This is a genomic window from Amycolatopsis sp. cg9 (genome assembly GCF_041346945.1).
Taxonomy (GTDB): Bacteria; Actinomycetota; Actinomycetes; order Mycobacteriales; family Pseudonocardiaceae; genus Amycolatopsis.
In genome coordinates, this window is sequence record NZ_CP166850.1 from 4707380 (window position 1) to 4820717 (window position 113338).

100 protein-coding genes (2 of these 100 cut by a window edge) are annotated in these 113338 nt (G+C 72.0%); 47 read left to right on the forward strand and 53 right to left on the reverse strand.

The window, feature by feature from the left end; all coding sequences use genetic code 11:
* Positions 1–801, forward strand: partial view of a phosphatidate cytidylyltransferase gene (locus AB5J73_RS22585; RefSeq protein ID WP_370973288.1) — the 3' portion only. It extends 87 nt beyond the left edge of the window; 801 of the gene's 888 nt are visible here — the last part of the coding sequence; the start codon falls outside the window, past its left edge; the stop codon is at positions 799–801.
* An 81-nt stretch (positions 802–882) separates the two neighbouring features.
* A complete protein-coding gene (locus tag AB5J73_RS22590; RefSeq protein WP_370971956.1) occupies positions 883–2199 on the forward strand; it encodes an MFS transporter in 1317 nt (438 codons plus the stop codon).
* Here AB5J73_RS22590 and AB5J73_RS22595 read toward each other — a convergent pair.
* Positions 2187–3032, reverse strand: coding sequence for a VOC family protein (locus AB5J73_RS22595; protein ID WP_370971958.1), 846 nt, complete (start codon positions 3030–3032; stop codon positions 2187–2189). The two genes, AB5J73_RS22590 and AB5J73_RS22595, sit on opposite strands and share 13 nt — an antisense overlap.
* 113 nt (positions 3033–3145) lie before the next feature.
* Between AB5J73_RS22595 and AB5J73_RS22600 the strand changes: the two genes are divergently transcribed.
* Positions 3146–3955 (forward strand): class I SAM-dependent methyltransferase, encoded by an 810-nt coding sequence (locus tag AB5J73_RS22600; protein ID WP_370971960.1) that lies wholly within the window; start codon positions 3146–3148, stop codon positions 3953–3955.
* Here AB5J73_RS22600 and AB5J73_RS22605 read toward each other — a convergent pair.
* Positions 3895–4515 (reverse strand): PadR family transcriptional regulator, encoded by a 621-nt coding sequence (locus AB5J73_RS22605; RefSeq protein ID WP_370971961.1) that lies wholly within the window; start codon positions 4513–4515, stop codon positions 3895–3897. The two genes, AB5J73_RS22600 and AB5J73_RS22605, sit on opposite strands and share 61 nt — an antisense overlap.
* A 117-nt stretch (positions 4516–4632) precedes the next feature.
* Between AB5J73_RS22605 and AB5J73_RS22610 the strand changes: the two genes are divergently transcribed.
* Positions 4633–5118: an Lrp/AsnC family transcriptional regulator gene (locus tag AB5J73_RS22610; protein WP_370971963.1), complete on the forward strand. Its 486-nt coding sequence runs from the start codon at positions 4633–4635 to the stop codon at positions 5116–5118.
* A gap of 106 nt (positions 5119–5224) precedes the next feature.
* A complete protein-coding gene (locus AB5J73_RS22615) occupies positions 5225–7528 on the forward strand; it encodes a pyruvate dehydrogenase (RefSeq protein ID WP_370971965.1) in 2304 nt (767 codons plus the stop codon).
* Here AB5J73_RS22615 and AB5J73_RS22620 read toward each other — a convergent pair.
* Positions 7525–8121, reverse strand: coding sequence for a hypothetical protein (locus tag AB5J73_RS22620; protein WP_370971967.1), 597 nt, complete (start codon positions 8119–8121; stop codon positions 7525–7527). The genes AB5J73_RS22615 and AB5J73_RS22620 overlap by 4 nt on opposite strands.
* An 80-nt stretch (positions 8122–8201) precedes the next feature.
* Entirely contained in the window at positions 8202–9134 is a 933-nt protein-coding gene (locus AB5J73_RS22625; protein WP_370971969.1) for a hypothetical protein, read from the reverse strand.
* A gap of 374 nt (positions 9135–9508) precedes the next feature.
* Here AB5J73_RS22625 and AB5J73_RS22630 point away from each other — a divergent pair, with 374 nt between their 5' ends.
* The gene (locus AB5J73_RS22630) at positions 9509–10228 is read left to right on the forward strand and encodes a BTAD domain-containing putative transcriptional regulator (protein ID WP_370971971.1); all 720 of its coding nucleotides are present in this window, start codon (positions 9509–9511) and stop codon (positions 10226–10228) included.
* A 9-nt stretch (positions 10229–10237) separates the two neighbouring features.
* Here the strand turns inward: AB5J73_RS22630 and AB5J73_RS22635 are convergent, their stop codons facing one another.
* Positions 10238–11830, reverse strand: coding sequence for an SMI1/KNR4 family protein (locus AB5J73_RS22635; protein ID WP_370971973.1), 1593 nt, complete (start codon positions 11828–11830; stop codon positions 10238–10240).
* Positions 11831–11933: 103 nt separating this feature from the next.
* On the opposite strand from AB5J73_RS22635, the gene rlmN reads away from it, so the two are divergent.
* A complete protein-coding gene (gene rlmN / locus AB5J73_RS22640; protein WP_370971975.1) occupies positions 11934–13040 on the forward strand; it encodes a 23S rRNA (adenine(2503)-C(2))-methyltransferase RlmN in 1107 nt (368 codons plus the stop codon).
* Positions 13041–13072: 32 nt separating this feature from the next.
* Positions 13073–13339 (forward strand): hypothetical protein, encoded by a 267-nt coding sequence (locus AB5J73_RS22645; protein WP_191983968.1) that lies wholly within the window; start codon positions 13073–13075, stop codon positions 13337–13339.
* Positions 13340–13374: 35 nt separating this feature from the next.
* Here the strand turns inward: AB5J73_RS22645 and AB5J73_RS22650 are convergent, their stop codons facing one another.
* The 3 genes from AB5J73_RS22650 to AB5J73_RS22660 form a co-directional block, all read right to left on the reverse strand.
* Positions 13375–17217: a hypothetical protein gene (locus AB5J73_RS22650; RefSeq protein ID WP_370971977.1), complete on the reverse strand. Its 3843-nt coding sequence runs from the start codon at positions 17215–17217 to the stop codon at positions 13375–13377.
* Positions 17214–18137, reverse strand: a complete 924-nt coding sequence (locus AB5J73_RS22655; RefSeq protein WP_370971979.1) for a purine phosphorylase — start codon at positions 18135–18137, stop codon at positions 17214–17216. The genes AB5J73_RS22650 and AB5J73_RS22655 overlap by 4 nt, the downstream gene beginning before the upstream one ends.
* 108 nt (positions 18138–18245) lie before the next feature.
* Complete coding sequence (locus tag AB5J73_RS22660; RefSeq protein ID WP_370971981.1) at positions 18246–18959, reverse strand: TetR family transcriptional regulator; 714 nt, start codon at positions 18957–18959, stop codon at positions 18246–18248.
* 85 nt (positions 18960–19044) lie between these two features.
* Here AB5J73_RS22660 and AB5J73_RS22665 point away from each other — a divergent pair, with 85 nt between their 5' ends.
* Positions 19045–19530, forward strand: a complete 486-nt coding sequence (locus AB5J73_RS22665) for an SRPBCC domain-containing protein (protein WP_370971983.1) — start codon at positions 19045–19047, stop codon at positions 19528–19530.
* Here the strand turns inward: AB5J73_RS22665 and AB5J73_RS22670 are convergent.
* The 4 genes from AB5J73_RS22670 to AB5J73_RS22685 all read right to left on the reverse strand — a co-directional run bounded on the left by AB5J73_RS22670 (position 19520) and on the right by AB5J73_RS22685 (position 25776).
* Complete coding sequence (locus AB5J73_RS22670; RefSeq protein ID WP_370971985.1) at positions 19520–20617, reverse strand: MAB_1171c family putative transporter; 1098 nt, start codon at positions 20615–20617, stop codon at positions 19520–19522. The genes AB5J73_RS22665 and AB5J73_RS22670 overlap by 11 nt on opposite strands.
* Positions 20614–21144: a hypothetical protein gene (locus tag AB5J73_RS22675; protein ID WP_370971987.1), complete on the reverse strand. Its 531-nt coding sequence runs from the start codon at positions 21142–21144 to the stop codon at positions 20614–20616. The genes AB5J73_RS22670 and AB5J73_RS22675 overlap by 4 nt, the downstream gene beginning before the upstream one ends.
* Before the next feature lie 70 nt (positions 21145–21214).
* Positions 21215–22516: a hypothetical protein gene (locus AB5J73_RS22680; RefSeq protein ID WP_370971989.1), complete on the reverse strand. Its 1302-nt coding sequence runs from the start codon at positions 22514–22516 to the stop codon at positions 21215–21217.
* Positions 22517–22518: 2 nt separating this feature from the next.
* Positions 22519–25776 (reverse strand): hypothetical protein, encoded by a 3258-nt coding sequence (locus AB5J73_RS22685; RefSeq protein WP_370971991.1) that lies wholly within the window; start codon positions 25774–25776, stop codon positions 22519–22521.
* 237 nt (positions 25777–26013) lie between these two features.
* Between AB5J73_RS22685 and AB5J73_RS22690 the strand changes: the two genes are divergently transcribed.
* A complete protein-coding gene (locus AB5J73_RS22690; RefSeq protein ID WP_370971993.1) occupies positions 26014–27138 on the forward strand; it encodes an FAD-dependent oxidoreductase in 1125 nt (374 codons plus the stop codon).
* Here the strand turns inward: AB5J73_RS22690 and AB5J73_RS22695 are convergent.
* Both AB5J73_RS22695 and AB5J73_RS22700 read right to left on the reverse strand, forming a co-directional pair.
* A complete protein-coding gene (locus AB5J73_RS22695; RefSeq protein ID WP_370971995.1) occupies positions 27135–28028 on the reverse strand; it encodes an intradiol ring-cleavage dioxygenase in 894 nt (297 codons plus the stop codon). The two genes, AB5J73_RS22690 and AB5J73_RS22695, sit on opposite strands and share 4 nt — an antisense overlap.
* Before the next feature lie 82 nt (positions 28029–28110).
* The gene (locus AB5J73_RS22700) at positions 28111–28542 is read right to left on the reverse strand and encodes a MerR family transcriptional regulator (RefSeq protein ID WP_370971997.1); all 432 of its coding nucleotides are present in this window, start codon (positions 28540–28542) and stop codon (positions 28111–28113) included.
* 24 nt (positions 28543–28566) lie between these two features.
* Here AB5J73_RS22700 and AB5J73_RS22705 point away from each other — a divergent pair, with 24 nt between their 5' ends.
* On the forward strand, positions 28567–29922 hold the full coding sequence (locus AB5J73_RS22705; RefSeq protein WP_370971999.1) for an MFS transporter: 1356 nt from the start codon (positions 28567–28569) through the stop codon (positions 29920–29922).
* Here AB5J73_RS22705 and AB5J73_RS22710 read toward each other — a convergent pair.
* The gene (locus AB5J73_RS22710) at positions 29897–30181 is read right to left on the reverse strand and encodes a MoaD/ThiS family protein (protein ID WP_370972001.1); all 285 of its coding nucleotides are present in this window, start codon (positions 30179–30181) and stop codon (positions 29897–29899) included. The genes AB5J73_RS22705 and AB5J73_RS22710 overlap by 26 nt on opposite strands.
* Before the next feature lie 2 nt (positions 30182–30183).
* Positions 30184–31266: a WD40/YVTN/BNR-like repeat-containing protein gene (locus AB5J73_RS22715; RefSeq protein WP_370972003.1), complete on the reverse strand. Its 1083-nt coding sequence runs from the start codon at positions 31264–31266 to the stop codon at positions 30184–30186.
* Between the two features lie 164 nt (positions 31267–31430).
* On the opposite strand from AB5J73_RS22715, the gene AB5J73_RS22720 reads away from it, so the two are divergent.
* Complete coding sequence (locus AB5J73_RS22720) at positions 31431–31799, forward strand: YciI family protein (RefSeq protein ID WP_370972005.1); 369 nt, start codon at positions 31431–31433, stop codon at positions 31797–31799.
* Between the two features lie 54 nt (positions 31800–31853).
* The gene (locus AB5J73_RS22725; protein ID WP_370972007.1) at positions 31854–32678 is read left to right on the forward strand and encodes an NAD(P)H-binding protein; all 825 of its coding nucleotides are present in this window, start codon (positions 31854–31856) and stop codon (positions 32676–32678) included.
* Positions 32679–32690: 12 nt separating this feature from the next.
* Here AB5J73_RS22725 and AB5J73_RS22730 read toward each other — a convergent pair whose 3' ends face one another.
* The 3 genes from AB5J73_RS22730 to AB5J73_RS22740 are packed head-to-tail and all read right to left on the reverse strand — an operon-like array spanning position 32691 to position 34290.
* A complete protein-coding gene (locus AB5J73_RS22730) occupies positions 32691–33653 on the reverse strand; it encodes an NAD(P)-dependent alcohol dehydrogenase (RefSeq protein ID WP_370972009.1) in 963 nt (320 codons plus the stop codon).
* The gene (locus tag AB5J73_RS22735) at positions 33650–33874 is read right to left on the reverse strand and encodes a helix-turn-helix transcriptional regulator (protein ID WP_370972011.1); all 225 of its coding nucleotides are present in this window, start codon (positions 33872–33874) and stop codon (positions 33650–33652) included. The genes AB5J73_RS22730 and AB5J73_RS22735 overlap by 4 nt, the downstream gene beginning before the upstream one ends.
* Positions 33868–34290: a hypothetical protein gene (locus AB5J73_RS22740; RefSeq protein WP_370972013.1), complete on the reverse strand. Its 423-nt coding sequence runs from the start codon at positions 34288–34290 to the stop codon at positions 33868–33870. Before AB5J73_RS22740 ends, AB5J73_RS22735 begins: the two co-directional genes overlap by 7 nt.
* Before the next feature lie 133 nt (positions 34291–34423).
* On the opposite strand from AB5J73_RS22740, the gene AB5J73_RS22745 reads away from it, so the two are divergent.
* Together AB5J73_RS22745 and AB5J73_RS22750 are read left to right on the forward strand one after the other, a co-directional pair.
* Entirely contained in the window at positions 34424–34774 is a 351-nt protein-coding gene (locus AB5J73_RS22745; RefSeq protein WP_370972015.1) for a YciI family protein, read from the forward strand.
* Between the two features lie 2 nt (positions 34775–34776).
* On the forward strand, positions 34777–36009 hold the full coding sequence (locus AB5J73_RS22750; protein WP_370972017.1) for an RNA polymerase sigma factor: 1233 nt from the start codon (positions 34777–34779) through the stop codon (positions 36007–36009).
* Positions 36010–36085: 76 nt separating this feature from the next.
* On the opposite strand, the gene AB5J73_RS22755 is transcribed toward AB5J73_RS22750, so the two are convergent.
* Both AB5J73_RS22755 and AB5J73_RS22760 read right to left on the reverse strand, forming a co-directional pair.
* The gene (locus tag AB5J73_RS22755) at positions 36086–36709 is read right to left on the reverse strand and encodes an enoyl-CoA hydratase/isomerase family protein (protein ID WP_370972019.1); all 624 of its coding nucleotides are present in this window, start codon (positions 36707–36709) and stop codon (positions 36086–36088) included.
* Entirely contained in the window at positions 36706–37305 is a 600-nt protein-coding gene (locus AB5J73_RS22760) for a TetR/AcrR family transcriptional regulator (RefSeq protein WP_370972021.1), read from the reverse strand. Before AB5J73_RS22760 ends, AB5J73_RS22755 begins: the two co-directional genes overlap by 4 nt.
* Positions 37306–37359: 54 nt before the next feature.
* Here AB5J73_RS22760 and AB5J73_RS22765 point away from each other — a divergent pair, with 54 nt between their 5' ends.
* Complete coding sequence (locus tag AB5J73_RS22765; protein WP_370972023.1) at positions 37360–37713, forward strand: arsenate reductase family protein; 354 nt, start codon at positions 37360–37362, stop codon at positions 37711–37713.
* Here the strand turns inward: AB5J73_RS22765 and AB5J73_RS22770 are convergent.
* The gene (locus AB5J73_RS22770; RefSeq protein ID WP_370972025.1) at positions 37710–38921 is read right to left on the reverse strand and encodes a threonine synthase; all 1212 of its coding nucleotides are present in this window, start codon (positions 38919–38921) and stop codon (positions 37710–37712) included. The two genes, AB5J73_RS22765 and AB5J73_RS22770, sit on opposite strands and share 4 nt — an antisense overlap.
* A gap of 11 nt (positions 38922–38932) precedes the next feature.
* Entirely contained in the window at positions 38933–39424 is a 492-nt protein-coding gene (locus AB5J73_RS22775) for an emopamil-binding family protein (protein WP_370972027.1), read from the reverse strand.
* Positions 39425–39454: 30 nt separating this feature from the next.
* On the opposite strand from AB5J73_RS22775, the gene AB5J73_RS22780 reads away from it, so the two are divergent.
* Positions 39455–40234, forward strand: a complete 780-nt coding sequence (locus tag AB5J73_RS22780) for a DUF1295 domain-containing protein (protein WP_370972029.1) — start codon at positions 39455–39457, stop codon at positions 40232–40234.
* Between the two features lie 98 nt (positions 40235–40332).
* Here the strand turns inward: AB5J73_RS22780 and AB5J73_RS22785 are convergent, their stop codons facing one another.
* The 3 genes from AB5J73_RS22785 to AB5J73_RS22795 all read right to left on the reverse strand — a co-directional run bounded on the left by AB5J73_RS22785 (position 40333) and on the right by AB5J73_RS22795 (position 43324).
* The gene (locus AB5J73_RS22785; protein ID WP_370972031.1) at positions 40333–41079 is read right to left on the reverse strand and encodes an SDR family NAD(P)-dependent oxidoreductase; all 747 of its coding nucleotides are present in this window, start codon (positions 41077–41079) and stop codon (positions 40333–40335) included.
* Positions 41080–41183: 104 nt separating this feature from the next.
* The gene (locus tag AB5J73_RS22790; RefSeq protein ID WP_370972034.1) at positions 41184–42071 is read right to left on the reverse strand and encodes a LysR family transcriptional regulator; all 888 of its coding nucleotides are present in this window, start codon (positions 42069–42071) and stop codon (positions 41184–41186) included.
* On the reverse strand, positions 42071–43324 hold the full coding sequence (locus AB5J73_RS22795) for a cytochrome P450 (protein WP_370972036.1): 1254 nt from the start codon (positions 43322–43324) through the stop codon (positions 42071–42073). Before AB5J73_RS22795 ends, AB5J73_RS22790 begins: the two co-directional genes overlap by 1 nt.
* A gap of 47 nt (positions 43325–43371) precedes the next feature.
* Here AB5J73_RS22795 and AB5J73_RS22800 point away from each other — a divergent pair, with 47 nt between their 5' ends.
* A complete protein-coding gene (locus AB5J73_RS22800) occupies positions 43372–44100 on the forward strand; it encodes an alpha/beta fold hydrolase (RefSeq protein WP_370972038.1) in 729 nt (242 codons plus the stop codon).
* A gap of 240 nt (positions 44101–44340) precedes the next feature.
* Complete coding sequence (locus tag AB5J73_RS22805; protein WP_370972039.1) at positions 44341–47586, forward strand: tetratricopeptide repeat protein; 3246 nt, start codon at positions 44341–44343, stop codon at positions 47584–47586.
* A gap of 85 nt (positions 47587–47671) precedes the next feature.
* On the opposite strand, the gene AB5J73_RS22810 is transcribed toward AB5J73_RS22805, so the two are convergent.
* Positions 47672–48448: an L-histidine N(alpha)-methyltransferase gene (locus AB5J73_RS22810; protein WP_370972041.1), complete on the reverse strand. Its 777-nt coding sequence runs from the start codon at positions 48446–48448 to the stop codon at positions 47672–47674.
* A 28-nt stretch (positions 48449–48476) separates the two neighbouring features.
* On the opposite strand from AB5J73_RS22810, the gene AB5J73_RS22815 reads away from it, so the two are divergent.
* From AB5J73_RS22815 to AB5J73_RS22830, 4 genes are all read left to right on the forward strand, one after another.
* Positions 48477–49925: a PLP-dependent aminotransferase family protein gene (locus AB5J73_RS22815; RefSeq protein WP_370972043.1), complete on the forward strand. Its 1449-nt coding sequence runs from the start codon at positions 48477–48479 to the stop codon at positions 49923–49925.
* A 355-nt stretch (positions 49926–50280) separates the two neighbouring features.
* Positions 50281–52050 (forward strand): MFS transporter, encoded by a 1770-nt coding sequence (locus AB5J73_RS22820; protein WP_370972044.1) that lies wholly within the window; start codon positions 50281–50283, stop codon positions 52048–52050.
* 320 nt (positions 52051–52370) lie between these two features.
* Positions 52371–54308 carry a tachylectin-related carbohydrate-binding protein gene (locus tag AB5J73_RS22825; protein WP_370972046.1) on the forward strand — a complete coding sequence of 646 codons (1938 nt, stop codon included), beginning with the start codon at positions 52371–52373 and terminating at the stop codon, positions 54306–54308.
* 101 nt (positions 54309–54409) lie between these two features.
* Complete coding sequence (locus tag AB5J73_RS22830; RefSeq protein ID WP_370972048.1) at positions 54410–63493, forward strand: RHS repeat-associated core domain-containing protein; 9084 nt, start codon at positions 54410–54412, stop codon at positions 63491–63493.
* A gap of 150 nt (positions 63494–63643) precedes the next feature.
* Here AB5J73_RS22830 and AB5J73_RS22835 read toward each other — a convergent pair whose 3' ends face one another.
* Positions 63644–64306, reverse strand: a complete 663-nt coding sequence (locus tag AB5J73_RS22835; protein WP_247012821.1) for a peptidylprolyl isomerase — start codon at positions 64304–64306, stop codon at positions 63644–63646.
* Between the two features lie 26 nt (positions 64307–64332).
* On the reverse strand, positions 64333–64590 hold the full coding sequence (locus AB5J73_RS22840; RefSeq protein WP_247012819.1) for a DUF2631 domain-containing protein: 258 nt from the start codon (positions 64588–64590) through the stop codon (positions 64333–64335).
* A gap of 269 nt (positions 64591–64859) precedes the next feature.
* On the opposite strand from AB5J73_RS22840, the gene dxr reads away from it, so the two are divergent.
* The 3 genes from dxr (at position 64860) to ispG (ending at position 68552) form a co-directional block, all read left to right on the forward strand.
* Positions 64860–66062 (forward strand): 1-deoxy-D-xylulose-5-phosphate reductoisomerase, encoded by a 1203-nt coding sequence (gene dxr, locus AB5J73_RS22845; RefSeq protein ID WP_370972051.1) that lies wholly within the window; start codon positions 64860–64862, stop codon positions 66060–66062.
* A 3-nt stretch (positions 66063–66065) separates the two neighbouring features.
* The gene (locus AB5J73_RS22850; protein WP_370972053.1) at positions 66066–67286 is read left to right on the forward strand and encodes an RIP metalloprotease; all 1221 of its coding nucleotides are present in this window, start codon (positions 66066–66068) and stop codon (positions 67284–67286) included.
* Positions 67287–67400: 114 nt separating this feature from the next.
* Complete coding sequence (gene ispG, locus AB5J73_RS22855; protein WP_370972055.1) at positions 67401–68552, forward strand: flavodoxin-dependent (E)-4-hydroxy-3-methylbut-2-enyl-diphosphate synthase; 1152 nt, start codon at positions 67401–67403, stop codon at positions 68550–68552.
* Between the two features lie 54 nt (positions 68553–68606).
* Here ispG and AB5J73_RS22860 read toward each other — a convergent pair whose 3' ends face one another.
* Positions 68607–68861 (reverse strand): hypothetical protein, encoded by a 255-nt coding sequence (locus AB5J73_RS22860; RefSeq protein WP_003057586.1) that lies wholly within the window; start codon positions 68859–68861, stop codon positions 68607–68609.
* An 81-nt stretch (positions 68862–68942) separates the two neighbouring features.
* Here AB5J73_RS22860 and AB5J73_RS22865 point away from each other — a divergent pair, with 81 nt between their 5' ends.
* The 5 genes from AB5J73_RS22865 (at position 68943) to map (ending at position 73902) form a co-directional block, all read left to right on the forward strand.
* Positions 68943–69749, forward strand: coding sequence for a helix-turn-helix domain-containing protein (locus tag AB5J73_RS22865; protein ID WP_370972057.1), 807 nt, complete (start codon positions 68943–68945; stop codon positions 69747–69749).
* On the forward strand, positions 69746–70138 hold the full coding sequence (locus AB5J73_RS22870; RefSeq protein ID WP_370972059.1) for a VOC family protein: 393 nt from the start codon (positions 69746–69748) through the stop codon (positions 70136–70138). Before AB5J73_RS22865 ends, AB5J73_RS22870 begins: the two co-directional genes overlap by 4 nt.
* A gap of 172 nt (positions 70139–70310) precedes the next feature.
* Positions 70311–71165: a GNAT family N-acetyltransferase gene (locus AB5J73_RS22875; protein WP_086860021.1), complete on the forward strand. Its 855-nt coding sequence runs from the start codon at positions 70311–70313 to the stop codon at positions 71163–71165.
* 62 nt (positions 71166–71227) lie between these two features.
* Positions 71228–73021, forward strand: coding sequence for a penicillin-binding transpeptidase domain-containing protein (locus tag AB5J73_RS22880; RefSeq protein ID WP_370972061.1), 1794 nt, complete (start codon positions 71228–71230; stop codon positions 73019–73021).
* A gap of 23 nt (positions 73022–73044) precedes the next feature.
* Positions 73045–73902, forward strand: coding sequence for a type I methionyl aminopeptidase (gene map, locus AB5J73_RS22885; protein ID WP_370972063.1), 858 nt, complete (start codon positions 73045–73047; stop codon positions 73900–73902).
* A gap of 1 nt (position 73903) precedes the next feature.
* On the opposite strand, the gene AB5J73_RS22890 is transcribed toward map, so the two are convergent.
* The 5 genes from AB5J73_RS22890 to AB5J73_RS22910 form a co-directional block, all read right to left on the reverse strand.
* Positions 73904–74707, reverse strand: a complete 804-nt coding sequence (locus AB5J73_RS22890; RefSeq protein WP_370972065.1) for an ABC transporter permease — start codon at positions 74705–74707, stop codon at positions 73904–73906.
* Positions 74707–75663: an ATP-binding cassette domain-containing protein gene (locus tag AB5J73_RS22895; protein WP_370972067.1), complete on the reverse strand. Its 957-nt coding sequence runs from the start codon at positions 75661–75663 to the stop codon at positions 74707–74709. The genes AB5J73_RS22890 and AB5J73_RS22895 overlap by 1 nt, the downstream gene beginning before the upstream one ends.
* 26 nt (positions 75664–75689) lie before the next feature.
* Positions 75690–76532, reverse strand: coding sequence for a DUF4097 domain-containing protein (locus AB5J73_RS22900; RefSeq protein ID WP_370972069.1), 843 nt, complete (start codon positions 76530–76532; stop codon positions 75690–75692).
* A gap of 75 nt (positions 76533–76607) precedes the next feature.
* On the reverse strand, positions 76608–77096 hold the full coding sequence (locus AB5J73_RS22905; protein ID WP_370972071.1) for a hypothetical protein: 489 nt from the start codon (positions 77094–77096) through the stop codon (positions 76608–76610).
* A gap of 91 nt (positions 77097–77187) precedes the next feature.
* Positions 77188–77871, reverse strand: coding sequence for a FadR/GntR family transcriptional regulator (locus tag AB5J73_RS22910; RefSeq protein ID WP_370972073.1), 684 nt, complete (start codon positions 77869–77871; stop codon positions 77188–77190).
* 48 nt (positions 77872–77919) lie between these two features.
* On the opposite strand from AB5J73_RS22910, the gene AB5J73_RS22915 reads away from it, so the two are divergent.
* From AB5J73_RS22915 to AB5J73_RS22925, 3 genes are all read left to right on the forward strand, one after another.
* A complete protein-coding gene (locus AB5J73_RS22915; protein WP_370972075.1) occupies positions 77920–79149 on the forward strand; it encodes a CynX/NimT family MFS transporter in 1230 nt (409 codons plus the stop codon).
* A 51-nt stretch (positions 79150–79200) separates the two neighbouring features.
* Entirely contained in the window at positions 79201–80097 is an 897-nt protein-coding gene (locus AB5J73_RS22920) for an XRE family transcriptional regulator (protein ID WP_370972077.1), read from the forward strand.
* Between the two features lie 85 nt (positions 80098–80182).
* Complete coding sequence (locus tag AB5J73_RS22925; RefSeq protein ID WP_370972079.1) at positions 80183–81988, forward strand: proprotein convertase P-domain-containing protein; 1806 nt, start codon at positions 80183–80185, stop codon at positions 81986–81988.
* Between the two features lie 46 nt (positions 81989–82034).
* Here AB5J73_RS22925 and AB5J73_RS22930 read toward each other — a convergent pair whose 3' ends face one another.
* Together AB5J73_RS22930 and AB5J73_RS22935 are read right to left on the reverse strand one after the other, a co-directional pair.
* A complete protein-coding gene (locus AB5J73_RS22930) occupies positions 82035–83429 on the reverse strand; it encodes a mycothione reductase (protein WP_370972081.1) in 1395 nt (464 codons plus the stop codon).
* Between the two features lie 95 nt (positions 83430–83524).
* The gene (locus tag AB5J73_RS22935) at positions 83525–84388 is read right to left on the reverse strand and encodes a M15 family metallopeptidase (protein WP_370972083.1); all 864 of its coding nucleotides are present in this window, start codon (positions 84386–84388) and stop codon (positions 83525–83527) included.
* Positions 84389–84554: 166 nt separating this feature from the next.
* Here AB5J73_RS22935 and AB5J73_RS22940 point away from each other — a divergent pair, with 166 nt between their 5' ends.
* Positions 84555–85373 carry a trypsin-like serine protease gene (locus tag AB5J73_RS22940; protein WP_370972085.1) on the forward strand — a complete coding sequence of 273 codons (819 nt, stop codon included), beginning with the start codon at positions 84555–84557 and terminating at the stop codon, positions 85371–85373.
* 17 nt (positions 85374–85390) lie between these two features.
* A complete protein-coding gene (locus tag AB5J73_RS22945; protein WP_370972087.1) occupies positions 85391–85825 on the forward strand; it encodes a GNAT family N-acetyltransferase in 435 nt (144 codons plus the stop codon).
* Positions 85826–85917: 92 nt separating this feature from the next.
* On the opposite strand, the gene AB5J73_RS22950 is transcribed toward AB5J73_RS22945, so the two are convergent.
* The 3 genes from AB5J73_RS22950 to AB5J73_RS22960 form a co-directional block, all read right to left on the reverse strand.
* Entirely contained in the window at positions 85918–87093 is a 1176-nt protein-coding gene (locus tag AB5J73_RS22950; protein ID WP_370972089.1) for an 8-amino-7-oxononanoate synthase, read from the reverse strand.
* A 100-nt stretch (positions 87094–87193) separates the two neighbouring features.
* Complete coding sequence (locus AB5J73_RS22955) at positions 87194–88801, reverse strand: DEAD/DEAH box helicase (protein WP_370972091.1); 1608 nt, start codon at positions 88799–88801, stop codon at positions 87194–87196.
* A gap of 325 nt (positions 88802–89126) precedes the next feature.
* Positions 89127–90086 carry an RIO1 family regulatory kinase/ATPase gene (locus tag AB5J73_RS22960; protein WP_370972094.1) on the reverse strand — a complete coding sequence of 320 codons (960 nt, stop codon included), beginning with the start codon at positions 90084–90086 and terminating at the stop codon, positions 89127–89129.
* A 272-nt stretch (positions 90087–90358) separates the two neighbouring features.
* On the opposite strand from AB5J73_RS22960, the gene AB5J73_RS22965 reads away from it, so the two are divergent.
* Positions 90359–91891, forward strand: coding sequence for a phytoene desaturase family protein (locus tag AB5J73_RS22965; protein WP_370972096.1), 1533 nt, complete (start codon positions 90359–90361; stop codon positions 91889–91891).
* Positions 91892–91897: 6 nt separating this feature from the next.
* Here the strand turns inward: AB5J73_RS22965 and AB5J73_RS22970 are convergent, their stop codons facing one another.
* On the reverse strand, positions 91898–92785 hold the full coding sequence (locus AB5J73_RS22970) for an MBL fold metallo-hydrolase (protein WP_370972098.1): 888 nt from the start codon (positions 92783–92785) through the stop codon (positions 91898–91900).
* Between the two features lie 82 nt (positions 92786–92867).
* On the opposite strand from AB5J73_RS22970, the gene AB5J73_RS22975 reads away from it, so the two are divergent.
* On the forward strand, positions 92868–93719 hold the full coding sequence (locus AB5J73_RS22975) for a LysR family transcriptional regulator (protein ID WP_370972100.1): 852 nt from the start codon (positions 92868–92870) through the stop codon (positions 93717–93719).
* 21 nt (positions 93720–93740) lie between these two features.
* Here AB5J73_RS22975 and AB5J73_RS22980 read toward each other — a convergent pair whose 3' ends face one another.
* Positions 93741–94295 (reverse strand): suppressor of fused domain protein, encoded by a 555-nt coding sequence (locus AB5J73_RS22980; protein ID WP_370972102.1) that lies wholly within the window; start codon positions 94293–94295, stop codon positions 93741–93743.
* Positions 94296–94379: 84 nt separating this feature from the next.
* Here AB5J73_RS22980 and AB5J73_RS22985 point away from each other — a divergent pair, with 84 nt between their 5' ends.
* Entirely contained in the window at positions 94380–95450 is a 1071-nt protein-coding gene (locus tag AB5J73_RS22985; protein WP_370972104.1) for an NAD(P)/FAD-dependent oxidoreductase, read from the forward strand.
* 47 nt (positions 95451–95497) lie between these two features.
* Positions 95498–95959, forward strand: coding sequence for a GNAT family N-acetyltransferase (locus AB5J73_RS22990; protein ID WP_370972106.1), 462 nt, complete (start codon positions 95498–95500; stop codon positions 95957–95959).
* On the opposite strand, the gene yaaA is transcribed toward AB5J73_RS22990, so the two are convergent.
* Positions 95946–96692, reverse strand: a complete 747-nt coding sequence (gene yaaA / locus AB5J73_RS22995) for a peroxide stress protein YaaA (RefSeq protein WP_370972108.1) — start codon at positions 96690–96692, stop codon at positions 95946–95948. The two genes, AB5J73_RS22990 and yaaA, sit on opposite strands and share 14 nt — an antisense overlap.
* Before the next feature lie 55 nt (positions 96693–96747).
* On the opposite strand from yaaA, the gene AB5J73_RS23000 reads away from it, so the two are divergent.
* A complete protein-coding gene (locus tag AB5J73_RS23000) occupies positions 96748–97701 on the forward strand; it encodes a GNAT family N-acetyltransferase (protein ID WP_370972110.1) in 954 nt (317 codons plus the stop codon).
* A gap of 9 nt (positions 97702–97710) precedes the next feature.
* Here the strand turns inward: AB5J73_RS23000 and AB5J73_RS23005 are convergent, their stop codons facing one another.
* Positions 97711–98613 (reverse strand): 2-hydroxyacid dehydrogenase, encoded by a 903-nt coding sequence (locus tag AB5J73_RS23005; protein ID WP_370972112.1) that lies wholly within the window; start codon positions 98611–98613, stop codon positions 97711–97713.
* Between the two features lie 38 nt (positions 98614–98651).
* Complete coding sequence (locus AB5J73_RS23010) at positions 98652–99005, reverse strand: VOC family protein (protein WP_370972114.1); 354 nt, start codon at positions 99003–99005, stop codon at positions 98652–98654.
* Between the two features lie 124 nt (positions 99006–99129).
* Here AB5J73_RS23010 and AB5J73_RS23015 point away from each other — a divergent pair, with 124 nt between their 5' ends.
* From AB5J73_RS23015 to AB5J73_RS23025, 3 genes are read left to right on the forward strand one after another with little or no spacing between them, the layout of a single operon-like run.
* Positions 99130–100878: a proline--tRNA ligase gene (locus AB5J73_RS23015; protein ID WP_370972115.1), complete on the forward strand. Its 1749-nt coding sequence runs from the start codon at positions 99130–99132 to the stop codon at positions 100876–100878.
* Positions 100878–101786 (forward strand): hypothetical protein, encoded by a 909-nt coding sequence (locus AB5J73_RS23020; RefSeq protein WP_370972117.1) that lies wholly within the window; start codon positions 100878–100880, stop codon positions 101784–101786. Before AB5J73_RS23015 ends, AB5J73_RS23020 begins: the two co-directional genes overlap by 1 nt.
* A gap of 26 nt (positions 101787–101812) precedes the next feature.
* A complete protein-coding gene (locus AB5J73_RS23025; RefSeq protein ID WP_370972119.1) occupies positions 101813–102499 on the forward strand; it encodes a hypothetical protein in 687 nt (228 codons plus the stop codon).
* Here the strand turns inward: AB5J73_RS23025 and AB5J73_RS23030 are convergent.
* Positions 102477–104600, reverse strand: coding sequence for a bifunctional lysylphosphatidylglycerol flippase/synthetase MprF (locus AB5J73_RS23030; RefSeq protein WP_370972121.1), 2124 nt, complete (start codon positions 104598–104600; stop codon positions 102477–102479). The two genes, AB5J73_RS23025 and AB5J73_RS23030, sit on opposite strands and share 23 nt — an antisense overlap.
* A gap of 110 nt (positions 104601–104710) precedes the next feature.
* Positions 104711–105406, reverse strand: coding sequence for an HAD family hydrolase (locus tag AB5J73_RS23035; RefSeq protein WP_370972123.1), 696 nt, complete (start codon positions 105404–105406; stop codon positions 104711–104713).
* A 101-nt stretch (positions 105407–105507) separates the two neighbouring features.
* Between AB5J73_RS23035 and AB5J73_RS23040 the strand changes: the two genes are divergently transcribed.
* A complete protein-coding gene (locus AB5J73_RS23040) occupies positions 105508–106506 on the forward strand; it encodes an ABC transporter permease (protein WP_370972125.1) in 999 nt (332 codons plus the stop codon).
* Here the strand turns inward: AB5J73_RS23040 and AB5J73_RS23045 are convergent.
* From AB5J73_RS23045 to AB5J73_RS23070, 6 genes are all read right to left on the reverse strand, one after another.
* Positions 106444–106854 carry a secondary thiamine-phosphate synthase enzyme YjbQ gene (locus AB5J73_RS23045; RefSeq protein WP_370972127.1) on the reverse strand — a complete coding sequence of 137 codons (411 nt, stop codon included), beginning with the start codon at positions 106852–106854 and terminating at the stop codon, positions 106444–106446. The two genes, AB5J73_RS23040 and AB5J73_RS23045, sit on opposite strands and share 63 nt — an antisense overlap.
* A gap of 17 nt (positions 106855–106871) precedes the next feature.
* Complete coding sequence (locus tag AB5J73_RS23050) at positions 106872–107516, reverse strand: response regulator transcription factor (protein WP_370972129.1); 645 nt, start codon at positions 107514–107516, stop codon at positions 106872–106874.
* 9 nt (positions 107517–107525) lie between these two features.
* The gene (locus tag AB5J73_RS23055) at positions 107526–108830 is read right to left on the reverse strand and encodes a sensor histidine kinase (protein ID WP_370972131.1); all 1305 of its coding nucleotides are present in this window, start codon (positions 108828–108830) and stop codon (positions 107526–107528) included.
* Between the two features lie 358 nt (positions 108831–109188).
* Positions 109189–109389: a hypothetical protein gene (locus AB5J73_RS23060; RefSeq protein ID WP_086859936.1), complete on the reverse strand. Its 201-nt coding sequence runs from the start codon at positions 109387–109389 to the stop codon at positions 109189–109191.
* Positions 109390–109396: 7 nt separating this feature from the next.
* The gene (locus AB5J73_RS23065; RefSeq protein ID WP_370972133.1) at positions 109397–110506 is read right to left on the reverse strand and encodes a fatty acid desaturase; all 1110 of its coding nucleotides are present in this window, start codon (positions 110504–110506) and stop codon (positions 109397–109399) included.
* A gap of 10 nt (positions 110507–110516) precedes the next feature.
* Positions 110517–111584: a ferredoxin reductase gene (locus tag AB5J73_RS23070; RefSeq protein ID WP_370972135.1), complete on the reverse strand. Its 1068-nt coding sequence runs from the start codon at positions 111582–111584 to the stop codon at positions 110517–110519.
* 91 nt (positions 111585–111675) lie between these two features.
* Between AB5J73_RS23070 and AB5J73_RS23075 the strand changes: the two genes are divergently transcribed.
* Both AB5J73_RS23075 and AB5J73_RS23080 read left to right on the forward strand, forming a co-directional pair.
* On the forward strand, positions 111676–112329 hold the full coding sequence (locus tag AB5J73_RS23075) for a TetR family transcriptional regulator (protein ID WP_370972137.1): 654 nt from the start codon (positions 111676–111678) through the stop codon (positions 112327–112329).
* A 123-nt stretch (positions 112330–112452) separates the two neighbouring features.
* Positions 112453–113338, forward strand: the 5' portion of a protein-coding gene (locus tag AB5J73_RS23080; RefSeq protein ID WP_370972139.1) for a Re/Si-specific NAD(P)(+) transhydrogenase subunit alpha. The gene runs 227 nt beyond the window's last position; only the first 886 of its 1113 coding nucleotides appear in the window; it begins with the start codon at positions 112453–112455; the stop codon falls past the right edge of the window.

The following is a 113338-nucleotide window of genomic DNA, read 5'->3' on the forward strand; positions in this document are numbered from 1 at the left end:
CGGAACCTGCCCGCGGCCATCGGGGTCGGGTTGCTGCTCGGGGCCGCGATCATCGTTTCCCTGCTCACCGTGCGCTTCCTGTTCATCGGGATCATCGCGATCGCGATCGCGGCCGGCACCTTCGAATTCGCCGGGGTGCTGCGCCGGGTCGCCGACACCAAGGTCGCGATGATCCCGGTGCTTGTCGGCGGGCAGGCGATGATCTGGCTCGCCTGGCCGTTCGGCCGCGAAGGCGCGCTCACCGCGTTCGTCCTCACCGTGCTCGCCTGCCTGCTGTGGCGGCTGCCCGGCGGCGCGAAGGGCTACCTGCGCGACATCAGCGCGTCCGTGTTCGCCGCCGCCTACCTGCCACTCTTCGGGGCGTTCGCGGCCATGCTCGTGCCGCCGTCGGACGGCGTCGGGCGCGTTCTCACCTTCCTGATCGGGGTCGTCGCCTCGGACACCGGTGGCTACATCGCCGGCGTGCTCGGGGGCAAGCACCCGATGGCGCCCACCATCAGCCCGAAGAAGACCTGGGAAGGCTTCGGGGGTTCGCTGGTCGGCGGCGTCGTCGCCGGGGCGCTGACGCTGAGCCTGCTGCTCGACGGCCACGTCTGGCAGGGCGTGATCTTCGGTGTCGCCATCGTGCTCACCGCGACCCTGGGCGACCTCGTCGAGTCGCTGATCAAGCGCGACCTCGGCGTCAAGGACATGGGCACCCTGCTGCCCGGCCACGGCGGCATCATGGACCGCCTCGACTCGCTGCTGCCCTCGGCCGTGGTGTCCTGGCTGCTGCTCTCGGCGTTCGTCCCGCTCGGCTGACCTGCGGTGGGAGCTTCCGGCTCGCACGCCGGAGGCAATGGTTCGTGGACGGCCGAAGCTTCCGCGGGTTTGACTCGGGACATGGTCACCGAAACCCGCGCCCGGCTCGCGCTCTCCGCCGTCTGCCTGGGCTTCCTGATGATCACGCTCGACGCGACCATCGTGAACCTGGCGCTGCCCGCGATCGGCGCCGAGTTCGGGGAGCCGTCGACGGCCGCGCTGCAGTGGGTCGTCGACGCCTACACCGTCACCCTCGCCGCGTTCCTGCTCACCTGGGGCGCCGCCGGGGACCGGTGGGGTTCGCGACGCGTCTTCGAAGCGGGCGTCGGCGTCTTCGTCGTCGCGAGCGTCGGCTGCGCGCTCGCCGGTGACGCCGGCTGGCTGATCGCCGCGCGGGCCGTGCAGGGTGCCGGGGCCGCCGCGTTGCTGCCGTCGTCGCTCGCCTTGATCGTCCACCAGTTCCCGGACGCGCGGGAGCGGGCCCACGCGCTCGGCGTCTGGGGCGGCATGAGCGGGGCCGGGCTCGCCGCCGGGCCGGTGCTCGGTGGGCTCGCCGTCGGCCTCGCCGACTGGCGCCTGGTCTTCGCCGTCAACGTCCCGGTCGGGATCCTCGCGATCGTCCTGACGCGGCGGGCGGTCACGGAACCGCCGCGGCGGGAGACGCACCTCGACTTCGCCGGGCAGGTCGCCGGCACGGTGTCGCTGGCCGCCTTCGTCGCCGGGTTCATCGAAGCCGGGCACGCGGGCTGGACCGCGCCCGCGACCCTCGCGCTGCTCGCCGGGGGAGTGGCGGCCGGTGCGGTGTTCGCGGCCGTGGAGAAGCGGGTCGTGGCGCCCGTGCTGCCGCTGGGCATCCTGAAGATCCGGAACTTCGCGGTGGCCACGGGGATCGGCGGCCTGTTCAACTTCTGCCTCTACGGCACCCTCTTCAGCCTGGCGCTGTACCTGCAGCGCGCGTGGTCGCTCGGGGCGCTCGCCGCCGGGCTCGCGCTGGTGCCGCTGACCGCGGTGGTCGGGCTTAATGCCTTCTTCAGCGGACGCCTCACCGGGCGGTCCGGCCCGCGCGGGCCGATGGTCGCGGGCGCGGTGGCCGGGCTCGCCGGCTCGGCCGGTTTCGCGCTGCTGCCCGCGGACCGCGCGCTGGTGGCGTTCGCCGCGGTCTCGGTCGTCTTCGGCTGCTGTTCCCTCGCCATGCCCGCGATGACGTCGCTGGCGATGAACGCCTTGCCGGGCCGGGCCGGGCTGGCCGCGGGCGTGCTCAACGCGTCGCGCCAGACCGGGGGAGCGATCGGGGTCGCGCTCGTCGGCGCGCTGGCCCCGGCCGCCGGGATGTGGCTGGTGGCGGCCGGGTACGCGCTGGTCGCGGGGCTGGCGTTCGCCGGTTGTCAGTCGTCGTAGGGGTCGTCGACCTCGGCGCGGCCCCAGTCTTCGGAGACGCGCGAGTGGTCGATCACGGCGAAGACGGCGCCCTCGGGGTCGGCGAGGATCGACATCCGGCCGAACGGCGTGTCGTACGGCTGGATCACGACGGTGCCGCCGTGCATGAGTGCCTCGCCCGCCACCGCGTCGGCGCCGCGGGCCGGGTCGATGTCGAAGTAGACGAGCCAGTGCGGCGGGGTGTCGAGGCTGTACTCCGACCCCATCACGTACCGGTACAGCACCGGCTCGTGCTCGATGAGCCATTCGACGTAGTCGAGGGACTCGCCGTCGCCGATCTGGTGGCTGCCGTAGGTGAAGAGCTTGGTGTAGAAGTGGTCCGCCGCGACGCCGTCGTGGGTGTTGAGGTCCGCGCCGCTGAAGGTGTTGGGGATCCCGGTGACGAACTCCCAGTCCGGCGGCACCTCCCAGAACACCACCGGCGCGCCGCACGCGTCGAAGGCGTGCAGGATCGTGCCGCGCTGCGGGATCGGCATCGGCCCGAGCGTCAGCCGCCCGCCGAGGTGCTCGACCCACTCCGCCGCGCTCGCGGTGTGCGGCACGGAAAGGTGCGGCATCCAGCCCAGCGGCGCGCCCTGCGCGGCGCGGTAGAGGCCGCCGACGGGGAGGTTGTTCATCGTCGCGATGGCGTACCGGCCGTCGGACGTCGCCGGATCCCGTTGAGTGGTGTACTCCCAGCCGAAGAGGGCGCCGTAGAATCTTTCCGCCACGGCCTGCTCGCGGCAGGCCAGCTCGATCCAGCACGGAATTCCGGCCGGGACCGGGGACGGGGTACTGGACGGGCCGAATGCCATGGGTGCTCCTCCCGATACCCACCGGATTCTAGGCGTGATCCGTGAGGTTTCCGCCAAGAATTCGCCACCGGGAGAGCACGGGACGGCGACGAGGACCCGGAAGGAGCAGCGGGGTGCGGTGGTCGTCCCGGCGCGCGGAGGTCGTGCCGAGCCCCAACATCTGGTACTACCAGGCCGCATACGAGCGGGAGAACCGCGCGCAGGACAGCGGCGGCGAGATCTGGCGCGTGCTGCGCGAGGAGTGCGACTGGACCGGCCGGGACGTGCTGGACGTCGGCTGCGGTGACGGCTTCCACTTGCCGGTCTTCGCCCGCGACGCGCGGTCGGTGCTCGGCGTCGAGCCGCACGAGCCGTTGGTGCGAAGCGCGCTGAAGCGCGTGAAGGGACTGTCGAACGTGGACGTCCGGATGGGCCGCGCCCAGCGGCTGCCGGTCCGCAGCGCGAGCGTCGACGTCGTGCACGCGCGCACGGCGTACTTCTTCGGGCCGGGGTGCGAACCCGGGCTGGCCGAAGCCGACCGGGTCCTGCGGCCGGGCGGGCGGATCCTGATCGTCGACCTCGACGTGACCAGTGAGCCCTACGGCGGCTGGATGCGCGCCGATCTGCCGCACTACGACCCGGTCGCGGTCGAGCGGTTCTTCGCCCGCGCCGGGTTCGGCCTACGCCGGGTCGCCACGGAATGGCGGTTCGGCACCGCCGCCGACCTCGAAGCGGTGCTGAAGATCGAGTTCAGCAAGCCCGTCGCCGAACAGGCGATCGCGGAGTCCTTGCAGCGTAACGGGAATCGCGGCGAAGACCTGACGTTGCCGGTGGGCTACCGCGTGCACACGCGGAGCAAGCCCACCGGCCTCGTCCTGCCAGGTCACTCGGCTGCTTCTTCGGGAGCCGAGGACTCGTCCTCGTCTTCGCCCAAGATGCCGTAGAGCGAGCGCCGGGCGTCGTTGAGCACCTCGGCCGCGCGGGCCTGCTGGCTCTCGGTGCCCGCGCGCATGATCTGCACGACGGCGGCGGCCAGGTTCTTGCCCGCCTTGGCGAGCCCGACCTCGGTCGGGTCGACGTCCTGCGCGATCTGCTCCCACGGCGGGGTGCTGTCCTGCTCTTCCGCGGCGGTGCGGCCGGCGTCGGTCAGCTCGAAGAGCTTCTTGCCGTGCTCGTCCTTGCTGACGACCAGGCCTTCGTCGGCCAGCAGCTGCAGCGTCGGGTAGACCGAGCCGGGGCTCGGCCGCCAGAAGCCGCCGGAGCGTTCGCCGATCTCGCGGATGATCTCGTAGCCGTGCCGGGGCTGCTCGGCGAGCAGCGCCAGTATCGCGGCGCGGACGTCACCGCGGCGGCTGCGCCGTCCGCCGTGACCCCGCCGGCCCGGTCCGTGGCCGCGACCGCGTCCACCGGGGCCGAAACCCGGGGGGAACTCGCCGAAACCACCGAAGGGCCCGAAAGGGGTGCGCCCGCGCTCGTGGGCGAAGGGGTGTCGTTGCCTACGCATGTCTGTGTTCCTTTCTCGAACTGTTGCGACTGCTTCACGATATATCGGAAACGGTCGGATGACAACCTGCTCGCGGTGACCCCGCTCACGTCCGCGTCCGGGTGGGAAGATCGGCGCGTGCCGGAAACCATCGACGAGATCGACGCGCGGCTGCTCCAGGCGCTGGGGGAGGACCCCCGGTCCACCGCGGTCGCGCTGGCCGAGCGGCTGGGCCTGTCCCGCAACACGGTGCAGGCCCGGCTCGCGCGGCTGGAGCAGCGCGGCGCGCTCCGGTCGTTCGAGCGCCGCATCGACCCCGCGCGGCTGGGCTACCCGCTGCGGGCGTTCGTCAACGCGCAGGTCGACCAGCGGCGGCTCGCCGAGATCGCCGAGGCGCTCGCCGAAATCCCCGAGGTCACCGAGGTGTGCGGGCTGACCGGGGCGAGCGACCTGATGGTGCAGGTCGTCGCCGTCGACGCGGACGACCTCTACCGGATCGCCGGGCGCGTCCTCGCCTCGCCCGGCGTCGAGCGGACGAACATCTCGCTCGTCATGCGCGAGCTCGTCCCCTACCGCCTGACGCCCCTGCTGGAGCGCGTGCATTCTGCGCACCCGGAGGCCTGAGCCGTCCGGTTCCGGGGTGCATTCTGCTCAGCCGGATCGGCATCGGTTGTGCGAAGCGTCCACCAGTGCTGTTCTGGGGGTGCTTCCTGCACGAAAGGTGTCGACGATGACTCAGGCCACCCCGGCGGCTCAGGCGACGGGCACGCTCGCCTCGATCGAGCAGCGGGTGCTGTGGCTCGCCACGGCGATCGTGCACCAGGCCAACCGGGTCCGGCCGAACCCGTCCGGGCTGAAGGTCGGCGGGCACCAGGCGTCGTGCGCGTCGCTGGTGTCGATCATGACTTCGCTGTGGTTCCGGCACCTGCGGCCCGAGGACCGCGTCTCGGTGAAGCCGCACGCGTCGCCGGTGCTCCACGCGATCAACTACCTGCTCGGCGAGCTGGACGAGGCCTACCTGCCGACGCTGCGCGAGTTCGGCGGCCTGCAGAGCTACCCGAGCCGTGCCAAGGACCCCGACCCGGTCGACTACTCGACCGGCTCGGTCGGCATCGGCGCGACCGCCCCGATCTGGGGTGCGCTGGCCCGCCGCTACCTGACCGCCCGCGGCTCGTCGGCCGGCACCGGCCGCCAGTACTCGCTGGTCGGCGACGCCGAACTGGACGAAGGCGCGATCTGGGAGGCCATCCTCGACCCCGGGGTCGCCGAGCTGGGCGAGATCGTCTGGATCGTCGACCTCAACCGGCAGTCGCTCGACCGGGTCGTCCCGAACATCGCGGCCGGGCGGCTGCAGGGCATGTTCGACGCCGCCGGCTGGCAGGTGCTGACGCTGAAGTACGGGCGGCTGCTGGAAGAGCTGTTCACCCGGCCCGGCGGTGCGGAGCTGCGCGCGCGGATCGACGAGATGCCGAACCCGGAGTACCAGCGGCTGCTGCGCTGTGACGCCGCCCAGGTGCGCGACCGGCTGCCGGCGGGGAACGCCGCGCTGGCTTCGCTGGTGGCGTCGCTCGACGACGAGACGCTGCTGGCCGCGATCCGGAACCTCGGCGGCCACGACCTCGGCTCGCTCGACGACGCCTTCGCGTCCATTTCGGACAGCCGGCCGACGGTGATCTTCTGCTACACCGTCAAGGGCCGCGGACTCCCCACGCAGGGGCACCCGCAGAACCATTCGTCGCTGCTCACCGTGGAGCAGATGGAAGAGCTGGCTTCGTCGCTGGGGACCGACCTCGCTTCGCCGTGGGAGGGGTTCGCCGCTGACTCGCCTGAAGCCGCGTTGTGCGCTGAAGTCGCTTCGCGCCTTCGCCGGCAGGACGTTCCTTCGCTGCCTTCGCTGGACCTGCCGTCCGACATCGGGCGGACGCCGTCCGGGACCGCGACGACGCAGGCGGCGCTGGGCCGCGTCCTGCTCGACCTGACCCGCGAAGCACCCGAAGCGGCGAAGCGCGTGGTGACGGTCAGCCCCGACGTCAGCTCGACGACCAACCTCGGCGGCTGGGTCAACAAGGTCGGCGTCTGGTCGGCCACCGAGCGCCGCGACTGGTTCGACGACGACCCCGAAACGATCATGCACTGGCGGGAGAAGCCCACCGGCCAGCACGTCGAGCTGGGCATCGCCGAGACGAACCTGGTCGGCCTGCTGGGCGAGCTCGGCGCCACCTGGAGCCGCTGGGGCGAGCCGCTGCTGCCGATCGGCGTCATGTACGACCCGTTCGTCGAGCGCGCGCTGGAGCCGTGGTCGTTCGGCATCTACGCGGGCGGGCAGTCGATCCTGATCGGCACGCCGTCCGGCGTGACGCTCGCCCCGGAGGGCGGCGCGCACCAGTCGATCACCACGCCGTCGATCGGCATCGAGCAGCCCGGCTGCGTCAGCTACGAACCGGCGTTCGCGATCGACACCGAGTGGACGCTGCTGGCCGCGCTCGGCCGGCTCGGCAAGCCGGGCGGCACGTCGTCGTACTTCCGGCTCTCGACGCGCCCGGTCGACCAGACGCTCGCCGCGGTGCCCGCGGACCCGGCGGCGCGCGAACGCCGTCGCCGCCAGGTCGTGGCGGGCGCGTACCTGCTGCGGCGCGCGGACTCCCCGGCGGTGACGCTGGCGGCGATGGGCGCGCTGGTGCCGGACACCCTGGCGGCGGCCGAGCGGCTGGCCCAGGTCGGCGTCGAGGCCGACGTCGTCTGCGTGACCAGCCCCGGGCTGCTGTTCGAGGCGCTCCAGGCCCGCTCCGGCCGGGGCGGCGGCGAGTCGTGGATCCTCGACCAGGTCTTCCCGGCTTCGCGCGCGAAGCCGCTGGTCACGGTCCTCGACGGGCACCCGCACACGCTGGCGTTCCTCGCCGGGGTCAACCGGGTCCCGTCGGTCGCGCTGGGCGTCACGGGCTTCGGTCAGTCCGGCTCGCTGGCGGACGTGTACCGGTACCACGGCATCGACACCGACGCGATCATCCGGGCCGCGCTGGACGTGACCGCTTAGGCGAAGGTGGCGCCGGCGAGGAGGGTGTCCATCTTCTCGTCCCAGCCGGGGAAGGCCCCGTACTGGACGACGAGGATCTTGCTCGTCGGCAGCCACCACATCCGGACCTGGTTGTTCTGCGTCTCGTCCGTGCAGGTGACCGCCCACCGGCCGTACTCGGCCTTCTTCGGCCCGATCGGCTTGAAGCCGGACTCGAGGAGGTTGCTGCCGGTCGCTTCGGCGGCCTCTCCGGGCGGCGAAGCGGCCGTGATGCACGTCGGCACGTCCGTGCCGGTGTACCAGCCGAAGGGCCGCTTCGCGCTCGGGAGGTTGATCGGCGCGTTCGGGTCCGACGTCGCTTCGCGCAGGTCCAGCAGCCGCGCTTCGCAGACCGTGGTGCCTTCGGCGACGCAGCCGTCGAGCAGGCCGTCCTGGCTGTGCTCGGTGTAGGTCGCGCCCACCGGCAACGTCACGCGCATGGTCCCGACGACCGCTTGCGGCCCCGTGGCCGTCGTCACCGTCGGGACGGGCTGGGCCTGCCCCGCGGTCGATGTGCTGCAGGCCGCGGCGCTCAAGAGCGCCACGAGGACCAGGACGCTGTGCCGGAAGGACACGGGCTCACCTCTTTCGTCGGACCTCGGACGCCCGGGCGGCCCGTCCGGTTTCACCGTAAAGGCCGCCCGGGCGCCCCGGATCAGGCGGCCACCGTCGCGTTCAGCGTGACGTAACCGGCCTGCAGCTGCGCGAACGCCTCGAGCGCGAACTGGGCGAGGTGGTCGACGGTGGCCGCGTTCGCCAGCAGCTGCCGCGTCAGCTCCCGCTGGACCACGGAAACACCCGGCTTCTCCGAGTACACGATGCTGACGGTGGTGCCGCTCAGCGCCGTCACGCCGACCTCGATGCCCGAGTACACCCCGGTCAGCTTCGCGGCGATCTTGGACACGAGGGTCTGGACGGTGATCGCCGTGGCGAACGCCGCGACGATGGTCACGATGGCTTTCGCGTCGACGGAGAGCGACGGCGGCGTCGACCACGCGCCGCCGCTGTAGAGCCGGGCCGCCGAGTCGTCGTCGGTCAGGTCGATCTCGACCGCGTTGGAGCGCGCGGAGCTGAACATCGTGCTGGTGGCGATGTCCTGCTCGAACCAGACCTGCACGCACTCCACCGGGGTCAGCACGTCCGAGCCGGGCACGATGGCGTTCTCGGCGACGTAGATCGGGGTGGTCGACGGGGTGCCGTCGATACCGGTCGAGAAGGCGCACAGGCCGGGGTGGATCGAGCCGTAGTCGTTGACCAGCGTGATGCCGGTCGCCGGGCCGCCCGACGAGGCGGCGCCGAGCACACCGGCGCTGTCGAGCACCGCCTCGTCGCCGAGGCCGATCGGGACCTTGTTCGTCGAGACGCGCACCCCCACGTCACCCTTGAACTCGTTGCTGCCGAACAGCTCGTACAGCGGCTGCCAGGAGAAGGTGTTGTCGGCCAGGTAGCCGTCGGCCGACTGCCACACGACGTTGTAGGTGTCGTTCACCTTCTTCGCGAAGCACAGCTTGTAGCCGTCGTGCTTCAGCTCCTCCAGGTCCGCCGTGTCGATCTGGATGTCGACGCTCTTGCGTTGTCCGTCCGTCATGGTTTCCGCTCCTCGGTTCGTGCCGGGCGGGGCCGGTGCAGCCCCGGGACGAACTGTCCGGGGCCGCCGTCGCGCGGCCGTCGGTCCCGCGTGCCGCGCGCCGTCGGGCGTCACACGATGGGCTAAACCGGGGCGGACCAGTGCCGTTGGGCCATTGGCGACCCGCGGCGCCCGTTCCCCGGGGCGTCCGGCGACGCGCCGTCGCGGCGCGGTCCCGTCCGGGTGACCAGTCAAGCCCGCGCACGACTGAGGGGCGCCGGGGCGGGCGCGGCGGTCCGGACGCGGCGTGAGAGAGCGGGGAGACGCCCCGGAGACACCGCCGGTGCCATGCTCGGAGACCGGTGAACGGCGTCGGCGAAGACGAGGGGACCGCGATGGACGAGGGCGACAGACCCGGCCCGGAACTGGTGCTGCTGGGCCGGTTCGAGCTGGTGGACGGCGGCGGGCGGGTCGCACTGCCACGCGCGGCGCAGCGCCTGCTGGCGTTCCTGGCGGTGCGCGACGGCGCCGCGGTGAACCGCAACGCGGCGGCGGAACGGCTGTGGCCGGAGAGCCGCCGCCAGCGCGCGGCGGCCAACCTGCGCCAGGCGCTCTGGCACGTCCGTCGCTCCACGGCCGCGCCGGTCGTCGAGACCCCGGTCGACCACCTGCGGCTGGCCCCGGCCCTCCCGGTCGACTTCCGCGGCGCCCTCGACGCGGCCCACCACGTCGTCCGCGCTTCGGCCCGCCCGGCGCCGGAGGGGCTCGTCGACGCGCTGTCCCGCGACCTGCTGCCCGACTGGACCGAGGAGTGGCTGGCCCCGGAGCGGCAGCGCTGGGAGCAGGTCCGCCTGCACGCGCTGGAGGCGATCGCCCAGCGCCTGATCACGGCCGGCGCGCACCTGGCCGCGCTGGAGGCGGCGTTCACCGCGATCGGCATCGACCCGGTCCGGGAAAGCGCTCACCGCACGGTGATCGCGGCCCACCTGGCCCAGGGCAACGGCGGCTCGGCGCTGCGGCACTACCAGCACTACCGGGCGTTGCTGCACCGCGAGCTGGGCGTGCGCCCGTCACCGCACATGACGCGGCTCGTCGCGGCGCCGGGGGCGCCGTGAAGCCCGTCCTCAGAGCCGGCTGGGCAGCACGGCCGAGAACTCGGTCACCGGACCGGTCCGGTCATCGCCGAACGCGGCCCGCAGCCCGGCCATCTCCGGCAGCGTCGTCCGCCCGGCGACGAACAGCGCCGCGAGGCGGGGCAGCGGCTTCCCGAGGTCGAGCAGACCGCGGACCTGCCCGGCGTCGAGCTGCAGCACGCGCAGGCCGGGGAGGTCGGCGACCTGGCCGAGGTCCGGCACCGCCGATCCGGCGAGGTGCAGCCGCGTCAGCCGGGGCAGCGTGCGCAGCACCGCCAGGTCGAGCGGCTCCCGGACGCCTTCGAGGTGCAGGTCCCACAGCGCCGGGTGCGCGGCGAGCCCGGCGAGGTCGGCGCGGCCGGCCCCGATCCGCACCGACTCCAGCGCTCCGAGCCCGCCGATCGACGCGGTGACGGCGGCGGCGCGGTTGACGCTCAGCCGCCGCAGCGACGTCAGCGGGTCGAACACGGCCAGGTCGACGTCGGCGGCGTCGTTCAGGTGGACCTCCTGCACCAGCTCCCGGCCGGGCAGCCCGGCCACCACCGACGGCAGGTCCAGCTCGGCCGCCTTCGAGATCACCTCGTCGTACGAACGCTCGGCGGCTTCGCGGAGCTCCGTCTCCGCGAAGAGGTACTGCTCGCCCGGGTCCTCGTAGCGCCCGGCCCGCAGGGCGGTCACGACCTCGGTCAGCATGGCGGTGATCGACGTCGCCACGTGGCGCAGCGGGCCGTAGATGTCGCGGCCGTACTCGAGGACCTGTCCGACGTGCCCCTGAGCGGCGGGGTCGACGTCCACCGCGACGTAGTTCATCGCCCGGTCGCCGCCGAAGGTGATCCACCAGTCGTTGCGCGACAAGCGTTTCACGCGGCCGAAGGGCACGGTCTCGAACACGACGCCGTCGTCGTCCAGCGCGTCTTCCCAGCCGTAGGAACCGGTATCGCCCTCGAGGTAGTTGCCGACGACGCGGTCCAGCGGGTCGTGGGAGTAGGGCCCGAGCAGCCCGGTTTCCCACGGGTCGCCGTCCGCCACCAGGTACAGCGCCCGCAGGTCCTCGGGCAGCCGGACGCCCATGCGCGCCTCGGCGCCGGCCAGCTCCGCCTCGGTCTTCCCCGCGGGCCACCGGGGAGCCGTGCCCTTGATGCGGGTGTAAGCCGCCGCGTACTCGCCGGTGAGCCGGAAGATCTCGGCGCGCACCCGGGGATCCGTCGCCGCACCGGTCGGTTCGGCGGCCGCGGGGCGCGGCCGCCCCGGCAACGGGTGCCCGGGGTAGCGGAAGTCCGGGTCGAAGACGAGCTGCCCGGGCGAGACGGCCGTGAGGTCCGGCCGGGCGGTGAAGCCGTACGCCCCCGCGGGGTCGAGCCGCACTTCCAGCACGGCGGGCGGCAGCTCGAACAGCCGATCCGCGATCGAGCCGTAGTCGACGCGGAAGCCGTCCTGCGCGTCACTCCACGCCGTGCACGAGACCGACCCGCCGGTGTGCCGCAGCTGGAGCGTGGCCTTCGTCCAGCCGGCTCCCGCGCCCGCGCGCAGGGCTTCGGCCATCGCCTCGGCGATGCCGGCGTAGCCGCTTTCCCCAGGGATCATGCGGCGAGGCTACCGAGATCGGCCGTGCCGGGTGTGACCCGGCGGACACCCGGCCGGGGCGGGCCCGGCGGCGATTTCGGGGGCGTGGGACACTTGACCGGTTATGACTGCCCTCCCCCTCGTCTTCGACGCCCCCAAGCGCGGCCTCCCGCCGCGCCACCTCGCCGACCTCTCGGTGGCCGAGCGCGCGGCCGCCGTCGCCGAGCTGGGGGAGAAGCCGTTCCGGGCGAAGCAGCTGTCGAACCACTACTTCTCCCGCCTGACGGTCGACCCGGCGGAGATGACGGACATCCCGGCGGCGTCCCGCTCCAAGCTGGTCGAGTCGCTGATGCCGACGCTGCTGACCGAGGTCCGCGCCCTGGCGGCCGACAACGGCGCCACGCGCAAGACGCTGTGGCGGGCTCACGACGGCACGCTCCTGGAGAGCGTCCTGATGCGCTACCCCGACCGCGCGACCCTGTGCATCTCGAGCCAGGCGGGCTGCGGCATGGCGTGCCCGTTCTGCGCGACGGGCCAGGGCGGCCTCGACCGCAACCTGTCGACGGCGGAGATCGTGGACCAGGTCCGCTCCGCGGCGGCGGTCATGCGCGACGGCGCGATGCCCGGTGGCCCGGGGCGGCTGTCGAACATCGTCTTCATGGGCATGGGCGAGCCGCTGGCCAACTACAAGCGCGTGGTGGCCGCGGTCCGGCGGATCACCGATCCCGCGCCCGGCGGTCTCGGCATCGGGCAGCGTTCGGTGACGGTGTCGACGGTGGGCCTGGCGCCGGCGATCCGGAAGCTGGCCGACGAGAAGATGCAGGTGCGGCTTGCCGTTTCGCTGCACACGCCGGACGACGAGCTGCGGGACACGCTGGTGCCGGTGAACGAGCGCTGGTCGGTGGACGAAGTTCTTTCCGCCGCCCGGTACTACGCGGACACGTCCGGGCGGCGCGTGTCCATCGAGTACGCGTTGATCCGGGACATCAACGACCAGCCGTGGCGGGCGGAGCTGCTCGCCAAGCGGCTGCGGAAGCACCTGGGTCAGCTGGTGCACGTCAACGTCATCCCGCTGAACCCGACCCCGGGGTCGAAGTGGGACGCTTCGCCGAAGCCGGTGGAGCGGGAGTTCGTGCGGCTGGTGAACGCCGGCGGAGTAGCGTGCACCGTGCGGGACACCCGCGGCCAGGAGATCGCCGCCGCCTGTGGGCAGCTTGCTGCCGAGGGCTGAGTTTCCCTTTCAGTGATGGAGAGTTTGTCGTGATGTATGCCCCCAGCCTGCTCGACCCGGCTGCGGAGGAGCTTCGGCTCGCGGACTTCACCGGCGCCACGGACGTCGCCCGCGGCGCGCGGACCCTGCTGGGCGACCGGTTCAGCTCGGTGACGTTCATGTACGTCCTGATGCGCGCCTTCGAGGTGGAGTACACGGCGGCGTGTGACGCGGCGCGGTGGCACGAGTTCCACGGTGGCCCGCGGGCGCTGTCGGACGCCGACCTGGAGAAGCTGCTCGCTCCCTGGCTCGCCCGCTGAGCATCGCCGCTTCTGGGTGTGGTGACCGAGTGATGTCATCGATTCTCGAACGCTCGCCCATCCACGATGGTCTTCGGTTGCTCGAGTCCGGCGATCTCCGCGAGGATCGCTGGTCCGGCGTCGGGGCAGAGCAGCAGCAGCGATGGCAGCCAATCGGTCCACTTCGTGGTCCGTAGCGCGTCCGCCAGGGCATGAACTCTGTCTGATCGATGGTCGTGTTCGGCCAGTACCATTCGTGTTCGCATCCAGACGGAACTGCTCGAAATCGACCGCATGATCGCGTCCGCGCGGTCGAAGTCGCCGGCTGTCGCCGCGCATTCGGCGATATTGCCGAGTGCCAGTGCTTGTTCTTCAGGGTCGTCGAGGGATCGAGCAACCCTTTCGGCCTGGGCGAAGTGTTCGGCTGCGCTCAGGGCTCTCGACAAGGTTACGAGGCTGAGTGTCCGACTGAACGTATCGGTGATGGAACGGGCAACCCTCTCGGTCACCGAGAACTCGAGGTGCGCGGCAGCCGCGTCGGCAACCCAGTGGAGCGCGTGGTTGCGGTCCTCGGGCTGTGTGATGGAACGAGCTGTCGTTTCGGCGCGTTCGAAGTACCCCGCCCTGGCCAGTGCCTGGGCCAATCTCGCGACGGTCGATCCACGCGAGTCGGCTCCGGCGTCGGTGCAGGCGAGCGCTTCGGCGCCTTCGAGGTCGCCGGCCGCAGTCAACGCGTGCAGCAAGTGGTAAGTCGTGGACGACGAAGGGGTTCCAGTGCCGGCTTCGATGCTGAGGTACGCCAGGGTTTTGGCGCTGTCAAGGCGGCCGGCCGCGGCAGCGGCTTCAGCCAGCTCCGCCAACGCCTCTGCTCGAACGGAAGGTTCGTCAATCGACTGCGCGATCGTCGACGCCTGCTCGATGTCGCTGCCTGCGGCCAGTGTTCTGGCGACCTTTCTGAGAAGTCGCGCCTGGGTGTCCGGGCCGGTGACTGTGCGGACCAAACTCTTGGCCGTTTCGAGATCGTTCGCCACCACTGCGAGGTCTATCAACGTGCGAGCCCGTTCGGCGGGTTCCGCGATGGAGCGGGCGATCGTTTCGGCCCACTCGCGTCGCCCGGCTTCGGCCGAGGCCACGGCGACAAGGTTAAACGCCCGCATTCGTTCGGAGTGACTGGTGATGGACCGCGCGATCGATTCGGCGTGTTCGAGGTGGCCGGCCGATACGGCGGATTCGACGACTGAAGCAAGCGCTGGTCCCCGGTCGGGCTCGGTGATGAAGTCCGCGATCTTCTCGGCGTCCTTGAAATGACCGGCTGCGCAAAAACCCTTGACCACGGATGTGAACGCGGCGGCTCGCCGATGAGGGCTCGGGATGCGTGCGACTGCCTCGGCTTGTTCGAGAAGCTTGCTCGCTTGCTGCTGGTGGCCGACGGCGGTAGCGGCTTCGGCGATCGTCACGTATTCGTAAGCCAGGACTGCCGGCTCGGTGATCGAGCGGGCGGCGGTTTCGGCCTGCTCGAGAAGATCGGTCGCCTTCTCGTGGTCGCCGGTGGCGGCTGCGGCCCGGGCGATGGACGCCAGTGCCCGCACCCGGTGTCCGTGGTGACCTGTGATGGACTGGGTGATCGTTTCGACTCGGCCGAGCAGTTCAGCTGCTTGGCCGCGGTCGGCAGCGGCTGCGGCTGCTCCGGCTTCCACCAGCTCGGTGAGCTGACCTGTCACGCCAGCGGGGTTGGTGAAGGAGTGGGCGAGCGTCTCGGCTCTGTCCAGTAGTTCGCTCACCGGAATGCGGCCTGCCGCGACCGCGGCCCGCGCGACCGACAGCAAAGTTTCCTCGCTGAGGCGGTCGTGGGAGATCGAGTGCGCGATCGTCGCGGCTCGGTCGAGCAGGTCGCTTGCCAGCGCGCGGTCGGCTGTCGCCGCTGCGCTGGCTGCGGCTTCGGCGACCATCGTCAACGCGATGTTGTGGTTCCACGGTCCGGCGTCCCTCGCGACGCTCTCGGCCAGATCGAGAAGCTCTCTCGACCGTGCTCGATCTCTAACGGCTCCAGCTGCTGCGGCGGCTGCACGGGACGCCGACGCCAGTGTGAGTCCCGAGGAGCCGTATTCGACTGAGCGGACGATCGCTTCGACTCGCTCGACGAGCTCGTTCGCTCGCGTGCAAGCGTCGGCTGCGGCAGCGACTTGGGCGATCGATACCAGGGCGTTTGCCCGGTATTCAGGTTTTATGATGAACTCAGCGATTTCCTCGGCTCGTAAGAAATCACCGTTCGACGCGGTCGACTTGCTTATGTCGCACAACAGAGAATCTCGTGCAGCGGAATGTTGCAGGTGTGCGATGAGCGATTCTGCGTGGCCGAGCAGCGCTGCGGCCCGCTCGTGCTCACCTTGGCCGATCATGAAACCGCTCAGAGACACCAACGCCTCGATACGCCTCTCGAAATTACGGTAGGAGTGGGCGATGGTCTCGGCTCGGGTGATCTGGCCCAGAGCCGCCCAGACTGCCGGAAGATGGCGAGGTACGCTGCTGCTCCGGAGGGAAAGGTCTTCTTCGTGGATGGCCAGGCGGGTCATCGCGATCAGATCGGGCTCATCTTGAGCGGCAAGCAGGTCTTGTGTAGCCGCGATCTCGGAGATGGCGGCGTATTCGCTGCCGGTTACGCTGAACAAACGGTACTGACGCGCCGGGTCGGTGGCATAGTTCACCATCGTTTCCACGTCGTCGCCGCCGAGGGTTCGGAAATATCCGAGCAGGAGGTACTCCGGTGTACCGATCGGCCATCGCCGGGCCTGGTACTCCTGCGCCCATGCGTGTATGCGATCGCGGTACCCCGCGATGTGGGCGGCGCCCAGCATTTCCCCGGCGGCGACCTGCAACGTCTCGTGTCCCAGCAGGAACACCTGTGGTCCGCCTCGCAGGGAATGGCTGCTTCGCGTGGTGAAGCTGCGGCCGATGACCGAGCGGAGGTGGTCGTCGACGTCCCAGGCCGACAGGCCGGTCAGCTCGGCGAGATCGGTGGCCGACAAGCCGCCGTTGGCGGCGGCGACCAACCCCAGGAGATCCCGCTCGACCCGCGTTCCGCGCAGCAGTCCTTTGAGCTCGCGGTGGGCGTCTCGCCGGATGATCTGTGCTCGCGGTGAGGGCGTCAGCGTCCGGATGGCGGTGCCACCGTGCAGGGGATGGTCCGGCGGGACGTCATCGGGGATGGGCGGGTTCGGCCGGCCGGTGACGATGATGCGCATGCCTGCCGGCGGACGCGTGGGGAGGAGACTCGCGATGCTGTGGGATTGCGGCCCGGTGTGAACGCTCCGGTCCTCGTCCAGTCCGTCCACCAGGAGGACGAATCGCTCGCCGTGGTTGTTGGAAGCCTCGGCCGCCTCGGCGAGGTATTCGAGCAGGTGTCCTTCCTTGCTCGAATCCGTCAGGCTCGATGGCCACGGGTGCCCCAGCAGCGCCAGCAGTTGTTCCAGCACGTTGTCGATGAACGCGGCGCGATCGTTCTGCGCGGCGAGACGCCCGGTGATGAAGAACGAGACGATCCGCAGGCCGGCCGGCGGATGGAGGACGAACCACGACGCCAAGGCGGTCTTCCCCGACCAAGCCCCGCCTTGCCACCACTGGTAGTGTCCTGCCGTCTCGGGCGAAAGGCAGAACTCGGCCAGCTCGGCGAGTTCGGTCTCGCGGTCGTCGAGCTGCGCCGGCGCGAGCCGGCTCACCTGCCGGCGATAGCGGGTCCGTACAGGACTGCCGGTCAGCAAGGTGACTTCGTCGGCCTGGATGTTGATCGCGTTGTCGCCGGTCGAGACGATGCCGCTGGCGTCATGCCGCACCTCGACGCGGCGGTCTGACGGTGGCGCCTGAGATCTCGCGCCGTGTCCGGCCTGGTCCGACGAGGTCATCGCCGTTGGATGTTGATCGTGCCGTCCCCGGTCGAGGTGATCCCCGAAACGTCCCCGTGGGCGGTGATGCCGCGGTCGCCGGGATGCGCACCATGACTCGCCGCGGCGGGCAAGCCTCCGGCTTCGGGGGTGCCGTGGTGACGGGCTTCCTCGTGCCGAGCGTGATCGATGATCTTCGCGGCCAGGGTGAGGGCGAAGGCGGCGGCGTGCGCGGCGGCGATGGGTTGCCACCCGGCTTTGTCCGCGGTGTGCTTGTGCCCGTCGGCTTTGTCGCTGACGCCTCGGATGGTGGCGACGGGGTGGCTGTCGTTGAGGTGAGCTGCCTTGGACACGCCGGCGCTTTCCATCTCGATGGCCGCCGCATCGTTGTAGTTGTCACGCAATTGTTCGGCGAGGGGCGTGGTCCGTGAGTTCAGGACGACCTCGCCGGCGGCGACCGGCCGGAGGTGCACCGCCGGCTGCCGGCCGGGCTCGGCAGGCAGGAGAGAAGTCCACTCGCGCTGCCGTTTGACGTGGCGGGCCAGGTTGTCGATGCGGTGCGGAAGTTCCCACGCCTGCGGCCGTGCGTGGAAGCCGCTCGCGTCCTCCTGCCCGCCGTGGTAGCCGTAGACCTTGGTCGCGACGACGACATCTCCGGGTTCGAGGTCATCGTGGAGTCCTCCGGCGACGCCGACGAACAGGAGCGCCTCGGGTGCGAACATGCCGATGGCGCGTTCGGCGAGGATCCCGGCGGCCGGGTTCCCCTGACCGGTGATGGCGAGGGCGATGGATCCTGTTCCCTCGGGCGGCGAGCCCACCTCGAAGAGAGTCCCCTTCTCGTGCATCACCTCGCGCAGGCTGCCCAGGTGCGTTCGGACAGCTTCGTATTCCACGTCCAGCGCGGTCAGGATGACCACGACGGGCTCGCGTGCGCCTTTCACCGGACTCCTGCCTCGCTTTCCGGCCCGGTCGGGTTGTGGCCGCGCGAACTCGGCGGACGCGACACCGCGGCGGGCCGGCCGCGGTCGCTGAGCGGCACGCCGGTGATCCTACGGGTGCACACCCGGCGCAGCTCGCTGATCGCGAAGCTCGTCACCCGCCGCCGGGAACGTGGTGAGGCCGTCGCGGATCAGGGCGGCCGCGCGGTTCACCTCGTCGGTCACCGCGGTCAGCGCTTCCTCGATCGGGTGCCCGGGACGCAGGTGCGTGCGCAGGGCGCGGAACTGGACGCGCCACAGTCCCAGGAGCGCGGCCGCGGCGGCCTGGGGTTCGGGCTCGGCCGGGTCGAAGCCGCTTCGGGTGGCGAGTACCTCGGCGGCGGCTTCGGTGCAGCGTTCGGCGATGTCGCTCTGGTACGCGCGCAGCGCCGGGGTGGTGCGGATGAGGTCGCCGAAGCGACGGTAGTCGCTCAGAGCCTGCTCCGGGTCGTCCGTCGCCGTCAGGCTCGTGCCGACGGCGTGCAGCTCCGCGTCCAGGATCTTCAGCATCGCGGCGACCGGCGGCAGGGCCGGGTCCGCCAAGTGCGTGCGCAGCGCGTCGGCCGTGGTCTCCAGGCGGTCGAGGATCAGGGCTTCCTTGCGGGGGAAGTAGTTGAAGGCCGTCTTCTCGGACACGCCGCAGGCCTCGGCGACGTCGGCGACGCGGACCGCGTCGAAGCCGTGCTCCAGGAACATCCGCGCCGCGGTGTCGGACAGCTGACCGCGCATCGCGCGCTTCTTGCGTTCGCGCAGTCCTTCCCGGTGCCCGGTCCCCGTGGTGGTCATGTCGGCAGACTACGCCAGCCGCTATAAAAATTCTGCTACTGTAATTTTACAGCGACTGAAGTCAGTAAGGCCTTGGGAGGCTGCCGTGACCGAGATCGAAATCGTCCGCGACTACCGTCATTCGCCGCACAAGGTGTGGCGGGCGGTGACCGATCCCGCCTTGATCCCGTACTGGACCTCGACCGGCAAGGGTGCTCGTGCCGTCGGCTTCGAACCCGTGGCGGGCAACCAGTTCCAGTTCGTCGCCCGGCCGATGCCCGGGTGGCGCGGGATCGTCGACTGCACGGTGCTGGAGGTCCGCGAGCGGGAGCTGCTGCGCTACACCTGGGTGGGCGCCGAAGGCGAGGAGCCCAGCTACGTCCGCTACGAACTGGAGCCGCGGCCCGAGGGGACCCGGTTCACCTACCGCCACACCGGCTTCACCGGGGCCGGCGGGTTCGTCATGGCGAAGCTGCTCGGCTCGGTCAGGCGGAAGATGCTCACCACCGGGCTGCCCGCCCTGCTGGCCGAGCTGGACGACGCCGGCGCGCTGCGGCCGGACGCGCCGCTGCGGCTGCACGTCAAGCCGTGACCGTCCGCAGCGATTCGGAAAGCGCGACCAGCTCCCGGACGTCGTCGTCCAGCCCGCCGCCTTCCGGCACCGCTACCGGCATGCCCTCGTCCGGAACCGGTTCGCGGCGGGCGTGGGCGTCCAGGGCTTCGGCGAGCCGCGTGGCCAGCGGCCCGTCGGACGGCAGGTGGGCCAGGTAGGGGCTGATCCGGACCAGCCCGTCCCGGCATTCGATGACCCGCCGGTAGTAGCGGCGGTGCACGCCGAGCATGCTCAGGGCGTCCCGCCACGGGCTCAGCGGGGTCCGGCTCAGCGCGTCCTCCGGGAAGGCCTCGTGCAGCCGGGTCCACAGTGGACCGAGCCGGTGGTAGGTGCGCAGGTGCCGCCACCACACGCGGGTCGCGGCCAGCCGGGTGGCGACGCCGGGGTAGGACAGGCCGATCACGAGCAGGATCGCGCTCGGGAACACGAGGAACACCGTGGCCTGCACCAGCAGCGCCGGGATCGCCGCCCCCGCCCAGTGCACCAGCACGACCGCGACCAGTGTCGCCCCGCCGACCGCGCCGAAGGCGAAGCCGACGGAGGCCACCAGCAGGCCGCGGGCCAGCCGGGGCGCGGCGCCCCGGGCGTAGCGCCGCGCGAGGAAGCACGCGCTCGCGATGCCGTACGTCAGGTACAGGTCGGCCGCGAGGTAGAAGACCGAGACGCCCGCGCGGGGGTACGCCGACGGCGGGCCGGCGGGCACGAGCACCGCGACGGCGGCCAGCACCAGGATCGTGGTGCCCAGCGGCACCGCTTCCCACCACGCCCGCCGCCGGGCCCGGTCGGCGGGTAGCGCCGAGAACAGGAAGAAGCACACCAGGGAGTAGACGAGCCCGCAGAGGAAGACGTGCTGGAACAGCAGCGGCACGATCGCACCGGGGTCCGGCTGGTTCACGTCCCCGGCCAGGAGGCCGAACGGGTAGGACGCCGCGAAGCACGCCAGGCAGGCGGTGACCATCCAGCGCGCCACGTCCTCCGGTGCCCGGCTGAGCTGGTAGAGCTTCCACAGCAGGGCGGGGTAGAGGATGACCCCTTGGACGACGAGCAGCGCGATCTTGCTGTTCACAGCCACCCCAGCCGTTCGCCCAGCGCGTTCTCGATCCGCTGCGCGGTGCGCTCGTCCGACGCCTCCGGCGCGACCAAGTCCAGCACGGACGCCCATTCCAGGATGATCGTCGCCACCGTCTCGGCTTCCCGTTCGTGGTCGGTGTCGTAGGAGGTCCGCAGCAGTGCCCGCCGGACCGGCTCGGGCGTCAGATCCGGGTGCGGCCCGGGCGGGGTCAGGCCGGCGACCAGGCTGTCGTCCTCCGCGGTGGCGTGGTGCCCGGCCAGCATGTGGCCCAGCTCGTGCAGGATGATGTGGCTCTGGTGGGCCTTGCTCGTGTCCCGCTGGTAGACGATGTAGTCGGCCCGCTCGGTGGCGATCCACGCGCCGAACGGACCCGGCACCGGGATCCGGTGCGCGATCAGCCGGATCGGCCGCCCGCGCTGGTCACCGACGCTCCGGCACAGCTCGACGACGTCCAGCGGCGGCCGGATGCCCAGTTCGTTCAGCAACCGCCGGCAGCGGCGCCGCAACTCGCGTTCCCTCACCCATCACCTTGTCGTCGCCGTGCCCACCGTTCAGCCCTTTACCGTAGACGACGCCGATCACCGCCCGGACTCACACGTAGCGGCTGCGCGCGGCCGCGTCGGTCAGGCAGAGCGCGGGGATCGCGTGGTGGACGAAGTCGAAATTGTTCACACGCAGGCGGCCGTCCGGCAGGATTTCGTCGTACGTCTGCTGCCACACGTCGTCGCCGTTGCGCTGGTCGAAGGGCAGGTACGCCACCGAGACCCGCTTGTCGGGGGACTCCGCCAGCCCGTTCTTCCCCCGGGTGAACGGGTTCGCCTTGCCGCCGGTCAGCGAGGTCGCGGCCGACGGGAAGGAATGCGTGTAGAAGCGCACGCTCTTGCCCTTGAACGTGCCGCGCCCGCTCGTCAGCTTCAGCCACCCGCTCATGGCGGCGATCATCGGGTCGGCGAAGCCCCCGGGCGGGTCGAAGACGAAGAGCTCGTTGAACTCGTCGCTCATGAAGGTCTTGACCTTCGGGTCCCGGTTCATCGCGGTCACGTTGTCGGTCAGGAACTTCGCGAGGACGTTGCACCCGCTGCTGTTGGCGGAGATCGCGACGTGGGAAAGGGAGTCGTCGTGGATCGGCAGGATGTCGCCCTGGATCGCGAGGAGGATCTTCCGCAGCGTCGCCGCCGAGTACAGCTGGTAGTCGCGGAGCTGCTGGGTGGCCTGGTCGAAGACCCGGCTGATCTGGGGCAGCACGAGCACGTACTGCTTGTCGGCGTGCCGCAGCTGGTAGGGAAACCCGAAGGAGACCTGCTGGTCGGACAGGAACGGCATGTCGACGTCAAACCCGCCGCCGGGCCGCGGGCCGGCGTTGTACACCCACCAGTTCCAGATGTCGTAGTACAGCCAGTCGAACCCGAAGGGCCGGAAGTGGACGAACCGGGTCTCGTTCCGGCTCTGGCCCGGGATGTGCTTGTAGTGCACCAGGAACGGCGGTGGTTTCCCGACGTCCAGGTCCATCGGGTAGGCGACCGCGACGAACTGCGGGGGCAGCTCGTCGCCGTCGTAGGTCACGCTGTACACCTTCACGGTGTAGCCGGCGGGCGGTTCCTCGACGAAGTCCAGGTTGAGCACGTCCCACTTCGCGAACGCCGACCTCTTGAAGATCGGGGACTTCAGGAACGGCCAGGGGATCGGCTTCGCGATCTTCGGCAGCGGGAGGGGGTGCCAGTCCCGGTTCCGGGCGAAGAACGGCCTGGCGTTCACCCGGTCCGCGGTCTCCTTCTTGCACTTGGCCGCGTCGCGCAGGCAGTAGGCGCTGGGTTCGACCGGCACCGCCAGCCCGGCGGGCGGGTTGCTCAGCGTCGTCCACGTCGTGGCCGTGACGTCCCTCAGGGTGAGCACGCCTAGACCTGCTGCCCGGTCTTGGGGTCGTACTCGACCTCGACGACCGCGACCTGGTCGGTGGGCAGGACCTCCACCCACTGGTCGAACACCTCGTAGCCCTTCTCGCTCGCGGCCTTGAACCCCTTGTCCAGCGGGTCGAAGCCCTTCTCGTACACCATGTCCGGGCGCAGGTAGTTCAGCGTGACCCCGGGTTCGAGCTGCTCGGTGACCACCTCGGCGCCCGCTTCGTGCTTGGCCAGCACGGTGACGGCCACGTAGCGGAGGACGTCGCGGATGGTCAGCCCGTCGGGCGCCAGGTCGCGGTAGCGGGTCACCAGCGCCGAGTCGGACCAGGGGTGGGCCCGCAGCGCGGTGAGGATCCGGGTGCTCTCGCCGTCGGCGGCGGGCTGGTAGCGGTCGTCCAGGCCGGTGGCACCCTCGATGCTGGGGTCGGACAGCCAGTTCAGCGCGGCGAGTTCCTTGCCCGGCCGGATCGGCACGACCGCCTTCACCCACGGCGCGTTCAGGAACGCGTTGCGCTGGTGGTCGCCGTCGAGCTGCAGCAGCCAGCCCAGCGAGCTGCCCAGCCGGGCCGGCGCGGAGTCGGCGGTGATGAAGTAGTTGTCGCGCCGGCTCATGTCCCCTTCGTTGGCCCAGCCGACGGTGTGGTCGTCGAGGCCGGTGGGGCTGTCACGGACGATGTGGTCGACGGCCGTCGCGAGCGACGGGTCCAGAACCGGGCCGCCGCCGGGCGTCTCGAGCCTCGGGTCGCCCAGCCGGTCGAGCTCCGGGGCGAAGGTCGGGTGCGACTCGTGCAGGCGGGGCCGCCACCACTCGGGCGCCACGAAGTACAGCATGGCCTCGACGTCGAACATCGAGTTGATCAGCTCGGCGAGCTTGTGCAGCAGCTTCGCCTGGGTCGGCCGCCTCCCGTCGATCTGCATCAGCTGTTCGAGCAGCCGCCGGTAGACCACCACGCGTTCTTCCTCGCGGAGCACGTCGTAGTCGCGGACCTGGATCTTGCTGGCCGCGGCCACGCGCTGCTGCGCCGCCGTCAGGTACGCCTCGCGCTGCTTCCGGTCCAGTTCGAGGTCCCGCTTCGCGGCGAGCAGCTTGTTCTGGTCGCTGATCTGCTTGCGCTTGTCGTCCGTGGCCCGGTAGGTCACGGGCACGGTGAACGCGAAGAGCTCGTTCCGCTCGCCGTGCGCGTTGTAGAGGAACACCGACAGCGCCGGCTGCTTCGGGAGCGGCGTGCCCTCGGGCGCGTCTTCGGGCTTCCGGCCCAGCTTGAGCTTCACCGCGGCGGTGCTCGCCGTCCAGCGCACTTCGCCGACCTTCGCCGGCTCGTACCCGTCCCTCGGGGTGAGTTCGACGTCGGCGATCCACCAGCCCGTCCCGGACCCGCCGACCGGCCGGATGTAGCCGTTGAACGGGTAGCCGAACTGGACGGCGACGTCCTCGGTGTAGTCCTCGGGCATCGGCAGCTCGTTGGCCGGCGCGACCGCGGCCGCGTCCGGGGGCGCGGCGAGGTGGACCAGCTTGGCCAGGCCGAGCGCCGCGCCCGGGTCGTCCACGAAGGACTGCCAGCACAGCTGGGTGCCGAGGTCCTGCACCTGCACCCCGACGCGGCGCATCTTGCGGCGCAGCTCGTAGTTGATCAGCTTGTCGGTGGTGTTCGCCAGGACGTAGCGCCGGCTCGAGGTGTCGGTGGTCTCGGTGACCGTGCGGAACGTGGTCTTGAAGCTGCGCTTGATCTCGGTGCTCAGCCGTTCGCTCTGCTGGCGCATCTGCTTGTGCGTCTGTTCCCGCGCCTGCTTCTGCGTGTCGCTCATGTCCATCGTCGCGGTCTCGTTGGCGTCGCCCCAGACCCACCGCTGGTTGGCCGACACCGAGAAGCCGAGCTTGGTGTTGCGCTCGTTCTCGTCCTTGACCGCGGTCGACACCTCGTCCTCGAGCTTGCTCTCGCCGGTCCGGCTCTGCGTGAGCTCCTGGCCCTCCTCCACCACGCGCTCGACCAGCGTGCGCCGGGTCTGCGACTCGATCAGCTCCAGCGAACTGCCCGGGCTGAGCCAGACGTGCTGCACCGGCGGGCCGAGGAACGTGTCGAACTCGAAGAAGTACTGGCGGAACAGGTGCACGATCCCGACCGGGGAGAGGCTGACCCGGTTGAGCGCCTCCGCACGGCTCGCGTTCTCCAGCGGGTCGAGCATCCGCTGCAGCCCGCGGTACTGCGGGGTGTCGACCTCGCCCTGCCGGGGCGGGGAGAACAGGTCCGCCAGCGTCGGGACGAGGTTCTGCGTGGCGAGGTAGCTGAGCAGCCCGGCGACCATGGACTCCTTGGCCGCCATGGCTTCGACCAGTGCCCGGCGCTTGGCCTGGTCGGTGGGCTCGACGGTGGCGGCGCGGCTGAACAGGACCGGGGAGACCTCGGCGGCCAGGATCGTGTCCAGGCTCTCGCGGGACAGCAGCGGCAGCCAGGTCGCCGGGGCGCGCGGGTCCTTGTCCTTGACGCGCGCCTGGATCAGGTCCGCCAGCACCGAGGCGATCATCGGGTGGTACGAGCCGGTGGCCGGGGCGTCGCCGGTCTTCAGGTCCAGCGAGTCGCTGCTCGAGGCCGCCTCGGCGGCCGCGAGGTGGATGACGCCCGGCACGTAGGTCGCCCGCGGCGTGACGACCTGGGACAGGGTGGCGAGCACGGTGTCGTCGGCGCGCCGCAGTGCGTCGGCGAACCGGGCCACCGTGCGCTGCGACCGCCAGCCCAGCAACGGCTGGATCAGGCCGAAGGACTCGCTCGCGTACGGCAGCGCGCCGGTGAACTCGGCCAGCGGCCGTCCCGTGGTGACCCGGCCGCCGACGGCCGGCGCGGGCAGCGCCTGCGAGTTCGCGACCGGGCCGCCCGCGCTCGCGGCGAACGGCAGCACGGTCCACGGCTTGCCGGCCCCGCTCGCCCCGACGAGGAACAGCTCCCGGTTCGCCTGCGCGGCGGGTGCGACGAAGGCGATCGTCTGGGTGGTCCCGGGCAGCCCGGTGACCTTCCCCGCGTACTGGCGGCTGCCCGCGGCGTCCTTCTCCAGGAACGCCCCGCCGAGCGCGCTGATGTCCGGGTACCGGCGCGGGTCCTGGACGTCGACGGCGGCGGGCAGGGCGAGCGCGATCCGCTGGCCGCCCCCGAACTCACCCGGCGACGACGCCTGCACGGTGTAGGTCCAGACGTGGTAGTAGGACGTACTCCCGGTGCTCACCGGCGTCCTGCCGGCGAAGGTCACGGTCAACGCCATGGTGGTTCCCCCGATCGTCGGCCTCCATCGTCCGGCGGTCCGGCGGGGCGGGGAGGAGGCACGGGGACCGACCAAAGGGAGCAACCGGACGTGCTCCGGGGCGCCCTTCCGGGCAGTGATCACCGGCGTCGAGGCACGCCCACTGACTTGCCAGGCGCCTGCCAGGGCCGTGTGCGTCGCCTGCCAGCGGGTCCCGGCAGTCTCTGGAACGTAATTCCAGAGACCGAAGGAGCCACCATGCGCACCCCAGTCACGATCATCGGCGCCGGGCTCGGGGGACTCACCCTCGCCCGCGTGCTGCACGTCCACGGGATCGAAGCCGCCGTCTACGAAGCCGAGGCGTCGCCGATGGCGCGGCTGCAGGGCGGCATGCTCGACATCCACGACTACAACGGCCAGCTCGCCGTCGAGGCCGCCGGGCTGATGCCCGAGTTCCAGGGCTTGGTCCTGGAGGGCCGCCAGGCGATGCGGGTCCTCGACTCGACCGGGAAGCTCCTGTTCGAGAAGGCCGACGACGGCACCGGCGGCCGTCCCGAGGTCCAGCGGGGCGAACTGCGGCAGCTGCTGCTCGACTCGCTGCCCGCCGGCACCGTCCACTGGGGACACAAGGTCACCGGCGTCCGGGCCGGGAACGAGGTGGTCTTCGCCGACGGGACCACCGTCGAAGCCGCGGTGCTCGTCGGGGCGGACGGTGCCTGGTCGCGGGTGCGGCCGCTGCTGACGGCGGCGACCCCCGGGTACGCCGGAACCGCCTTCGCCGAGACCTACCTCTTCGACGCCGACACCCGGCACGCCGCCGTGGCGAAGGCGGTCGGGGGCGGCTCGATGTTCGTCAACGGCCCCACCCCGGGGCAAGGGATCAACGCACACCGGGAGAGCGGGGACACCCTGCACGCCTACGTCGAACTCGAGCGGCCGCTCGAATGGTTCGACGCCATCGACTTCGGCGATCCCGCCGCGGCCGCCGCCCGGATCGCGGCGGAGTTCGACGGCTGGGCGCCGGAGCTCACCGCGCTGCTCACCGACGCCGATTCCGGGCCGGTCCTGCGCCCGCACCACACCCTGCCGATCGGACTGCGGTGGGAGCGCGTGCCGGGGGTCACCCTCGTCGGCGACGCCGCCCACCTCACCGCGCCGAACGGCGAAGGCGCCAACCTGGCCATGCTCGACGGCGCCGAGCTCGGCCAAGCGCTCGCCGCGCATCCCGGCGACGTCGAGGCCGCCCTCGCCCAGTACGAGGAGGCCATGTTCACCCGCAGCGCGACCCCCGTCGACGAGGCTGTCCTCATCGAGAGCGTGTTCGGCGGCGAGCTCCCCGAGCAGCTGGCCCACCTGTTCGACGAGCTCAAGCCCGGGAACTAGCGGGACGGCGGCGGCCCACCCGGGCCGCCGCCGGCCGCCGGGGTCGTCGTGGTGTCGACGCCGACCTTGAGCGTCACCGCGTAACCGCTGGTCACGTCCCCGGTCACGGTCGCCAGCTGCAAGGCGCCGCTGTCGTCACCGAAGACGTTGTCGCTGCTCAAGCTCACCTTCTGGAGGTTCGAGACGGACTGCTCGTACCCCGCCTGCGCGTAGACCGCTTCGCAGACGTTCTGCGGCAGCGCGACCTGCGACGTGGCGATCGCCTTGGTGCTGTCGGTGATCGAGGCCTGGTCCGGGTAGACCTCGAAGTGGATGTGCGGCCAGCGGCCGTCGTAGCAGGCGGGGAAGACACTGGTGTAGCGCACGCGGCCGTCGGCGCCGGCGAGCTGGACGCCGCGCAGGTAGTTCTCGTTCTGGATCCCTTGCGAGTAAAGCGAATACCGGCCTTCGCGGTCGCAGTGCCAGACGTAGACCGCGACCCCGGCGAACGGCGAACCACCCTTGGCCAGGTCGGCGACCACCAGCTCCAGCGTCATCGGGACCCCCTCGGCGGTCCCGCTGCCGGTGCCGAAACTGGACCGGATGTCGGCGCGGACGACACCGCTCTGCGCCAGCACGTCGGGCCCGTTGGAGCCGTCGCCGGGGTAGGGACCCGCGGTTTCGTCCGGGATCTCGCCCGACGTCGTCGCCGCGGCCGTCGAGGACGCCGCCGAGGAGGTGGAGGTGGCGGGAGTCCCGCAGGCGGTCAGGACGGCACCGGCGGCACCGATCCCGAGGAACCGCAGCGCCCGCCGCCGGCTGAGCAGGGTACCGATGTCGAAGCCGAGGCCCTGGTCGACGACCTCGTCACGCGGCCGGGGCAGTGGGCGGCCTTCGTAGGTGGGGTTCATGGGTTTCACGGTGCCGCCGGAAGGTTGCCCCGCCATGTGCGGAAGCTGTGCGGTTGCCATGAATCGTCCCCGATGGGCGGATCTACGCCTGCCCGGGTGCCCAGAGGCCGTCCGCGTCGCCCGCTTCCAAACGGCCCCGGTACACGCCGATCTTGCGGTCGATCAGCTGCAGGTTCTCCTGCAGCTCGGCCAGCTTCGCCAGCACCTCCGTGCGGTGCTCCTCCAGCAGTGCCAGGCGTTCCGGCTCGTTGCCGCGGCCGGCGGCGACCAGGTCGGCGTAGCGGCGGATCGTCTTGATCGGCATGCCCGTGGCGCGGAGCTTGGTGCAGATCTTGATCCAGTCCAGGTCCGGCTTGCGGTAGCGGCGGCGCCCGCCGCTCGTGCGGTCGACCTTCGAGACCACCAGGCCCGCTCGTTCGTAGTAGCGCAGCGTGTGCGCGCTGACCCCGGTGCGGCGGGCCGCGTCCGCGATGGTCAGCCCCTCGGCGGGGATCGGCGGTTTGACTTCGAGCACGCTCTAAATCCTAGCGTCGATCGCATGAACGTTCCGACCGCTCATCGCCCCGCGCTCGTGCTGGCCGTCTGCTGCGCCAGCATCGTCGTGGTGGTGATGGACATCTCCATCGTCACCGTCGCCCTGCCCGCGATCCGCCGCGACCTCGGCGCGTCCGTTTCCGGTCTGCAGTGGACAGTCGACGCCTACACGCTCGTGCTGGCCGGGTTCCTCGTGCTCGCCGGCTCGACCGCCGACCGGTTCGGGCGCAAGCGGGTCTTCCAGTGCGGCCTCGCCACGTTCGGGCTCGGCTCGCTGCTGTGCAGCCTCGCGCCGGGCATCGGCTGGCTGATCGCGGCCCGCGCGCTGCAGGCGGTCGGCGGCACCATGCTCAACCCGGTCGCGATGGCCATCGTCGCCACCACCTTCCCCGTCCCGGCCGAACGCGCCCGCGCGATCGGCGTGTTCGGCTCGATGTCCGGGCTGGCGCTGGCGCTCGGGCCGATCCTCGGCGGCGCGCTCGTCGACGGCTTCGGCTGGCGCGCCGTGTTCTGGGTCAACGTCCCGATCGTCGCGGCCGCGCTCGTGGCCACCGCGCTCTTCGTGCCCGAGTCCCGTGCGCCGCGCGCCCGCCGGTTCGACCCGGTGGGGCAGCTCCTGGTGCTGGTGGTGCTCGGCAGCGTCGTCTACGCGCTGATCGAGTCGCGGCCGCTGGGCTGGACGTCGCCGGTCGTCCTCGGCCTGTTCGCCCTCGCCGCGCTCGGGGTCGCCGGCCTGCTCGTCCACGAACCGCGCCGCGCGGATCCGCTGCTGGAGCTGCACCTGTTCCGCAGCGTCGCCTTCAGCTCGGCGATCCTCATGGCGGTGCTGGCCCTGTGCGGGTTCGGGATCTTCCTGTTCACCGCCACCCAGTACCTCCAGGACGTCCGCGGCCTGACGCCGTTGGCGGCCGGCCTGTGCCTGCTCCCCGTCGGGGTGCTGGTGCTCGTGCTGTCGCCGCGCACCGGACGGCGGGTCGGCACGCACGGCCCGCGGGGGCCGCTGGTCGTCGCCGGGAGCGCGCTCGCCCTGGGCGGCGCCGCGGCGGCGTGGCTCGGCCCGGCGACGCCGCTGCCCCTGGTGCTCGCGGTCTTCCTGCTGTTCGGCGTCTTCCTCGGCACGGTGAACCCGCCGATCACCAACACCGCCGTCTCCGGGATGCCCGGTTCGATGGCGGGGGTGGCCGCCTCGCTGGCGTCCACCGGCCGGCAGACCGGCACCACCCTGGGCGTCGCGCTCGCCGGTACCACCCACGGCGTGTGGTGGCTGGTGGCGGCGCTCGGTGCCGGGCTGCTCGCACTGGCGCTGGTGGGCACCGCCCGCCGGGTCGAGGCGCTCAGCCTCCCGCGACCGACGGGATGATCTGCACCTCGGCGGCGTCGCGGAGCGCGGCGCCGGTGCCGCCGAGGGGACGGCACTCCTCGCCGTCGACGTAGAAGTTCACGTATCGGCGCAGTCCCGCCTGCTCGTCGCGCAGCCGCCGTTCGAGCGCCGGGTACCGCTCGGCGAGCGCGTCGAGCAGAGCGCCCAGCGTCGCCGGCTCGCCCACTTCGACGTCGAGCTTCGCCTCGCCGCCGGCCTTCTCCCGCAGGGTCCCGGGCAGCAGCACGGTGATCCGCACGGTCACACCGTCGCCGCGCGGACGCTCAGCACGTCGGGCAGGTGCGCCGTGACGAGCTCCCAGCTGTCGCCCTCGTCCCGGCTGGCGTAGACGTCGCCGCAGCGCGTGCCGAAGTACACCCCGGCCGGCTCGGCGTCGTCGGTGCACATCGCGTCCCGCAGCACGCCCGCCCAGTAGCCGTCCGGCAGGCCGGCGCCCACCGCTGCCCACGACTTCCCGGCGTCCTCGCTGCGGTACACGCGGCAGTGGCCGTCCGGCGGGAACCGCAGGGCGTCGGCGACCAGCGGGAACGTGTAGACCACTTCGGGCCGGTGCGGGTGGACCACGACGGGGAAGCCGAAGTCGCTGGGCAGCCCGTCGGCGATGGACTGCCAGCTCCCGCCGCCGTCGTCGCTGCGGTAGACGCCGTGGTGCACCTGGGCGTAGAAGCGGTCCGGCTCGGCCGGGTGCGACGCGACCTTGTGCACGCACTGGCCGTATTCGGGGTACGGGTCGGGCACGTGGACGGCCTTGATGCCGGTGTTGCTCGCCCGCCACGACCCGCCGCCGTCCTCGGTGCGGTAGACGCCGCCGGTGGACATCGCGACGGTGACGCGGCCGGGCTCGGCCGGGTGCGGGAGCACGGTGTGGATGGCCTTCCCGCCACCCCCGGGCGTCCAGTGCTCGCGGTGCGGGTGCTCCCACAGGCCGCGGACCAGCTCGTACGTGCGGCCACCGTCGGTGGAGCGGAACAGCGCGGACGGCTCGGTGCCGGCGTAGACGACGTCCGGCTCGCTCGCCGGACCGGGCACCAGCTGCCACGCCCTGGCCAGGGATTCGCCGGTGTCCGGCGGGAACGCGATCGGCGCGTGGTCCGGCTCGTCCCAGGTCGCGCCGAGGTCGTCGCTGGTGGCCACGCTCGGTCCGAAGTGCTCGCTGGTCACCCCGGCGAGCAGGCGCGGTGTGGCGCGGCGGGTGTCGATGCCGACGGCGTAGACCTCGGTCATCGGGTGGTGCGGGCCGGTGAGTTCCCAGGTCTTCCGGTCGTCCTGGCTGGTCGCCAGCCACAGGCCTTTGCGCGTTCCGATCGCGAGTACGACGGGCATCCGGCACCTCCGGTCGATGGTGACGCGCGTCACAGTACTCTGCCCGGGAAAATGTCCGGGAAAAATGTCGAACGCCGTGCGCGGCCGATCGACGCGGGGGTGAAGGCCGGTCATCGCGTCCGGAAGGCACCGGACCCCGGCCCGTACGACCAGGGAGCAGGACCATGCGTTTCCTCATGATGCACCGGATCGACGAGAGCGACCCGCAGGCGTGGAACCCCAGCCCGGAGTTCATCGAGAAGATGGGCGGGTTCATCCAGGAGTCGGCCGAAAAAGGCATCCTGATCACGGCGGAGGGCGTGCACAAGACGGACAAGGGCGCGCTGGTCCGCAAGCCGCGCGGCGCCGCGATCCGGGTGACCGACGGCCCGTTCGCCGAGGCGAAGGAGGTCATCGGCGGGTTCGCGCTGATCAACGCCGCGGACCGCGCGGAAGCCGTCGAGTTCGCCCGGCGCTACGTCGAGCTGTTCGACCTGGAGATCGAGGTGGAGGTCCGGCAGGTCGTCGAGTTCGAGGACCTGCAGCAGGGCTGACGCGCGGGCCGGTGGCGCTACGGTGGGGCCAGGACGATCCTGGGGGGTTCGCTCATGTTCCTGGTCACCGGCGCCACCGGCAACGTCGGCTCGGAAGTGGTCGCGGCACTGGCGGAGGCGGGCGAACCGGTCCGGGCGCTGGTGCGCCGGCCGGACGCGGTGCTCCCGGACGGCGTCGAGGCCACCGTGGGGAACCTCGACGAACCGGCCGGTCTCGGCGACGCGCTCAAGGGCGTCGAAGGGATCTTCCTCCTGCCCGGCTACCAGGACATGCCCGGCATGCTGGCGCGGGCGCGCGAGGCGGGCGTGCGGCGGATCGTCCTGCTGTCCGGGGGTTCGGCCGCGCTCGAGAACCTGGACAACGCGGTTTCGCGGTACCTGACGCTGGCCGAGCGCGCGGTGCGCGCGTCCGGTCCGGACTGGACGTTCCTGCGGCCGCGCGCGTTCATGGCGAACGCGCTGCGCTGGCTGCCGCAGCTGCGCGCGGGGGACACCGTGCGCGCGCAGTTCCCGGACGTCGCCGCCGCGTGCGTCGACCCGGCCGACATCGCCGCGGTGGCGGTGAAAGCGCTCAAGGGTGGCCACGAAGGCCGGATCCACGAACTGACCGGGCCGGTCGCGATGCGTCCCGCCGAGCAGGTCGCCGTGCTGGCCGGGGTGCTCGGACGGGAACTTCGCTTCGTGGGGCTCACCGACGACGAGACGCGCGCGGAACTCGAGGCGAGCATGCCGGCCGCGTACGTCGAGGCGTTCTGGGACTTCTACGTCGGCGGGACGCTCGACGAGGCGACGGTCCACCCGGACGTCCCCGAGATCACGGGCCGGCCGGCGCGCACGTTCGCCGACTGGGCGGCGGCGCACGCCGGCGCGTTCCGCTGACGGACCGCGGGTTCAGGGGAGCAGGACGACCTTGCCCGCCGCGCGCCCCGCGTGGAGGTGGCCGATCGCGGCGGCGGCGTCGGCCAGGGGATAGGTGCGGTCGAGCACCGGCGTGACCTTCCCGGCTTCGATCAGCTCCCGCAGGGTCTCGAGGTCGGCGCCGCGTTCGCGGGCGACGAGCCCCCGCAGCCGGTGCCGCACGAGCGGGTTCAGCAGTGCCGCCACGAGCACCCGCTGGATGCCGCCGAACCAGCGGCCGCCTTCGCCGCCGACGATCACCAGCGTCCCGCGCGGGGTCAGCGCCCGGCGCAGGCGGGTCAGTGAACGCAGGCCCGCGGTGTCCACGATCAGGTCGTACCGCTCGGCCGCGAAGTCTTCGCGCGTGTAGTCGATGACGTGGTCGGCGCCGAGCGCGCGGACCAGGTCCGTCTTGGCGGTGCTGCACAGTCCCGTGACGTGCGCGCCGAAGGCCTTGGCCAGCTGGACGGCGAAGGAGCCCACGCCGCCCGCCGCCCCGATGACCAGGACGCGCTGCCCCGGCCGGACGTCGCCCGCGTCGCGCAGGGCCTGCAGGGCGGTGCCGCCGGAGACCAGGACGGCCGCCGCCTGCTCGAACGACAAGCGCGCGGGTTTCGCCGCGACGAGGTCCTGTTCGGCGACGGCGAGTTCGGCGAACGAACCCTTGGCGACGCCGAACACCTCGTCGCCCGGCCGGAACCGCGTCACGCCGTCGCCGGTCTCTTCGACGGTGCCGGCGAAGTCGAGGCCCCGCACCGGCTGCTTCGGCCGCCTGAACCCGAAACCCAGGAGCCGCAGCAGGTACGGCTGCCCGGTGGTCAGGTGCCACACGCCCGGGTCGACGCCGGCCGCGTGCACCCGCACGAGGACCTCGCCGGCACCGGGCGACGGTCTGCCGACGTCGCGGAACTCGAGCAGGTCCGGACGGCCGTAGCGGGACTGGACGATCGCTTTCACGAGGACTCCTCCGGGTACTGGAACACTTCTTCGAGCGGGACGCCGAACACGTGCGCGAGCTGGAACGCCACTTCGAGCGACGGCGAATAGCGGCCCTGCTCGATCGCGATGACGGTCTGCCGGGTGACGCCGATCCGGGTGGCGAGCTCGGCCTGGGTCATCCGGCCGTTGGCGAACCGGAGGGCGCGCAGCGAGTTCGTGACGCGGGTCGGTTTCACCACGGCTGGAAACCCCGGCGGTAGGCGAAGATCCGGGCGGTCGACCCGAGGATCGCCGAGAGCGTGAACGCCAGGTAGACGGCGTTGGCGATCCAGAAGTGCGGCGCCTCGGTCATCGCCAGCAGCAGCGCGGCGACCGCGCCGGCGATGACGAACGACTGCCCGACGTGGTCGCCGAACCGGCCGATCTCGCGGTCTCGCTGGTCCTTCTCGCCGTCCTTCGAGACCACCGCGGTGAGGATGCTCAGCGCGATCGCCGCGACGATGGACGCGCCGACCGTCCAGAGCAGCGCCGCGACGTAGGGGACTTCGGCCAGCGGCCGCCCGCCGGCCCGGCCGAGGACCAGTGCGAGGTAGACCGCGTAGCTCGCCACCGCGGCGAACCCCTGGATCCAGGCGTTCTTCTCTTCGTGGGTCACCTTCGCCAAGGTAAAACAAACCAGACATCGTGTCAAAGTTTCTTGACATGAGAAAATCTTCGGCGAGGGTGTCCAAGGCGGCGCCGCCCGTTCGTAGTGCTCACGTACGGCAACCGAGACACCGGAGGACACCGTGAAGTACATGCTGCTGATCAACGCCGCGACGAACGCCGACGGCGAGGCCGTCTCGCAATGCACGTTCGAGGACTGGCAGGTCTACGACAAGTCGGTCAAGGACGCCGGCATCTTCGTCACCGGCCACTCGCTCGCCGACCTGACCACCGCGACCACGGTCCGGGTCGACGACCGCGGCGAGCGGGTCGTCACCGACGGGCCGTTCGCCGAGTCGCGGGAGGTGCTCGGCGGGTACTACATCATCGACGTCCCCGACCTCGACGTCGCCCTCGACTGGGCGGCGCGCTGCCCGGGTGCCCGCGACGGCGGGTCGATGGTGGTGCGCCCGGTCGCGACGTTCGAGGACTGACGGTGGGGGAGCGGGCCGCCGCCGCGTCGATCGAGGCGGTCTTCCGGGAGGAGCGCGGGCTGCTGCTGGCCGCGCTCGCCCGCCGGTTCGGCGACCTCGACCTGGCGGAAGAGGTGACGTCGGAGGCGATCGAAGCGGCGCTGGTGCACTGGCCGGCCGAGGGCGTGCCGCCGAAGCCGGGCGCCTGGCTGATGACGACGGCGCGGCGCAAGGCCGTCGACCGGCTGCGCCGCGACCAGGCCTACGCGGCCCGGCTCGCGGTGCTGCAGGTCGAGGCCGACCGCGCGGCCCCGGCCCCGGCGCCGGACGGTGGGTTGCCGGACGAGCGGCTCCAGTTGTTCTTCACCTGCGCCCACCCGGCGTTGTCCGCGGAGGACCGCGCGGCGCTGACGTTGCGCTGCCTCGCCGGGCTGACCACCCCCGAGGTGGCGCGCGCGTTCCTGGTGCCGAGCGCGACGATGGGGAAGCGGATCGTCCGCGCGAAGAACCGGATCCGCACGCTGCGGATCCCGTTCCGGGTCCCGGACCCCGACGAGCTCCCCGGAAGGCTGCCGGGCGTGCTCCAGGTCGTCTACTCGATCTTCACCGAGGGGTACGCGGCCAGTTCGGGGCCGGACCTGCAGCGCCTCGACCTGGCGGAGGAGGCGATCCGGCTGGCCCGGATCCTGCGCCGCCTCCTGCCCGGCGAACGCGAGGTCGCGGGCCTGCTGGCGCTGATGCTGCTGATCCACGCCCGCCGCGACGCCCGCACCGGCCCGGACGGCGACCTGGTGCTGCTCGACGACCAGGACCGCGGCCGCTGGGACCGCGCGCTGATCGACGAGGGAACCCCGCTGGTCGAGACCGCGTTGACCGGCGGCCCACCCGGCCTGTACGGCGTGCAGGCGGCGATCGCGGCCCTGCACGACGAGGCCCCGGACGTGGCGAGCACGGACTGGCCGCAGATCGTCGCGCTGTACGACGTCCTGCGCGGCCTGGCACCGTCCCCGGTGGTGGACCTGAACCGCGCGGTCGCGGTGGCGATGCGCGACGGCCCGGCAGCAGGCCTGTCCCTCCTCGATGCCCTCGCGGGCGAGCCGCGCCTGCGCGAGTACAGCCCGTTCCCGGCGGCCCGCGGCGACCTGCTGACCCGCCTGGGCCGCCACCCCGAGGCGGCCGCCGCCTACCGCGAAGCCTTGGCTTTGGCGGGCACCGAACCGGAACGCGCCCACCTCCGCCGCCGCCTCGCCGGCTGAGGCTTTTCCGTCCGGGCGCGCGATCACCCGGAACTGTCGGTGGCCCCCGGTAGCATGGACACCGGGGGCCGGAGGCCTACGCAGGCGTGCGCAGCGCCGTGACGGCCGGGGCGAACATCGTCGCCTTGATCGCGCCCAGCGTGCCGCGGTCCTTGCCCGCCAGCACCCGCACCCGCTCCGACGCCACCTTGACCAGCTCCGAATCGGCCGCGATCTCGTCCACCAGACCGGTTTCCAGCGCGTCGGCGCCGCCGAACCGGCGTCCCGTCGTCATCGAAGCGATCGCCGCCGCCGGGGTGAGCTTGCTCTGGATCAGGGCCGCCATCCCCGGCGTGAACGGGATGTCGATGTCCGCCTCCGGGAAGCAGAAGTAGCCGCGGTCGGCGCGCATCACGCGGAAGTCGTGCGCCATGGCCAGCATCGCGCCCGCGCCGAACGCGTGGCCGTTGACCGCCGCCACCGTCGGCACCGGCAGCGTCAGCACCCGCGCGAACAGCTCCTGCACATCGGTCACGTACTGCTGGGCCTGGTCGCCGTGCGCGGTCAGCCATTCGAGGTCGAGGCCGTTGGAGTAGAACTTCCCGCCGCCGGTGGTCACCAGCGCGCCTTCCACACCGTCCAAAAAGGAATGCACGCGCTGCAGCCACTCGGGGGAGAAGCGGTTCTCGTCGTCGCCGAGGTCGAGCACGGAAACGGTCACGGTCGGTCCTTTTCTCGGGGTGGCACGGTCAGCACGGCCCGCACGGCGGCGGCGAGCCGCTCCCGCACCAGGGGATCGGTCAGGTCACGGCGGAAGAACGCGGTCGGCAGGTCGACGACGCAGGTGGTGACGACTTCGACGGCCAGCCCGTCGCCGCGGTCCCAGAGCAGCCGCGCCAGCCGGACCAGCAGCGCGACCAGCCGTTTGTCCAGCGCGTGCAGGGTGTCGGCGAGCTCGTCGGGCAGGTCGGGCCCGAACAGCCGGTCGCCCCGGACCTTGAGCAGCATCCGGGCCGCGTCGGGCCGCCGGTCGGCGAACAGCGCGGGGGTGCCGGCCGCCGCGACCACGGCGTCCACCGGCGTTTCCGCGGCGTCCACCAGGGACGTCTGCAGGTCGAGGAACGCCGTCGCCGCGCGCACCCAGACCCGGGCGAGCAGTTCGCTGAGCGAGCCGAACGCGTGGTAGATCGTGCCGTTCGGCACGCCCGCGGCCGTCGCCAGGCCGCGCACGGTCACGTTCTCGTAGCCCGAAGACGCGACCAGCCGCTCGGCGACGTCGAGCAGCGCGTCGAGGTCGTGGACACGGGGGCGGGGCATGCCGCGACCGTAACAGAACGTCTGCTCCAAAACCAGCGCGGTAAGCTCCCGCCCGTGGAGATCTGGGTCAACCCGGCGTGCTCGAAGTGCCGGTCCGCGGTGTCGATGCTGGACGAAGCGGGCGTGCAGTACACCGTGCGCCGCTACCTCGACGACCCGCCGACGGCGGCGGAACTGACCGACGTGCTCGAGCGCCTCGGCCTCGAACCGTGGGACATCGCGCGCACGGCCGAGCCGGTCGCGAAGGACCTCGGCTTGAAGACGTGGGGCCGCACGCCCGGCGACCGGTCCCGCTGGATCGACGCGCTCGCCGAGCACCCCAAGCTGATCCAGCGGCCGATCATCACGGCCGACGACGGCACGACCGTCGTCGCCCGCGACCCCGAAACGGTCCGCTCGGTCCTTTAAGGAATCGAGTCCGTCTTCGCCAGCAGCGGGACGTCGAGCGGTACCGTCTCCGGGTACTTGATCCCGGCGCCGGTGTTGAGCACGACGACGTCTTCGCCGCCTTCGAGCCACCCGGACTCGCGAAGGTGCCGCAGCGCGGCGAAGCACGCTCCGCCTTCCGGACAGACGAAGGTGCCTTCGCGTTCGGTGAGTTCCCGTTGCGCCGCAAGGAGTTCCTCGTCGGTGACGGCGACCGCGGTCCCGCCGGTCGCGTACACGGCGTCGAGCACCAGGAAGTCGCCGATGGCCTTGGGCACGGTGATGCCGAAGGCGACCGTCCGCGCGTCGGGGAACGGCTCGCTTTCCCGCAGGCCGCCTTCGAACGCGGACACGATCGGCGCGCACCCGGTCGCCTGCACCGCGACGAGCTTCGGCAGCTTGCCGGTCACCCAGCCCAGCTCGCGCATTTCCAGCAAAGCCTTGTAGATCCCGATGATCCCGACCCCGCCGCCGGTGGGGTAGAGGATGACGTCCGGCAGCCGCCAGCCGAACTGCTCGGCGATCTCGTACCCCATCGTCTTCTTGCCCTCGATGCGGTAGGGCTCCTTCAACGTCGAGACGTCCTGCACGCCGGGACGCCGCGGAACCGCCGCGGCGACGAGCTTGCCCGCGTCGCCGATCAGACCGTCCACCCGGTACAGCTCCGCGCCGGCGGCGACGCACTCGCGCATCGTGATCGGGGGCGCGTCGTCCGGCATGGCGATCAGGCTCGTCAGGCCCGCGCGGGCCGCATACAGCGCCCACGCCGCCCCGGCGTTGCCGTTCGTCGGCATCGCTATTCCGCGGACGCCGAGCTCGGCCGCCCGCGAGACGCCGACCGCGGCGCCGCGCGCCTTGAACGTGCCGGTCGGGACCAGGCCCTCGTCCTTCATCCACAACCGGGACAGCCCCAGCTCACGGCCGTAGCGCGGCAGCCGCAGCAACGGCGTCATGCCTTCGCCGAGGCTCACCACGTGCTCGGGCGAGCGCACCGGCAGCACCTCGTGGTAGCGCCACAGCGTCGGCTCCCGCCCGCCGATCTCCTTCGGTGTCACGGCTTCGCGGACGCCGTCGAGGTCGTAGCGCGCGAGCAGCGGCGCACCCGACGGCGAAAGCCCCTGGACGGCGTCGGCGTCGAAGCGCTCGCCGGTCCGGGAGCAGTCGAGGTGGCTGAGGAACGAGTACGGCACGGCGCCTCCGGTCAGAAACGGCGGGTGAACGGGAGTGGCTTGCGCATCCGGACCAGCAGCAGGAGCGGCACCAGGACGTAGGGCAGGTTGAAGGCGAGGAACTTCGCCGGGTTGCCGGTGCGGGTGGCCGGGTCGCCGAAGAACTCGACGCCGAACACGACGACCCCGGTCAGCGTGACGATCATCGTCGCGTAGACCACCGACGGCAGCTGGATCCAGTTCTTCCCGGTCACCAGCGCGAAGACGAGCACGACGTAGAACGGCATGTAGACGAACGCCGACAGCCCGGTGACGATCCGCATCCAGTCCGGCGGGTGCATGAACAGCGGGTCGGCGTCGTGGGCGTACCAGTAGTTGGAGTTCACGAAGAAGTTGTCCGACGGCTTCGAGAAGTCGACCCCGACGGTCGGCAGCAGGTCGCTGATCAGCGACGTCACCGTGAAGGCCGAGAACAGCACCGCGAAGAAGACGTCGATCTTCCGTTCCCGCAGCGGCAGGTTCATGCCGCCGATCTTAAGTCCTATTGTGAGGGGATGGACGCGCTGCGGGTCTGCCTGTACGTCTTCGCCGGGGTGACGCTCGGCACCTGGCTGGCTTCCGTACTGACCAGGGAATACTCCTGGGTGGACCGGATCTGGTCGATCGTCCCGGTCGCCTACCTGGCGATCTTCGCCGGCGCCGCCGGGTTCGCCGACGCCCGGCTGAACGTGATGTTCGCGCTGGTCACCCTGTGGGGGATCCGGCTGACGTTCAACTTCGCCCGGAAGGGTGGTTACGCGCCGGGCGGCGAGGACTACCGGTGGGCGGTGCTGCGCGAACGGATGGCGCCGTGGCAGTTCCAGGTGTTCAACTTCTTCTTCATCTCGCTGTACCAGAACGCGATCCTGCTGCTGATCACGCTGCCGGCGTACACCGCGCTGGAGCACCGGGGCTCGTTCGGGGCGGCGGACGTCGTCGTCGCGGTGGTCTTCCTGGCGTTCCTGGCCGGTGAGACGGTCGCGGACCAGCAGCAGTGGGCGTTCCACCGCGAGAAGCACGCGGGCCGCGCGCCGACGCGGTTCCTGCAGAGCGGGCTGTTCCGGTATTCACGGCACCCGAACTTCTTCTTCGAGCAGGCGCAGTGGTGGGTGGTCGCGGTGTTCGGGATCGTCGCCGGCGGTCTGCAGTGGACGGTGCTGGGCGCGGTCCTGCTGACCCTGCTGTTCGTCGGGTCGACGCGGTTCACCGAGAGCATCAGCAAGTCGCGCTACCCGGAGTACGCGGACTACCAGCGGCGCACCTCCGCCGTGGTCCCGTGGCCGTCCCGCGGCTGACGCTCGCGAGCGCGCACGGGGCCGCGGCGACGGCTCGGCCGTCCCGACAGCGCCGGAGCGGCGTCACCTGCCTGCGGTGACGCCGTCCCCGGGCGGGCTCACACCGCCAGCCGGCCGCCGTCCACCGGCAGCACCGCGCCCTGGACGAAGCTCGAATCGTCCGTCACCAGGTACGCGATCGCCGCCGCGATTTCAGCCGGTGCCGCCACCCGGCCCGCCGGGCCGGCCGCCGCCAGCTCGTCCAGGCCGTCGCCGAACGCCGCCGTGCCTTCGGTGCGGGTCGGGCCCGGGCTGACCGCGTTGACGCGGACGCCGGACGGGCCGAACTCCGCCGCCCACGCCTTCGTCAGCAGCTCCACCGATGCCTTCGACGAGCCGTACAGCGCCATGCCCGCCATGCCGCGCGCCGCGACCATCGTGGACACGTTGACGATCGCGCCGCGGCCGCGCGCGGCCATCTCCGGGGCCAGCTCGGCGACGAGGAAGAACGGCACCTTCACGTTCGTCGTGTAGACGCGGTCGAAATCGGCCTCGGTGAGCGACGCCGTGGGACCGGTCGGGAAGATCCCGGCGTTGTTCACCAGCACGTCGACGTGCCCGCCGACCTCCCGCGCCCGCTCGGCGAGGGCGCGCGCCGACGCCGCACCGGTCAGGTCGGCCGCCACGAAGTCGGCCTTGCCGCCCGCCTCGCGGATGGCCGCGACGACCTCGGCGCCGCGCGCGGCGTCCCGGCCCGACAGGACCACGTGGGCGCCGAGCCCGGCCAGCGTGATCGCCGTCGCGCGGCCGATGCCGCTCGTCCCGCCGGTCACCAGTGCCGTCGACCCGGACAGATCTGCACTCATCGCTCTACTCCTCCGGACCGGGGTGTCTCCCCGGTCGCAGAGTTCAAGCGCGAGACCCGCACCGGGACTTCCGGCCCGGCGTTCGGCGCTGCTTATGCCCGCGATCAGTCCGCTCGATAGCCCTCCAGTGCGGCGACGAACTCCGCGAGGTCACGCCGGTGCGACGCCGCGGGCCAGACCGCCCACGTCCGCCGGACGATCGGGGTGCCCGCCAGCGGCACCCAACGGACCGTGTCCGGCAACGGGTACGGCCACTCGGGCGGTGCGAACGCGTACGCCCCGCCCGCGTTGACCGCCGGGATCTTCAGCTCGACGATCAGCCGCTGCTCTTCCGGGACCTCCGGGCCGACGTCGAGGCCGTGGCTGCGCAGGATCGCCGCCAGCTCGTCGTACCACGCCGGGCTGCCCGCGCGGGCGAACGCGAACCACTCCAGCCCGGCCAGGTCCTCCAGCCGGACCGGCGAACCCAGCTTCTCGGCCAGGTCCGCGGCCAGCAGGACGCCGACGTCTTCCGCCACGACGAGCACCGCGTCCAGGTCGGGCCCCGGCGGGCGTTCGCGCACCAGCCCGACGTCCAGCTCGCCCGCCCGCAGCGCCGCCACCTGCGCCACCGACGACAGGTGCCGGGCCTGCACCCGCGTGTCCGGGTACGCCGCCGCCAGCCGCGCGAGCGCCGACGGCAGCAGTTCCGGCGGCAGCTCCAGGGGGACGCCGACGCGCAGCACCCCGGTCGTGGTGTGCCGGGCCAGCGCGGCGAGGGCCTGGTCGTGCCGCGCCAGCACCGCCCGGGCCTCGCCCAGCAGCGTCGTCCCCGCGTCGGTGGTCTGCACGCCGGTGCTCGTGCGGACCAGGAGCTGGAGGCCGAGCCGCCGTTCCAGCGCCGTGATCGTCTGGGACAGCGCCGGCTGGCTGAGGTGCAGCTGCCGCGCCGCCTTCGACATCGTCCCGGCTTCGACCACCGCGACGAACGCCCGCATCTCCCGGATCTCCATCAGCGGGCCCACCGGATCGGCAGGGACTTCAGCCCGTTCTGGAAGTTCGACCGCAGCCGGACCGGCTCACCCGCGAGCTCCACTTCGCCCAGGAGGTCCAAGACCGCGCCGAACATCGCCCGCAGCTGCACCCGCGCCAGGTGCGCACCCAGGCAGAAGTGCGGCCCGTGGCCGAAGGTGAGGTGGTCGTTCGGTGTCCGGCCGACGTCGAAGGTGTCCGGCGAGGCGAACACGGCCGGATCCCGGTTGGCCGAAGAGAACCACACCACGACCTTGTCCCCGGCTGCGATGTCCACATCGGACAGCCGGACGTCGGAGACCGCCGTGCGCCGGAAGTGCATCACCGGCGACCACCACCGCAGCATCTCCTCGACCGCGGACGGCAGCAGCGACCGGTCGGCCAGCAGCCGCCGGTACTCCGCGGGGTGCGAGAGCAGCGCGAGCATCCCGCCGGGCAGGCCGTTGCGGAGGGTTTCGTTGCCCGCCACGGAAAACAGCCAGAACAGGTTCTCGAACTCGGCGAGCGAGACGCGCCCGCCGTCGTCGCCGACGTGCCGCATCAGGGTGCTCATGACGTCGTCGCCCGGGTGCGAGCGCTTGTGGTCGCCGAGCGCGTTCGCGTACGCGTAGAGGTCCGGCATGCCCGCGCGCGTCCGCGGATCCGGCATCGCCCCGTCCGGCCCCGGCGCCGGACGGACGGCCAGCGCGGCCCGCGCCAGGTCGCTCACCTCGGCGACCGAAACCGTCGAGCTGACCGCGTATTCGGCGTCCTGGTAGCCGATCACGCGGTTGCTCCAGTCGTACATCAGCCGCCGGTCCCGCTCCGGCACGCCGAACACCCCGGCCAGGGTGATCAGCGGCAGGTCGGCGGCCACCGCGGCGAAGTCGCACTCGCCGTCACCCGCGACCGCCGAGACGAGGTCCCGCGCCCACCTCTCGATCTGCGAAGTCAGCTTCGCGACCGCCCGCGGGGTGAACGCCTTCGTGAGCAACCCGCGCAGCCGGCCGTGCTCCGGCGGGTCCATGTTCAGCATCATCCGGCGCACGTACGCGAGATCGGCCGCGTCGCGGATCTGCGTCCCGCCCAGCTGCGACGAGAACACCCCGGGGTCGCGCAGCACCCGCCGCACCTCGGCGTGCCCGAGCACGGCCCAGAAGTCGTCGACGCGCACCACCGGGCCGGCGCGCCGCAGCCGCGCCAGCTCCTCGTACGGGACCCCTCGCACGTAGGTGTCCGGATCGGTGATCGCCACGCCGCCGACCCTAGCCGCGCCCACCGACAATTTGGCAGGCTGCCGGGATGGACACCCTGAACATGCGCACCGGCGGCGAGGGCGAACCGGCCGTCGTCCTCCTGCACGGCCTCGGCGCGACCGGCGCGGTCTGGGCCCACTTCACCCCGCCGCTCGCCCGCCGCGTCCTGGTGCCCGACCTGCCCGGCCACGGCCCGTCCTCGCCGCTGCCGCACTACAGCTTCGGGACGCTCACCGCCGCCGTCGCCCGCGCGCTGCCGGAGCACGGCCCGTACGTCGTCGCCGGTCATTCGCTCGGCGGGGTGCTGGCGCTGGAACTGGCGTCCGGGAAGTACGACGTCGAGGTCGCCGGCGTGCTCGCGCTCGGGGTGAAGGTCGAGTGGAGCCAGGACGACCTCGGGCGCGCGGCGAGCTTCGCCGCCAAGCCGTCGCGGGTGTTCGAGTTGCGGGAAGACGCCGAACAGGCGTACCTGAAGGTTTCCGGGCTGCTCGGGATCGCGCCCGCGGACCCGGCCGGGCTTCGCGAGACCGAGGGAGGTTGGCGCCTCGCGATGGACCCGGCCGCGTTCGGCGTCGGCGCACCGGACATGCCGGCACTGCTCGCCGCGGCGCGGTGCCCGGTCGTGCTGGCGGCGGGCGAGCACGACCCCATGAGCCGCCCGGAGCAGCTGCGCGCGCTGGACCCGGACGCGGTCACCCTCGCCGGCCTCGGGCACAACGCCCACGTCGAGGACCCAGCCGCCGTGCGCGCCCTGCTGGAGCGCTTCGGCGTCTGAAGGCCCGGGTGCAGCCGTCGTACCCCACGCGACGGCTGCTCCGCGAACCCCTCGTCACCACCGGACGGGAGCAAGCCTAGGAACTCGTGGTGGACGAGCGCCTGTACTGCCGAGTCACGCCGCGGTCACGGTCGGTACCTGCGGAAACGGTTATCTTCGCCGTTCGGTGGTACAGGTGGGGAGGCACGATCGTGATGCTTGAGGGGTACGTTCCGCTCGGGCACGCGGGAGAGGACGCTTGTGGAGGAAGGCCGGTCGTTCGCCGGGTGGCTTCGGGAGCGCCGCGTGCTCGCCGGGCTCACGCAGGCGCAGCTCGCCGAGCGCGCCGGGCTGAGCCTCCGCGCGGTCCGCAACGCCGAACTCGGCAACGTCCGGCGGCCGCGCCCGGAGACCGAACGGCGGCTGCGTGAAGTGCTCGCCGAGGCCCCGCCGGAGCCGGTGCGGATCGGCGTGCTGGGCCCGCTGACGGTGTCGCGGGGCGGCGAGCCGGTCGAGATCGGCGCGGAAAAGCAGCGCCTGATCCTGGCGCTGCTCGCCCTGCAGCCGAACCGGACCGTCCGGCGCGAAGACCTCGTCGACGTCGTCTGGGACGAGCCGCCGCCGTCGTGCCTGGACCTGCTCCACACCTACGTCGCCCGGCTGCGACGGGCGCTGCGGCCCGCCGACCTGATCGCCACCGACAAGGGCGGCTACCGGCTTTCCGCCGGCGAAAGTGAGCTCGACCTGCTGGAGTTCGAAGCCCTCCTGGCGCGCGACGCCCCGGGCGAGGCCCTCGAACTCTGGCGCGGCCCGGCGCTCGCCGACGTCGAACGCCTGCGCCAGCACCCCGCCCGGCTCGCGCTCGCGATGCGGCGCGCCAAGGCCGTGATGGCCTACGCCGGGGTCGCGGACCCCGAGGACGCGGCGGTGCACCTGCGGGTGCTGACCGCCGAGGAGCCGCTCAACGAGTCCGCGCACGCCCGGCTGATGCTGGTGCTCGCCGCGTCCGGGCGCCAGGCCGCCGCGCTGGACGTCTTCGAGGAGATACGCCGGCGGCTCGCCGAGGAGCTGGGCATCGAACCCGGCCCGGAGCTGCGCGCCGTCCACCGCCAGGTGCTGCGGCAGGACTTCGCCGACCCCGAGCCCCCGGCCCGCGTCCCGGCGCAGCTGCCCGCCGACGTTCCCGGTTTCCGCGGCCGCCTCACCCAGCTGGCGGAGCTGGACTCGCTGTTGCGCCGCGAAGACGGCGACACCGGCGCGCGCATCGCCGTCCTCTCCGGCACCGGCGGGGTGGGCAAGACCGCGCTCGCCGTGCACTGGGCGCAGCGCTCGCCCGCCGAGTTCCCCGACGGGCAGCTCTACCTCGACCTGCACGGCTACGGCACGGTCCGGCCGGTCGAGCCGGGGGACGCGCTGTCCGGGTTCCTGCGCGCGCTCGGCGTCCCCGGCGCGGACATCCCCGCCGAGCCGGACGAGCGCGCGGCGAAGTTCCGCACCGCGCTCGCCGGCCGCCGGATGCTGCTGGTGCTGGACAACGCGGGCTCGGTCGCGCAGGTCCGCCCGCTGCTGCCCGGCTCGCCGACGTGCCTGGTGCTGGTGACCAGCCGGGACGCGCTGCCCGGGCTGGTCGCCCGGCACGGCGCCCGCCGGGTGCTCGTCGGCCTGCTCACCGACGCCGAAGCCCGCGACCTCCTGCGGGCGCTGCTCGGCCCGCGCGTCGACGAAGAACCCGGCGCCACCGCGGCGCTGATCGGGTACTCGGCCCGGCTGCCGCTGGCCCTCCGGCTGGTCGCCGAGCTGGCGCTGAGCCGGGAAGGGGAGCGGCTCGCCGCGCTCGCGGCGGAGCTGGCCGACGAACGGCGGCGGCTCGACCTGCTCGACGGCGGCGGCGACCCGCTGACCGCCGTCCGCGCGGTGTTTTCGTGGTCCTACCGGCACCTGCCGTCCGACGCCGCGCGCGTGTTCCGGCTCTGCGGCCTGCACCCGGGCCGCGACCTGACGCCGGTCGCGATCGCCGCGCTCGCCGACGTCCCCCTGCCCGAGGCCGAGCGGCTGACCGGCGTGCTGGTGCGTGCCCACCTCGCGCAGCAGACCGGCGACGACCGCGTCCAGCTGCACGATCTGCTGCGCGTCTACGCCGCCGAGCTCGCGGCCGCCGGGCCGGACGAGAGCCGCGCGGCCCAGGAGCGGCTGTTCGACTCCTACGTCCGCTCCGCCGCGCAGGCCATGGACGTGGTCCTGCCGCAGGAACGGCACCTGCGGCCGGTGGTGCCGGATCCCGACGTCAAGGTGATCGAGGCGCAGGCGTGGCTGGAGGCCGAGCGGCGCAACCTCCTCGCCGTCGCCGCGCACGCGACCCGCCACGGCTGGGCCGACCACCTGCGCCTGCTGTCCGGGATCCTCTGGCACTACCTCGACGTCGGCGGCTACCACGAAGAGGCGCTGGTGCTGCACACGCACGCGTCGGCGCTGGCCCACGACGCCGGCGACCGCGCGGCCGAGGCCGAGCCGCTGACCCTGATCGCGCTCGGGCACTGGCGCGTCGGCCGGTCGCGGGAAGCGCGGCGGTACCTGGAGGAAGCGCTCGTCCTCGTCCGCGAAACCGGCGACCGGCGCACCGAAATCCACGTCCTCAACACCCTCGGCCTGGTCTGCCGCGCGCTCGGCCGGTTCGCCGAGGCGATCACCTACTCGACGGAAGCGCTGGCCGTGGCCCGGAAGACGGGCGACCGCACCAGCGAAGGCCTGGTCCTGGTCGTGCTCGGCTGTTCCTGCCGCGGCATCGGCCGGTACGCGGAAGCGGCCGGGTACCACCAGGAGGCACTGGCTCTCGCGCGCGAAACCGCCGATCGCACCAGCGAGGGCTACGCGCTGGTGAACCTCGGCGACGCGTTGTCGGCGCAGGGACGGCACGACGAGGCCGCGCAGGCACTGGCGGAAGGCCTCGAGCACTTCCAGGCGATGGGCGTGCGGGTGAGCGAGGGGTACGCGCTCGGCATCCTCGGCGACGTCGAGCACGCGCTCGGCCGGTACGCCGAGGCCGCGGAGCACCTCGAGCGGGCGATGGAAATCGCGCGCGAGACGGGCAGCCCGACCAACCGCGGGGTCGCCTTGAAGCACCTCGGCGACGTCCGGCTGGCGCAGGGGCGGCCCGATGAAGCGGCGCGGCACCTGGAAGAAGCACTGGGCCTGGCCCGGGAATGCGGGGATCGGGGCGTCGAATCCCGCGTGCTCAACAGCCTGGGCGCGGTGGCGGCCGCGCGGGGAGCGTCGTCGGAGGCCCTCGCCTACCACCGCGAAGCCCTTGCCGCGGCCAAGAAGACCGGGTGCGGCCCCGAACAGGGCCGCGCGCACTGCGGGCTCGGTGAAGTCCATTGTGGACTCGGGGACGCGGTGGCCGCGCGCGAGCACTGGGAACGCGCGCTGGCCTGCTACGCCGGGGAGTGCGTGCCCGGCGCGATCCGCGTCCGCAACCACCTGGCGGCCTTGGACCGCGTGGTCGGATAACGGGGTTCGAGCGCGGCGAGGTCGCTTTCCAGCCGCTGGCGGTCGCGGTCGACGAAGTTGGTGCTGCCCGCGAGCCGCCGGGTGATCACGACGTCCTCCCGGTGGCCTTGAAGAACGTGTAGTGGAACGTCCCGTCCTCGGTCCGGTGCAGGTCCGCGACTCCGCGGGCCCAGCCGTCGGCGGTGGCCAGCCCGCGCGCGACGGCGGTCTCGCCGACGCCTTCGACCATCGCGGTGAAGGTGTCGCGGGTGAACCCGGTGACCAGGCCGGGCCGGGACTCGTCGACGTAGACGGTCCGCGGCTCGACCGCGACGCCGTCGAAGCCGGCGCCGGCGAGCAGCGGGTACAGGCGCCGCCCGATGAGCGCGTCCCCGCCGGCGTCGGCCTGCAGGCGGACGAGGCAGTCGATCGCGGCTTGCGCGGCTTCGCTGCGCGGGTGGAAGAACGCCGAGCCGTGGTCGCCCTCGATCACGGTGATCGTGCCGCCGGGCCGCAGCAGGGTCTTCAGGTGGGCGAGGGCCTTCTCCGGATCCGGCAGGTGTTCCAGCACGAAGCAGACGAAGAGGTGGTCGTACTCGCCGTCGAGGCCGAACAGGTCGGCCTGGCGGAAGTCGACGCCCGGGACCCGGGCTTCGGCCTGTTTCAGCGACTCTTCGGAGACGTCGACCGCGGTCAGGTGCGCGTCCGGGCTGCGGGCCGCGAGGTGGACGGTCTGGGCGCCGACGCCGCAGCCGACTTCCAGCACGCGGCTGCCGGCGGGGAACGCCGTCCCGGCGTGCAGGAGCTCGGCGAGGGTGTCGGCCTGGTCGCCGAGGCGGCGGGCTTCGGGAGCGGCGTACCCGTGCACGTAAGTGGTGTCCATGAGCCCAGCGTGCTGCGACAATGGCCCGGTGGACAGAGCCAAAGCAGACCCTTCGGAGGGGTCCATAGGGTCGGACTTCCTCCAGCTAGACGTGCGCGAGGCCCCGCCGGGCGGGCTCGCGGACTGGCTCGCGGGTCAGCTGCGCGCCGCGGTCGCGGACGGCAGGCTCCCGGTCGGCGGCCGGCTGCCCGCGTCCCGGGTGCTGGCGGCCGAGCTGCGCGTGTCGCGCGGCGTCGTCACCGAGGCCTACCAGCGGCTCATCGACGACGGCCACGCCGCGGGCCGCGGCCGCGCGGGGACGGTCGTGGTCGCCGCGCCGGTGCTGCCGCCGGACCCCGCGCCCGCCCGGGTGCCGTCGAAGGTGATCACGCCGCTGCCCGGTGTCGAGGTGTTCGACGCGATCCGCGCGATCCCGGCCCGGCTCGACCTGACGCCCGGGGTCCCGGACCTGACGGCGTTCCCGCGTGCGGCGTGGCTGCGCGCCGAGCGGGCGGTGTTGGACGAGCTGGAGCCGTCCCACTTCGGCTACGGCGACCCGCGCGGCGCGCCCTCGCTGCGGCTGGCGGTGTCGCGCTGGCTGGCGCGCAACCGCGGGATCCGCGTCGACCCGGGCGAGATCATCGTGGTGGCCGGGGTGGCGCAGGCGCTGACGCTGCTGGGGGAGGTGCTGCGGCAGCACGGGATCTCCGAGATCGCGGTGGAGGACCCGAGTTCGCTCGGCGCGCGCCAGCACCTGCACCACTGCGGCCTGGCGACCCCGCCGATCCCGGTGGACGACGACGGCGTCCGGGTCGCCGCGCTGCACGCGCCGGCGGTGCTGCTGACGCCCGCCCACCAGTTCCCGATGGGCGTGGTCCTGGGCGGCGAGCGCCGCCGTGAGCTGATGCGCTGGATCGCCGGCGGCGGAATCCTCGTCGAGGACGACTACGACGCCGAGCACCGCTACGACCGGGCGCCGGTGCCCGCGGTGCGGTCGATGGTGCCGGAGGTCTGCTACACGGGGAGCGTGTCGAAGCTGCTGGCGCCCGCGCTGCGGGTGGGGTGGCTGCTGGCGCCGCCGCGGTTCCGGGACGACCTGGTGGCGGCGAAGCGGTTCGCGGACCTGGGCAACGCGGTGCTGGCCCAGCTGGTGCTGGCGCGGCTGATGGAGACGGGCGAGCTGGAGCGGCAGCTGCGGGTGGTCCGGGCCCGGCACCGGAGTCGCCGGGACGCGATGATCCGGGCGGTTTCCGCGTCGATGCCGGCCGCGAGGGTGCACGGCGCCGCGGCCGGCCTGCACCTGACGATCACGTTCGACGGGGAGGTGGACGACGTCGCGGTGGCGGCGGCCGCGCTGGCGGAGGGGGTGAAGGTGCAGCCGCTGTCCTGGCACCGCCAGCGGCCGGGGCGCCCGGGCCTGGTGCTGGGCTACGCGGCGCGGACGGCGTCGGAGATCGAGGAGGGCGTCGCGGTGCTGGGGCGCCTGGTGCCGCGCTGACGCGGCGAAATCGCGCTCGGTCCACCGCCGCCTCTGCCCGGTGACCGCCGACCACCACGAACCCGCGACGCGACAGCCGGCCCTGACTTTGCCGGCGCCCTGACGTCGGGCGAGGTGAACGGGGCAGCCGGATCGGCCCGGGCGGCCCGTCCGGGATCCGGGATCAGGGCGAGTGGCCCGGTCTTGCCTTCGGTTCATGCGTCGGGCGAGGTGAACGACTCGTTCGGTAAAGGATCCACAAAGGACAGTCAAGCGACTGTGATCATGCTCTCCCATGCGTTTCGCGTACTTGGTTGCCATACGCAAGCAACTTGCTTAGCCTAGCTAAGGGACTGGCGAGCAGAAGGGTTGCACAGTGGCGGAACGCCGGACGTATTCGATCGCGGAACTGGGGCCGCGGTACAAGTGGATCGCGCTGTCCAACACGACGCTGGGCATGCTGATCGCCACGATCAACTCCTCGATCGTGCTGATCGCGCTGCCCGACATCTTCAAGGGCATCGGGATCAACCCCCTGGAACCGGCCAACACCAGCTACCTGCTGTGGATGATCATGGGCTTCCTCGTGGTCACCGCGGTGCTGGTGGTGAGCTTCGGCAGGCTCGGCGACATGTACGGCCGCGCGAGGATGTACAACCTCGGCTTCGCCGTCTTCACCGTTTCTTCCATCATGCTGGCCATCACGTGGTTCGGCGGTGACGCGGCCGCGTTGTGGCTGATCGGGTGGCGGATCGTGCAGGGCGTCGGCGGCGCCTTCCTGATGGCGAACTCCTCGGCGATCCTCACCGACGCCTTCCCGGCCAACCAGCGCGGCCTAGCGCTCGGCATGAACGGCGTCGCGGCCATCGCCGGGTCGTTCCTCGGCCTGGTCGTCGGCGGGGTGCTCGCGCCGGTCGACTGGAACCTGATCTTCCTCGTCTCGGTGCCGTTCGGCGTCATCGGCACGATCTGGGCGTACCTCAAGCTGCACGACACCGGCGTCCGCAAGCACGCGCGGATGGACTGGTGGGGCAACATCACCTTCGCGGTCGGCCTGATCGCGGTCCTGATCGGCATCACCTACGGCATCCAGCCCTACGGCTCGTCGCCGACCGGCTGGGGCAGCCCGTTCGTGCTGACCTGCCTGATCGGCGGGCTCGCGGTACTGGTGGCGTTCGTGGTCATCGAAACCAAGGTGGACAACCCGCTGTTCCGGCTTTCGCTGTTCAGGATCCGCTCGTTCACGTGGGGCAACATCGCGAACCTGACCGCGTCGCTCGGCCGCGGTGGCCTGCAGTTCATCCTGATCATCTGGCTGCAGGGCATCTGGCTGCCGCAGCACGGCTACACGTTCGAGCAGACCCCGCTCTGGGCCGGCATCTACATGCTCCCGATGACGGTCGGCTTCCTGCTGGCCGCGCCGACGTCGGGCATCCTCGCCGACCGGATCGGCAGCCGCCTCCTCGCCTCGAGCGGCCTGTTCATCACGGCGGTCACGTTCCTGCTGCTGATCCTGCTCCCGGTGAACTTCGACTACTGGGCGTTCGCGGCGATCCTGCTGATCAACGGCATCGGCATGGGCATGTTCTCCTCGCCCAACCGCGCCGAGGTGATGAACAGCCTCCCGGCCGACGCGCGCGGCTCCGGCGCGGGCATGATGACGACCTTCCAGAACGCAGCGATGGTCCTGTCGATCGGCTTCTTCTTCAGCCTGATCATCTCGGGCCTGTCGAGCAGCCTCCCGGCCACGATGCACGACGGCCTGGTGGCCCACGGCGTCCCCGACGCGGCGGCGTCCCAGGTGGCGAACCTCCCGGCGGTGGCGGTGCTGTTCGCGGCGTTCCTGGGCTACAACCCGATCCAGCAGCTCCTCGGCGGCCAGCTGGCGACGCTCCCGCCGGACCAGGCGTCCTTCCTGACCGGCCGGAGCTTCTTCCCGAACCTGATCTCGGGCCCGTTCCAGTCGGGCCTGGCGGTGGCGTTCGGCTTCGCGATCGTGGTCTGCCTGATCGGCGCGGTGGCCTCGCTCCTGACGAAGGACGCGCGCCCGAAGGACCGCGAATCGGTGGGCGAGGAGCTGGCGGCGGTCGCCGGTGAGGCCGGTGGCGGACCGGGCGAACTGGTGTCGCCGACGAGCGAACGCTAGACAGCGCAAAGAAAACGGGCCGGGTGCCACCCTTCGCGGGTGGTGCCCGGCCCGTTTCGTTTCGAGTGGTTCCCGACTTCGGTAGTGGGCCGAACGGACCAATCGCCCGGGAACGGGTAACGCCGCCGCAAGAAGATCGGATGGGGAGATCGAATGGCTCGCGGGAGGGCGAGCTCGTCGCCGCGCGGCATGGGAGGTGCCGCGCACCTGGGGGAAGTCTGCCCGAATCCGGGCCCCGCACCGATCGCCGACCGCTGCCCGGCACGCCGCCGGGCTTGTTCCGCGCTGCTCGAAAACGCTTTCACGACAAGGGGTAGTCCATGCGCCAGAGACCCTTCGCCCGGAGATCCGCCGTCCTCGGCTGCGCTTTCACCGTCGCCCTCACCGGTGCGGTGAGCGTGACCGGTGCGAACGTGGCCGCCGCGGCCGACACCATCACCTGCCGCGCCAGCGCCGGCGTCTTCTACACCCTCCCGGACACCCACCTCGACCTCGACCGCCACAACGAACCCGAGACCGGCGCCGTCTCCTGGACGGGACGCGCGACGATCGGCAACACGTGGGCGGGCAAGACGCTCGCCGGTCCCGACGGCCGGATGTACCTCATCTCCGACAACGGCAGCGTCCTGCGCCAGCGGCGGCTGGCCACCGGCTGGGAGAACGGCGGCGCCGGCCAGATCATCGCGACCGGCTGGAACGGCGTCACCCTGCCGGCCCAGCGCAACCGGATCACCGTCGACGCGACCGGCGACTTCTACTGGTCCCACGACAACATCCTCGCCTGGCTCCGCTACGACGAGACGACTAAGACCTGGACCGACCGGCTGATCGACACCGGCTGGACCACGACCAAGTACGACATGATCGTCGGCGCGGGCGCCGGCGTGTTCTACGCCCGCACCCCCGGCGGCGACCTCTACCGGTTCCAGTACGACCCGGTCAGCCAGCGGTGGCTCGAGTACGCCCGGCTGGTCGGCAGCGGCGGCTGGCAGAACTACGCCCAGATCGCCTCGGCCGGCGGTGACGTGCTCTACGCGCTGGACAAGAACACCGGGCAGATCAAGTGGTACCGCTACCTCGGCGCCGGCAACTGGCTGGGCTGGAAGGTGGTCGGCACGATCGGCACGAACTACCAGCTGAGCGTCACGACCGACGACTGCAAGCTGGTCGACCCCGGCCTGCCGACGCGTCCCGTGGTCCCGGTCGTCGCCGACGCCCCGAGCGCGGTCGTCGAAGGCACCGGCGGCAAGCTCCAGCACTTCTACGTCGACGGCTTCGGCCGGCTCATCCACGGGCGCCAGCGCTCGACGGACATCACCGTCGTCGACTTCTCGGTGGTGCCCGGCTACCAGCAGTACACCGGCACCCCGAGCGCGCTCCGGGCCGCCGACGACAGCCTGCTGGTGACGGCTCTGGGGCAGGACAGCGAAACCCGCAGCAGCACCCAGGCCGCAGCCACCACGACCTGGCCCGCCGCGAGCGGCTTCGGCGGCTGGACGCCCGGCGCCGCGGTCCTCGTCCAGCGGTCGGGCACCGGCACGGCGTTCGCCGTGGACGGCGCGGGCCGCCTGCTGGTCCGCCAGCAGGACGCCGCCAGCAAGCAGTTCCTGCCGTGGAAGGTCCTGCCGTCGTCGGGCCTGACCGCGGACCTGACCGCGGTCGCCCAGAGCGACGGGATCGACGTCGTCGCCCGGACCACGAGCGGTACCTACACCAAGGCGACGTACCTCGACGGCACGCTCGGCGCCTGGAGCGCCGTGCCCGGGACCGGCTGGACCGGCAAGCTCGCCGCGACGGCGAACCCGGACAAGAACCTCGAAGCCTTCGCCGTCCAGCCGGACGGCGTGGTCGTCAACCAGCGTGAGCAGGCGGCCGGCTTCACCGGCACGTGGCAGCCGCTGGCCGGCGTCACCGCGCAGGGCTCCCCGGCCGCCGCCGTCGACACGGGCGGCGTGGTCCACGTGGCCGTCCGCGCCACCGACGGCTACGTCTACGTGACCCAGCAGAACGCGCCCGGCAGCACCGGCTACCAGGCCTGGCAGAAGCTGGTCGACTCCCGGACCGGGGCGGCCTACCAGTCCGCCACGGACCCGACGCTCACCGGGCTTTCGGCCGGCGGCGTGGTGGTGACCTACCGGGACAGCGACGGCGTCACCTACGCCTTCGGTTCGGGTGTCCCGGTCACGGCCGCGGTCGCGCGCAGCGCGAGCCCGGCGACGGTGTTCACCGGCGGTCCGCTGCCGAAGCCGTCTCTCTGACGCAGTTCGCCTGACGGGCGGGCGGGCCTCGACGTGGTTCGAGGCCCGCCCGGCCGTCCCCTTGCCGTGCAGCCGTTCGACCGATGAGGGCGGGATTCCCCATGTTTTCTCCACGACGCAAGACCGGGCACGCCAGCCGGGCCGGGTTGCTGGTCCTCGTCGTCGCGCTGACGGCGGGAATCGTCGGGCCGTCGATCCCGGCCGGGCCGGACGCCGGCGCCAACCTGCTGCAGCAGGCCATGGCGCTCGCCCCGAAGCAACTGCCGGGGACGGCGGGGGAGCAGGGGGACGACCCGGCCGGGGCGGCCAACACCGCCGGGCCGAAGTCGCTGCAGTCGAAGTACCCCGCGGTGGCCGCCGGTCAAGCGAAGGTCACCGCGAACGCCGTGCAGGTCGGGAGCGCGCCCGCGCACGTGACCGGGTTCGACGAGAAGACCAGCCGGGAGCTGCCGGACCGGCGCACCGCCACGGACAGGACCTACGCCAACACCGACGGCACCCTCACCACGGAGTTCGGCGAGGAGCCGATCAACTTCCGCGCGCCGGACGGCAGCTTCCAGCCGATCGACACGGCGATCGTGCCCGCGGGCACCGGCTGGTCCAACGCGGCCGACGCCGAGCGGATCACCTTCGCCGCCAAGGCCGCCGGGAACGACCTCGTCCGGGTGTCCCTGGACGGCGACCACGAATTCGGTTACGGCGTGGGCGGTGCCGTGCCGTCGGCCGGTGCCGTCTCCGGCAGCCGCATCGTCTACCCGGGCGTGCGGGCCGGTGCCGACCTCCGGCTCGACGTGGTGCCCGGTGGTGTCAAGGAAACGCTCGTCCTGAACTCGCCGGAGGCCGCGGCGACGTGGGACTTCCCGTTGCGGCTGAAGGGGCTCCGGCCGTCCCTTGTGGACGGTCGGATCTCGCTCACCGACCCGGCCGGGCGCGAGCGCGCCCGGATCCCCGCCGGGTTCATGACCGACTCCCGGCGTGATCCCGCGACCGGCGACCCCGCCCGGTCCGAGGGCGTGACCTACGAACTGCTGGAAAACGCCGGCGCGTTCGTGCTCCGCGTCAAGCTGGACCCGAACTGGCTCAAGGACTCCGCGCGCGTCTATCCGGTGGAGGTCGACCCCAGCGTCGAAACCACCGCGTCCGACGGCGGCGCCGTGTTCCAGGGCGGTTCCCGGCTCGACGGCTCGACGGAGCTCCGGATCGGCACGACCGGGTCCGTCAAGGCCGCGAGCTACCTGTCCTTCAGCGGTGTGGAAAGCCGGCTGCGCAACCACAAGATCCTCGGTGCCCAGCTCACGCTGAAGAGCACCTGGTCATGGTCCTGCCAGCCGCGTCCGGTCACCGTGCACGGCGTCACCGCGCCGTGGACCACCGCGTCCGGGTTCCCCGGGCCCGCCTTCGGTCCCGCGCTCGCCCAGGAATCCTTCGCCCACGGGTACATCGGCCTCCAGCAGCACGCTTCGAGCTGCCCGTCGGCGACCGAGCTGATCCCGCTCGGCACCGGCGGCCGCGACCTCGTGCAGCGCTGGGTGACCGGTGCGCAGGCCAACTACGGCCTCGCGGTCCGCGCGTCGGAAACCGATCCCTACGGCTGGAAGAAGTTCACCGGCAACCGGACGGCGAACCCGCCGCGCCTGTTCGTCACGCACACCGCCTACGACGCCGAATACCGCGTCGACCGCGGCGTTCCCCAGCCGCCGGTGACCCGCACGCAGGCCGGCAAGGTCAAGATCACCGTCACCAACCGCGGCGCCGACACCTGGACCGCCGCGGACTTCGCGCTCGGCTACCGCGCTTTCACCGCCGCCGGCGCCCCGGTCGGTGCGGTCGAAGCCGCGTCCCTGCCGAACGACGTGCCGCGCGGTGCTTCGGTGACGCTCGACGCCACCATCAAGGCCATCGAGCCCGGCCAGTACCTGTTCGACTTCAGCATGCTGCGCCGCGGCGGTGCCTGGTTCACCGACGAGCAGATCCCGCCGACGCGCCTGTCGATGACCGTGTTCGACGTCCCGCCGATCGTCAAGGCGCAGTACCCGCCGAACGGCTTCTCGGCGCCCACGCTCACCCCGCAGCTCTGGGCCGACGCGGTCGACGTCGACGCCCCGGTGTCCTCGACCCTCAAGTACCGCTTCGAAGTCTGCGAAAAGTACGTCGCCAAGCCGGACGGCACGCTGACCGGGGTGTCCTGTGTGGACTCCGGCTACGTGACCAAGCGGACCTGGACCGTGCCGGTCGGCGCGCTGCGCTGGAGCAAGGACTACCAGTGGCGCGTGTTCGCCTACGACGGGAATTCGGAGAGCGAAAAGCTCACGCCGAGCCACCTCCTGACGGCGGTCCCGCAGCCGGAGATCACGTCGCACCTGGCGAACGCGCCCTACAGCGGCGCGCAGCGCGACTTCGACCCGCAGACCGGGAACTACTTCTCGAGCGCGGTGGACGCGGCGCTGCAGGTGACCGGGCCGGAGCTGACGGTCGCCCGCACCTACAACAGCCTCGACCCGCGCACCGACCTCGCCTTCGGCGCCGGCTGGGCGACGCGCTACGACATGCGCGTCCTGCCCGACAACGACGGTTCGGGCAACGTCGTCGTGACCTACCCGGACGGCCAGCAGGTCCGGTTCGGCCGCAACAGCGACGGCACGTTCGCGCCGCCGCCCGGCCGGCAGGCGAACTTCCGGATCGAACCGGAAGCCGCGGGTGGCGGCTGGGTGCTGACCGACAAGGCGGCCACGCTCTACCGCTTCCGCCCCGACGGCCGGCTCATCGAGAGCTACGACCAGGCCGGGCACCACGTCCAGCTGGACTACGGCACGCCGGAGCACCTCAGCCGGGCGATCAGCCTGACCAGCGACCGGATCCTGTACTTCAAGTGGACCGGCAACCACGTCACGTCGGTGAGCACCGACCCGATCGACGGCAAGCAGCTCACCTGGACCTACACCTACGACGGCGACCGGCTGACGAAGGTGTGCGACCCCGACAACGGGTGCACCGGCTACGACTACACCGCGGGTTCGCACTACCGCAGCTCCGTCGTCGACGCCCGCCCGTCGTCGTTCTGGCGCTTCGGCGAGACGTCCGGGACCACGGCGGCCAGCGAGAACGGGCTCAAGCTCGGCAAGGACGCCGGGACCTACAAGGACGTCACCCTCGGCCAGCCGGGGCCGCTGACCGGCACCGGGACCGCGGCGACGTTCAACGGCACCTCGTCGGTGGTGACGCTGCCGGACGGCACGGTGCGCAAGAACCGTGACCTGGCGATCGAAATGTGGTTCAAGACCGCGACCGGCGGCCCGCTCTTCGGCTACCAGAAGGCACCGATCAGCGGCACGCCCACCGGCGCGGTGCCGGTGCTGTACGTCGGCACGGACGGCAAGCTGCGCGGCCAGTTCTGGAACGGCGGCGCGGCCCCGATCACGTCGGCGACGGCGGTCAACGACAACGCCTGGCACCACGTGGTGCTCTCCGGCGCGCTCGCGACCCAGACGCTCTACCTCGACGGCAAGGCGGTCGGCACCGCGCAGGGCGAGATCGCGCACGACGACGTCGTCTACAACCAGATCGGCGCCGCGTACACGGTCCCGCCGTCGGCGTGGCCGGCCTGGGGCACGGACGCGCGCCGGTTCTTCTCCGGCCAGATCGCCGAAGCGGCGTTCTACGAGTACGCCGTCGGCCCGACGACCGCGGCCGCGCACTACCAGGCGCGTGCGGCGGCCAGCTCGCTCACGAAGATCACGCTGCCGAGCGGCCGCGTCGCCGCGCAGCTGAGCTACGACACCACGGCCGACCGCCTCGCCGAGGTCGTCGACCGCAACGGCGGCCACTGGCGCCTCGGCCGTCCTGTCGTCACCGGCACCGAGACCAACCTCGTGCGCACGACGCAGGTCACCGACCCCGGGAACCGCCCGCACTTCTACGACTACGACCCGGTGCGCGGCCGCATCCTGCGCTACATCGCCCCGCTGGGCCAGGGCATCCGCCCGGAGGACCGCCGCGACGGCGACGGCAACCCGCTGCCACCGGAGAACCCGACCTGTGATCCGTCGGCACCCCAGGACCCGACCGACCCGTCGTACTGCGGCGGCCCGGTCGGCGGCGACGGCACGTGGGTCGGCGGCCCGGTCAACGGCCAGGGCGTCCGCACCTACGACTACGACGACAAGGGCTTCCAGACCACGATCGGCGACGAGCTCGGCAACACCGTCGTCCTGACCAACGACGAGCGCGGCAACGTGATCGCGCGCAAGACGTGCCGCGTGGCCCCGGGCGACTGCCAGACGTCGTACTCGACGTACTACCTCAACGCGGCCGACGTGACGGACCCGCGCAACGACAAGCTCCTGTCCACCCGCGACCCCCGTTCGGCGAACGCGGACGACCCGGCGTACGCGACGACGTACACGTACACGGACCTGGGCGTCCGGGGCCTCCTGGCCACCGAGACCACCCCGGACGGCGGCGTGACCCGCCACCAGTACGCGAACGGCACGGAAGCGGCGGTGGGCGGCGGCAACGTCCCGGCGGGCCTGCTGCTGCAGACGACCGACCCGCGCAACGGCGTCACGGCGTACTCGTACTACAAGAACGGCGACCTGGCGAAGGTCGTGGATCCGGCCGGTTTGGTAACGGCGTACACGTACGACGTCTTCGGCCGGAAGAAGACGGAAACGCGAAGCAGCGCTTCGGATCCGGCCGGGGTGACGACGACGTACGCCTACGACTCCCGGTCGCACCAGACCGCCGCGACCGGATCCGGCGTGGCCAACGCGATCACCGGCGTCACGCACACCGCGCAGACCCTCACCGGCTACGACGCCGACGGCAACGTCGTGCGCACCGAGGAGAAGGACCTGACCGGTGGTGACGCCGCCCGGGTCACGACGACCGACTACGACAACTTCGGCCGGGCGAGCCGGGTGGTGGACCCGGAGGGCGGGGTCACCTCCGCCGGCTACGACCCCTTCGGCAACCGCGTCTGGATGGTCGACGCCGGCGGGAACAAGTACGAATACGGCTACACCGCGCGCAATGCGCTGGCCGAGGTCCGGCTGCGGGCCTGGAACGGGCAGGCGACCGATCCGGCGAGCGGGGGCGGCGACACCGACGGTGCCGGCGACACGACGTCGGCGCCGACCCTGGTCCTCGCGTCCTACGCCTACGACCTCGCGGGCCGGCGGGTGCGGGAAACCGACTCGATGGGGCGCACCACCCGCTACCAGTACTTCGGGGACGGGAAGGTCTGGAAGGTCGTCGCCCACGACGTGCGCGACCCCTTCAACCCGGCCGCGCCCAAGCGCGACGTCACGCTGCAGGAGTACGCCTACGACGCCGCGGGGCAGAAGACCAAGCTGACCGAGCCCGGCGGCCGCGTCACGACGTTCGAGTACGACGCCTCGGGCCGCGGCACGGCGGAAACCGCCGACCCGGCGGGGCTGGCGAACCGGACCGAATGGACGTACGGCCCCGGCGGGGACGTCGTCAAGACCGTCCACACCGGACAGAGCTCGAACAGCACCCGGCTCGACCTCGGCAACCGCGAGACCGTCGAGTACGGCTACGACACGGCAGGCAGGCAGATCAGCCAGTCCGTGACCAAGAGCGCCACCGAAAAGCTGACCACGACCTACAAGTACGACGAGCGCGGCCTGATGACCGCGGTCACCGCACCACGCGGCAACGCCCGCGGCGCCGACCCGGTCGCGTTCACGACGAACCTGGCCTATGACAAGCTCGGCCGGCTCATCCGGACCACGCAGCCGCTCGTCGCGGCCGAGTCCGGGGGAGCGGCGGCCGCGCAGGTACGTCCGGAGGTCGTCGGGGGCTACGACACCTTCGGGAACCAGACCGAGACGAAGGACCCGAACGGCAACGTCGGGACAGTCACCTACGACCGGGACAGCCGGATCCTGAAGGTGGCGTCGCCGGACTACCGGAAGCCGGGGGAGAGCACCGCGGCGAAGGTCGCCACGACCCGGCAGTACGACGCGATGGGCAACCTGCTGAGCGTCACGGACCCGGCCGGCGCGGTCACCCGCTACCGGTACGACCAGCTCGGCCGGCCGGTCGAGCGCACCGACCCGGACCCGGCCGACGGCGACCAGCCCGGCGGCGTGTGGCGGTACGGCTACACGACCGAGGGCGAGCTGCTCTCGACCACGGACCCGACCGGTTCGCGGGTGGAAGGCACCTACGACGACTTCGGGCGGCAGGTCACGGCGACCCGGCTCGAGCGCCGTCCGGCGCCGGCCGCGTACACCACCAAGCTCCGCTACGACGACGCCGGCAACCTCGTCAGCTCGACAGCGCCGACCGGCGAGCTGACGAAGAACGAGTACGACGTGCTCGGGCAGCGGACCACCACCACTGACCCGGCGGGAGTGGTTTCGCGCTTCGGCTACGACTTCGCCGGGCGCCAGGTGCGGCAGTCCGACGGCCACGGCCGCACGGGGTACGTGAGCTACGACCCGGCGGGCCGGGCCACCGGGTTCTACAGCCTCGACCCGGCCGAGCGCGTGCTGCGCAAGAGCTCGGTCGGCTACGACGCGGACGGCAACAAGGTCACCGCGTCGGACGCGCTGGGCCGCACCACCCGGTTCGACTACGACTCCCGAGGCCTGCTCGTGCGGCAGCAGGAGCCGACCACCGACACGGCGTCGATCACGACGTCGTTCGGCTACGACGCGGCGGGCAACCGGACCCGGTCGACCGACGGCCGCGGCAACAGCACGATCGAGACGTACAACGTGCTGGGCTTGTCCGAATCGGTGCTCGAACCGGCCACGGCGGCCCACCCGGCCGCCGCGGACCGCACGTGGACGACGTCGTACGACCTCGCCGGCCGGCCGGAGCGCCTCCAGGCACCGGGCGGCGTCGTTCGGCAGCGGACGTTCGACGCACTGGGCCGGCTGACGCTGGAGACCGGGACCGGCGCGGCCCAGCCGACCCCGGACCGCGTCCAGCGGTTCGACCCGGCCGGGCGCCTGCTGGCGGTGAACGCGCCCAGCGGTGAGAAGACGTTCACCTACGACGACCGCGGTGACCTGCTGACCAGCACCGGGCCGCTCTCGGGAACGTCGACCTACTCCTACGACGGTTCGGGCCGGCTGACCCAGCGCGTCGACGGAGCGGGCACCGCGGTGTTCGGCTACCAGCAGGGGCGCCTGGCGACCCAGCAGGACGGCCTGACCGGGGTCAAGCAGACGCTCGGCTACGACGACGCGGGCAACCTCGCGTCGATCGACTACGGCGGCGGCCGCGTCCGCACCTACGGCTACGACGACTTCGGCCGCCAGACGAGCGATGAGCTCAAGGCGACCGGCGGCGTCTCGCTCGCCGCGCTCGCCTACAGCTACGACCTCGACGACCGCCTCACCGGCAAGAAGACGACGGGGGTGGCCGGAGCCGGCGACAACACCTACGGCTACGACCAAGCGGGCCGCCTGACGTCGTGGAGTGTCGGCGGCAAGACGACCTCGTACGCGTGGGACGCGTCGGGCAACCGTGTGCAGGCGGGCGACCGCACGGCGACGTTCGACGAGCGCAACCGCCAGCTGACTGACGGCGCGGACACGCTGACGTGGAGCGCGCGGGGCACGCTGAACGCCCGCACCGGCGCGTCCGGGACGGTGACGTCGGAGTTCGACGCCTTCGACCGGGCGGTGAAGCAGGGCTCGGTCACGTACGCGTACGACGGCCTGAACCGGGCGTCGTCGCGGAACGGCCAGCAGTTGAGCTACGACGGCACGAGCTTGGACCTGACGTCGGACGGCACGTCGACGTTCGCCCGGGGCACGCAGGGCGACCTGCAGGCCCAGGGCGCGGCCGGGACCAACCAGCTCACGCTCACCGACAGCCATTCCGACGTGATCGGCGGCTTGTCCCCGACGGGCACACTGAGCGGCTCGGCGACCTTCGACCCGTTCGGGGCGAAGGTGGCGCAGTCGGGAACGACGTCGTCGCTGGGCTTCCAGTCGGACTACACGGACCCGGCCACGGGCGCGGTCGACATGGGCGCCCGCTGGTACTCGCCGGGCACGGGCACGTTCAGCGCCCGGGACGACATCGACTTGCCCGTGACGCCGTCCGGCATGGCGAACCGGTACGCCTACAGCGGGGGTGCCCCGGTCGACCATGTCGATCCGGACGGTCATCTCCGGATTCCCAAGCCGACGCCGAACCTGCCGGGCACCCGCGGCACCAGGGTGAGCGCCGACCCCATCAACGACTTCCTGGGGTTCCTGCCCTACGGCTGGCTGTTCGAGGTCGAGAAGATACCCGTCCGCACGGCGACCAGGGGTTCCGTCCGATACTTCACCTCCGGTGGCGGCAGCTACTGGGTGGACCCGAGCAGCGACCGCGCCTGGAACCCGTCCGGGAACCCGGACGCGGGTACGCAACCCGGCAACCCACCGCAGCCGGGTGGCTGTGGGGCCTGTTCACCGCCGCCGCGGGGATGCTGGTGCCCGCCGCCGCCCCCGCCCCCGCCGCCGGGCATCCAGGCGCGGATCGACCAGAACGAGAAGGCCCGCAAGGTCGCCGACCCCATCCCGGACGGCGCGAAGAACCCGTACTACGGCGGTGGCGGCGTCTCGTCGGATCCCGATCTGCCGGCGGGTGTGGTCGCGGGCCTGCTCGGGGACCTGCAGGACCTGGTGGACATCTACCAGGGCTTCCTCCAGCAGATCCTGGACCCGACGAACCCGGTGGTCCACGACGTGGATCCGCCGGTCCCGTCCCCGCTGCTGCCCACCCAGGTTTCGGCCTGGGACGACTGCGGTGGCGGCGTCCTGCGGGACGACTTCAACGGCGGGACCCGGCGGACGAGCTATGCGTGCGGTGATTCACTCGGCGGTGACGCGGGTGAAGGAAACAGGGCCGGCTCTGGCGCCGGGACGGCCGGGCACGACATCGTCGGGACCAAGCACGATGCGCTGAGGCCGATGCAGGACTACGTCAACCCCAGGCAGGTTGATCGCTACGTGAGCAAGCTTCTGGCCGGCGAGCAGGTCGACGCGATCGAGGTTCAGCGATTGCCCGACGGCAGGATGTACATCGAGGAGGGGCATCATCGCTATGTCGCCAGCAAGAAGACCGGAATCGATGTCGGGATGACAGTCGTGGACGGGCTCACTGTCGGTTGGCCCGATTGGTCGCAGGTCGTCTACGAGGACTGGTACGAGGACTGAGGCACCCGACCGGTGACCGCACCCGATTCCCGCGTCCGGGAATCCGGATGCGGGTACTTGGGAATTCGGTGGTTCACGACGTGGATTCTTCGGTTCGTTCCCGCTCGCGAGTCTTCGATTCGACCCGGGCGGCTCGCCTGAAGCCCGCTTCTACCGGCCGAGCGTGGCCCGCTGGATCTTCACCGGTTTCGCCGGTGCCCCGTCCAGCGGCCCGTTCGGGTCGGTCGGGATGATCCCGTCCGCCACCATGTGATCAATGGCCGACATCCCCCGCACCACAGTCCCCAGCACCGAGTAATTCGCCGGGATGTTCGCGAACGAATGCACGATGAAGAACTCCGACCCGTTCGTCCCCGGCCCCTGGTTCCCCATGGCGACAGTCCCGCGCGGGTAAGTCTCGGCACCTGAAACCTCATCCGGGAACTTGTACCCCGGCCCGCCCTTCTCGACCTCGTAGATGTCCCCGCACTGGAGCACACCCAACCGCGAAGAGTTCGAAAGCCGCCAGCACTGAGACCGGTCGTAGAACCGCTGGGCGATCAGCGAAACCATGTTGTGCACCGCACACGGCGCTGCCCCGGCGCGGTTCAGCCGGACCGTCACCGGCCCGTAGTTGAACCGGAACGTCACATCGACAGTCCCGCGCGTCAACGCAAAGGGCAGCGGACGCACCACCGGACGAGCCGCCGGGTTGTCCGGGGTCGGTGTGAACGTGCACCGGACCACCGGCGCCGAAGCAGCCGAAGCCGGAGCGGCGGGCACCACGAGGGCACCCAGGACAGCGACGACGGCCAAACCCCAGCGCAGCTTCATGGCCGGAGACGTTAGCGAAAAACGGACTACTTGCGCCAGGCCGTGCGGCGCTTGCGGATGTCCAGCACGAGCAGCAGGATCAGGAACAGCGACAGGCCCACGAGCCACACGTTCTCGGTGTTGTTCTCGTGGTTGCCCTTGATCATCACCAGCAGGATGATCGCGCTGACCCAGCCGGCGATGCGGGTGGCCTTCGGGAACGTGCCGTGCCAGCCCCAGGCCGCGGACGGCTCGTCGCGGGGGTCGACCTCGGGCCGCCTCTTCTCGACCGCCTTGCCTGCCACGATGAACTCCTCAAGACCCGTGAACCTCGTACGCGCCGATGATCCCACACCTCCGGGTGCGCCGCGGACACGGCCCGCGTGGCGCCGGACACCCGGCGCCGCCGCGATCGGAGCACCTCCGGGTGCGTCGCGCCGCCGCGATACGTGCGCTCGGCGGGGACCGCTTCGCCGCCGCGCTCGCGCCGCAGAACGTCGCGGCGCCCGCCCAGGTCCGCGCCACCGAACCTCCGGGTGCGCCGCGGACACGGGCCGCGCGACAATGACCGGCGATGACTACCTCGCGAAGCGTTCTCGTGCTCGGCTCGACCGGGTCCATCGGTGTGCAGGCCCTCGACGTCGCGGCCCGCAACCCGCACCTGTTCCGGGTGGCCGGGATCGCCGCCGGCGGGGCGGACCCGGGCGCGCTCGCCGCGCAGGCGCTCGCCCACGGGGTCGACGCGGTCGCCGTGACCAAGGCCACGGCCGCCGAAGACGTGCAGCTCGCGCTGTACGCCGAGGCGCAGAAGCGCGGTTACGCCCAGGGTGACTTCAAGCTGCCGCGGCTCTTCGCGGGCTCCGACGCCGTCACCGAGCTGATCGACGCCGTCGAGGTCGACACCGTCCTCAACGCCCTGCCCGGCTCCCGCGGCCTCGAGCCCACGCTCAAAGCGCTCGCCACCGGCGCCACCCTCGCGCTCGCGAACAAGGAGTCGCTGATCGCCGGCGGGCCGCTCGTGCTCGCCGCGGCCAAGCCCGGCCAGCTGGTGCCCGTCGACTCCGAGCACTCCGCGATCGCCCAGGCCCTGCGCGCCGGGCGCAAGGACGAGGTCGCCCGGCTCGTGCTCACCGCGTCCGGTGGTCCCTTCCGCGGCCGCAAGCGCGCCGAGCTGGCCGGGGTCACCGTCGAGCAGGCGATGGCGCACCCGACGTGGTCGATGGGCCCGCTGATCACCATCAACTCCGCGACCCTGGTCAACAAGGGCCTGGAGCTGATCGAGGCGGCGCTGCTGTTCGACATCGAGCCGGCGCGGATCGACGTCACCGTGCACCCGCAGTCGATCGTGCACTCGATGGTGACCTTCACCGACGGCTCGACGATCGCCCAGGCCAGCCCGCCCGACATGCGGCTGCCGATCGCGCTCGCGCTGCACTGGCCCGACCGGGTGCCCGACGCCGCACCGGCCTGCACCTGGGACAAGGCCGCGACCTGGACCTTCGAGCCGCTCGACGACGAGGCCTTCCCGGCCGTCGAGCTGGCCCGCCACTGCGGCACCGAGGGCGGCTGCCTGCCCGCCGTCTACAACGCGGCCAACGAGGAGCTCGTGTCCGCCTTCCTGGCGCAGAACACCAGCTTCACGTCGATAGTGGACACTGTTTCCGAGGTGGTGGGAGCCGCCGACGAGTGGCGTCGCGAACCGCGCGACGTCGACGACGTTCTCGCCGCCGAGCGCTGGGCTCGCGCGCGGGCCGGTTCGATCATCGAGGGGAAGTAGCGGGTGTCCTACATCATCGGTGTGGTGCTCTTCGCGCTGGGGATCTGTGTCTCGGTCGCGCTGCACGAGGCCGGGCACATGCTGACCGCGAAGGCCTTCGGCATGAAGGTCCGCCGGTACTTCGTGGGCTTCGGGCCCACGGTCTTCTCGTGGCGCCGCGGCGAGACGGAGTACGGCCTGAAGTGGATCCCGCTCGGCGGGTTCTGCGACATCGCCGGCATGACCGCGCTCGACGAGGTGACGCCGGACGAGGCGCCGCGCGCGATGTGGCGGTTCAAGACCTGGAAGCGCACGGTCGTGATGTCGGCCGGGTCGATCACCCACTTCATCCTGGGCTTCGTGGTGCTCTACCTGATGGCCGTGACGATGGGCCTGCCGAACCTCACGCCGCCCCCGGCGGTGCTGTCGGCCACGTCGTGCGCCCAGTCGATCACGACCGAAGAGCAGGCCAAGGCGCAGGCGCAGAACCCCACCTGCGCCGCCGACGCGCTCACCCCGGCCAGGACGGCCGGTCTCCAAGCGGGCGACAAGATCCTGTCCGTCGGCGGGAAGCCGATCGCGAGCTGGGACGAGATGCTCACCGCGGTCCAGGCCACCAGCGGTCCGACCGCGTTCGAGGTGCAACGCGGCGAGCAGCGGCTTTCGTTCACCGTTGACGTGCCGAAGGTGCAGCGCTGGACCAGCGAAGGCGTCAAAGAGGTCGGCATGATCGGTGCTTCGCCGCAGAAGTCCTCGGCGACCACGCAGTACGGCCCGGTCGCCGCGGTCGGCGCCACGTTCAGCTTCACCGGCACGATGTTCGCCGAGACGGCGCAGCGGCTCGTCGAGTTCCCGGAGCGCATCCCCGCCGTGGTCACCGCGATCTTCGGCGGCGAGCGCGACCCGAACACCCCGGTCAGCGTCGTCGGCGCCAGCCGGATCGGCGGCGAGGCCGTCGAGCGGGGCATCTGGGTGCTGTTCTTCTTCCTGCTGGCCAGCCTGAACTTCTTCATCGGCGTGTTCAACCTGCTGCCGCTGCTGCCGCTCGACGGCGGGCACATCGCGGTGGTCTGGTACGAGCGCGTCCGCGACTGGATCCGCGCCCGGCGGGGCAAGGCGGCGGGCGGGCCCGTCGACTACACGCGGTTGTCCGGGATCACGATGGTCCTGGTGCTCATCGGGGGCGCGGTGACGCTACTCACGGTGACAGCGGACATCGTCAACCCGATTCGTATCGGGCAGTAGCCGCCACGGAGGGGTTGCGGCCCGTCCCTGGCGGGCCACACGGGCCGTAATGCTGCTCACCGTGACGGTTGACATGGTGAAGGTGGCCCGGTCGGGGTAGGTACGCTGGAAACCGTGACCGTCGCACTCGGTATGCCCGCCCTGCCCCCGCCCGTCCTCTCCGAGCGCCGCAAGACCCGCCAGCTCCAGGTGGGCCCGGTCGGCGTCGGGAGCGACTTCCCGATCTCCGTCCAGTCGATGACGACGACGCTCACCTCCGACGTCAACGCGACGCTGCAGCAGATCGCCGAGCTGACCGCGGCGGGCTGCGACATCGTCCGCGTCGCGTGCCCGTCGGCCGACGACGCCGAGGCGCTGCCCGCGATCGCGAAGAAGTCGCAGATCCCGGTGATCGCCGACATCCACTTCCAGCCGAAGTACGTCTTCGCGGCGATCGAGGCCGGCTGCGCGGCGGTGCGCGTGAACCCGGGCAACATCCGGAAGTTCGACGACCAGGTCAAGGAGATCGCGCAGGCCGCGAAGGACCACGGGACGCCGATCCGGATCGGCGTCAACGCCGGTTCGCTCGACAAGCGGATCATGGACAAGTACGGCAAGGCGACGCCGGAAGCGCTCGCGGAGTCGGCGCTGTGGGAGGCGTCGCTGTTCGCCGAGCACGACTTCCACGACATCAAGATCTCGGTGAAGCACAACGACCCGGTGGTCATGGTGCGCGCGTACGAGATCCTCGCCGAGCAGTGCGACTACCCGCTGCACCTCGGCGTCACCGAGGCCGGGCCGGCGTTCCAGGGCACCATCAAGTCGGCGGTCGCGTTCGGCGCGCTGCTGCGCCAGGGCATCGGCGACACGATCCGCGTTTCGCTGTCCGCGCCGCCGGTCGAAGAGGTCAAGGTCGGCATCCAGATCCTGCAGTCGCTGAACCTCAAGCAGCGCAAGCTGGAGATCGTGTCGTGCCCCTCGTGCGGGCGCGCGCAGGTGGACGTCTACACGCTCGCCGAGCAGGTCACGGCCGGGCTCGAGGGCATGGAGATCCCGCTGCGCGTGGCCGTCATGGGCTGCGTCGTCAACGGCCCGGGCGAGGCCCGCGAGGCCGATCTGGGTGTCGCGTCCGGCAACGGCAAGGGCCAGATCTTCGTCAAGGGCGAGGTCATCAAGACCGTGCCCGAGCACGCGATCGTCGAGACGCTCATCGAAGAGGCCATGCGCATCGCCGAAGAGACGGGCGAGACCCTCGGCGAGGGCGCCCCGGTCGTGACCGCCGGCTGAGTTTTCCGCTGAAGCCCTCCTCACCTTCGCGGTGAGGAGGGCTTCAGCGCGTCTTCAGCCCTGCAGGTGGTGCTGGGCGGCGTCCCGGATCTGCAAGCGGACGTTTTCGAGCGCGGCGGCCACCTCGTCGATCTGCTGGGAAGCCAGCTGTATGGCGCCCTGGATCGCGGTCGCGGTGGACGTCTCGCCGAGCAGGCCGAGCACTTGGGCCTGCAGGTCTTCGAGGTCGCTCTTGGTGGCGAGCGCGATGCCGGTCGGCACCTGGTCGGCGAGCAGCTCGAGCTGCTGAGCCTGTTCCTGGATCGTCATCGGGTGGTTCCTTCCGCGGTGGGGCGCACCTCCGTGTTATCAGAACCGGAACTGTCGGTGGTGACGTTTACGCTGGCATTCGTGAGCGTGACCTGGGCCATTCACCGGCCGCACCCCGTGGTGCGGCCCCTGGTCACGCGCTACGTCGGGTACGCGCAGAACGCGGTGACGCTGCCGGTCCACCGCGGGTTGCCGTCCCGGCACGTGACGCTGGTCATCAGCCTCGCCGGGCCGGTCCGGATGGCCGGGCGCAGCCTGCGCGCGCTGGTCGGCGGGCTGCACACGAGCGCGGTGCTGATCCGGCAGGACCGCGTGCAGGAGGGGCTGCAGCTGGAGCTCGACCCGCTGGGCGTGCGCACGCTCTTCGGCGTCACGGCGGCGGAACTGAGCGGCGAGGTGGCCGACCTCGCCGACTTCGGCCTCGGCTCGCTGCCGGACCGGCTGCGGGAGCTGCCCACGTGGGAGCGGCGGTTCGCGCTGCTCGACGACGTCCTGGCCGCCCGGGCCGTCGAGCCGGTGGCGCCGCCGCCCGAGCTGGGGGAGGCGTGGCGCCGGATGCGCGGCGCCGACGGGCGGGTTCGCGTCGCCGACCTCGCCGGCGAGATCGGCTGGAGCCGCCGTCACCTGGGGGAGCGGTTCCGCGCGGAGCTGGGCCTGGCGCCGAAGCAGGCGGCGCGGGTCCTGCGGTTCGAGCGGGCCGGGCGGCTGCTGCGCCGGGGCCGCACGGACCTGGCCGCGCTGGCGGTGGAGTGCGGCTACTACGACCAGGCGCACCTGACCAACGAGTGGCGCGCGCTGGCCGGGTGCACGCCGGGCACGTGGATCGCCGAGGAGCTCCCGTTCCTCCAAGACCAGGAGGGGGCCGCCGGGCAAGACTCGCCGACATGACTCCTGAACCGAACGTCTGGCCCGCCCTCCGGTACGACGACGCCCCGGCCGCGGTCCGGTTCCTCGTCGACGTCCTGGGCTTCACCGAGGCACTGGTGGTGCCCGAAGGCGACCTGATCGCGCACGCCGAGCTGCGCTGGCCCGAGGGCGGCGCGGTGATGCTGGGCAGCGTCCGCGGTCCGGACGGCGTCCACGACGCGATGAAACCGGGAACGGGCGCGGTGTACGTGGTGTCGGACCGGGTGGACGAGATCCACGCGCGGGTGCGCGCCGCCGGCGCGGAGATCACGGCCGGGCTGACCGACACCGAGTACGGCTCGCACACATTCAGCCTTCGCGACCCGGAGGGCAACTCCTGGACGATCGGCACCTACCGCGGCGCTCCCTGACCCGAGCCGCCGTCCCGGACGTCATGAACGGGTCGTTCACCTCGCCGGACGACATGAACGACCCGTTCATGACATCGGCGGCCGCCCCGCGGAGCGCGAACCGGGCTGTTCATCTCAGCGTGTCGACGACCTCGCGTTCCGTTTACCGGCCGAATCTGGCACCCTGGAACCCGTGTTGCGGCTTGCAGGTGCACGGCTGCTCGATGATCGGGACTATCCGGCGGTCCGTGCCGCGCTCGCCGCCGACCCGGTGGGCAGCTGCATGGTCAGCGCCCGGGTCGAGGCTGCCGGTCTCGACCCGTGGCGGCTCGGTGGTGAGCTTTGGGCCGCCGACAGCCGTCCGGTTCGTGCCGGGCGGCTCCAAGGGCTGTGCTTCTCCGGCCCGAACCTCATCCCCCTGCGCGGCAACGCCCCCGCGTTGCGTTCCTTCGCCGACCGCGCGCTGCGCCGGCAACGCACGTGTTCGTCCCTCGTCGGCCCGGCCGAGCAGGTCCTCGGGCTCTGGGACGAGCTCGAAGACGAGTGGGGCCCGGCCCGCGAAGTCCGCGACGACCAGCCGCTGATGGCCCTCGACAGCACGCCGCTCGTGGCCGCCGACCCCCTCGTGCGGCCGGTCCGGCCGGACGAGCTCGAGCGCTACCTGCCCGCGGCCGTCGCGATGTTCATCGAGGAGGTCGGCGTCGACCCGCGCAGCGGCGACGGCGGCGCCAGCTACCGTGCCCGCGTCACGGAGCTGATCGGCGCCGGACGCGCGTTCGCCCGGTTCGAGAACGGCGAAGTCGTCTTCAAGGCCGAGATCGGCGCCATGTCGGCGACCGTCGGGCAGATCCAGGGCGTCTGGGTGCACCCCGAGCGCCGCGGCAGCGGGCTGGGCACCGCCGGCACGGCCGCGGTCGTCAACCGGCTCGTCCGCGGCCTGGGCCGCACCGCGAGCCTCTACGTCAACGCGTTCAACACCCCCGCCCTCGCGGCCTACCGCAAGATCGGGTTCCAGCAGGTCGGCCAGTACGCGACGGTGCTCTTCTAGCCACTCTTCCGTGGCGGCGTTTCACGGCCGCCGCACCCGTGCTGACCAGGCATCATCCCGCCATGAGTGCACGTCGACACCGCGGTGTGCTCGCGGTGCTGCTGCTCGCCGCCGCGACCACGGCCGGGTGCTCGGGCGACGGTCCCGAGGACGCCCTCTCCGCCTTCCTGGACGCCGTCGCGTCCGGGGACGTCGCCGGCGCCGCGGCGCACACCGACTCGCCCGAAGCCGCGAAGACCGTGCTGAGCCAGGTCCGCGGCGTGCTCGACCCGGAGTCCCTCGACGTCGACGACGAAGAGGTGAAGCAGCCGGACGGCGACGTCGTCACGGCCGGCTACCGGCTCACCTGGCACCTGCCGCACGGCCGCAGCTGGTCCTACCGCGCCGACGCGCAGCTGCGCGCGGCCGAGAACGGCTGGCAGGTGCACTGGCAGCCGACCGTCGTGCACCCGCAGCTGGCCGTCGGCCAGACCCTCGGCGTGCTGCCCCAGCTGCCGGAGACGGCGCCGGTGCTCGACCGCGACGGCGTGCCGCTGATGCGCCCGCAGACCGTGATCGGCGTGGTCGTCGACCCGCAGAAGGCCGGTGACCCGAGTGCGGTCGCCGGGATGCTCGCGAAGGCGCTGCACCGGTACGAACCGTCGGTCACCGGCCGGTCGGTGCTCGACGGGATGAGCAAGACCAAGCCCGGTGACGCCTACCCGGTGATCAGCCTGCGCGCCGGCGACTACCAGCGGGTCAAGCCGGTGATCTACGACCTGCCCGGCGTCCGCTTCGCCAGCCAGGAGCGGCTGCTGCCGGTGACCCGCGGGTCCGGGCAGCAGGTCCTGCCGGGCATCCGCGCGCTGGTCGAGCAGGAGCTGGCCGGGGCGGCGGGCTGGCGGATCGTCACCCGGGACGTCACCGGGGGCGAGGCGGCCGAGCTCAAGGCCGAGCCGCCGCGCCCCGCGCCCGCCGTGACGAGCACGCTCAGCGCGCGGATCCAGGTCGCCGCGGAGAAGGCCCTCGAGCCCGAGGAGTACCCGGCCGCGCTGGTGGTGATCCAGCCGTCGAGCGGCGACATCCTCGCCGTGGCGCAGAACGACGCCGCCGACGACGAGGGGTCGCTCGCGCTGTCCGGGCGCTACCCGCCGGGGTCGACGTTCAAGATCGTGACGGCGGCGGCCGCGCTCTCGGCGGGGGACGTCGACGCGGGCAGCCCGGTCGACTGCCCCGGCACCACGACGATCGAAAACCGGGTCGTGCCGAACGAAGGCCGCTTCGACCTGGGCCGGGTCCCGCTGACGACGGCTTTCGCGCGGTCCTGCAACACGACGTTCGCCCGGCTCGCGGCGGGCCTCCCGGCCTCGGCGCTGACCGACACCGCCCGCTCGTTCGGGCTCGGCGCCGACTTCGTGGTCCCCGGCCTGACCACGGTCACCGGCGCCGTCCCGGCCAGCGACTCGGCCGTCCAGCGCGCCGAGAACGGCTTCGGCCAGGGCACGGTGGTGACCAGCCCGTTCGGCCTGGCGCTGGTCGCGGCGACCGTGCAGGCCGGGAAGGTGCCGACGCCGTCGCTGGTGAGGGGCATGCCGGCGAGCACGAAGAACGTCGGCGACGCGCCGTCCCAGGAGGTCCTCGACGCGCTTCGCGGGATGATGCGCGAGGTCGTCACCAACGGCACCGCGACCGGCCTGCGGGACATCCCCGACGTCGCGGGCAAGACCGGCACCGCCCAGTTCGGCGACGGCTCCCGCTCGCACGGCTGGTTCGTCGGCTACCGCGGCGACCTGGCGTTCGCCGTGCTGCTCACCGAAGCGGGCTCGTCCAAACCGGCGGTGCAGGCGGCCCACCGGTTCCTGGCGGGGATCGGCTGAGCGGGCCGTCGTAAAGTGGGGGCATGTCCGTTCGTGCCCCGCTGGTTCCCGGCGTCCAGACGCCGCGCCGTGACGTCCCCAGTTCCATCGCCCGTCCCGAGTACGTGGACAAGCCGGCGCCGAAGCGGGACACCGGCAACGGCGTGCGCACGCCCGAGGTGATCGAGGCGATGCGGATCGCGAGCCGGATCGCGGCGCAGGCGCTGGAGGAGGGCGGCAAGGCGGTCAAGCCGGGCGCCACCACGGACGACATCGACAAGGTGGTGCACGAGTTCGTGCTCGACCACCACGCCTACCCCTCGACGCTGGGCTACCGCCACTTCCCGAAGTCGTGCTGCACCTCGCTGAACGAGGTCATCTGCCACGGCATCCCGGACTCGACGGTGATCGAGGACGGCGACATCTGCAACATCGACGTCACCGCCTACATCGGCGGCGTCCACGGCGACACGAACGCGACGTTCCTGGCCGGCGACGTCTCCGAGGAGGCCCGCCTGCTGGTCGAGCGCACCCGCGAGGCGACGCTGCGGGCGATCAAGGCGGTCCGGCCGGGCCGCCGGCTCAACGTGATCGGCCGGGTCATCGAGTCCTACGCCAAGCGCTTCGGCTACGGCGTGGTCCGCGACTTCACCGGCCACGGCGTCGGCCCCGCGTTCCACACGCCGCCGACGGTCCTGCACTACGAAGAGCCCTCCGTCGACACGATCATCGAGGAGGGCATGACCTTCACGATCGAGCCGATGATCACGCTGGGCACCATCGACTACGACATCTGGTCCGACGACTGGACCGTCACCACGAAGGACAAGAAGTGGACCGCTCAGTTCGAGCACACCCTCGTGGTGACGGCCGACGGCAGCGAGATCCTCACGCTGCCCTGAGTCAGTGGCTCGTGGCCTTCTTGTAGCAGCGCACCGAAAGCGGCACGAAGATCGCCAGCAGCAGCGCGATCCACAGGACCGAAGCGAGCACCGCGTGCTGCATCGGCCAGACGTCGTGCACCGGCATCGACGCGCTGGTGTTGCCGAACAGCTCCCGCGCCGCCTGCGTGATCGCCGAGACCGGGTTCCAGTCCGCGATCACCCGCAGCGGCGTGGGCAGGCGGCCGCTGTCGACGAACGTGTTGGCCAGGAAGGTGAGCGGGAAGATCGCCACGCTCGAGACGTTGTTGAACACCTCGGGCTTGCGCACGGCCAGGCCGAGCGTCCCCATCACCCACGACAGCGCGTAGGCGAAGGCGAGCAGCAGGACGACGCCCCCGAGCGCCTCGAGCGGGCCGGTGTGGATGCGCCAGCCGACCAGCAGGCCCACGATGCCCATGATGAGCAGGCTCGTCACGTTGAGGATCAGATCCGCGGTGGTCCGCCCGATCAGCACCGCAGCCGGCGACATCGGCAGGGATCTGAACCGGTCGATGATGCCCTTCTGCAGGTCGTCGGTCAGCCCGTAGCCGGTGACGATGCTGCCCATCGCCACCGCGAGGGTGAAGATCCCCGGGAGCATGAACTCGCGGTACGACATACCCGGGATGTCGATCACGCTGCCGAAGACGTAGCCGAAGAGCAGCACGAACATCACCGGCATGAACACGATGGACCCGAGCAGGTCCAGCGAGCGGACGATCTTGATCGAGTTGCGCTTGGCGACGGTCACGCCGTCGGTCACGGCCATCTGCACCGCGTTCATCACACGGCCTCCTTCGCGGTCTCGGCCACCTCGTGACCGGTCAGGGACAAGAAAACGTCGTCGAGGGTGGGGCGGCGGACACCGACGTCGCGGACGTCGACGCCGTCGGCGGCGAGCAGGGCGAGCGCTTCGGTAAGCGCTTTCGCGCCGTGGGTCACGGGCACGATGAGCCGGAACGCTTCGGCCTGCGGCTCGCCGCTGGCCAGCCGCGCCAGCGCCCGCCGCGCCACCTCGACGTCGGCGTGCGTGCCGACGGTCAGCTCGATCCGCTCGCCGCCGACGAGGTCCTTGAGCTCGTCGGCGGTGCCGCGGGCGATCACGCGCCCGTGGTCGACGACGGCGATGCTGTCGGCCAGCCGGTCGGCCTCTTCGAGGTACTGGGTGGTCAGCAGCAGCGTCGTGCCGCCCGCGACCAGTTCGGTGATGACGTCCCACAGCTCGGTGCGGGCGCGCGGGTCGAGCCCGGTCGTGGGCTCGTCGAGGAACAGCACCGGCGGGTTGGCCACGAGCGCGCCGGCCAGGTCGAGCCGGCGCCGCATGCCGCCGGAGTAGCCCTTCACCGGCCGGTCGGCGGCCTCGTCGAGGCTGAACCGGGCCAGCAGCTCCCGGCCGCGCGCTTTGGCCCGCTTGGTGCCCAGGTGGTACAGCCGCCCGACCATCTCGAGGTTTTCGGCCCCGGTCAGCTCCTGGTCGACGGCCGCGTACTGGCCCGACGCGCCGATGTGCGAACGCAGCTCGTGCGCGTCCTTCACGACGTCGAACCCGGCGACCGTCGCGCGGCCGGCGTCCGGCTTCTGCAGCGTCGTGAGGATCTGGACGGTCGTGGTCTTCCCGGCGCCGTTCGGCCCGAGCACGCCGAGCACGGTGCCCTCCGGGACGCGCAGGTCCATCCCGTCGAGGGCGGTGACGGAGCCGTACTTCTTGACGAGCCCTTCGGCCACGATGGCGTCTGGCATGGTCTTCCCCTTCTCTGTGCGGAGTTTCAGGCCCGGCGGATGACGATGTCGCCGGTGTAGGTGTGGGCTTTGACCTCGACCGTTTCGGTGGTCCCGCCGGGCCCCTCGGAGGGCGTCAGCGTGTTGCGCACGGAGCCGGTCAGGGAGTTGAGCTCGAGCCAGGCGGCGCTGCCCTCGCGGACGCCGACCTCGATCTCGCCGACCGCGGTCTCGAGGACGACCGAGTCGCGCATGACCTCGTTGAGCCGGATGTCGCCGGACGCGGTCTTGGCGTGCACGCCGGCGTGGGCGAGGACGACGAAGATGTCGCCGTTCGCGGTGCTGACCCGCAGGTCGCCGGTGACCTCGCCGACACGGGTCTCGCCGTTGGAGTTCTTCAGCACGGCGGTGCCGTCGATCTCGCGGATCCGCAGCTCGCCCGAGCCGGTGCCGGCCTCGACGTGCCCGGTGGCCCGCTCGACGGAGACGTCACCGGTGGCGGTGCTCGCCTCGAGCCGGGCGGCCTCGTCGAGGTGGATGTCGCCGACCGAGGTCTTGATGCGGCTGTCGCCGACCCGGCCGCTGACCCGGATGTCGCCCATGGCGGCCGTGGACTTGAGGCGCGAGCCGGCGGGCAGCTCGACCGTGACGTGCAGGGAGCCGCCCTTGCCCCACAGCTTGGTGGCGTACTTCGGGCCCTTGACCAGCAGCTCGCCGCTCGCGAACTCGACGCGGGTCTTGGCGACCGCCTTCACGTCCTCGGGTTCGGACGGGTCGGCGGGTTCGACCTCGACGGTGGTTTCCGCGCGCTCGCCGGCGACGATCCGGATGTCGGCGATGCTGACGTCGATCGTGGCCGAGATCGGCTCGGGGGTGGCGAAAACGGGCATGGCTGCGCCCTCCTGGGGTGCTCGGGTGACGTCTCCGCAGGTCGGAGACGTGGGGGTGAACGGAAGAGGGGTGGGTTACTGAACCCAGCCGGTGTACTTCTCGCCGAAGACCGACCGGCGGTGCGGCTGGCTCTTGCCGGGACCGAGGGCGGCGCTCGCGGCCCGCACGAGCCAGGCGTTGATCGAGAGCATTTCCCGGTTCGCGGCCTCTTCGACGCGCTGCTTGAGCGTTTCGGGCAGCCGGAGGTTGACCCGGGCGACGGCGCCGTCGTCGGCTTCCGGGGGCACCGGGGGTGTCTCCTGGGGCGGCGGTTCGGGCGCGGCCGGCAGTGCGACGGCGAATTCGGCTTCGCGGCGGCGCAGGCGCACCTCGACGGAGCCGGGGGCGAGGTCACGGGTGATCTCGTCGGCCGCGGCGGAAAGGGCGTCGAGCAGGGTGAGCCGGATCGCCGATTCGAGCGGCGCGGTGAGCCGCTCGGCCAGGGCGACGGCTTCCTCGCCCGCCGCTTCGGCGGCGACCGCGAGCTCCCGGCGGAGTTCGTCCACGAAGGGCGTCAGGTCCATGGCACAACTATGGCGCCACAGTGGTGCCACGACAACCCTGAATTGGCACCCTTAGGGGTCGATCCTGGTGCCACCGTGGTGATTGCGCAGGTCAGGCGTGTTCGATGCGTGCCAGGAGCTCGTCCAGGAAGCCGCACGCCTCGGCGGTGGCCCGCTCGGCGTCCTGATCGGCGATGGCCCGGGCGAGGCCCTCGTGGCCGATTTCGGGCACGTGCTCCGCGCCCGGCGTGATGCTGGACGTCGCCGCGACGCTGGCCGTGATGACCTCGGTGAGCCCGCGGTACAGCTCGGTGAGCAGCCGGTTGTGGCCGGCGCGGACGACGGCGCAGTGGAACTCCGCGTCCGTGCGCGCGAAGTCCTCCCAGCGCCCGTCGCGCAGCTCGGCCTCGCGGCGGGAGAGCAGGGCCCACAGCTCGGCGACCTCTTCTTCGGTCCGCTCGGCGGCGGCCAGGCGCGCGCCTTCGACCTCGAGGGTGCGCCGGACCTGCAGGACCTCGCGCAGCTCCGACCCGCAGAGCCGCCGGATCGCGCCGGACACCTCACTCGTGGCGCGCACGTACGTGCCGTCGCCCTGCCGGACCTCCAGCAGGCCGGTGTGGGCGAGCGCGCGCACGGCCTCGCGGACGGTGTTGCGCCCGACGCCGAGCTGGTCGACGAGCTCGGCTTCGGTGGGGATGCGTTCGCCGATGGGCCATTCGCCCTGCGTGACCGCGGTCCGCAGCTGCTCGATGACCTGGTCGACGAGGCCTGCTCGCCGGGTGGTGGCCAGAGGCACAGGATTATCCCTTCATCCAATCATCCTACGTATGCGATAGTAGCCGTCATGCGCGTCGAACACCGTGAATCCGGCCTCGAACCCGAACTGGACGGCGCCGTGGAGTTCCGGACCCCGGGCGTGGTCGCCGCCGGGGCGCTGCTCGCGGTCGCCGTGGTGCTCACCGCCCTCAACCTGCGCCCGGCCATCACCGGCGTCGGCCCGATGCTCGCGGAAATGCGCCAGGACCTGGGGACGTCCGGCGTCTGGGCCGGCGTGCTCACGACGTTGCCGACGCTGTGCTTCGCCGGCGCCGGGCTGGCCGCGCCGCTGCTCGCCCGCCGGGCCGGGATCGGCGCCGCCATCGCGCTCGCGCTGGGCACCCTCGCGGCCGGGCTCGTGCTGCGCGTGGTCGACGGCCCGGCCGTGGTGCTCGGCGGGACGCTCGTGGCCACCGCCGGCATCGCCCTGATCAACGTGCTGATCCCGGTGGTCATCAAGGACTCCTTCCCGGCCCGCATCGGCGTCATGACCGGTGTCTACACCGCGGCCCTCCAGGGCGGCGGCGCGCTCGGGTCGGCGGTGACCCCGCAGCTCGGCGACGCGTTCGGCGGCTGGCGCCCGGCCCTGGGCAGCTGGGCCGTGGTGGCCGTCGTCGCGTTGCTGGCGTGGATTCTCGCAGCCCGCGGCACCGGCAAGGCACCGAGGCACGGCGACGCCGCCGAGGGCGGCCGGTCGCTGCTGCGCAACCGCCTGGCCTGGATCGTCACGGTGTTCTTCGGCCTGCAGGCGTTCTACGCCTACGCGGCGATGGGCTGGTTCCCGCAGGTGCTGATGGACGCGGGCGTGTCCCGCGACGACGCCGGCCTGCTGTTCGGCCTGGTCTCGCTGATCGCCGTGCCGATCAGCCTCTTCGTCGCGCCGATGGCCGCCCGGCAGCGCGGGCAGGGGCCGTGGATCGCGGCGCTCGGCGTGTTCGGGTTCGCCGGCACCGCCGGGCTGATGTTCGCTCCGGCGTGGTCGCCGCTGCTCTGGAGCCTGCTGATCGGGCTCGGCATGAGCGTGTTCTCGCTGGCCCTGACCGTCATCGCGCTGCGGGCGCGGACCGGCGCGGACACCGCCCGGCTGTCCGGGATGGCGCAGGGCTTCGGCTACCTGTTCGCCGCGCTCGGGCCGTTCCTCTTCGGCCTGCTGCACGACCTCGCGGGCGGCTGGACCGTGCCGCTGGCGATGCTGCTCGGCCTGCTCGTCGTGCAGGTGGTGTTCGGCGCGCTCGCCGGCCGCCGCCGGTTCGTCTGATTCTTAACTGTTAACAGTTTCGCCGGGGCGGGCGCGGCTTAAGATCGTTCGGTGGCCGTGCCGTCCCCCGACCTCGGGGCGTTGCTGCGCGAGGGCCCGTTCGACGCCGCCCTGCGCGCGGCGATCCGCGCCCGCGGGCTGAGCCTGGACCGGCTCCGCGAACACCTGCGCACCCGCGGCGTCTCGGTGACGACGGCGACGCTGAGCTACTGGCAGTCCGGCCGCAGCCGCCCGGAACGGCGGGAGTCGGTGCGCGGGCTGCGGCAGCTCGAAGCCGTCCTGGAGGTGCCGGCCGGTTCGCTCGTCGCCTTGCTCGGCCCGCCCCGCGCGCGCCGGTCCGCGGCCGCGGAGATCGGCCGGTTCTGGCCGGACGAACGGCGGATCGACGCCGCGGTGTCCGATGTGGACACCCGGTGGGACGAGCGGCTGACCCGGCTCAGCCAGCACGACGTCGTCACCGTCGGAGCCGGCCGCGAGGAGCTGGAGTTCCGGTCGCGGCAGGTGCTGCGGGCCGAGGCCGACGGCCCGGACCGGTGGGTGGTGATCCTGCACCTGGACGAGCACGACCGGCCGCTGCCGGAACTGCGTTCGCTGCGCGGCTGCCACCCCGGCCGCAGCGTGCTGAAGCCCGAAGACGGCCTCCTCGTCGTCGAACTGCTCTTCGCCCGTCCCCTCGAACGCGGCGAAACGGTGATCACCGAGCACACGCTCGTGAACCGCGCGCCGTACCCGGTCGCGACGAACTACGAACGCAAATTCCGGCTCCCGGTCCGCGAATACGTACTCGAAATCCGGTTCTCGCCGGACGCGGTCCCGCCGGTCTGCCGCCGCTTCGCCGAACCCGGCGAAGAAACCGAAGTGATCCCGGAAGCCGGTGCGGTGCACGGGGTCGCGCTCAACTTCGGCCCCGGCCGGTACGGCTTCGAATGGGATTGGCCCGCCAGTTAACTGTTAAGGACTTCCGGATCTTCAACGCGGGCTTTCCGGCGGCTTACCGTCTGCGCACTTCCTTCGCCGAATCGAGGAGAAACCGATGCGCAGATTCGTTTCCGTCGCCGGCGTGGCCGCGATGGCCGCACTCGGGCTGGGTTTCGCGCCCGCCGAAGCGGCCTCGGACCACCCGGACGCCGAGGTGGCGGGAGTCGCCGCGGCCTTCGGCCTGTCCACGGACCAGGCCCGGACCCAGCTGGCCGCTCAGGACCGCGCCCACCGGCTGGCCGCGACGCTGCCCGGATCGGTCCGCGCGCAGGCCGCGGGGCAGTGGTTCGACGCCGCCGCCGGGAAGCTGACCGTCGCCGTCACCACCCAGGCGGCGGCGGACGAGGCCCGCGCGGCGGGGGCGGCGGCTCAGGTCGTCACCCGGAGCCGGGCCGACCTCGAGCGCACCGACGCGGCGGTCCGCGCGCTGGTCGGCACGGGCGTGCCGGGCGTCTACGGCTGGGGCGTCGACGTCCGCGGCAACGAGGTCGGCGTGGACGTCGACCGGACGAAGAAGACCGCGGCGACCGAGAGTTTCCTGTCGCGCGTAAGGGAAATCGGGGTCCGGATCACCGAAACGGGCTCGTCGCCGCGGCAGCAGTCCGGGACGATCCAGACCGGGAACCCGTGGTGGCCGGGCAGCGAGAGCAACTGCTCGGTCGGCTTCCCGGTGACGGATTCCGGCGGTGCCGAGCACTTCCTGACCGCGGGTCACTGCACGAACGACCGCGACCAGGCCGCGTACGGCGCTTCGGGCCAGCAGAACCGGATCGGCACGTCGAACGTCGGCGGCACCCACAGCGTCAACGCCCGCGAAGGCGACATGGGCGTCGTGGCGGTGACGGAGGCCGGCTGGAACCTGTCGGCGTCGGTCAACACCTGGGGCCAGCCCGCGATCACGCTGTCCGGCGCGGCCGAGGCGATGGTCGGCGATCGCGTCTGCCACTCCGGCAACACCTCGCACTGGCAGTGCGGCGAGGTGAAGTACACGCACAAGTCCGTCGACTACGGCGGCGGCCTGGTCATCGACGACCTCACCTGGACGACGGCGTGCTCCCTCGGCGGCGACTCCGGCGGCGGCTGGCTGCTCGGCGACAAGGCCACCGGCCTGCACGACGGCGGCCCGTCGAAGTGCGTGGACAACCCCTCCGACGGGGACATGTCCCTGTTCCAGCCGGTCGCCGAAGCGCTGAACAAGTGGCAGCTCACCCTCGTCACCGGCGGCGGCACCGGCGACACGACGGCGCCGAGCGCGCCCACCGGCCCGCGTGCCACCGGCACGACCGCGAACAGCGTCTCGCTCGCCTGGGACGCCTCGACGGACAACGTCGGCGTCACCGGCTACGACGTCTACAACGGCTCCGCGCTCGCCACGAGCGTCGCCGGGACTTCGGCGACCGTGACCGGGCTGTCCCCGGACACGGCGTACTCCTTCACGGTCAAGGCACGCGACGCGGCGGGGAACACCTCCGCGGCGAGCCCGGCGGTGTCCGCGCGTACCCAGGCGGGTAGCGGCGCCCGGACGTTGACCAACGACACCGACTACGCGATCCGCGACTACCAGCAGGTCTTCAGCCCGATCACGTCCACCCTGACCGGCCAGGCGGCGATCCCGCTGTCGGTCGCGGTGACGATTCGCCACACCTGCGCCGAAGACCTCGGCGTCACGCTGCTGGACCCGAAGGGCAAGGCGTACGCGCTCAAGTACAGCGGCGGCAGCACGTGCACGCCCTGGACCGGCGCTCGCACCTTCACCGTGCCGGCGGCCGCCTCGCCGGCGTCGGGCAAGTGGCAGCTGCGCGTGACCGACTACGGGCCCGGCGACACCGGCACCCTCGACACCTGGTCGATCACGCTGTAGGGGACCCCCGCGGGCCGGGCGGTCACCCCGCCCGGCCCGCGGCGACTCAGTCCAGGGGCAGGTTGAGCAGGGCGTTCTCGATCAGCTCCGGCATCGCCGGGTGGATCCAGTACTGGCCGCGCGCCATGCTCCGCGCGTCCAGGCCGAAGCTCATCGCCTGGATCAGCGGCTGGATCACCGACGACGCCTGCGGCCCGATGATGTGCGCGCCGAGCAGCTGCCCGGTCGCCGGGTCGGCCAGGAGCTTCGCGAAGCCCGTGGTGTCCTCCATCGCCCAGCCGTACGCGATCCCGGCGTAGTCCTGCTTCGAGGTCACGTAGGAAACGCCCTGTTCGCGGGCCTTCCGCTCGGTGAGCCCGACCGACGCCACCTGCGGGTGGGTGAACACCGCGTGCGGCACGAACCGGTGGTCGGCGGTGATCCGCTCGTCCGGGTGCACCAGGTTGTGCTGCACCACGCGGGCTTCGTGGTTGGCGACGTGCTTCAGTTCGTGCGGCGACGAAAGGTCACCGAGCGCGTAGATGCCCTCGACCACGGTCTCCTGGTAGTCGTCGACCACCACGTGCCCGCTGTCCATTGTGGTCACGCCGGTGGCGGCGACGTCCAGGACGTCGGAGTTCGGCCGGCGGCCGGTGGCGATCAGCAGCACGTCGGCCTCGACGGTTTCGGCGCCCTGCGGTCCTTCGAGGTCCAGCGCGACCCCGCGGTCGGTCTTGCGCGCCCGCACGGTCTTGCGGTCGAGGCGGACGTCGAACCGCTGCGCGGCCAGCTCGGTGAAGCGCGCGCTGATGTCGTCGTCCTCCGAGCGCAGCAGCCGCCCGGACCGGTTGACCAGCGTGACGTGGACGCCGAACGAGGCGAAGACGTGCGCGAACTCGGCCGCGATGTACCCGCCGCCGAGGACGACGATGCGCTCGGGCAGCTCGTCGAGCCGCATCACGGTGTCGGAGGTGTGGTACTCGACGGTCTCCAGGCCGGGGATCTCCGGGACCACCGGACGCCCGCCCGCGGCGAGCACGAACTTGTCGGCGGTCAGCACCTCGTCGGGCCGGCCGTCGGCGAAGCTGACGCGCAGCTCCTTGTGCCCGGTGAAGCGGGCGGTGCCGTCGTAGACGTCGACGTTCGCGTTGTCCTCGTGGCTGCGGCGGTACTCCGCGCCGCCCGCGGCGATCGGGTCGATCCGGCCGAAGATCCGGTCGCGGATGTCGCGCCAGCGCACGCCCTTCAGCTCTTCGTCGACGCCGTACTTCGCGCTGTGCGAAGGCGTGTACGCGACGTCGGCGGCGTACACGAACATCTTCGTGGGGATGCAGCCGACGTTGAGGCAGGTGCCCCCGAACGTGCCCTTCTCGACGATCGCCGTCTTCTTGCCGGCGAACTCCGGGCCGAGGATCGAGTTCCCCGATCCCGTCCCGACGATCACCAGGTCGTAGTGGGGCACTGCATCCTCCGCGGGGTCGGCTCGGTCGGTTCACCCTAGCCAACCGGGTCCGGGGAGCTGGTGTTCCCCGATGTGCTTAACGTCGTATTACGTGGTCAGTGGCCGTTGCCGGTGAAGTGCATCCGGTCCTTCGGGCTGCTCCACGCGCCACCCCAGCTCCAGCCGATCGCGGCGAACGCCCGCACGGTCGCGTCGCCGGCCAGGACCATGCCGGGCCGGCGGTTCGCGCGGTCGACGTACGCCGAGGCCAGCTCGGGCAGCACGAGGTCACCCTGGGTGTAAGGGTTGCAGAACGGGTTGACGTCCACCGCGAGCCCGTAGGCGTGCGCCGACCAGGACGTCTGCCCGCGGGCCGGCCGGCAGACGAACGCGCTGGTCGAGTTGCCGTCGCCGGTCGGCGGCGCGGTGAGCTCGGCCGGGCTGGTCACGCGCATCTCTTCGAGGGGGAAGCGCGCCGCGAAGAGCTGCCCGAACACCTCGGTGATCCCGGCGGCGCCCTTCGCGTTGACCAGCATTTCGCCGGTGTGCGCGCGCCCGTCGAAGCCCCAGAACGACATCGTCAGGTAGCGCAGGTCGCCGGCTTTGACCGGGCAGGCGGCCTGCCAGGTGCTGCGCGCGAGGACGTCGGCGGGCACCGCGCCGATCGTCGACGCGTACCGGCCGCCCGCGGGCGGCGGAAGGAGGTCTTTTGTCGGAAGTGCCCGGTTCACCAGTTCGGGTGGCGTCGGTTCGACCTCGCCGAAGCCGTCCGGGCGCCGGGGGAGTGGCCGGGCACCCACCTGCCAGGTGACGGCGGGCGCGCTCGACGCCGGCATGGGGGCCGTCGCCGGAACCGTCGTCGTGGTCCTCGCCGGAGCGGGTGCCGAGGGTGCTGGTTGCGGCGTCGACGGCACTTCGGAGGCGCACGAGGTCAGCGCCAGGGCCAGGACCGCCCCGAGCACCGCTGCCGTTCGCCGCATCCGGCCAGCTTGGCAGAGGCGGCTGCGGAGCGCGGAGTCCACCCGTTCCAGTGACACCGCTTTGGGCCCACTCCGATTAGGGTATTCAGCGCACGGCGTTCACGCACCGGAGTCGCCCGGGTGCCGAGCGCTCGTTCTTTGCCGTGTCTGATGAGGGGAACGTCCCATGTCCGTGAAGTCCCGTCGATCCCTGCTGCTCGCGAGCGGCGCGCTCCTCGCCGTGGCCGCGGTGGCCGTCCCGGTCGTGGTCGGCACGGCGTCGGCGGACCCCGGATCCGGCAACCAGGCACGGATCGTCGGCGGCGAGAAGGCATCGCTCGGCGACCACCCGTACGCGGTGTACCTGACCGACAGCGGCGGCAACCAGTTCTGCGGCGCGGTGATCGTCAGCTCCACGGCGGTCGCGACGGCGGCCCATTGCGCGAAGGCGGTCGCGAAGCAGGACGTCCGCGTGGTGGCGGGCCGCGAGGACAAGCGCACCGACGACGGCCAGGTCCTCGGCGTCTCCAAGGTCTGGATCAGCAAGGGCTACAGCGACCCGACGCAGGGCGACGACGTCGCGGTCCTGACCGTCCGCGGCCAGCTCGACTACCGGCCCGCGAAGCTGCCGGGCAACGGCGACGCGAGCATGTACGCGGCCGGCACGAAGGCGACGGTGCTCGGCTGGGGCCGCACCGCCGACGGCGGCGCCCGCTCCGATTACCTGCGCAGCGTCGACGTCCCGCTGGTCTCCGACAGCGACTGCAGCGCCGATTACAACGTCTACAACCAGAAGACGATGGTCTGCGCGGGCTACCCCGAAGGCGGCAAGGACGCCTGCCAGGGCGACTCCGGCGGCCCGCTCGTGGTGGACGACACCCTGATCGGCATCGTGTCCTTCGGTGACGGCTGCGGCAAGGCGGGCAAGCCGGGCGTGTACACCCGCGTCTCGGCGTACACCGACGACATCGAAGCCCAGGCCAAGCCGCGCACCCTCTTCCCCTGAGCGTGGTAAGCAGGGGTATGCCGACCCTGCACGACGCGACCGGCCCCGAACTGACGGCCGCCCAGCTCCACGACATCCTCCGTCTCCGCGTGGACGTTTTCGTGGTGGAGCAGAAAGCCGCCTACCCGGAACTCGACGGCCGTGACTTGACGGCGGACACCCGCCACCTCTGGTTCGAGACCCCTTCCGGCGTGGCGTCCTACCTCCGGGTGCTGCAAGACCCCGACGACATCCGTCGCATCGGCCGGGTGGCCACGGCGGCGAACGCTCGCGGCCAGGGCTTGGCGGCCCGGCTGATGGACGAGGCCCTGAAGATCCCGGGCGAGTACGTCCTCGACGCCCAGACGTACGTCCAGGGCTTCTACGCCCGCTACGGCTTCATCGCGGAAGGCGCGGAGTACACCGACGAGGACGGCATCCCGCACATCCGCATGCGCCGCCTCGCCCGCTGACCGCGGGCTTTCCTCGCGCCGACCGCTGTCCCCGCCGAGCCGCTGCCCGCCCGGGTGCCGACGTGCCGAGCCGACATCGACCCGCCACCGGGTCAGGCGATCGCGCCCCGCGGCGCCGTCGCGGTGATCACCTTCACGGCGCGGTCCACATCGGCCTCGGTGAGGTCCGCCCGCGCGGTCAGCCGCAGCCGCGAGATGCCGTCCGGCACCGACGGCGGCCGGAAGCACCCGACGCGGATGCCGTGCTCCGCGCACGCCGCCGCCCACGCCACCGCGGTCTCGGCCGAAGGCGCCTGAACGGAGATGACGGCCGCGTCCGGCAAGCTCGCCTTCAGCCCGGCCGCTTTCAGCGACATCGCCAGGTTGCCCGCGTTCTCGACGACCTTCCCGGCCAGCCCGGGCTCTTCCTTCAACGCGTGCAACGCGGCCAGCGCGGCGGCCGCACTCGCCGGCGCCAGCGCGGTGTCGAAGATGAAGCTGCGAGCCGTGTCCACGAGGTGCTTGATCACGCGACGCGGGCCCAGCACCGCCCCGCCCTGCGCGCCCAGCGACTTCGACAGCGTCAACGTCGTGACGACATCGGGCGCACCCGCGAGCCCGGCCGCGTGAACCGCGCCGCGGCCGCCGTCGCCGAGGACGCCGAAGCCGTGTGCGTCGTCGACCAGCAGCGCCGCACTGTGCTCGCGGCAGATGCCGGCCAGCTCGCCGAGCGGAGCGATGTCACCGTCCACCGAGAACACCGAATCGGTCACCACGAGCGCGCGCGGCTTGCGCCGCGTCGAGAGGGCGTGCTTGATCGCCGACGGCGTCGAGTGCGCGACGGCGGCGACATCGGCGCGCGACAGCCGGCAGCCCTCGATCAGCGAAGCGTGGATGTACTTGTCGGTGACGATCGCGGATTCGGCGCCGGACAGCGCCGTCACCGCCCCCAGGTTCGCGGTGAAGCCGGAGGAGAACACGAGCGCCGCCTGCACCCCGCAGAACCGGGCGAGCTCCAGCTCGAGCTCGGTGTGCAGCTCGGTCGACCCGGTGACGAGCCGGGACCCGGTCGCCCCGGCGCCCCAGCGGAGCGCGGCGGCCGCGGCGGCTCCGGCGACGCGCTTGTCGCGGGCCAGCCCGAGGTAGTCGTTCCCGGCCAGGTCCAGCTCGTCGGCCTGCGCGGGACGCGGCCGCAGCTGCCGCACGAGTCCCGCGTTCGCCCGCTTCTCCGCCTCGACGTCGAGCCAGTCGAAAACCTCATCGGGCGGGAGCGTCGGCGGCGTAGTCACGTCCCGCAGTCTCCCATCCGCGATCCGCGCGGTCGTGCGGCGGCCCCTGGAAACGCCGGGAGCCCCGGACCAGCGGTCCGGGGCTCCCAGGGTGGATCGATCAGCTGTCGTAGCCGCGACGCGGGCCACGGCTCGGGCGGCCGTAGCCACCGCCGTTGCCCGAGCGGGGCTGACGGCCGCGGCCGCCGAAGCCGCCGGGACGGCCTTCGCGGTGGCCGTGGCCCTCGCGAGCGCCCTGGCCGAAGCTGCCGCGGTCGCCGCCGCGGTCACCACGGTCGCCGCCGCCGTAGCCGCCACGGTCACCGCCGCGGTCGCGGTCGCCGCGGTAGCCGCCGCGACCCGAACCGCCGAAGCCGCGGTCGCCGCGGAAGCCACCGCCGCCACGACGCGGGTTCTCGCGCCGCCGCTCGATGACCGGCTCGCCGCTGGGCTCCTGGGCGCCGGTGATGCGGGACAGCGCCTCGTCACCCGGACGGACCATCGTGGACTCGGCGCGCACGCCGGCCCGGTCGGTCATCCGCTTGACCATCCGGCGCTGGTCGTTGGTGACCAGCGTGACGACGACACCGGACGCCCCGGCGCGCGCCGTGCGGCCCGCGCGGTGCAGGTAGTCCTTGTGGTCGGCCGCCGGGTCGACGTGCAGCACCAGCGAGATGTCGTCGACGTGGATGCCGCGCGCCGCGACGTCCGTGGCGACGAGCACCGGCGAGTGGCCTTCCTTGAAGTCGGCGAGGACGCGGTTGCGCTGCCCCTGCGTCTTGCCGCCGTGCAGGGCCTGCGCGTTCACGCCCTGCTCGCGCAGGCGCTCGGTGAGGCGGTCGACGTGGTGCTTGGTCCGCACGAACATGATCGTGCGGCCCTCGCGGGCGCCGATCTGCGTGATGATGTCCTGCTTGTCCTGGTGCGACACCTGGAGCACGTGGTGGTCCATGGTGTCGACGCTCGCGGTCGACGGCGCGACCGAGTGCGTGACCGGGTCGGTCAGGTACTGGCGGACCAGGCGGTTGACGTCACCGTCGAGCGTCGCCGAGAACAGCAGCCGCTGCCCACCCGGCGGGGTGAGGTCGAGGATCTCGCGGACCTGCGGCATGAAGCCCATGTCCGCCATCTGGTCGGCCTCGTCGAGCGCGATGAAGTTGCAGTCGCCCAGGTGCGCGGTGCCCTGCCGGACGTGGTCCGACAGCCGGCCCGGGGTGGCGATCAGCAGGTCGACACCGCGGGAGAGCGCGTCCGCCTGGCGGGCGAAGGCCATGCCGCCGACGGCCGTGCGGCACCACAGGCCGAGCGACTTGGCCAGCGGGGTCAGCGAGTCGGCGACCTGCATGGCCAGCTCGCGGGTCGGGACGAGGATCAGCGCGCGGGGGCGCTTCGGGCGGGCCTTGCCGCCGTCGAGCCGGGCCAGCATGGCCAGGCCGAAGGCCAGGGTCTTGCCGGAGCCGGTCTGGGCGCGGCCCAGCACGTCACGGCCGGCCAGCGCGTCCGGGATGGTCGCGGACTGGATCGGGAACGGGTTGTTGATGCCCGCGTCAGCCAGCGCGCGGAGCAGCGGCTCCGGCAGGCCCAGCTGGGCGAAGGTCTTGGTGGCCACGGTCTCGACCGCGTCGTCGCGCAGCATGTCCCCGCCCGCCGGGCGCTGGCGCGGCTTGCGGTCGGGACGGTCCGCGCGCGCGGACGTCGAGGTGTGGCCGGAGTTGAACGTGACTGTCACAAATGCCTCTCGGACGTGGTTCGTCGCAAGGAGGCCCGAGCTGCCCGCGCGCAGGCAGGGCAAGATGGTGTGCAGTGGGCGTTCACAGGGACGGACCCGGCACACCGTGTCTTTCGCTTGCCGACACTGCGCGCCGCATGGGATTTACGGATCACCGCGAGCCATTCGGTGGCTCTGGAGGCGACGGACACCAACTCATCCACGCCGCCGGTTGCGGTCTGTACATACTGTACCCGAGCCGGAGCTGGGACTACGCATCGAGGTCACCGGTTGTGGGCGGCGTCGCAGACGTGTTCCGCGCCACAGCCGCGACGCCGCCCCGCCCTCACCCGAGCCCGGCGGTGGTCACGAGCTCCGCCAGCAGCTCATCGGTGTTCGTCACGTGCTCGCCGAGCCCGCGGCCGTGGAACCACCCGGCCAGGTTGCGCACGTCCCTGGCCAGGAACTCGGCACCGCCGGGGTTGGCCACGACGTCGACGACCTGCGGCAGGTCGATCACCATCAGCCGCCCCCGGTGCACGAGCAGGTTGTACGCCGAGAGGTCGCCGTGCGCGAGCCCCTCGGCGGCGAGCAGTTCGAGCGCCGCGATGGCCTGGAACCAGAGGTCCTTCAGCTCGTCGGCGTCCGGGCGCACCTGGGCCAGCCGCGGTGCGGCGGTTCCGTCCTCCTCCCCGAGGAACTCGAGGAGGAGCTCGGTCCCGTTGCGCTGCACCGGGTAGGGCACCGGCGCCCCGAGCGTCCACAAGCGACTCAGCGCGGCGAACTCCGCGACGGCCCACTGTTCGGCGATCAGGTTGCGGCCGAACGCGGTGCGGTGCTCGATCGCGCGCATCTCGCGGGAGCGGCGCATCCGCCGCCCTTCGAGGTAGCCCGCGTCGCGGTGGAACAGCTTGTGTTCGTCGCTGCGGTACCGCTTCGCGGCGAGCAGCGTGCCGTCGGTGCCCGGCAGGCCGCGCCGCAGCAGGTGGACGTCGGCCTCCTTGCCGGTCTTGAGCACCCCGAGGTCGGTGTCGACCGCGGCGAGCTCGGTGACCACCCAGTCCGGCCGGGGCCGCGGGCCGTGTTCGGCGTCGTCCCAGGTGGACCAGCGGTCGGCCCCGTCGGGCAGCTGGTTTTCGGTGTAGGCGTCGTCGCGGAGCTTGGCGAGCCGGACGCGCTCACCTTCGGTGAGCCGCCCGCTGCGGGTGGGCTCGGGATCGTCGAACCGCCCGCGCCGGCGCGCTGTGCGACGGCGGGAGGGCTGGTCGTCGAAACGGTCGAAGTCTTCGTAATCGTGCTGGCGCACTGGTGGGTTTCTCCTCGATCAGGGATGCCCCACCGGGCGCGTGGTCAGCTCCAGGGGGCAGGTGGGCAAGGGCGCGAAAGGGCCCGGACATCCATCACGACAGGCACCTCCCTGCTCTTCCGCACCGGCTCCCTGCCGGATGCGTTCAGCTTGCCGGACCGTTCCCCGGCCGCGCAACCGAATAGCGCGAACGGTCCGTTCGTGACGTTTCCTTGAATTCGGCCCGCGGCCGTGGCCACGATGAACCGGCAGGCAGAACAGAGGAGGAGCGGATGGACGCGTACGACGTGGTGATCGTCGGCGGCGGGCACAACGGCCTGGTCGCGGCCGCGTACCTGGCGCGGGCGGGCCGGTCGGTGCTCGTGCTCGAACGGCGGGGGGAGACCGGTGGCGCCGCCGTCTCGTTCCGCGCGTTCGAGGGCGTGGACGTCCGGCTTTCGCGCTACTCGTACCTCGTCAGCCTGCTGCCGAAGAAGATCGTGGCCGACCTCGGCCTCGACGTGGAGCTGCGGCGGCGCCGGATGTCGTCGTACACCCCGTCGGGCGGCTCCGGTCTCCTTGTCGACACGGGCGACGCCGGCCGGACGGCGGCGTCGTTCCGCGCGATCACCGGGTCCACCTCGGATTTCGCGGCCTGGCAGCGGTTCTACGAGCTGACCGAACGTGTCGCCGGGCGCGCGTTCGGCACGCTCACCGAACCACTGTTGTCCGAAGTGGACTTCCGCGACCGGATCGGTGATGACCGGGCGTGGTCCTTGCTGTTCGAACGGCCGATCGGCGAAACGCTCACGTCGTGGTTCGGCGACGACACCGTGCGCGGCGTGGTGCTCACGGACGCGCTGATCGGCACGTTCGCCCCGGCGGACGGCGAGGACCTGCGGCAGAACCGGTGCCTGCTCTACCACGTGATCGGAAACGGCACCGGCGACTGGGACGTCCCGGTCGGCGGCATGGGCGCGGTCACCGGCTCGCTCGCGGCGGCCGCGGCCGCCGCGGGTGCGCGCCTGGTGACCGGCGCGGAGGTGCTCTCGGTGGACCCCGGCGGCGAGGTGCGTTACCGGCGTGACGACGCCGAGCACGTCGTCGTGGGAGGGCACATCCTGGCCAATGTCGCGCCGTCCACGCTGGCGAGGCTGCTGGGCGAGGAGCCGCCGAGCCGGCCGGAAGGTGCGCAGCTGAAGGTGAACATGGTGCTCTCGCGGTTGCCGAGGCTGCGAGACCCGGACGTCGACCCGGCCGAGGCGTTCGGTGGCACCTTCCACGTCAACGAGACCTTCACCCAGCTGGAGGCGGCGTACCGCGAGGCGGCAGCGGGCAGGATCCCCACGCTGCCGCCGTGCGAAATCTATTGCCACTCGTTGACGGATCCGTCGATCCTCGGCCCGGTCGAACGCGCGGCCGGCGCGCACACCCTCACCCTGTTCGGCCTGCACATGCCGGCGCGGCTCTTCGAGGGGCGCAACGAAGAGGCGCGGGAAGCGGCGTTGCGCGCGACGCTCGCTTCCCTCGACAGCGTGCTGGCCGAGCCGATCGAGGACTGCCTGCTGTCCACGCCGGACGGAAAACCCTGTGTGGAAGCCAAAACCCCGCTGGACCTGGAAGCCGAGCTGGGCCTGCCGGCGGGGCACATCTTCCACCGGGACCTGTCCTGGCCGTTCGCCGAGGATCCGGCCCAGGCGGGCCGCTGGGGCGTGGAAACACCGCACGATCGCGTCCTGTTGTGCGGCGCGGGAGCCGCGAGGGGAGGTGGTGTCAGCGGCATTCCCGGCCACAACGCGGCCATGGCGGTCCTCGGCGTCCGGTGACCCGGGTCAGGCGTCGTGTTCGGTGCACAGACACGCGACGCCCGGCTCGATCCACTCCCGGCCGGCCCACTCCGGGTGCCGTTCGACGAGCAGCGACCGGACCTCGGCGACGACCTCGTCCACGCCCATCGCCGAGTCCCGTCGCCGCCAGGTCTCGTCCCGCAGTTCCCGCAGGTAGTCACGGACGTCGGTGAGTACGGCACCGCCACCGACCTCTCCGTGCCCGGGAACCACCACCCGGTGCCCGGCGGCGGCCAGCCGGTCCACGACGGCGAGCCAGCCCACGCCCGAGACGTCGGCGTCGTGCGGCGGGAACCACGGGAAGATCGCGAACTGCCCGGTCTCGGCCAGGTCGCCGGTGAACAGGACACCGGCGTCCGGCACCTCGACGACCTGATCGCCCCGGGTGTGGCCGCGGCCGGTGGGACGCAGCCGGACGGTCCGGCCGCCGAGGTCGAGGTCGTACCCGTCGTCGTAGACGTGGTCGGGAACAGGCAGCCGGACACCGTCGAGGCGCCGGGCGACCACCTCGCCCAGGCCCCGGAACATCTCCAGGTAGCCGGGGCCCTTGGTGACCAGGTCGTCGGCCTGGGCGCGGTTGACCAGGTAGGTCGCCTCGCCGGCGAACACCTGGGCACCGAAGGCGTGCTCGGGGTGGAAGTGGGTCGTGGTCAGGTACAGGCGGCGGCCCTTCGCCACTTCCGTCGCGAAGGCGAGCACCTGCTCGGCGTTGGCGGTGCCGATGCCCGTGTCGACGACGAGGACGGCTTCCGAGCCGCCGACGACGCCGATGTTGGGCACCAGGTCGACCCGGTGGTTGGGGATCACCAGCAGGTCCGGGGCGATCTCCTCGGCGCCGTCGACGCGCACGACGGGATCGGTCAGTTCGGTCATGCCCCGATTCCACCGCCTGCCGGGCGCTGACGTCCAAGACCGGTTCGGTGGTGCCGATACCGGGTGGCTATCGTCGCCGGTCATGGAGCTGCGCACGCTGCGGTACTTCGTGGCCGTCGCCGAAGAACTCCACTTCGGCCGGGCCGCCGCGCGGCTGCACATGAGCCAGCCGCCGCTGAGCCGGGCGATCAAGCAGCTGGAGAGCGACGTCGGCGCGGTTCTCCTGGTGCGCTCCGCCACGGGGGTCACGCTCACCCCGGCCGGGGCGGCACTGCTGGCGGAAGCGCGGTCCCTGCTCGACCAAGCCGACCGCGCCCGCGTGCGCGTGGCCGCGGCGGCGGGCGAAGCGGTGCTCACCGTCGGCATCCTGGGCGACAGCACCGACCCGGACGCGGTCCGGCTCGCCGACACCTACCGGCGGCGCCACCCGGACGTCGAGGTCCGCGTCCGCGACGCCGACCTGACCGACCCGACCTGCGGCCTGCGCACCGGCCTGGTCGACGTGGCGCTGACCCGCGGACCGTTCGACGAGACCGGCTTGGCGGTGCACGAGCTGCGCACCGACCCGGTGGGCGCGGTCCTGCGCGCCGACGACCCCCTGGCCACCCGCGACCACCTCGACCTCGCCGACCTGGCCGGCCGGCGCTGGTTCCGCTTCCCGGACGGCACCGACCCGCTCTGGCAGTCGTACTGGCACGGCGGCGAACCCCGGGAAGGCCCGGTGGTGCGCGCGGTCCAGGAATGCCTGCAGGCGGTCCTCTGGAACGGCACGGTCGGCTTGACCCCGCTCGGCCACCAGCCGCCCGGCGACCTGGTCGTGGTGCCGCTGCCCGCGATGGCGCCGAGCCAGGTGGTCATGGCGTGGCAGAAGGGCACCGCGAACCCCCTGGTCCACTCCTTCGCCCACATCGCGTCAGCGGCGTACCGCGCCTGACCGAGCCCTCGCGACCCCGGTCTAGACCACCGGTGCGCGGCGAACGTCGTAGAGGTCCCAGTCCAGCTGCCAGAACGCGTCGATGCCCTGCTCGCGGATGAACTTCCGCTCGCTGTCGTGCACCGGGAAGCAGCCGGCGATGCTGATCGGCGCGCCGCCGACGTCGATCAGCGTGTACTGGTGCGCGTCGAGCCCCGCGGGTGCCGAAACCGCGAAGGCCGTCATCGCGGACTCCTCGGCGATCGGCTGCCCGAAGTCGATCGTGTCGCCGTAGACGAACGGGCAGGTGCCGCGCAGCTGTTCGGCGAGGTAGCCGATCGCGAGGGCCCACGTCGGGTCGTCGGACCGGACGCTGATCCACAGCTCCGGTCTCATGCCGTGCCAGTCCGGGTGCTCGGCCAGCGAAAGCCCGTAGGTCGCGCCCGTCATGTAGCGCGGTTCCGGCTCGTCGGCGTAGACGAACGCGATGACGTCGTCGAGCCCGTCGTGGGTCGACGGGATCGGCTGCAGACGGGGTTCGCTGGTCCCGGTCAGGGTGTCGAGATGGGCGACATACCGCTCGGCACGGCTCGGCATGGCGCGCAGCATACGACCGACCGGGTTGTGGCGCGGGGCAATCCCGCTGGCCCGGGCGCGGCACGTTCGGGCAGGGTGGAAACCATGCGAGTGCTCGTGATCGGAAGCGGAATCGGCGGCGCGGCGACGGCTTGGCACCTGGCGCGCCGCGGCGTGGAAGTGGTCGTGGCGGACGCGGCGCGGCCGGGGACGGCGACCGAGGCCGGCGCCGGGATCGTCAGCCCGTGGACGTCGAGGTGGGAAGACGCGGTTTACCCGCTCGCCGCGGCCGCCGGCCGGTACTACCGCGAATTCACGGCGGAGCTCGAGGGCTCGTCGTTCGAGGTGGTCGGCGGGATGATCGTGTCGGCCGACGAGGCCGAGCTGGCCGAGGCGCAGGAACGGCTGAGCAAGCGGGCGGCGGACGCGCCGGAGATCGGCGAGGTCCGCCTGCTCGACCCGGCGCAGGCACGCGAGCTTTTCCCGGCGCTGGCCCCCGGGCTGGGTGCGGTGCACCTGACCGGCGCCGGCCGCGTCGACGGGCACGAGCTGCGCCGGGCGCTGCTGCGCGACGCCGAGCGCCGCGGCGCGAAGTTCGTCGAAGGCGAGGTCGCGTTCCGGGCCGACGGCACGGTCGCGGGTGAAGCGGGACCGCTGGAGGCGGACAGCGTCGTGGTCGCGGCCGGCGCGTGGAGCCGGGACCTGCTGGCACCGCTGGGCATCGACCTGCCGGTGACGCCGCACCGCGGCCAGATCAGCCACTTCGACCTGCCGGACACGGACACGGCGGCGTGGCCGGTGGTGCTGCCGCGCAGCAGCCACTACCTCCTTGCCTTCGGCGGCGGCCGGGTCGTCGCCGGCGCGACCCGCGAGGCGGACGCCGGCTTCGACTACCGCGTCACGGCCGCCGGGCAGCGCGAGGTGCTGGACAACGCGCTGGCGGTCGCGCCCGGTCTCGCGGACGCGACGCTGGCGGAGACCCGGGTCGGCTTCCGCCCGGGTACGCCGGACGGCCTGCCGATCCTCGGGCTGCTCCGCCCCGGGCTGGCGGTGTCGACGGGCTTCGGCGCGGGCGGCCTGACGAACGCGCCGTTCGCGGGCAAGCTCGTCGCGGCGCTGGCGGTGGGGGAGGACCCGGGCTTCGACCTGACCCCGTTCACCCCGGACCGCTTCTGAACGGCCACCGCCTCCGCCGGGCGACAGAGGCGGACCTCACCGCGCTGGTGACGATCCTCGACGGCGCGGTCGCGTGGCTCGGCTCGCAAGGGCTCGACCAATGGGCGGGATCGCCGTGGCGCACCGACGAGCTGCGGCCGGGGCTGGCGACCGGCGCGTTGCGGGTGGCGGAAACCGCGGACCCGGCGCCCGTGCCGATCGCGACCGTGACCGTCGGCGAGGAAGCGGCGCCTTTCTGGTGCCCGGCGGACGACCGCTCCGCCGCGCTGTACCTGAGTCACCTCGCGGTCGACCGGGCGTTCGCCGGGCTCGGCGTCGGCGCGTGGTTGCTCGACGAAGCCACGCGGGAGGCCTCGCGGCGGGGCAAGCGGTGGCTCCGGCTCGACGCGTGGAAGAGCAACGCCCGCCTGCACGCCTACTACCGGCGGCAGGGCTTCCGGCTGGTGCGGATCGCCGACGGGCCCGGGGGTTCCGGCGCCTTGTTCGAGCGGGCCGTCAGCCTTCGGTGACCAGCTCCAGCGCGTGGTCGCCGGTGCGCTCGACCACCAGGCCGGCCTTCGTGATCACCTTCACCAGCTGGTCCACAGTGGACGGTTCGGCGCGGGTGGCGGCCAGCACGTGGGCCAGGCGGCCTTTGTACGCCTTGTTGAAGTGGCTGACCGTCACGCGTTCGCCGCGGGCGTTTTCGGTGACCACGCGGACCGTCACCGCGTCCGGGCGGAGCTTGGCGAATGCCGAGTACGTGCCGGAGCGCAGGTCCACGACCAGGCCTTCGACCGCCTGCAGCACCGGCTCGAGGACCGGCTTCCACAGGCCGCGCACGGTGCCGAGCGCGGGGAGGGAGTTGCCGCCCGAAAGGCGGTAGGCCGGGATGGGGTCGGTTGCCGAGACCACGCCGAACAGCGAGGACGTCACCGCCAGGCGGCGGTGGGCTTTCTCCAGGCTCGCTTTCGTGAAGCTCTTCACGTCGAGCGCGTCGTAGAGGACGCCCGTGTAGCGGCGCAGGGCCGGCATCGTCGGGGACGTCCAGAGCTCGGCGTTGCGCGCGACCTCCCCGGCCTGGCGCTCGGTGAGGCCCAGGGCCGCGAGGCTGGCCGGGATGTCGGCGGCGAGCTCGGCCAGCGCGTCCGCGAGCTTCGCGCGGGCCGGGTTCAGCTCGGGGAACGACAGGGCGCTCAGGTCGAGCGGGCCGCCGCGGCCGCCGTCGGCTTTGGTCTCTGAAGGGGGGAGGAGCACCAGCACGTGCCGAGCGTAAATCGGGGTGCGCCGGCGCCGCCGTCCGGCCTAGCCTCCCGGCATGGACCTGACCTGGCGTCCGCTGACGCTCGCCGACGTGCCGGCCCTGACCCGGCTGTACGAGGTGGCCGAGGAAGTCGACCGGACGGGTGAGCACTTCAGCGAGGAAGACCTCCGCGAGGAGCTGGAAGGTCCCAACATCGACCTGGCCCGCGCCACGATCGGCGCCTGGGCCGGCGACCGGCTCGTCGGGTACGGCCTGATCCGCCGCCGCGACGCCGCCGACCCCGTGCACATGATCCGGCTCCAGTCGATCGTGCACCCGGACCACCGCGACGACGTCCTCGGCGCTCACCTGGCCGGGTGGTTCTCGCGGACGAGCCACGAGGTCCACGAGCGCTTCTTCCCGGACGCGCCGCTGGAACTGCACCACGGCCTCCACGAGAACGAGCGCTGGATCGCCGGGGTCCTCGCCGGAGCGGGCTACCGGCACGGCCGGACGATGGTGACCATGCGCGTCGGCCTGGCGGACCTGCCGCCGCAGCCGCCGCTGCCGGACGGCGTGGAGGCGGTGCCGTTCGGGTTCGAGCACGACCGGGCCGTCCTCGACGCCCGCAACGACACCTTCGCGGACCACTGGGGCAGCACGATCTACGAGCCGGAGGCGTGGCGGCACCTGGTCACCGGCTCCAAGGACTTCCGTCCCGACCTGTCGTTCCTCGTCCTCGACGGGGAGAAGGTCCTCGCGTTCGTGCTGAGCCACTTCTACGCGTCCGACGCCGCGGCGACGGGTGTCCGCGAGCACCACGCCACCTGGGTCGGGACGCGCGAAGTGCTGCGCGGGCGCGGGGTCGCGTCGGGCCTGCTGGGCCACACGCTGCGGGCCGCGAAAGCCGCGGGGTTCGACCGGTCGGCGCTCAACGTCGACGTCGACAACGCGCACCGGGCGCTCGGGGTCTACGAGCGGTGCGGGTACCGCGTCGCCGACGAGTGGCACGTCTACGTGCTGGCCTGAACCGGCCCGTCAGTGCTCCACGAGGTTGAGCAGCTCCTCGCCTCGCACGTACCTCCTCAGCTGCTCCGCGGCCAGCTTCTTCGCGCGCGGGTAGAACGACGCCGACCCGCCCGCGATGTGCGGGGTGATCACCACGCCCGGTGTCGTCCACAGTGGATGGTCGGCGGGCAGGGGTTCCGGGTCGGTGACGTCGAGGCCCGCGTGCAGCCGCCCGGTGCGGGTCTCCGCCAGCAGCGCGGGGGTGTCGATCGCCGTGCCGCGGCCGACGTTGACCACCAGGGCGTCGTCCGGGAGCGCCGCCAGCTCCGCGCGGCCGATGATGCCGCGGGTGGCCGGGGTGTCCGGCAGGATCAGCACCACGATGTCGGCGGCGGGCAGCAGCTCCGGCAGCTCGGCGACGCCGTGGACGTCCTCCGCCGGACGCGGGCGGCTCGCCACCCTCGTCACCACCGCCTCCGCCGCGACGAGCTGGCGCTCGATCGCCTGCCCGATCGAGCCGTGGCCGACCAGGAGCACGCGGCTGTCGGCCAGTGACCGCGTGTGCTCACGCACCCACTCGCCCCGCGCCTGCTGCGCGAACCAGCGGGGCAGGTCCCGCTGCGCCGCGTGGATCAGGGCGAGGGCGTGCTCGGCGACGCTCAGGTCGTGCAGGCCCCGCCCGTTCGCCAGCCGGACGCCCGCCGGCAGCAGCGGCACCAGCGCCTCGACGCCGGCCGACAGCGACTGCACCACCCGCAGCGCGGGCAGCTCCTTGATCAGCTTCGGCGGCTCGGGCCCGCGGTCGTAGGGCAGCACGTAGAACTCGACGTCGGCGAGGCCGTCCGGAACGGCCTCGCCACCGTCGTAGTACGCGGCCTCGACCTCGTCCGGTACCTCGATGTCGGTCCAGGGCAGCAGTACGCGAGCGCTCATGCCGCCTTTCTACCCGCCCGCCCCGGGACGCCGCGCGCTCAGTGCCCACCTCCCGAAACGCAGAACTCGTTGCCCTCGGGATCGGCCAGCACCGTCCAGGTCAGCCCCGGCACCTGGTGCTCCGCGAGCTCCTTCGCACCCAGCCCCACCAGGCGTTTCACTTCGGCCTCGCGATCGTCACCGCCGAAGTCGACGTGCACCCGGTTCTTGCCCGCTCTCGGCTCCGGCACCCGTTGCAGCGCCAGCGGGAGGCCGCCGTCGGCCGGCGCGAGGATGAGGAACTCGCCTTCGTAGTCCTGCGCGACGGTCGTCTCGAGCGCCGCCGTCCAGAACTCCGCCAGGCCGCGCGGGTCCGCGCAATCGATCGTGATCATGCCCATGTGGATCGCCATGTCCCCGAAGCTAGCGACCATCCCCGACAAAAACGGGCCGCCGAGTAACCCGTTGGAGTCACGGCGGGGCGAGTGACTACCCTGAGCGGGACTTTCACACCCGCCCGGCGCAGGGAGCCCCGCAGTGATCACCAGGACTTCGTCGTTGTTCCTTCGCACGTTGCGCGAGGATCCGGCGGACGCCGAGGTACCGAGCCACCGGCTCCTGGTACGCGCCGGCTACGTCCGCCGGGTCGCCCCGGGCGGGTACTCGTGGCTGCCGCTGGGCCTGCGGGTGCTGCGCCGCATCGAGAACGTCGTGCGCGACGAGATGAACAAGATCGGCGCGCAGGAGATCCAGTTCCCCGCGCTGCTGCCGAAGGAGCCCTACGAGGCGACCGGTCGCTGGACCGAGTACGGCGACAGCCTCTTCCGCCTCAAGGACCGCAAGGGTGCCGACTACCTGCTCGGCCCGACGCACGAAGAGCTCTTCACGCTGACCGTGAAGGGCGAGTACAGCTCGTACCGCGACTACCCGGTCACGCTGTACCAGATCCAGACGAAGTACCGCGACGAAGCGCGCCCCCGCGCCGGCATCCTGCGCGGCCGCGAGTTCGTCATGAAGGACTCCTACTCCTTCGACCTCGACGACGAGGGGCTGGAGCGCTCCTACCAGGCGCACCGCGACGCCTACACGAAGCTGTTCGACCGGCTCGGCCTCGAGTACGTCGTCGTGAAGGCGACGTCGGGCGCGATGGGCGGGTCGGCGTCCGAGGAGTTCCTCGCCGTCGCCGAGACGGGCGAGGACACCTACGTCCGCAGCACGGACTCGGGCTACGCGGCGAACGTCGAAGCCGTCGTCACGCCCGCGCCGCCCGCGCAGCCGATCGAGGGGCGCCCCGACGCGCAGGTGCACCACACGCCGAACACGCCGACCATCGAGACGCTGGTCAACTTCCTCAACGACGCGAACCTGGGCCGCACCTTCACGGCCGCGGACACGCTGAAGAACGTCATGCTCAAGACGCGCCAGCCGGGCGCGAAGGAGTGGGAGCTGGTCTGCGTCGCGGTCCCGGGTGACCGCGAAGTGGACATGAAGCGCCTCGAAGCGTCGCTGGAGCCCGCCGAGGTGGCGCTGCTCGAAGAGGCCGACTTCGCGAAGAACCCGTTCCTGGTCAAGGGCTACATCGGCCCGAAGGCGCTGCAGGACAACGGCGTGCGCTACCTCGCCGACCCCCGGATCGTCCCCGGCACCGCCTGGGTCACCGGCGCCGACAAGGTCGACCACCACGTCGTCGACCTGCTGGCCGGCCGCGACTTCACCCCGGACGGCACGATCGAGGCCGCCGAGGTCCGTGAGGGCGACGCGTCGCCGGACGGCCAGGGCACCTTGGTCGCCGCGCGCGGTATCGAGATCGGGCACATCTTCCAGCTCGGCCGCAAGTACGCGGACGCGTTCGAGCTCGACGCGCTCGGCCCGGACTCCAAGCCGATCCGGATCACGATGGGTTCGTACGGCGTCGGCGTCTCGCGGCTGGTCGGCGTGCTCGCCGAGCAGAACCACGACGACCTCGGCCTGATCTGGCCGCGCGAGGTCTCGCCGTTCGACGTGCACATCGTCATCGCGGGCAAGGACGAGGCGGTCGCGGCCGGCGCCGAGAAGATCGCCGCCGAGCTGGACGCGGCGGGTCTCGAGGTCATCCTCGACGACCGCAAGGCGACGCCGGGCGTCAAGTTCGCCGACGCCGAGCTGGTCGGCGTGCCGACCATCCTGGTGGTCGGGCGCGGCCTGGCCAACGGCGTCGTCGAGGTCAAGGACCGGCGCTCCGGCGAGCGCGAAGAGATCGCGGTCGACGCCGTCGCCGAGCACCTGGTCAAGCTCGTCCGGTCCTGATGGCCCGGTTCCGCCGGCGGCCCGAAGACGAGACGCCGGGGTACGAGGACAACGCGGCGCTCCGCGGGTTCGGCGGTTACGAACCCGCGGACGCGCCGGACGTCCCGCGTGCGCGGCCGAAGCGGATCCGCCCGGCCGTGAAGCCGCTGAAGTGGCGGCGGGCGCCGTGGTTCGGCCTGGTGTTCATCGCGCTGGTCGCCGGTGTGCTGAACGCGCTGGGCGTCGGCAAGCCGCGTGACGCGTCCTCGACGCCCACACCGCGTTCGCCGGTGGTGGTGACGCCGTCGCCGCGGGCGGCGGTCCCGCCGGTGGTCGCGGGCTGGCGGTCGGTGGCGGGCCGGGACGGCTCGTACGCCTACGACGTCCCGCCGAACTGGACGCCCGAACCCGGCACGCTGCACGGCTGGGACCAGACCGGAGCCGTTCCGGGCATCCGGCTGATCACGAGCGCGTTCCTGGGCGAGGACTTCTGCGGCGACAGCAACCTCGGCGGGGCGGGCGTGACCACGGAACCGCTGCCCGACCTCGACGCGGCGGCCCGCAAGGCGGTCACCGACCTCGGGGTCAGCGCCTTCAGCCCGGACGGTGGCCCGCTCGCCGCGGTGACCGCCGACGCCGGTATCGACGCGCAGCTCACGAAGGCCGACGGGACGAAAGCGCCGTCGCGGATCGTGGTCGCGGAAGTCGTCCCCACGGAAACGGGGGACTGCGCGGCCAAGCACGCGCTGGTGGCGGCGATGGCGTTCGGCGGGAACTCGGGCACCGCCGGGGTCGTGGTGGCGTACGCGGACAGCGATCGGGGCGGTCCTTCGGTGCGCGACGACCTGCTGGGGATCGTCCGCAGCTACCGGTTCGTCGCCGCGGCGGACCGGGGCACGACGACTCCGCCGCCGACGACCTACCGCTAGGCGCCGGAATTCGGCAGGCTGCCCCCATGGGTGGTGACGCGGACAGACGGCTCGCACGGATCCGGATCGGCGCGTTCGCGGTACTGGGGGTCGCCGGGGTCCTGCTCCTCTTCGGGCCGCTGCTGGCGAAGGTGGGGAGCTGGCTCGTGCGGCCGCGGGACCCGGACTGGTGGGGCGCCTCCGGGCAGTGGGTCGGGGGCATCGGCACGATCGGCGCCGTGGTCGTGGCGTTGTGGATCGCCATCCGCGACGGCCGGGTCGCGCAGGCGGACCGGCGGGAACGGGACCGGCGCGAGCGGCAGGAGCAAGCCGCGAAGGTCACCGCGTGGATCGAGCGCGCGGAGGCCGGGGCGGACGCCGCCGGGTACATGGTCGTCTCCAACGCGAACGCCGAGGCGGTCAACCACGTCGTCGTCTCGTTCGACCTGGTGCGGCAGCTGCCGATGACCGGGTCGACCCTGCACCGCGGGCCGGTGATCGAAGACGACGAGTACCTCTACGCGATCCTCCCGCCCGGGAAGTGGCGGATGCCGATCCGCGAAGAGTGGCAGCGTCCGGACATGACCCCGGGGGTGATGCTCGCCTTCACCGATTCGCGGAACGGCCATTGGCTCCGGCTGACCGACGGCAGGCTGATCGAGAAGGACCAGAACGTCGTCAGCCGCCGGAAGATCCGCTTCCCCCAGCGGATCAGCGTGCCCGAGAGCTACTGACCAGCCTCGCCAGTTCCCGCAGCCGGACGTCCGGCAGGTACGCCCGGCTCAGCGCCAGCCCGATCCGGGGCAGGTCGGCTTCGTCGCGGAACGCCAGGTACAGCGGGACGTGCCGCGGCTGGAACTTCGCCTTGAACGCGTGCAGCGAACGGAACCCGTAGTACGGCTCCATCACCCGGCCCAGCGACTCCAGCACCCGGTCCACCGGCCGCGCCGAGCCGGAGCCGCTGCGGGCCAGCGGCGCTCCCGACAGCGAAACGAACCGCGCGCCTTCGTCCCGGAACGCCAGGCAGGCCGACGCGATGAGGAATTCCATCACCGGGCGGAAGCCGTGCGCGCTGCGGCGCATGACGTCGAGCGTCCAGCCGCCGATCTTGCCCGCTCCCGTGTGGACCGGGAGCCACGACGTCACGCCGTGGACGGTGCCCTCCGCGTCGACCGCCAGGCCGACCCGGGTGGCCGGGTCCATCGCCTCGTCGAGCCCGCCGAGGGTGAACCCCATCTCCGGCATGCCCTTGTCGGCGATCCACTCCTCGGAAAGGGCCCGGACCTGCGCGAGGATGGGTTCCGGCTGGTCGGCCAAGCGCACCAGCCGGAAGTCGATCTGCTGCTTGGCGGCCTTGTTCAGCGCGGACCGGACGTCCTGCCACGCCTTGCCGCGGAACTCGAGGCCGTCGAGGTCCAGCACGTTGTCCTCGGCGACCTGGACGTGCTGCCAGCCCAGCTCGCGCGTCGCCGCGACGGTGGCCTCCGTCGCCGAGAACACGCACGGCACCAGGCCGGAGTTCTCGCACATCGTGGTGAATTCGGTGACCGTGGCCGCCGCGGTGCCGTCCGGCGCGATCGGGTCGCCGAGCGCGACGGCGACCCCCGCGTGCCGCCGGTAGGCGAGGTAGGAGCGGCCGTCTTCGCGGACGAAGTAGGTGTTGCGCGGCCAGGTCGTCATCCACGACAGCGTGCTGCCGCCGTGGTGCCCCAGGAGCGACCGGGCCAGCGCCGGCCCCGGGCCCTGCGCGTGGCGCCGCAGCCGGCGTCGCGAAGGCACCCGGAACGCGTGGCGCGCGGCGATCAGGACGCCGAGCTCGACCGTCCACAAGAGATTGTCGACGAAGAACAGCGGCAGGCCTTCGGTGTCGTAGTCGCCGCCGAAGACGTCGGCCAGCCCGACGAGGGTGGCGACCGCGAGCCCTTGCAGCGTCACGAAAGCCGACAGCGCGACGGCCCAGCGCCACGCGACGCGCCCGCCCCGGCGCAGCCCGTTGAGCATCGGCACCACGAGCACCACGAGGATCGCCAGCTCCGGCGCCGACAGCGAAACCCCTTCCGCCGAGCCGAACGGGCCGTCGCCGGGCACCAGGAACATCACGATCTCGGCGACGGTGAGCAGCAGCAGGCCGGCGACGGTCAGCAGCCGCCACTCCCGCAGGTTCGGACCCGCCGCGTCGCCGGAGCGCCGGCCGCCGACGAGTCGCTTGCCGAGCGGGATCGCCAGCAGCAGCGCGAAGAAGTGCACGAGGTCGGCCAGCGTGCCGACGTAGACGATCGCGACGCCGGCGTACACGCACAGCCCGGCTCGCAGCCGCAGCGCCCACGGCGGCCGCAGCGTGGCGCTGGCGACCGCGACCGCGGCGAGCGCGCCGCCGGAGAACCCGACGTCGAGGCTGCCCGCGACCCGCTCGGCCCACAGCCAGCCGGAGTTGCGGCACAGCGCGAGGAACTGGGTCGCGACGAGGACGGAGGCGATCTGGCCGCCGATGGTCACGGCCATCGCGCGCCGCGTTCCCAGCTGCCACTCGGCGAAGCCGGCGAAGAGCGCGAAGCTGCCGACCATCGGGAGGTAGTACCACGGGATGACGGCGAAGAACGGGCCGGTGAGCATGGTCCACCAGCGGCCCGCCTCCAGCGACGGCAGGCCGTAGGCGATGAACGGGTAGGCCGCGCGGTCTTCGGCCGCGCTCCAGAGCGCGCCGGACGCGACGGCCAGCACGAGCATGGCCGCCGTGACGGTGCTGGTGAACGGCAGCCGCTCTCTGAGCACCGCGACCGTGCCCCGGACGCGTCCCCCTCCGGCGAGCTTGCCCGCCGCCCCTGTTTGAGTCATGGGAAGAGTCTGTCGAGCCGCGGTCGCCGTGGGCATCGGGCAGCAGACGGAGATTTCCCCTAGGGGAGTCGTCCTTTCGGCTGAGGGGTATCCCCCTCTTCGGGAGGAGGTCAGCCGAGAACGGCGGCCCGGACGGCGTCGGTGTCGGCCAGGTCCGGCAGGACGGTGTGGGCGCCCGCCGCGGTCAGTTCCTCGGCGGAGAAGTGGCCGGTCGCGACGGCGATGGAGACCGCGCCGTTGTCCAGCGCGGCCTTGACGTCGTTCGGGGTGTCGCCGATGACGACGACCTCGTCGGCGTCGAACTCGGTCCCGTGCTTGGCCGCTGCCAGCCCCACGGCGTGCGGCACCAGGTCCGGGCGGTGCACGGACAGCGTGCCGTAGCCGCCGATCTCCAGGTCGAGGTGCTCCTGGAGGCCGAACGCGGCGAGCTTGTGCCGTGAGATCTCCGGCAGGTTGCCGGTGACCAGCGTCTGGACGACGCCGTCGTGCCCGGCGAACGCGGTCAGCGCCTCGACCGCGCCCGGCAGCACGCGGGCTTCCACCGGGAAGCGGTGCGCCGCGCGTTCGGATTCCGCCACCAGGGCCTTGAACAGCGCTTCGATCGTCTCCTGCGCGGCCTCGAAGCCGTTCGCGGTGAGCAGGTCGGTCGTCGTGGCGAGCTCCGTGCGGCCCCCGAAGACCGGGTCGACGCGCAGGGTGGCCCCGGTCGCGGCGGTGAACGCCGTCGCGTACCAGGCCGAACCCAGTTCGGTGAAGTCCACGAGGGTGTGGTCGATGTCCCAGAGCACCAGCCGCTTCTTCGTCACGAGATCGAGGTTACCGGCGGGACTATTCAACACGTGTTGACTTCCGGGGCGGCGTGGTCTTAGCGTTTAATTCAACACGCGACGAATAACTGGAGGTTGTCATGACCGGTCCTGTCCGGCGCCCCGCCGGGGCGCTCGCCCTGGTCGCCGCCGCGGCCGGCGCGCTGGTGGCGGTGGTGCTCGGGTTCCTCACCTTCGGCGCGCAGGCCACCGTCGCGCCGGACGGCGTCCCGGTCGCCGTCGCCGCGCCGCCCGGAATCGCCCAGCGCATCGCCGCGCACGGCGGGGGCCAGCTCGCCTGGACCGTCGCGACCCCGGCCGAAGCGCGGCAGCTCCTCGAGGACAAGAAGGTCTACGGCGTGCTCGAACTCGGACCCGGACCGGTCGCGACGGTCGTGACGTCGGGCGCGGTCAACCCGGCGGGCACGCAGGTCGCGCAGCAGGCGCTGACCGGCGCCGCGGCCGCGCTGGCCGGGCCGCCGAAGCAGGAGGTGCGGCACCCGGTGAGCCTCGCCGGCCGGACCGCGCCGCTGGCCGCGTCCGCGCTGGCCTGGATCGGCGCGCTGGTCGCCGGCCTCGGCCTGACGCAGCTGGCGAAGCGGACCGGCCGCGTGCCCGGCGCCGGAGCACGGTTCGCGCAGGTCGTCGGCGTCGGCGTGCTGCTCACGGCGGTCGTGGCCGGGTTCTTCGCGCTGTGGGACCCGGCGCTGCCGCTGGACGCCGGTGTTCTCGGCTTCGTCTTCCTCGCGGCGACGGCGTTCGCGGCGGTGCAAGCCGGGCTGCTGCGCCTGCTCGGCCTGCGCGCGATGGCCGTGCTGGGACCGCTGTACCTGGTCGCGCCCGCCGTCGCCGGCCAGGTGCCGGAGCTGCTCGACCCGGCTTACCGCGCGCTGCTGTGGTCGTGGACGCCGTTCCGCTTCTCGGCCGAGGGTCTGCGCAGCCTGCTGCAGGGCGTGCCGGACGCGCCCGACGTCACGACCGGGCTCTGGGTGCTGGGCGCCCTGCTCGCCGCGGGGCTGCTGGTGACGCTGTGGCCCTCAGCCCGCGAGCAGGCTGAACCGCACCCGGCGGACCGGGTTGTCGAGGTTGGTGTCCACTAGGCAGATCGACTGCCAGGTGCCCAGCGCGAGCACGCCGCCGAGCACCGGGATCGTCGCGTACGGCGGCACCAGCGCCGGGAGCACGTGGTCGCGGCCGTGACCCGGGCTCCCGTGCCGGTGCCGCCAGCGGCCGTCGCGGGGGAGGAGCTCGTCGAGCGCGGTCAGCAGGTCTTCGTCGCTGCCGGCGCCGGTCTCCAGGATCGCCAGCCCGGCGGTGGCGTGCGGGACCCAGACGTGCAGCAGCCCGTCGGCCGCGTCGGCGTCGCGCAGGAAACCTTCGGCTTCGCGGGTGAGGTCGTGGACGACGGCGTCGGAGCCGGTGCGGACCTCGATCTCGGTGGAGTACATGGCTCTCAGCGTAAGGCTCAGGAGTCGAGGTAGCGCAGCACCGCGAGCACCCGGCGATTGTCCCCTTCGGACGGTGGCAGGCCGAGCTTGCCGAAGATCGACGTCACGTACTTCTCCACCGAGCCGGCCGAGAGGAACAGCTTCGCCGCGATCGCCGAGTTCGACCGGCCTTCGGCCATCAGGCCCAGCACTTCGCGTTCCCGCGGGGTGAGGCCGCCGAGCGCGTCGGTCTGGCGCGTCGCGGAGAACAGCTGGCTGACGACTTCGGGGTCGAGCACCGTTTCGCCGTCCGCGACCCGGCGCAGCGCGTCGAGGAAGTCCGACACCTCCGCGACGCGGTCCTTGAGCAGGTAGCCGACGCCGCCGGCGCGGTCGGCCAGCAGCTGCGCCGCGTACTTCGTCTCGACGTACTGGGAGAACAGCAGGATCGCGCAGCCCGGGAGCTCGCCGCGCAGGGCGATCGCGGCCCGCAGGCCTTCGTCGGTGTGCGTCGGCGGCATCCGGATGTCCACAATGGACACATCGGGGTCGTGGCTCTCGACGGCGGTCCGCAGCGCGTCGGCGTCCTTCACCGCCGCGACGACCTCGTGGCCGCGAAAGGTCAGCAGCTCGACGAGGCCTTGGCGCAGGATGGTGGAGTCCTCCGCGATGACGATCCGCATGCCGCGACCCTAGCGGGGCAGCGGCACCCGTGCGATCACTTCGGTCGGACCACCCACCGGGCTCGTGACGGCCAGCTCGCCGTCGACCGTCCGCAGCCGTTCGGCGACGCCGGCCAGCCCGCCGCCGGGCACGATCCGGGCGTCACCGGTCCCGTCGTCGCGCACGCGCAGCCAGAGGACGTCGCGCTCCTCGGTGACTTCGACGGACGTCGTCCCGCCGTGCTTCGCGGCGTTGGTGAGCAGCTCGGCGGCGCTGAAGTAGACGATCGTCTCCAGCGACGGCGGCGGGCGGCGCGGCAGGTGCACGGTGACCCGCGCGTCGATCCCGGACGTCGCGACGAGCGTGGCGAGCGCGACGTCGAGACCCGCGTCCAGCGCGGCGGGGTGGATGCCGCGGGCGAGGTCGCGCAGCTCGGTCAACGCCTGCTTCGCGTTGGCGTGGGCGGCGGTGACCAGCTCTTTCACCTGCGGGAGGTCGACGCCTTCGAGTTCTTCCTTGGCGAGGCCGAGCTTCATCGACAGCGCGACGAGCTGCGCCTGGGCGCCGTCGTGGAGGTCGCGCTCGATGCGCCGCAGCCGCAGGGCGGCGTCCTCGACGGCGGTCGCGCGGCTCGCCTCGAGGTCGCGGACGCGTTCGGACAGCACGCGCTCCCCGAGCAGGCCGACGACGAGCAGCCGGTCGAGCGCGGTGAAGGCGTGCGTCACCCACGGCAGCACCACGAGCACCAGCAGCCCCGACGCGGACCACGCGAGCGCGCCCGCCCAGTGGTCGGCCCGGATGCCGAAGGTCGGCAGCTCCCGTTCGCCGAGCGGGAACCAGAAGAAGGCGAAGGTCGTCGCGGCCACGCCGTAGACCGTCGCGGAGCCCACGGCGAGCAGGCCCGCGAAGGTCAGCGGGAGGCGCAGCAGCAGGTAGCCGGCCGTCCGCCAGCCCGCCGGGTCGCCGACGCGGGCCTTCACCCAGCTCCAGAGCCCGGGCTTCAGTTCGGGACGGCGCGGCGCGGGGACGCTCACGCCGAGGAGGGCTTTCGCGAGGCCGCGGTGGGCGGCGCCGAGGGCGCGGGCGTAGAGGAGCGCGCCGGCGAGGACGAGGAAGCCGAGGAGGACCGGCGTCAGCCAGAGGCCGGCGAAGACGACGACGAGGAAGGTGAAGAGGGCGAACAGGCTGAGCGGGCCGGCGAGCCACAGCCAGGCGTACTCGGCCCAGAAGTCCCGCGCCGCGAGGGGGCCGAACACCCGGCGGAGCGGGTGGGGGCGAGGCAGGTCGAGGCTGGTCACGGGTTCAGTCTCGCCGGGGAGGGTCGTGGTGCCCATCCGGTTTTCCCCCGGGACGGGCTCGGGGAAGCGCCCAGGTGGGGCCTTTCAAGGACTCGGGGCGCGGGTATCGGCCGAGCGGTTGGGCGGGTCGCTTGGCTGGTGGGTGTCGCGGATCGGCTGAGCGGTTGGGCGGGTCGCTTGGCCGGCGTGCGTCGCGAATGACTCATTGGGGACCTCAGAGGTCGCGAATGAGTCATTCGCGACCTGCCGGAGACCTGCCCCGAAGCGCCGCGGACGACGGGCCCGCGGGGGCGCCCCCCGTCTTCCACTTTACCGGCGACCACCGACAATCCCGGCTCGCGAAAGCCGTGAAGGCCACGCTGAGGAACTCAACGTGGCCTTCACGAACGCCGGGTCACGGGGTGTCCGGGTCGTCCTCCCGGGCCCGCTGGGCGGCTTCGCGCATCTCGATGACGTCCGTGAGCCAGTCGCCCGTCTCGCGGGCGATGTCGCGGATCGCGCCGGTGATGATCGAAGCTATGTTGCCGACGTGCGTCGCGGCTGATTCGGTGATCACCTGCAGGGTGTCCTTGTCTCGTTCGAACTGGCCCACCATGTCGCCCTCACGCTGCTCGGAGCTGCCGGTCGGGTTCCACGGTAGTCGGCGACGGCGAACTCTGCGGGAGGGCGAGCTTCACGATCTTCTTCGCGACCGACCAAAGCTGCTTGTGCAGCGGCCCCGTGTGGTAGGGCAGGCCGTACTTTTCGCAGATCGCGCGCACCTCGCCCGCGATCTGCGGGTAGCGGCGCGCCGGGATGTCCGGGAACAGGTGGTGCTCGATCTGGTGCGACAGGTTGCCGCTCATGATGTGGAACAGCGGGCCGCCCGTGATGTTGGCCGAGCCCAGGATCTGGCGCAGGTACCACTGGCCGCGCGACTCCGAAGCCGTCTCCTCTTCGGTGAAGCTCTCGACGTCGGCGGGGAAGTGGCCGCAGAAGATGATCGCGAACGCCCACAGGTTGCGGGTCAGGTTCGCCGTCGCGTTGCCGAGGAACGTCAGCGGCGCCAGCGGGCCGGTCAGCAGCGGGAACAGGACGTAGTCCTTGCCGACCTGCCGCGAAGCCTTCCGCACGATCTTCTTCAGGACCGGCACGTTGTCGGCCCACGACCGCTCGCCCTTGACGACGTTCTCGACCTCGAGGTCGTGCAGCATGACGCCCCACTGGAAGAACAGCGCCAGCAGCGTCGCGTACACCGGGTTGCCCAGGTAGTACGGGTGCCACTTCTGGGCGGTGTCCATCCGCAGGATGCCGTAGCCGACGTCGCGGTCCTTGTCGACGATGTTCGTGTACGTGTGGTGGATGTAGTTGTGCGAGTGCCGCCAGTTCTCGGCGGGCGCCACGGTGTCCCACTCGAAGCGCTGCGAGCTCAGCGCCGGGTCTCGCGTCCAGTCGTACTGGCCGTGCATGACGTTGTGGCCGATCTCCATGTTGTCGAGGATCTTCGCCACCGACAGCGCGCCGACGCCGGCGAGCCACGCGGGCGGGAAGAACCCGGCGAACAGCAAGGCCCGGCCGGCGACCTCGAGGCCGCGCTGGGTCTTGATCACGTTGTGGATGTAGTCGACGTCTTCCTGGCCCAGGTCGTCGACGATCCGCTGCCGCAGCGCGTCGAGCTCGCGGCCGAACTCCTCGACCTGTTCCGCGGTCAGGCGGTCCTGCAGACCGGTCATGGCAGTCTCCTCACGCGTCGATCTCGACGTCCCCGACGGGGACGGAGATGCAGAGCTGGATTTCTTCGTCTTCTTCGCCGGAGATCTCGCCCGTCTTCGCGTTGCGGACGCGCCCGGCGGTCTTCAGCTGGGTGCAGGAGAAGCAGATGCCCATCCGGCAGCCGTGCTCCGGCGACAGGCCCGCTTCTTCGGCCTGCTCCAGCAACGGCTTCCCCGAGTTCGCGCACTCCCGCCCGCTGCGCTTGAAGCGCACCTGGCCCTCGGCGTTCGCCGTGTCGAAGGTCAACGCCGGCGGGGTGAACTCTTCGGTGTGCACGCGTTCACCCAAATGATCACGCACGGCGTCCATCAGCGGCTTCGGGCCGCAGACGAACGCCTCCGCGTCGCGGAACCACGGCGCCACCTGTTCGAGGTGGTCCGGTGAGAAGAAGCCGCGCAGTTCGCCGCCCTGGGTGTGGGTGTACGCGTGCACGACCCGCAGGCCCGGGTGCCGGGCGGCGAGTTCGGCCAGTTCGGTGCGGTAGAGCGCGTCGGCCGGGCCGTTCGAGTACTGCACGAACACGATCTCGCCGGCGTGGCCCTCGTCGGCGAGCGTGCGGGCCATCGCGAGCACGGGCGTGATGCCGCTGCCGCCCGCGATCAGCAGCACGCGGTCCGGCCGGGTGGCGGGCAACGTGAAGCTCCCGTCCGGAGTGGACAGGTTGACCACGGAGCCGACGCCGAGCGCGCGGTTCAGGTGGCCGGACACCAGGCCCTGCTCCTTGACCGTGAACTCCAGTTCGCCGTCGTACTGCGAGCCGCACGGCGAATAGCACCGCGTGCGCCGGACCCCGTCGATCTCCACCTGCAGGCGGACGTACTGGCCGGCGGTGAAGCCCGGCCACGCGCGGCTCGGCCGCACCGTGAGGGTGACGCTGTCCGGCGTCTGCTTGCGCACCGCCGTGACCAGCCCGCGGATCTCGCGGCGGACCAGCATCGGGTCGACGAGTTCCAGGTACCGGTCCATCCCGTGCGGCGTCAGCAGCGCCTCGGCCAGTGAGGCGAGGCTGCGCACCCGCCGGGGGATGAGCGCCGTCATCGGTCCTCCTCGGTTACAGTGAACGACTGTACACTGAACAGTGCACTGCAGGAGTGGACTGCCTGTCAACGCGGAACGCGGAGGATGTGACGTGAGCAACGCGGTGGACATCCGTACGCTGGTGGACGTGTCAGAGGAGCCGGTGAGCCGCCAGGAGCGCAAGCAGCGCACGCGCCAGGCGTTGCTGGACACCGCGCTGGAGCTGCTGGCCGACCGCCCGTTCGCCACGCTTTCCCTGCGCGAGGTCGCGAAGGGCGCGGGCCTGGTGCCGACGGCGTTCTACCGGCACTTCGCCTCGATGGAGGAACTCGGCGTCGCGCTCGTCGAAGAAGCGACGCGCACGCTGCGCGGCATGATGCGCTCGGCCCGCACCGACCCGGACACCTACCAGGGGATGATCAGCGCCTCGGTGGCCACCGTGCAGCAATTCGTCCGTGCGAACGAGGACCATTTCCGGTTCCTGACCCGCGAGCGCTACGGCGGCGGGCCGCTCGCCCGCGCCATCGCGGTCGAACTGCGCATGTTCTCCGGCGACCTCGCGATCGATCTGGCCCGGTTCACCCCGCTGCGGTCGTGGAGCACCGAAGACCTGCACATGCTGGCCGACTTGATCGTTTCCGTGATGATCACGACGACCGTCGAACTGCTGGAAGCCCGCCCAGGTGAAGACGCGAAAATCACCGGAACGGCGGAAAAACGGCTGCGGTTGATCCTGCTCGGCATCCCGCACTGGAAAACTCGCTGAACGTTTCCCGCACGACGTTCGTATTTCCCGGGAGAACCCCGAGACTTGCGACTCACGTCACTGGGGACTGTCGGTCCGGCGTGGTACAACCCTCGGATCGTGCCTCGCCGATGAGGAGGTCGTGTGACGGACAGCGAACAGAGTCAGCAGCTCACCGTGGGTGTGGTGACGGAGTCACGCCCCGGGGAGCGCCGGGTGGCCGTGGTGCCCAAACTGGTCGGGAGGCTGGCGCAGCGCGGGCTGCGCGTGGTCGTCGAACCGGGCGCCGGGGCCGGGGCGCACCTGAGTGACGACGCGTACACCCGAGCGGGCGCCGAACTCGGCGACGCGTGGAGCGCGCAGATCGTCGTGAAGGTCAACCCGCCCACGCCGGACGAGGTCGCGAAGCTGAGCCGGGGATCCGTGCTCATCGGCTTCCTCGACCCGCGCGGCAACCCGGAGGGGCTCGCGAAGCTCGAAGAAGCGGGCCTGCGCGCGTTCGCGATGGAGGCGGTCCCGCGGATTTCCCGGGCGCAGGCGATGGACGCGCTGTCGTCGCAGGCCAGCATCGGCGGTTACCGCGCCGTGCTGCTCGCGGCGCAGAAGCTCCCGCGCTTCTTCCCGATGCTCACCACCGCGGCGGGCACCGTCCCGCCGGCCAAGGTGCTGGTGCTCGGCGCCGGTGTCGCCGGCCTGCAGGCGCTCGCCACGGCGAAGCGGCTCGGCGCGCAGACCACCGGCTACGACGTGCGGCCCGAGGTCGCCGAGCAGGTCAAGTCGCTCGGCGCGCAGTTCCTCGACCTCGGCATCGAAGCGGTCGGCGAAGGCGGGTACGCCCGCGAGCTGACGCCGGAGGAGCGCGAAGAGCAGCAGCGGCGGCTCACCGAGGCGATCACGAAGTTCGACGTCGTCATCACCACCGCGCTGGTGCCGGGCCGCAAGGCGCCGACGCTGGTCACCGCGGACGCCGTCAAGGGCATGCCCGCCGGGTCGGTCGTGGTCGACCTCGCGGGCGAGACCGGCGGCAACT

What these genes read in the sequence shown, in the direction of transcription:
- AB5J73_RS22965 (WP_370972096.1), top strand. Translation starts at nt 90,359, where the DNA reads ATGGACGCGTACGACGTGGTGATCGTCGGCGGCGGGCACAACGGCCTG.
- AB5J73_RS22775 (WP_370972027.1), bottom strand. Translation starts at nt 39,424, where the DNA reads ATGAACCTGCCGCTGCGGGAACGGAAGATCGACGTCTTCTTCGCGGTG.
- AB5J73_RS22800 (WP_370972038.1), top strand. Translation starts at nt 43,372, where the DNA reads ATGGACACCCTGAACATGCGCACCGGCGGCGAGGGCGAACCGGCCGTC.
- AB5J73_RS22595 (WP_370971958.1), bottom strand. Translation starts at nt 3,032, where the DNA reads ATGGCATTCGGCCCGTCCAGTACCCCGTCCCCGGTCCCGGCCGGAATT.
- AB5J73_RS22945 (WP_370972087.1), top strand. Translation starts at nt 85,391, where the DNA reads ATGCCGACCCTGCACGACGCGACCGGCCCCGAACTGACGGCCGCCCAG.
- AB5J73_RS22780 (WP_370972029.1), top strand. Translation starts at nt 39,455, where the DNA reads ATGGACGCGCTGCGGGTCTGCCTGTACGTCTTCGCCGGGGTGACGCTC.
- AB5J73_RS23060 (WP_086859936.1), bottom strand. Translation starts at nt 109,389, where the DNA reads ATGGTGGGCCAGTTCGAACGAGACAAGGACACCCTGCAGGTGATCACC.
- map (WP_370972063.1), top strand. Translation starts at nt 73,045, where the DNA reads ATGTCCGTTCGTGCCCCGCTGGTTCCCGGCGTCCAGACGCCGCGCCGT.
- AB5J73_RS22645 (WP_191983968.1), top strand. Translation starts at nt 13,073, where the DNA reads ATGTATGCCCCCAGCCTGCTCGACCCGGCTGCGGAGGAGCTTCGGCTC.
- AB5J73_RS23000 (WP_370972110.1), top strand. Translation starts at nt 96,748, where the DNA reads ATGGACCTGACCTGGCGTCCGCTGACGCTCGCCGACGTGCCGGCCCTG.
- AB5J73_RS23010 (WP_370972114.1), bottom strand. Translation starts at nt 99,005, where the DNA reads ATGGCGATCCACATGGGCATGATCACGATCGATTGCGCGGACCCGCGC.
- AB5J73_RS22925 (WP_370972079.1), top strand. Translation starts at nt 80,183, where the DNA reads ATGCGCAGATTCGTTTCCGTCGCCGGCGTGGCCGCGATGGCCGCACTC.
- AB5J73_RS22695 (WP_370971995.1), bottom strand. Translation starts at nt 28,028, where the DNA reads ATGAACCCCACCTACGAAGGCCGCCCACTGCCCCGGCCGCGTGACGAG.
- AB5J73_RS22860 (WP_003057586.1), bottom strand. Translation starts at nt 68,861, where the DNA reads ATGACGATCCAGGAACAGGCTCAGCAGCTCGAGCTGCTCGCCGACCAG.
- AB5J73_RS22830 (WP_370972048.1), top strand. Translation starts at nt 54,410, where the DNA reads ATGTTTTCTCCACGACGCAAGACCGGGCACGCCAGCCGGGCCGGGTTG.
- AB5J73_RS22900 (WP_370972069.1), bottom strand. Translation starts at nt 76,532, where the DNA reads ATGCCCGTTTTCGCCACCCCCGAGCCGATCTCGGCCACGATCGACGTC.
- AB5J73_RS22660 (WP_370971981.1), bottom strand. Translation starts at nt 18,959, where the DNA reads ATGACCACCACGGGGACCGGGCACCGGGAAGGACTGCGCGAACGCAAG.
- AB5J73_RS23005 (WP_370972112.1), bottom strand. Translation starts at nt 98,613, where the DNA reads ATGAGCGCTCGCGTACTGCTGCCCTGGACCGACATCGAGGTACCGGAC.
- AB5J73_RS22630 (WP_370971971.1), top strand. Translation starts at nt 9,509, where the DNA reads ATGGACGAGGGCGACAGACCCGGCCCGGAACTGGTGCTGCTGGGCCGG.
- dxr (WP_370972051.1), top strand. Translation starts at nt 64,860, where the DNA reads ATGACTACCTCGCGAAGCGTTCTCGTGCTCGGCTCGACCGGGTCCATC.
- AB5J73_RS22890 (WP_370972065.1), bottom strand. Translation starts at nt 74,707, where the DNA reads ATGAACGCGGTGCAGATGGCCGTGACCGACGGCGTGACCGTCGCCAAG.
- AB5J73_RS22590 (WP_370971956.1), top strand. Translation starts at nt 883, where the DNA reads ATGGTCACCGAAACCCGCGCCCGGCTCGCGCTCTCCGCCGTCTGCCTG.
- AB5J73_RS22980 (WP_370972102.1), bottom strand. Translation starts at nt 94,295, where the DNA reads ATGCCGAGCCGTGCCGAGCGGTATGTCGCCCATCTCGACACCCTGACC.
- AB5J73_RS23065 (WP_370972133.1), bottom strand. Translation starts at nt 110,506, where the DNA reads ATGACCGGTCTGCAGGACCGCCTGACCGCGGAACAGGTCGAGGAGTTC.
- AB5J73_RS23050 (WP_370972129.1), bottom strand. Translation starts at nt 107,516, where the DNA reads ATGCGGATCGTCATCGCGGAGGACTCCACCATCCTGCGCCAAGGCCTC.
- AB5J73_RS22690 (WP_370971993.1), top strand. Translation starts at nt 26,014, where the DNA reads ATGCGCACCCCAGTCACGATCATCGGCGCCGGGCTCGGGGGACTCACC.
- AB5J73_RS22790 (WP_370972034.1), bottom strand. Translation starts at nt 42,071, where the DNA reads ATGGAGATCCGGGAGATGCGGGCGTTCGTCGCGGTGGTCGAAGCCGGG.
- AB5J73_RS22835 (WP_247012821.1), bottom strand. Translation starts at nt 64,306, where the DNA reads ATGAAGCTGCGCTGGGGTTTGGCCGTCGTCGCTGTCCTGGGTGCCCTC.
- AB5J73_RS22985 (WP_370972104.1), top strand. Translation starts at nt 94,380, where the DNA reads ATGCGAGTGCTCGTGATCGGAAGCGGAATCGGCGGCGCGGCGACGGCT.
- AB5J73_RS22715 (WP_370972003.1), bottom strand. Translation starts at nt 31,266, where the DNA reads ATGCCCGTCGTACTCGCGATCGGAACGCGCAAAGGCCTGTGGCTGGCG.
- rlmN (WP_370971975.1), top strand. Translation starts at nt 11,934, where the DNA reads ATGACTGCCCTCCCCCTCGTCTTCGACGCCCCCAAGCGCGGCCTCCCG.
- AB5J73_RS22725 (WP_370972007.1), top strand. Translation starts at nt 31,854, where the DNA reads ATGTTCCTGGTCACCGGCGCCACCGGCAACGTCGGCTCGGAAGTGGTC.
- AB5J73_RS22905 (WP_370972071.1), bottom strand. Translation starts at nt 77,096, where the DNA reads ATGGACCTGACGCCCTTCGTGGACGAACTCCGCCGGGAGCTCGCGGTC.
- AB5J73_RS22940 (WP_370972085.1), top strand. Translation starts at nt 84,555, where the DNA reads ATGTCCGTGAAGTCCCGTCGATCCCTGCTGCTCGCGAGCGGCGCGCTC.
- AB5J73_RS22625 (WP_370971969.1), bottom strand. Translation starts at nt 9,134, where the DNA reads ATGACGGACGGACAACGCAAGAGCGTCGACATCCAGATCGACACGGCG.
- AB5J73_RS23020 (WP_370972117.1), top strand. Translation starts at nt 100,878, where the DNA reads ATGGCCCGGTTCCGCCGGCGGCCCGAAGACGAGACGCCGGGGTACGAG.
- AB5J73_RS22720 (WP_370972005.1), top strand. Translation starts at nt 31,431, where the DNA reads ATGCGTTTCCTCATGATGCACCGGATCGACGAGAGCGACCCGCAGGCG.
- AB5J73_RS22650 (WP_370971977.1), bottom strand. Translation starts at nt 17,217, where the DNA reads ATGACCTCGTCGGACCAGGCCGGACACGGCGCGAGATCTCAGGCGCCA.
- AB5J73_RS22870 (WP_370972059.1), top strand. Translation starts at nt 69,746, where the DNA reads ATGACTCCTGAACCGAACGTCTGGCCCGCCCTCCGGTACGACGACGCC.
- AB5J73_RS22895 (WP_370972067.1), bottom strand. Translation starts at nt 75,663, where the DNA reads ATGCCAGACGCCATCGTGGCCGAAGGGCTCGTCAAGAAGTACGGCTCC.
- AB5J73_RS22605 (WP_370971961.1), bottom strand. Translation starts at nt 4,515, where the DNA reads ATGCGTAGGCAACGACACCCCTTCGCCCACGAGCGCGGGCGCACCCCT.
- AB5J73_RS22760 (WP_370972021.1), bottom strand. Translation starts at nt 37,305, where the DNA reads ATGCCCCGCCCCCGTGTCCACGACCTCGACGCGCTGCTCGACGTCGCC.
- AB5J73_RS22685 (WP_370971991.1), bottom strand. Translation starts at nt 25,776, where the DNA reads ATGGCGTTGACCGTGACCTTCGCCGGCAGGACGCCGGTGAGCACCGGG.
- AB5J73_RS23030 (WP_370972121.1), bottom strand. Translation starts at nt 104,600, where the DNA reads ATGACTCAAACAGGGGCGGCGGGCAAGCTCGCCGGAGGGGGACGCGTC.
- AB5J73_RS22880 (WP_370972061.1), top strand. Translation starts at nt 71,228, where the DNA reads ATGAGTGCACGTCGACACCGCGGTGTGCTCGCGGTGCTGCTGCTCGCC.
- AB5J73_RS22615 (WP_370971965.1), top strand. Translation starts at nt 5,225, where the DNA reads ATGACTCAGGCCACCCCGGCGGCTCAGGCGACGGGCACGCTCGCCTCG.
- AB5J73_RS22915 (WP_370972075.1), top strand. Translation starts at nt 77,920, where the DNA reads ATGCGCGTCGAACACCGTGAATCCGGCCTCGAACCCGAACTGGACGGC.
- AB5J73_RS22825 (WP_370972046.1), top strand. Translation starts at nt 52,371, where the DNA reads ATGCGCCAGAGACCCTTCGCCCGGAGATCCGCCGTCCTCGGCTGCGCT.
- AB5J73_RS22705 (WP_370971999.1), top strand. Translation starts at nt 28,567, where the DNA reads ATGAACGTTCCGACCGCTCATCGCCCCGCGCTCGTGCTGGCCGTCTGC.
- AB5J73_RS23040 (WP_370972125.1), top strand. Translation starts at nt 105,508, where the DNA reads ATGACCGGTCCTGTCCGGCGCCCCGCCGGGGCGCTCGCCCTGGTCGCC.
- AB5J73_RS23045 (WP_370972127.1), bottom strand. Translation starts at nt 106,854, where the DNA reads ATGTACTCCACCGAGATCGAGGTCCGCACCGGCTCCGACGCCGTCGTC.
- AB5J73_RS23025 (WP_370972119.1), top strand. Translation starts at nt 101,813, where the DNA reads ATGGGTGGTGACGCGGACAGACGGCTCGCACGGATCCGGATCGGCGCG.
- AB5J73_RS22975 (WP_370972100.1), top strand. Translation starts at nt 92,868, where the DNA reads ATGGAGCTGCGCACGCTGCGGTACTTCGTGGCCGTCGCCGAAGAACTC.
- AB5J73_RS22935 (WP_370972083.1), bottom strand. Translation starts at nt 84,388, where the DNA reads ATGCGGCGAACGGCAGCGGTGCTCGGGGCGGTCCTGGCCCTGGCGCTG.
- AB5J73_RS22970 (WP_370972098.1), bottom strand. Translation starts at nt 92,785, where the DNA reads ATGACCGAACTGACCGATCCCGTCGTGCGCGTCGACGGCGCCGAGGAG.
- AB5J73_RS22785 (WP_370972031.1), bottom strand. Translation starts at nt 41,079, where the DNA reads ATGAGTGCAGATCTGTCCGGGTCGACGGCACTGGTGACCGGCGGGACG.
- AB5J73_RS23055 (WP_370972131.1), bottom strand. Translation starts at nt 108,830, where the DNA reads ATGGGCACCACGACCCTCCCCGGCGAGACTGAACCCGTGACCAGCCTC.
- AB5J73_RS23070 (WP_370972135.1), bottom strand. Translation starts at nt 111,584, where the DNA reads ATGACGGCGCTCATCCCCCGGCGGGTGCGCAGCCTCGCCTCACTGGCC.
- AB5J73_RS22635 (WP_370971973.1), bottom strand. Translation starts at nt 11,830, where the DNA reads ATGATCCCTGGGGAAAGCGGCTACGCCGGCATCGCCGAGGCGATGGCC.
- AB5J73_RS22810 (WP_370972041.1), bottom strand. Translation starts at nt 48,448, where the DNA reads ATGGACACCACTTACGTGCACGGGTACGCCGCTCCCGAAGCCCGCCGC.